The sequence below is a fragment of the Leclercia adecarboxylata genome, from assembly GCF_023639785.1.
In the GTDB taxonomy this organism is placed as follows: Bacteria; Pseudomonadota; Gammaproteobacteria; order Enterobacterales; family Enterobacteriaceae; genus Enterobacter; species Enterobacter adecarboxylatus_D.
The window spans coordinates 2,225,737-2,341,079 of sequence record NZ_CP098325.1; the positions used below are offsets into that span (position 1 = coordinate 2,225,737).

Annotated in this window: 102 protein-coding genes and 1 pseudogene (2 of these 103 only partly in view); 53 read left to right on the plus strand and 50 right to left on the minus strand. The window is 56.4% G+C overall.

Annotation, left to right across the window (positions count from 1 at the left end; translation table 11 throughout):
• The 6 genes from NB069_RS10735 to NB069_RS10760 all read right to left on the minus strand — a co-directional run.
• A protein-coding gene (locus NB069_RS10735; RefSeq protein WP_250589332.1) for an SDR family NAD(P)-dependent oxidoreductase crosses the window boundary here: on the minus strand, nt 1-202 show its start. 476 nt of this gene lie to the left of the window's left edge; 202 of the gene's 678 nt are visible here — the first part of the coding sequence; its start codon is at nt 200-202; its stop codon lies beyond the left edge, outside the window.
• A gap of 1 nt (nt 203) precedes the next feature.
• Nucleotides 204-674: a YhcH/YjgK/YiaL family protein gene (locus NB069_RS10740; protein ID WP_250589333.1), complete on the minus strand. Its 471-nt coding sequence runs from the start codon at nt 672-674 to the stop codon at nt 204-206.
• Complete coding sequence (locus NB069_RS10745; protein ID WP_250589334.1) at nt 671-1,840, minus strand: sialidase family protein; 1,170 nt, start codon at nt 1,838-1,840, stop codon at nt 671-673. Before NB069_RS10745 ends, NB069_RS10740 begins: the two co-directional genes overlap by 4 nt.
• Before the next feature lies 1 nt (nt 1,841).
• Nucleotides 1,842-3,254: a sodium:solute symporter family protein gene (locus NB069_RS10750; protein WP_250589335.1), complete on the minus strand. Its 1,413-nt coding sequence runs from the start codon at nt 3,252-3,254 to the stop codon at nt 1,842-1,844.
• Between the two features lie 77 nt (nt 3,255-3,331).
• Complete coding sequence (locus NB069_RS10755; RefSeq protein WP_250589336.1) at nt 3,332-4,216, minus strand: dihydrodipicolinate synthase family protein; 885 nt, start codon at nt 4,214-4,216, stop codon at nt 3,332-3,334.
• A gap of 17 nt (nt 4,217-4,233) precedes the next feature.
• Nucleotides 4,234-5,379 carry an iron-containing alcohol dehydrogenase gene (locus tag NB069_RS10760; protein WP_250589337.1) on the minus strand — a complete coding sequence of 382 codons (1,146 nt, stop codon included), beginning with the start codon at nt 5,377-5,379 and terminating at the stop codon, nt 4,234-4,236.
• 169 nt (nt 5,380-5,548) lie between these two features.
• Here NB069_RS10760 and dtnK point away from each other — a divergent pair, with 169 nt between their 5' ends.
• The 3 genes from dtnK to NB069_RS10775 are packed head-to-tail and all read left to right on the plus strand — an operon-like array spanning nt 5,549 to nt 8,511.
• Nucleotides 5,549-6,769, plus strand: coding sequence for a D-threonate kinase (gene dtnK / locus NB069_RS10765; RefSeq protein WP_250589492.1), 1,221 nt, complete (start codon nt 5,549-5,551; stop codon nt 6,767-6,769).
• Nucleotides 6,762-7,748, plus strand: a complete 987-nt coding sequence (locus NB069_RS10770; protein WP_250589338.1) for a D-threonate 4-phosphate dehydrogenase — start codon at nt 6,762-6,764, stop codon at nt 7,746-7,748. The genes dtnK and NB069_RS10770 overlap by 8 nt, the downstream gene beginning before the upstream one ends.
• A 1-nt stretch (nt 7,749) precedes the next feature.
• Nucleotides 7,750-8,511 carry a DeoR/GlpR family DNA-binding transcription regulator gene (locus NB069_RS10775; RefSeq protein WP_250589339.1) on the plus strand — a complete coding sequence of 254 codons (762 nt, stop codon included), beginning with the start codon at nt 7,750-7,752 and terminating at the stop codon, nt 8,509-8,511.
• A gap of 4 nt (nt 8,512-8,515) precedes the next feature.
• Here the strand turns inward: NB069_RS10775 and NB069_RS10780 are convergent, their stop codons facing one another.
• Entirely contained in the window at nt 8,516-9,460 is a 945-nt protein-coding gene (locus NB069_RS10780; protein WP_250589340.1) for an L-lactate dehydrogenase, read from the minus strand.
• A 150-nt stretch (nt 9,461-9,610) separates the two neighbouring features.
• Here NB069_RS10780 and NB069_RS10785 point away from each other — a divergent pair, with 150 nt between their 5' ends.
• Nucleotides 9,611-10,093, plus strand: coding sequence for a GNAT family N-acetyltransferase (locus NB069_RS10785; RefSeq protein WP_250589341.1), 483 nt, complete (start codon nt 9,611-9,613; stop codon nt 10,091-10,093).
• Here NB069_RS10785 and ptrR read toward each other — a convergent pair.
• Complete coding sequence (gene ptrR / locus NB069_RS10790) at nt 10,047-10,925, minus strand: putrescine utilization regulator PtrR (protein WP_250589342.1); 879 nt, start codon at nt 10,923-10,925, stop codon at nt 10,047-10,049. The genes NB069_RS10785 and ptrR overlap by 47 nt on opposite strands.
• A gap of 99 nt (nt 10,926-11,024) precedes the next feature.
• Here ptrR and sad point away from each other — a divergent pair, with 99 nt between their 5' ends.
• The 12 genes from sad (at nt 11,025) to NB069_RS10850 (ending at nt 27,075) form a co-directional block, all read left to right on the plus strand.
• Nucleotides 11,025-12,407, plus strand: a complete 1,383-nt coding sequence (gene sad, locus NB069_RS10795; RefSeq protein ID WP_250589343.1) for a succinate-semialdehyde dehydrogenase — start codon at nt 11,025-11,027, stop codon at nt 12,405-12,407.
• Between the two features lie 609 nt (nt 12,408-13,016).
• Nucleotides 13,017-14,594, plus strand: a complete 1,578-nt coding sequence (locus NB069_RS10800) for a methyl-accepting chemotaxis protein (RefSeq protein WP_250589344.1) — start codon at nt 13,017-13,019, stop codon at nt 14,592-14,594.
• Nucleotides 14,595-14,658: 64 nt separating this feature from the next.
• Nucleotides 14,659-15,585, plus strand: coding sequence for a glutaminase B (gene glsB / locus NB069_RS10805; RefSeq protein ID WP_250589345.1), 927 nt, complete (start codon nt 14,659-14,661; stop codon nt 15,583-15,585).
• A 139-nt stretch (nt 15,586-15,724) separates the two neighbouring features.
• A complete protein-coding gene (locus tag NB069_RS10810; RefSeq protein WP_250589346.1) occupies nt 15,725-17,176 on the plus strand; it encodes a GGDEF domain-containing protein in 1,452 nt (483 codons plus the stop codon).
• A gap of 181 nt (nt 17,177-17,357) precedes the next feature.
• Nucleotides 17,358-18,350, plus strand: coding sequence for a sensor domain-containing diguanylate cyclase (locus tag NB069_RS10815; protein WP_250589493.1), 993 nt, complete (start codon nt 17,358-17,360; stop codon nt 18,348-18,350).
• Nucleotides 18,351-18,401: 51 nt separating this feature from the next.
• On the plus strand, nt 18,402-19,367 hold the full coding sequence (locus NB069_RS10820) for a sensor domain-containing diguanylate cyclase (protein WP_250589347.1): 966 nt from the start codon (nt 18,402-18,404) through the stop codon (nt 19,365-19,367).
• Between the two features lie 174 nt (nt 19,368-19,541).
• Nucleotides 19,542-20,993: a tagaturonate reductase gene (locus NB069_RS10825; protein WP_250589348.1), complete on the plus strand. Its 1,452-nt coding sequence runs from the start codon at nt 19,542-19,544 to the stop codon at nt 20,991-20,993.
• Nucleotides 20,994-21,245: 252 nt separating this feature from the next.
• Nucleotides 21,246-22,160, plus strand: a complete 915-nt coding sequence (locus NB069_RS10830; RefSeq protein ID WP_250589349.1) for a bestrophin family protein — start codon at nt 21,246-21,248, stop codon at nt 22,158-22,160.
• 134 nt (nt 22,161-22,294) lie between these two features.
• Nucleotides 22,295-23,290 carry an alpha/beta fold hydrolase gene (locus tag NB069_RS10835; protein ID WP_250589350.1) on the plus strand — a complete coding sequence of 332 codons (996 nt, stop codon included), beginning with the start codon at nt 22,295-22,297 and terminating at the stop codon, nt 23,288-23,290.
• Nucleotides 23,291-23,338: 48 nt separating this feature from the next.
• A complete protein-coding gene (locus NB069_RS10840) occupies nt 23,339-24,079 on the plus strand; it encodes a response regulator (protein ID WP_138368920.1) in 741 nt (246 codons plus the stop codon).
• The gene (locus tag NB069_RS10845) at nt 24,076-25,377 is read left to right on the plus strand and encodes an ATP-binding protein (protein WP_250589351.1); all 1,302 of its coding nucleotides are present in this window, start codon (nt 24,076-24,078) and stop codon (nt 25,375-25,377) included. Before NB069_RS10840 ends, NB069_RS10845 begins: the two co-directional genes overlap by 4 nt.
• A 507-nt stretch (nt 25,378-25,884) precedes the next feature.
• Nucleotides 25,885-27,075 (plus strand): cytochrome c biogenesis protein/redoxin, encoded by a 1,191-nt coding sequence (locus tag NB069_RS10850; RefSeq protein ID WP_250589352.1) that lies wholly within the window; start codon nt 25,885-25,887, stop codon nt 27,073-27,075.
• Here NB069_RS10850 and tam read toward each other — a convergent pair whose 3' ends face one another.
• On the minus strand, nt 27,076-27,834 hold the full coding sequence (gene tam, locus NB069_RS10855; protein WP_250589353.1) for a trans-aconitate 2-methyltransferase: 759 nt from the start codon (nt 27,832-27,834) through the stop codon (nt 27,076-27,078).
• A gap of 87 nt (nt 27,835-27,921) precedes the next feature.
• Nucleotides 27,922-28,506, minus strand: coding sequence for an NUDIX domain-containing protein (locus tag NB069_RS10860; protein WP_250589354.1), 585 nt, complete (start codon nt 28,504-28,506; stop codon nt 27,922-27,924).
• An 87-nt stretch (nt 28,507-28,593) separates the two neighbouring features.
• On the opposite strand from NB069_RS10860, the gene NB069_RS10865 reads away from it, so the two are divergent.
• The 6 genes from NB069_RS10865 (at nt 28,594) to grxB (ending at nt 31,856) form a co-directional block, all read left to right on the plus strand.
• On the plus strand, nt 28,594-29,349 hold the full coding sequence (locus NB069_RS10865) for a DeoR/GlpR family DNA-binding transcription regulator (RefSeq protein WP_250589355.1): 756 nt from the start codon (nt 28,594-28,596) through the stop codon (nt 29,347-29,349).
• A gap of 85 nt (nt 29,350-29,434) precedes the next feature.
• Nucleotides 29,435-29,794: a hypothetical protein gene (locus NB069_RS10870; protein WP_250589356.1), complete on the plus strand. Its 360-nt coding sequence runs from the start codon at nt 29,435-29,437 to the stop codon at nt 29,792-29,794.
• A 171-nt stretch (nt 29,795-29,965) separates the two neighbouring features.
• Nucleotides 29,966-30,268 (plus strand): ArsR/SmtB family transcription factor, encoded by a 303-nt coding sequence (locus NB069_RS10875; protein ID WP_250589494.1) that lies wholly within the window; start codon nt 29,966-29,968, stop codon nt 30,266-30,268.
• On the plus strand, nt 30,258-30,680 hold the full coding sequence (locus NB069_RS10880; protein WP_250589357.1) for a YeeE/YedE family protein: 423 nt from the start codon (nt 30,258-30,260) through the stop codon (nt 30,678-30,680). Before NB069_RS10875 ends, NB069_RS10880 begins: the two co-directional genes overlap by 11 nt.
• A 9-nt stretch (nt 30,681-30,689) precedes the next feature.
• Entirely contained in the window at nt 30,690-31,100 is a 411-nt protein-coding gene (locus NB069_RS10885; protein WP_250589358.1) for a DUF6691 family protein, read from the plus strand.
• Between the two features lie 120 nt (nt 31,101-31,220).
• Nucleotides 31,221-31,856 (plus strand): glutaredoxin 2, encoded by a 636-nt coding sequence (gene grxB / locus NB069_RS10890; protein WP_250589359.1) that lies wholly within the window; start codon nt 31,221-31,223, stop codon nt 31,854-31,856.
• 42 nt (nt 31,857-31,898) lie between these two features.
• Here grxB and NB069_RS10895 read toward each other — a convergent pair whose 3' ends face one another.
• Nucleotides 31,899-32,534, minus strand: coding sequence for a helix-turn-helix domain-containing protein (locus NB069_RS10895; RefSeq protein ID WP_250589360.1), 636 nt, complete (start codon nt 32,532-32,534; stop codon nt 31,899-31,901).
• Nucleotides 32,535-32,744: 210 nt separating this feature from the next.
• On the opposite strand from NB069_RS10895, the gene NB069_RS10900 reads away from it, so the two are divergent.
• A complete protein-coding gene (locus NB069_RS10900; protein ID WP_250589361.1) occupies nt 32,745-34,721 on the plus strand; it encodes an alkyl/aryl-sulfatase in 1,977 nt (658 codons plus the stop codon).
• 117 nt (nt 34,722-34,838) lie between these two features.
• Nucleotides 34,839-35,765, plus strand: a complete 927-nt coding sequence (locus NB069_RS10905; protein WP_250589362.1) for a LysR family transcriptional regulator — start codon at nt 34,839-34,841, stop codon at nt 35,763-35,765.
• Here NB069_RS10905 and mdcH read toward each other — a convergent pair.
• The 8 genes from mdcH to mdcA all read right to left on the minus strand — a co-directional run bounded on the left by mdcH (nt 35,762) and on the right by mdcA (nt 42,836).
• Nucleotides 35,762-36,670: a malonate decarboxylase subunit epsilon gene (mdcH, locus tag NB069_RS10910; protein ID WP_250589363.1), complete on the minus strand. Its 909-nt coding sequence runs from the start codon at nt 36,668-36,670 to the stop codon at nt 35,762-35,764. The two genes, NB069_RS10905 and mdcH, sit on opposite strands and share 4 nt — an antisense overlap.
• A complete protein-coding gene (locus NB069_RS10915) occupies nt 36,667-37,287 on the minus strand; it encodes a malonate decarboxylase holo-ACP synthase (RefSeq protein WP_250589364.1) in 621 nt (206 codons plus the stop codon). Before NB069_RS10915 ends, mdcH begins: the two co-directional genes overlap by 4 nt.
• Before the next feature lies 1 nt (nt 37,288).
• Entirely contained in the window at nt 37,289-38,248 is a 960-nt protein-coding gene (locus tag NB069_RS10920; RefSeq protein ID WP_250589365.1) for an AEC family transporter, read from the minus strand.
• Nucleotides 38,249-38,384: 136 nt separating this feature from the next.
• Nucleotides 38,385-39,185 carry a biotin-independent malonate decarboxylase subunit gamma gene (mdcE, locus tag NB069_RS10925; protein WP_250589495.1) on the minus strand — a complete coding sequence of 267 codons (801 nt, stop codon included), beginning with the start codon at nt 39,183-39,185 and terminating at the stop codon, nt 38,385-38,387.
• Nucleotides 39,185-40,018: a biotin-independent malonate decarboxylase subunit beta gene (locus tag NB069_RS10930; RefSeq protein WP_250589366.1), complete on the minus strand. Its 834-nt coding sequence runs from the start codon at nt 40,016-40,018 to the stop codon at nt 39,185-39,187. The genes mdcE and NB069_RS10930 overlap by 1 nt, the downstream gene beginning before the upstream one ends.
• On the minus strand, nt 40,011-40,310 hold the full coding sequence (mdcC, locus tag NB069_RS10935; protein WP_250589367.1) for a malonate decarboxylase acyl carrier protein: 300 nt from the start codon (nt 40,308-40,310) through the stop codon (nt 40,011-40,013). The genes NB069_RS10930 and mdcC overlap by 8 nt, the downstream gene beginning before the upstream one ends.
• Before the next feature lie 10 nt (nt 40,311-40,320).
• Complete coding sequence (locus tag NB069_RS10940; RefSeq protein ID WP_250589368.1) at nt 40,321-41,181, minus strand: triphosphoribosyl-dephospho-CoA synthase; 861 nt, start codon at nt 41,179-41,181, stop codon at nt 40,321-40,323.
• A complete protein-coding gene (gene mdcA, locus NB069_RS10945) occupies nt 41,181-42,836 on the minus strand; it encodes a malonate decarboxylase subunit alpha (protein WP_138368937.1) in 1,656 nt (551 codons plus the stop codon). The genes NB069_RS10940 and mdcA overlap by 1 nt, the downstream gene beginning before the upstream one ends.
• A gap of 232 nt (nt 42,837-43,068) precedes the next feature.
• Here mdcA and NB069_RS10950 point away from each other — a divergent pair, with 232 nt between their 5' ends.
• The 3 genes from NB069_RS10950 (at nt 43,069) to NB069_RS10960 (ending at nt 44,589) form a co-directional block, all read left to right on the plus strand.
• Nucleotides 43,069-43,635 (plus strand): TetR/AcrR family transcriptional regulator, encoded by a 567-nt coding sequence (locus tag NB069_RS10950; protein ID WP_250589369.1) that lies wholly within the window; start codon nt 43,069-43,071, stop codon nt 43,633-43,635.
• A 62-nt stretch (nt 43,636-43,697) separates the two neighbouring features.
• Nucleotides 43,698-44,174: a DUF1348 family protein gene (locus NB069_RS10955; protein WP_250589370.1), complete on the plus strand. Its 477-nt coding sequence runs from the start codon at nt 43,698-43,700 to the stop codon at nt 44,172-44,174.
• A gap of 97 nt (nt 44,175-44,271) precedes the next feature.
• The gene (locus NB069_RS10960; RefSeq protein ID WP_250589371.1) at nt 44,272-44,589 is read left to right on the plus strand and encodes a YebG family protein; all 318 of its coding nucleotides are present in this window, start codon (nt 44,272-44,274) and stop codon (nt 44,587-44,589) included.
• A gap of 107 nt (nt 44,590-44,696) precedes the next feature.
• Here the strand turns inward: NB069_RS10960 and fhuE are convergent, their stop codons facing one another.
• A complete protein-coding gene (gene fhuE / locus NB069_RS10965) occupies nt 44,697-46,865 on the minus strand; it encodes a ferric-rhodotorulic acid/ferric-coprogen receptor FhuE (RefSeq protein ID WP_250589372.1) in 2,169 nt (722 codons plus the stop codon).
• A 162-nt stretch (nt 46,866-47,027) separates the two neighbouring features.
• On the opposite strand from fhuE, the gene NB069_RS10970 reads away from it, so the two are divergent.
• Nucleotides 47,028-48,086 (plus strand): YncE family protein, encoded by a 1,059-nt coding sequence (locus tag NB069_RS10970; protein WP_250589373.1) that lies wholly within the window; start codon nt 47,028-47,030, stop codon nt 48,084-48,086.
• A 337-nt stretch (nt 48,087-48,423) separates the two neighbouring features.
• Here the strand turns inward: NB069_RS10970 and NB069_RS10975 are convergent, their stop codons facing one another.
• From NB069_RS10975 to NB069_RS10995, 5 genes are all read right to left on the minus strand, one after another.
• Nucleotides 48,424-49,560: a type 1 fimbrial protein gene (locus NB069_RS10975; RefSeq protein WP_250589374.1), complete on the minus strand. Its 1,137-nt coding sequence runs from the start codon at nt 49,558-49,560 to the stop codon at nt 48,424-48,426.
• A 23-nt stretch (nt 49,561-49,583) separates the two neighbouring features.
• Nucleotides 49,584-50,078, minus strand: a complete 495-nt coding sequence (locus NB069_RS10980) for a fimbrial protein (RefSeq protein WP_250589375.1) — start codon at nt 50,076-50,078, stop codon at nt 49,584-49,586.
• 77 nt (nt 50,079-50,155) lie between these two features.
• Complete coding sequence (locus NB069_RS10985) at nt 50,156-52,735, minus strand: fimbria/pilus outer membrane usher protein (protein WP_250589376.1); 2,580 nt, start codon at nt 52,733-52,735, stop codon at nt 50,156-50,158.
• 40 nt (nt 52,736-52,775) lie between these two features.
• A complete protein-coding gene (locus tag NB069_RS10990) occupies nt 52,776-53,459 on the minus strand; it encodes a fimbria/pilus periplasmic chaperone (RefSeq protein ID WP_250589377.1) in 684 nt (227 codons plus the stop codon).
• 44 nt (nt 53,460-53,503) lie between these two features.
• Nucleotides 53,504-54,031, minus strand: coding sequence for a fimbrial protein (locus NB069_RS10995; protein ID WP_250589378.1), 528 nt, complete (start codon nt 54,029-54,031; stop codon nt 53,504-53,506).
• A gap of 539 nt (nt 54,032-54,570) precedes the next feature.
• Between NB069_RS10995 and NB069_RS11000 the strand changes: the two genes are divergently transcribed.
• The 6 genes from NB069_RS11000 (at nt 54,571) to NB069_RS11025 (ending at nt 62,277) form a co-directional block, all read left to right on the plus strand.
• Nucleotides 54,571-55,587 carry an HlyD family secretion protein gene (locus tag NB069_RS11000; RefSeq protein WP_250589379.1) on the plus strand — a complete coding sequence of 339 codons (1,017 nt, stop codon included), beginning with the start codon at nt 54,571-54,573 and terminating at the stop codon, nt 55,585-55,587.
• A 10-nt stretch (nt 55,588-55,597) separates the two neighbouring features.
• Entirely contained in the window at nt 55,598-57,139 is a 1,542-nt protein-coding gene (locus NB069_RS11005; protein ID WP_250589380.1) for a DHA2 family efflux MFS transporter permease subunit, read from the plus strand.
• A 141-nt stretch (nt 57,140-57,280) separates the two neighbouring features.
• Nucleotides 57,281-57,892, plus strand: coding sequence for a fimbrial protein (locus NB069_RS11010; protein ID WP_250589381.1), 612 nt, complete (start codon nt 57,281-57,283; stop codon nt 57,890-57,892).
• A 55-nt stretch (nt 57,893-57,947) separates the two neighbouring features.
• Nucleotides 57,948-58,616, plus strand: a complete 669-nt coding sequence (locus NB069_RS11015; protein WP_250589382.1) for a fimbrial biogenesis chaperone — start codon at nt 57,948-57,950, stop codon at nt 58,614-58,616.
• Nucleotides 58,617-58,693: 77 nt separating this feature from the next.
• Nucleotides 58,694-61,180, plus strand: coding sequence for a fimbria/pilus outer membrane usher protein (locus NB069_RS11020; protein ID WP_250589383.1), 2,487 nt, complete (start codon nt 58,694-58,696; stop codon nt 61,178-61,180).
• A 116-nt stretch (nt 61,181-61,296) separates the two neighbouring features.
• Nucleotides 61,297-62,277, plus strand: a complete 981-nt coding sequence (locus NB069_RS11025; RefSeq protein WP_250589384.1) for a fimbrial protein — start codon at nt 61,297-61,299, stop codon at nt 62,275-62,277.
• A gap of 54 nt (nt 62,278-62,331) precedes the next feature.
• On the opposite strand, the gene NB069_RS11030 is transcribed toward NB069_RS11025, so the two are convergent.
• The gene (locus NB069_RS11030; protein WP_250589385.1) at nt 62,332-63,237 is read right to left on the minus strand and encodes a LysR family transcriptional regulator; all 906 of its coding nucleotides are present in this window, start codon (nt 63,235-63,237) and stop codon (nt 62,332-62,334) included.
• 116 nt (nt 63,238-63,353) lie between these two features.
• On the opposite strand from NB069_RS11030, the gene NB069_RS11035 reads away from it, so the two are divergent.
• Together NB069_RS11035 and NB069_RS11040 are read left to right on the plus strand one after the other, a co-directional pair.
• Entirely contained in the window at nt 63,354-64,760 is a 1,407-nt protein-coding gene (locus NB069_RS11035) for an MFS transporter (protein ID WP_250589496.1), read from the plus strand.
• Nucleotides 64,761-64,851: 91 nt separating this feature from the next.
• Nucleotides 64,852-65,688, plus strand: a complete 837-nt coding sequence (locus NB069_RS11040; RefSeq protein ID WP_250589386.1) for an alpha/beta fold hydrolase — start codon at nt 64,852-64,854, stop codon at nt 65,686-65,688.
• Nucleotides 65,689-65,735: 47 nt separating this feature from the next.
• On the opposite strand, the gene NB069_RS11045 is transcribed toward NB069_RS11040, so the two are convergent.
• From NB069_RS11045 to NB069_RS11065, 5 genes are all read right to left on the minus strand, one after another.
• On the minus strand, nt 65,736-66,917 hold the full coding sequence (locus tag NB069_RS11045) for a PLP-dependent aminotransferase family protein (protein WP_250589387.1): 1,182 nt from the start codon (nt 66,915-66,917) through the stop codon (nt 65,736-65,738).
• 133 nt (nt 66,918-67,050) lie between these two features.
• Complete coding sequence (locus NB069_RS11050) at nt 67,051-69,045, minus strand: TonB-dependent receptor domain-containing protein (RefSeq protein ID WP_250589388.1); 1,995 nt, start codon at nt 69,043-69,045, stop codon at nt 67,051-67,053.
• A gap of 10 nt (nt 69,046-69,055) precedes the next feature.
• Nucleotides 69,056-70,117, minus strand: coding sequence for a YncE family protein (locus NB069_RS11055; RefSeq protein ID WP_250589389.1), 1,062 nt, complete (start codon nt 70,115-70,117; stop codon nt 69,056-69,058).
• Nucleotides 70,118-70,222: 105 nt separating this feature from the next.
• Nucleotides 70,223-71,530 (minus strand): type II toxin-antitoxin system HipA family toxin, encoded by a 1,308-nt coding sequence (locus NB069_RS11060; protein ID WP_250589390.1) that lies wholly within the window; start codon nt 71,528-71,530, stop codon nt 70,223-70,225.
• Nucleotides 71,531-71,533: 3 nt separating this feature from the next.
• The gene (locus tag NB069_RS11065) at nt 71,534-71,785 is read right to left on the minus strand and encodes a helix-turn-helix domain-containing protein (RefSeq protein WP_250589391.1); all 252 of its coding nucleotides are present in this window, start codon (nt 71,783-71,785) and stop codon (nt 71,534-71,536) included.
• An 810-nt stretch (nt 71,786-72,595) separates the two neighbouring features.
• On the opposite strand from NB069_RS11065, the gene NB069_RS11070 reads away from it, so the two are divergent.
• Complete coding sequence (locus tag NB069_RS11070) at nt 72,596-76,387, plus strand: NAD(P)-binding protein (RefSeq protein WP_250589392.1); 3,792 nt, start codon at nt 72,596-72,598, stop codon at nt 76,385-76,387.
• Between the two features lie 93 nt (nt 76,388-76,480).
• Here the strand turns inward: NB069_RS11070 and cydB are convergent, their stop codons facing one another.
• Genes cydB through NB069_RS11085 form a run of 3 tightly spaced genes read right to left on the minus strand, consistent with a single transcriptional unit; the run spans nt 76,481 to nt 81,235 of the window.
• On the minus strand, nt 76,481-77,464 hold the full coding sequence (cydB, locus tag NB069_RS11075; protein WP_250589393.1) for a cytochrome d ubiquinol oxidase subunit II: 984 nt from the start codon (nt 77,462-77,464) through the stop codon (nt 76,481-76,483).
• A complete protein-coding gene (locus tag NB069_RS11080; RefSeq protein ID WP_250589394.1) occupies nt 77,457-78,842 on the minus strand; it encodes a cytochrome ubiquinol oxidase subunit I in 1,386 nt (461 codons plus the stop codon). Before NB069_RS11080 ends, cydB begins: the two co-directional genes overlap by 8 nt.
• Nucleotides 78,839-81,235: a membrane-bound PQQ-dependent dehydrogenase, glucose/quinate/shikimate family gene (locus NB069_RS11085; RefSeq protein ID WP_250589395.1), complete on the minus strand. Its 2,397-nt coding sequence runs from the start codon at nt 81,233-81,235 to the stop codon at nt 78,839-78,841. Before NB069_RS11085 ends, NB069_RS11080 begins: the two co-directional genes overlap by 4 nt.
• Before the next feature lie 232 nt (nt 81,236-81,467).
• Between NB069_RS11085 and NB069_RS11090 the strand changes: the two genes are divergently transcribed.
• The 4 genes and pseudogenes from NB069_RS11090 (at nt 81,468) to NB069_RS11105 (ending at nt 86,093) form a co-directional block, all read left to right on the plus strand.
• The gene (locus NB069_RS11090) at nt 81,468-82,745 is read left to right on the plus strand and encodes a glycoside hydrolase family 10 protein (RefSeq protein WP_250589396.1); all 1,278 of its coding nucleotides are present in this window, start codon (nt 81,468-81,470) and stop codon (nt 82,743-82,745) included.
• A 145-nt stretch (nt 82,746-82,890) separates the two neighbouring features.
• Nucleotides 82,891-83,111 (plus strand): annotated as a pseudogene (locus NB069_RS11095) (VapC toxin family PIN domain ribonuclease); the annotation flags it as partial.
• Between the two features lie 276 nt (nt 83,112-83,387).
• Nucleotides 83,388-85,001, plus strand: a complete 1,614-nt coding sequence (locus NB069_RS11100) for a restriction endonuclease (protein ID WP_350223415.1) — start codon at nt 83,388-83,390, stop codon at nt 84,999-85,001.
• 576 nt (nt 85,002-85,577) lie between these two features.
• Nucleotides 85,578-86,093, plus strand: a complete 516-nt coding sequence (locus NB069_RS11105; RefSeq protein WP_250589398.1) for a GNAT family N-acetyltransferase — start codon at nt 85,578-85,580, stop codon at nt 86,091-86,093.
• Between the two features lie 175 nt (nt 86,094-86,268).
• On the opposite strand, the gene NB069_RS11110 is transcribed toward NB069_RS11105, so the two are convergent.
• Together NB069_RS11110 and NB069_RS11115 are read right to left on the minus strand one after the other, a co-directional pair.
• Entirely contained in the window at nt 86,269-86,679 is a 411-nt protein-coding gene (locus NB069_RS11110) for an ASCH domain-containing protein (RefSeq protein ID WP_250589399.1), read from the minus strand.
• Nucleotides 86,680-86,745: 66 nt separating this feature from the next.
• A complete protein-coding gene (locus NB069_RS11115; RefSeq protein ID WP_250589400.1) occupies nt 86,746-87,366 on the minus strand; it encodes a LysE family translocator in 621 nt (206 codons plus the stop codon).
• Between the two features lie 163 nt (nt 87,367-87,529).
• On the opposite strand from NB069_RS11115, the gene NB069_RS11120 reads away from it, so the two are divergent.
• Together NB069_RS11120 and NB069_RS11125 are read left to right on the plus strand one after the other, a co-directional pair.
• On the plus strand, nt 87,530-87,907 hold the full coding sequence (locus NB069_RS11120; RefSeq protein WP_250589401.1) for a RidA family protein: 378 nt from the start codon (nt 87,530-87,532) through the stop codon (nt 87,905-87,907).
• Nucleotides 87,908-87,988: 81 nt separating this feature from the next.
• On the plus strand, nt 87,989-88,273 hold the full coding sequence (locus tag NB069_RS11125) for a VF530 family DNA-binding protein (protein ID WP_250589402.1): 285 nt from the start codon (nt 87,989-87,991) through the stop codon (nt 88,271-88,273).
• Here NB069_RS11125 and glgX read toward each other — a convergent pair.
• The 6 genes from glgX to NB069_RS11155 all read right to left on the minus strand — a co-directional run bounded on the left by glgX (nt 88,270) and on the right by NB069_RS11155 (nt 98,860).
• On the minus strand, nt 88,270-90,345 hold the full coding sequence (gene glgX / locus NB069_RS11130) for a glycogen debranching protein GlgX (protein WP_250589403.1): 2,076 nt from the start codon (nt 90,343-90,345) through the stop codon (nt 88,270-88,272). The two genes, NB069_RS11125 and glgX, sit on opposite strands and share 4 nt — an antisense overlap.
• 24 nt (nt 90,346-90,369) lie before the next feature.
• Nucleotides 90,370-92,889: a malto-oligosyltrehalose synthase gene (gene treY / locus NB069_RS11135; RefSeq protein WP_250589404.1), complete on the minus strand. Its 2,520-nt coding sequence runs from the start codon at nt 92,887-92,889 to the stop codon at nt 90,370-90,372.
• On the minus strand, nt 92,889-94,673 hold the full coding sequence (gene treZ, locus NB069_RS11140; RefSeq protein ID WP_250589405.1) for a malto-oligosyltrehalose trehalohydrolase: 1,785 nt from the start codon (nt 94,671-94,673) through the stop codon (nt 92,889-92,891). Before treZ ends, treY begins: the two co-directional genes overlap by 1 nt.
• Before the next feature lie 257 nt (nt 94,674-94,930).
• The gene (locus NB069_RS11145; RefSeq protein ID WP_250589406.1) at nt 94,931-96,481 is read right to left on the minus strand and encodes a methyl-accepting chemotaxis protein; all 1,551 of its coding nucleotides are present in this window, start codon (nt 96,479-96,481) and stop codon (nt 94,931-94,933) included.
• 198 nt (nt 96,482-96,679) lie between these two features.
• Nucleotides 96,680-97,912, minus strand: coding sequence for a diguanylate phosphodiesterase (locus NB069_RS11150; RefSeq protein ID WP_250589407.1), 1,233 nt, complete (start codon nt 97,910-97,912; stop codon nt 96,680-96,682).
• A gap of 198 nt (nt 97,913-98,110) precedes the next feature.
• Nucleotides 98,111-98,860, minus strand: coding sequence for an SDR family oxidoreductase (locus tag NB069_RS11155; RefSeq protein WP_250589408.1), 750 nt, complete (start codon nt 98,858-98,860; stop codon nt 98,111-98,113).
• A 126-nt stretch (nt 98,861-98,986) separates the two neighbouring features.
• Here NB069_RS11155 and NB069_RS11160 point away from each other — a divergent pair, with 126 nt between their 5' ends.
• On the plus strand, nt 98,987-99,892 hold the full coding sequence (locus NB069_RS11160; protein ID WP_250589409.1) for a LysR family transcriptional regulator: 906 nt from the start codon (nt 98,987-98,989) through the stop codon (nt 99,890-99,892).
• A 25-nt stretch (nt 99,893-99,917) separates the two neighbouring features.
• On the opposite strand, the gene NB069_RS11165 is transcribed toward NB069_RS11160, so the two are convergent.
• On the minus strand, nt 99,918-100,346 hold the full coding sequence (locus tag NB069_RS11165) for an OsmC family protein (protein ID WP_250589410.1): 429 nt from the start codon (nt 100,344-100,346) through the stop codon (nt 99,918-99,920).
• A 367-nt stretch (nt 100,347-100,713) separates the two neighbouring features.
• On the opposite strand from NB069_RS11165, the gene bdm reads away from it, so the two are divergent.
• The 3 genes from bdm to NB069_RS11180 all read left to right on the plus strand — a co-directional run bounded on the left by bdm (nt 100,714) and on the right by NB069_RS11180 (nt 103,018).
• Nucleotides 100,714-100,929, plus strand: coding sequence for a biofilm-dependent modulation protein (bdm, locus tag NB069_RS11170; RefSeq protein ID WP_139565102.1), 216 nt, complete (start codon nt 100,714-100,716; stop codon nt 100,927-100,929).
• 80 nt (nt 100,930-101,009) lie between these two features.
• Nucleotides 101,010-101,147, plus strand: a complete 138-nt coding sequence (gene sra / locus NB069_RS11175; RefSeq protein WP_250589411.1) for a stationary-phase-induced ribosome-associated protein — start codon at nt 101,010-101,012, stop codon at nt 101,145-101,147.
• Between the two features lie 173 nt (nt 101,148-101,320).
• Entirely contained in the window at nt 101,321-103,018 is a 1,698-nt protein-coding gene (locus tag NB069_RS11180; protein ID WP_250589412.1) for an NAD-dependent malic enzyme, read from the plus strand.
• A gap of 99 nt (nt 103,019-103,117) precedes the next feature.
• On the opposite strand, the gene NB069_RS11185 is transcribed toward NB069_RS11180, so the two are convergent.
• Nucleotides 103,118-104,317 (minus strand): MFS transporter, encoded by a 1,200-nt coding sequence (locus NB069_RS11185; protein ID WP_250589413.1) that lies wholly within the window; start codon nt 104,315-104,317, stop codon nt 103,118-103,120.
• 350 nt (nt 104,318-104,667) lie between these two features.
• On the opposite strand from NB069_RS11185, the gene NB069_RS11190 reads away from it, so the two are divergent.
• The gene (locus tag NB069_RS11190; RefSeq protein WP_250589414.1) at nt 104,668-106,377 is read left to right on the plus strand and encodes an ABC-F family ATP-binding cassette domain-containing protein; all 1,710 of its coding nucleotides are present in this window, start codon (nt 104,668-104,670) and stop codon (nt 106,375-106,377) included.
• 37 nt (nt 106,378-106,414) lie between these two features.
• On the opposite strand, the gene NB069_RS11195 is transcribed toward NB069_RS11190, so the two are convergent.
• Complete coding sequence (locus tag NB069_RS11195) at nt 106,415-107,014, minus strand: inorganic diphosphatase (RefSeq protein ID WP_250589415.1); 600 nt, start codon at nt 107,012-107,014, stop codon at nt 106,415-106,417.
• A 267-nt stretch (nt 107,015-107,281) separates the two neighbouring features.
• On the opposite strand from NB069_RS11195, the gene adhP reads away from it, so the two are divergent.
• A complete protein-coding gene (gene adhP / locus NB069_RS11200; RefSeq protein ID WP_250589416.1) occupies nt 107,282-108,292 on the plus strand; it encodes an alcohol dehydrogenase AdhP in 1,011 nt (336 codons plus the stop codon).
• A gap of 75 nt (nt 108,293-108,367) precedes the next feature.
• On the opposite strand, the gene NB069_RS11205 is transcribed toward adhP, so the two are convergent.
• Nucleotides 108,368-108,874 carry an RrF2 family transcriptional regulator gene (locus tag NB069_RS11205; RefSeq protein ID WP_250589417.1) on the minus strand — a complete coding sequence of 169 codons (507 nt, stop codon included), beginning with the start codon at nt 108,872-108,874 and terminating at the stop codon, nt 108,368-108,370.
• Between the two features lie 200 nt (nt 108,875-109,074).
• On the opposite strand from NB069_RS11205, the gene NB069_RS11210 reads away from it, so the two are divergent.
• Complete coding sequence (locus NB069_RS11210; protein WP_250589418.1) at nt 109,075-110,277, plus strand: NAD(P)/FAD-dependent oxidoreductase; 1,203 nt, start codon at nt 109,075-109,077, stop codon at nt 110,275-110,277.
• A gap of 82 nt (nt 110,278-110,359) precedes the next feature.
• On the opposite strand, the gene araJ is transcribed toward NB069_RS11210, so the two are convergent.
• A complete protein-coding gene (araJ, locus tag NB069_RS11215) occupies nt 110,360-111,535 on the minus strand; it encodes an MFS transporter AraJ (RefSeq protein WP_250589419.1) in 1,176 nt (391 codons plus the stop codon).
• A gap of 200 nt (nt 111,536-111,735) precedes the next feature.
• Here araJ and ppk2 point away from each other — a divergent pair, with 200 nt between their 5' ends.
• The 3 genes from ppk2 (at nt 111,736) to NB069_RS11230 (ending at nt 113,240) form a co-directional block, all read left to right on the plus strand.
• On the plus strand, nt 111,736-112,554 hold the full coding sequence (gene ppk2 / locus NB069_RS11220) for a polyphosphate kinase 2 (protein ID WP_250589420.1): 819 nt from the start codon (nt 111,736-111,738) through the stop codon (nt 112,552-112,554).
• 174 nt (nt 112,555-112,728) lie between these two features.
• Nucleotides 112,729-112,917 (plus strand): type II toxin-antitoxin system CcdA family antitoxin, encoded by a 189-nt coding sequence (locus tag NB069_RS11225; RefSeq protein WP_250589421.1) that lies wholly within the window; start codon nt 112,729-112,731, stop codon nt 112,915-112,917.
• Nucleotides 112,917-113,240, plus strand: coding sequence for a CcdB family protein (locus NB069_RS11230; RefSeq protein ID WP_250589422.1), 324 nt, complete (start codon nt 112,917-112,919; stop codon nt 113,238-113,240). The genes NB069_RS11225 and NB069_RS11230 overlap by 1 nt, the downstream gene beginning before the upstream one ends.
• A 99-nt stretch (nt 113,241-113,339) precedes the next feature.
• On the opposite strand, the gene fdnI is transcribed toward NB069_RS11230, so the two are convergent.
• The 3 genes in view from fdnI to fdnG are tightly spaced (at most 11 nt apart) and all read right to left on the minus strand, a layout consistent with a single transcriptional unit that may run on beyond the window.
• The gene (gene fdnI / locus NB069_RS11235) at nt 113,340-113,996 is read right to left on the minus strand and encodes a formate dehydrogenase-N subunit gamma (protein ID WP_250589423.1); all 657 of its coding nucleotides are present in this window, start codon (nt 113,994-113,996) and stop codon (nt 113,340-113,342) included.
• A complete protein-coding gene (gene fdxH / locus NB069_RS11240; RefSeq protein WP_250589424.1) occupies nt 113,989-114,873 on the minus strand; it encodes a formate dehydrogenase subunit beta in 885 nt (294 codons plus the stop codon). The genes fdnI and fdxH overlap by 8 nt, the downstream gene beginning before the upstream one ends.
• Nucleotides 114,874-114,884: 11 nt before the next feature.
• A protein-coding gene (fdnG, locus tag NB069_RS11245; RefSeq protein WP_250589425.1) for a formate dehydrogenase-N subunit alpha crosses the window boundary here: on the minus strand, nt 114,885-115,343 show its 3' end. The gene runs 2,589 nt beyond the window's last position; 459 of the gene's 3,048 nt are visible here — the last part of the coding sequence; its start codon lies beyond the right edge, outside the window; the stop codon is at nt 114,885-114,887.

Here is a 115,343-nt window from a genome sequence, read left to right on the forward strand (position 1 = left end):
CCTGCGGCACCGGAAGAGGCTCCAGCGCGGCCGCAAGCGTGACAGTGTCACTTAAGTCCAGGCTCAGGCTGGTGAAACCGGGATGGGCATTATCCACTCTACGGCGGCTTAAACCCGTGACCTGCCACCCCTCGTCGAGCAGGCGCTTCACGATGGCTTCGCCGATACCCGAACTGGCACCCGTGACGATCGCAGTACGCATATCACCCCTCCAGCAGTGCGCGCGGCACTTTGAATACCGCCTTGCGCACGGTCATCGGAGCATCGACCGCACACAGCGCCTGATGCGGCTCGCCGGGGAGAAACACCGCGAAATCCCCGCGCTTAAGCCGGATGCTCACCGGATGCACCGCCCCGGGGGCGATGTACAGATCCGGCTTGCGCTCTTCGTCGCCCTCCTGCGCCAGCGACTGCATCCCGGCGTTGATGATTTCCACCCCCGACAACACCACCTGAATATCCGCCCACTGATGATGATATTCCGTATGGCGCCGGGCCTGGGGCTGAGTCTGCGCCGGGCCAATATGGCAGAACCACGGGCAGCCTTCCGGCTGCCAGCGTCCGTCATCCCGGGCGGTCAGCGCCGCCAGAGTACAGTCCGTGCGATCGAGGATCTCACGCAGCACCGAGGGTAGCCCTGCCAGCGGCAGGGCGTTGAGGTGACCGATAATCACTGTTGCGGCTCCTTCACCCATTCCGGGGAGACACGCACGTATTTGATCGCCTGACGGAAGTACGTATAGGCGATATGCAAGGTGCCATCCGCGCTCTGCTTGATGCTCGGGTAAGAGAACTCCCGGTTGAGCTTCTCCAGCGAGTTGTTGGTCATGCAGTAGCCGTCGCCTTCGTCGAGATTGCGCTGCCAGGCCCAGCTTTTCCCGCCGTCGGCGGAAATGGCCACGGTCATTGGCGCGCGCGGTGCGCCCCAGAACGCCGCGCGGCCGTTGGTCACTTCCGGCTCCTTACGTCCGTCGCCGTCGTCAATCTCGTCGTACAGCGAGGCGCGACGCTCCAGCGCTCCCGCCGCACTCATGTGGTTGAACACCAGCGCCAGTTCGCCGCTTGCCAGCGTGGTGACCTGAATCGACGAGTTGTTATTCGGCAGCTCAGTCGGCTCCGGCACAGACCAGCTTTCGCCGCTATCCAGCGACTGGCTGATGTAGATATTGTCCGCCCAGCGGCTGCGGTACAGCGCCACCAGGGTGCCATTGTTTAGCGCGGTGATGTTCATATGCACGCAGCCCAGACTCTGTGGCACCTCGACATCGCGCCAGCTCTGGCCCCGATCTTCCGAGATTTTCACCGCGCTGATGTCGTCATTGCCCACCCATTTTTCCCCTGGCCGGGTACGGCAGTAGAAGACCGGCAGCAGCCAGTTGCCGTTATCCAGCACCACAATCGGCTGGCGGATGAAGGTGCCGGGCTTATCCAGCAGGGTGGCGATCTCGCCCCAGGTCTGGCCCAGATCCTGCGACTTCCGGTAGCGCACGATAGCGGTATCCTGGTTGCCGGAGAGCTGGGCGGTCCACAGCAGCCACAGCACGTTGTCCGGGGCCAGGAACAGCACCGGGTTCTGCTCCGAGCGGCTGGCGTCGTCGGAGAGCTTCACCGCGTCGCTCCACTGGTCGCTGCCGGGGGCCAGGCGCGAACCCCACACCGAAATATCCGCTATCCCTTCCTGGGTGCCGCCGAACCAGACGCACATCAGGGTGCCATCCGGCAGCGGCAGCAGGTTTGCTGCGTGATTTTGCGGGCAGGAAGAGGGCAGCATCGCCGTCTCCACGCGGCCATCCTCTGGCTGCGGGCGAACAATCCCGTCACGGGTTACGGTTACAGACATATCAGACTCCATTATGTTGAACAGGGGCAGGCGCTTTGCGATCCGCTTTATTGGGGATCAGACGGTCAAGGACCATAATCACCGCCGGGGTGATCAGCGCGATATACATATTGTTGATGCCAAACGGGTCACCCAGCAGATACCACAGCGATGTCACCACGCAGGCACCAATCAGGCCGGCATTCGCCCCGCGGGTGCTCCTGAAGAACGGCGCATAGAAGGCAATGACCGCCACCACCGTAATCGACAGACGAATGGCGCGGGTGAAGAATGACAGCTTCAGCACCTCCGGCACCAGCAGGACGAAAATCAGCGGCAGGAAGCCAATCAGCAGCGACATCCAGCGGGTGGCCTTAAACTCCTGCTCCGGGGTGGGGTTGCGGTACGGCACGTAGAAATCTTTCACCACCAGCGAGGCGATAGCCAGCGCCACGGTACTTACGCTGACGAAAATCGAGGCTACAAGTGACGTTGTCACGAGTCCGGCCAGCCACGGGTTCATGTCCTGCAGGAAGATCGGCATGGCGTACAGGCTGTCGATCTCAGGGTGGAGATACTTGGCTGCAACGCCAATCACCGCAATCGCCAGGGCAATCGGCAGGCAGAAGAAGAAGGCGACCCAGGTAGAGCGTTTGGCTGATTTCACGTCTTTGGTGGACGAGATGGCCTGAATCACAAACTGGGTGCAGAAGATTGAGCCGATGGTGCCAATCAGCCAGGCAAAGATGGTGCTGGCCCCGATGTTGCCGTCCCAGGTCCAGTAGTAAGAAGGCATCTGCTCAATCATGGGCGTGAAGCCGCCGGTTTTAGAGAGCGCAAAGCCCATGATCACCAGAATACCGAAATACTTCAGGGCGCTGTGCAGCAGCGTCACCCAGGCCACGCCCTTCATGCCGCCAAAGGCGAAGTAGAAGGTACTGACGATAGCCGTAATAAAGGCGGCAACGGGGAGGTTGACCTTGAGGACGGTGGAGATCGCCGCCGCGCCTGAGACGTAGTTGCCGACGTTCACCAGCAGCAGGGCGTAGATCATGATAACTGAGATGATGTTTTTGGTGCTGGTGCCGTACTTCTCGGCAATTGCCCCGGAGATGGTGATTTTGCCGGTATTATAGATGCGTTTCACCAGCAGCAGGCCAAACAGCGGGAAGCCGATGGCCGCGCCAATGACCGACCAGGACGCAGCAAAGCCATCCTCGAACGCCGCCTGGGCAGTACCGATGGTGGATTTGGCGCCGATGTATTCAGACATCAGCAGGATCCCGACGATAAACGCCGGCATTGCCCGGGAGCCCTCCATAAAATCACCGGTGTTTTTACTGCGCAACCGGAAGGTCAGCCAGGTGGTAAACAGGATGTAGGCAATCACAATGCCTACGATGATCAGGGTATCTTCAGCGGTAAAATTGTTCATCTTTGCCTCTCTTCAGGGCGTAGGAAACCTGGGCACCCGCGGTGCCCGGTATTCTTATGGACGAAATCAAACGCCGGTTACTGCAGTGACTTTGTCACTATCTGGCGGATCTGTTCAGTCTGTTGCGCATCGAAAGCCACCGCGTAGCGGCTTTCACCCACCTCTTCGCCCATCACCTGCAGCGCTTTTTTCACCGCCGCCGGAGAGAAGGCCACGTTATACAGATTCGTGCGCAGTTCAGTCACCCCCTCCTGCGCCCGACGCGAGCCGTCGATATCGCCCGCATGGAAACGGGTCCAGATGGCGTTGATTGCCTCCGGCGCGACGTTCGCCAGCCCGGAAATACAGGCCGAACAGCCCTCGACAAAGCCCCGGTGGATCAGCGAGTCCGGGCCGTTCAATACGTCAAAATCATCGATACCCTCGGCGGCTTTCAGGAAACCGCTCAGGCTCTCAAAGCTGCCCGCGCTGTCCTTAATGCCGATGATATTCGGGTGCGAGGCCAGCACCCTTGCGGTGTGCGGCTCAATGGTGTTGCCGGTACGCGCCGGGATGTTGTAGAGAAATACCGGCACGCTCAGGGCATCGGCGATGGCGGTGTAATGGGTGATCAATCCCGCCTGGGTCAGCGGCACGAACCACGGGGTGATCACCGACACGGCATCCACGCCCAGGCTTTCAATCTGCTTACCGAGACGGATGGTGGCCCGGGTGGAGATCTCCCCGATATGCGCCACCACCGGTGCGCGCCCGGCGACCTCTTCCACGCAGGTGCGGGTGACGGCCACCTTTTCCTCTTCGGTCAGGACGAAAAATTCACCGTTGGTGCCGCCGCAGAAGATCCCATTACCCGCTGCCAGCTGCCGCTGGATCTGACGCTTCAGCCCCGGCAAGTGCAGGGCGCCGTCATCGGTAAAGGGGGTGACGATCGCCGTCAGCACGCCTTCAATCTTGTTACGCATTGTTCACTCCTTCGAGTTTAATTTTCGGGGAACAGGGTCTGGTAAATGCCCTGTACCTCGGCATGGCTGACCTGACGCGGGGCATTGTTCATCAGGCGTTTTACGTTCAGCGCGGCATCGCTCAGCGAAGCGATATCATCCCGCGGTACGCCCAGCGTCTCGAGGTTGTCCGGTAAATTAAGGCGGCGCACCAGCGCGGCGAACCACGCCACCAGCGCGTGGGATTTCTCCTCCGCCGACAGGGATGTATCGGCACCGGGCACCAGATCCCACACCTGGGCAAATTTTTCTACCGCGTCCGGGCGCACCACGCGCATACAGGGCGCCAGCAGAATGGCGTTCGCCACGCCGTGCGGCAGGTGATATTTGCCGCCAAGGGGATAGGAAAGGGCATGCACCAGATGGGTCCCGGCATGGGCAATCGCCACGCCGCCATAGTAAGAGGCCCACAGCATTTCGAGCTTCGCCGTCAGGTTGTGCGGCTCGGCGCAGGCGGTTTCGATGTTATTCACCAGCTTGCGCAGGCCAATCAGCGCCGCGTTATCGCTCACCGGGTTGGCGACGGTGGCGGTAAAGCACTCAATCAGGTGGCAGAGGGCGTCAATCCCGGTAGAAGAGGCAATATGCGGCGGCATGCTGGTGGTCAGTTCCGGCAGCAGGGCCACATAATCCGGGAGCAGAACCGGGGAGATAATGCCGATTTTGGTGCTCTGCTCAGGAATGGCGAGGATGGCGTTCGGCGTGGCTTCAGAGCCGGTACCGGCGCTGGCCGGGATCAGCAGCGACGCGAGGCGTTCGGTCGGTTTTTCGCCCGCCAGCAGGGCGTCCAGCCCGGGGGACGCCGGATGGCACAGCACGGAGAGCAGCTTCGCCACATCCAGTACGCTGCCGCCGCCCACCCCCACCACCAGATCAAAGGCGGTATCGTCGATCCCCGCCAGCAGGGCGTGAACGTCGTGATGCGTTGGCTCCGGCGGCACGCTCTCAATCACGCTGAGGCTCCGGTTGTCGGCTTCCAGCAGGGTGCGGATGGCACGGGCGGCGTCCAGACGGGCAATATTGCCGTCGGTGACCAGTAAAAGACGCGTCTTGCCTGCCAGCAGTGGCGCAAGGGCCGGAATCGCACCCGCACCGCTGATAATCGTACTGTTAATGGTTAACACATTGCTCTCCTGTTGCTGTGTCCGTGATTGATTTCGCTCAACGCAGACAATCACACTCATCGTGTGTCTAAATTTATAATTTATTCGCAAACCGAATAACTTGATCTTGCTCACATATAATCAATCATGATTGAATATAATCATTAACAGGAAATGCGAACCTTTGGGGATGAGAGTGAACAACCTGAACAGAGACGTCGTAGTCATTGCCGACGACTTTACCGGTGCCAACGATGCCGGTGTGAGCCTGGCGCTAAGCGGCAAGAAAGTCAGCGTGGCCTTTAAGACGCCTTTCACCGACACCACCGATGCGCTGGTTATTAATAGCGACAGCCGGGCGATGAAGGCATCAGAGGCGGCTGAAAAACTGGCCCAGTATGCCACCGACGTTCACGCCGCACGCTGGCTGATTAAGAAAATTGACTCGACGCTTCGCGGCAACCCGGGAGCCGAAGTTGAGGCGCTGCTCAGGCTCAGCGGTAAACGTCAGGCGATTATCGCCCCGACGTTCCCGGCTGCCGGGCGCACGACAGAAAACGGCCTCTGCCTCGTAAAGGGCGTGCCGGTGACCGAAACCGAATTTGCCAGCGACCCGAAAACCCCGGTGCGCCATGCGCACATCGCGGCGGTGCTGGCGGAACAAACCGCGCTTGCCAGCGTGGTGGTCAAGCCTGAGCAGCTCGCGGCGGCCTTAGCGAGTGAGGCCCGTTTAGTGATTGTGGATGCCCGCAGTGATGAGGAGCTGGATGAGATTATCGCCGCGGCTTTTAGCTGCAGTACGCGTCCGCTGCTGGTGGGCTCGGCCGGGCTGTGTGATGCCCTGGCGCGCCGACTTGCCACCCCGCGCCAGCTGCTGGCAGTCATTGGTTCGATGAGTGAAATTGCTCAGCAGCAGATCCGGTATGTGCGCGGTGAGGACAATGTCAGCACGGTGTTAATAGATATCAATGATGTGTTTAACGGGGCGATGGCGGGATACCAGCAGCAGATTGCTGCCGCGCTGGCGAAAGGCCAGCACTGCCTGGTGCATACCTGCGCCGACACCGGGGCCCGCCATCAGATAGACAGGCTGTGCGAACAGCGCGGGTTAAGCCGCGCCGCGCTAGGGGAGACCATCAGCGCGTTTCTCGGGGAGCTTACGCGCAACGTGCTGGAAACCAGCCGCCCGGCGGCGCTGTATGTCTCCGGCGGCGACGTGGCGATGGCGGTGGCCAGCGCGCTTAACGCGCAAGGTTTTGCCATAACCGGACAGGTGGCCCAGTGCGTGCCGTTCGGTCGATTTTTGGGTTGTCGCTGGCAGGGGCCAGTCATGACCAAAGCGGGCGGTTTTGGTACTGAAACCACGCTGCTTGAGGTTCTGCATTTTATCGAGGAGAAGATGAGTGACTAATATCATTGCTGTAACGATGGGTGACCCGGCGGGCATCGGCCCGGAAATTATTATTAAATCTCTGACCGAGGGCGAGCTCTCCGGCGCGCCGGTTGTGGTGGTGGGCTGTGCCAGAACCCTGCAACGGGTGCTGGAGAAGGGCATTACCGCGCCGGCGGAGTTACGCGTGATTACCCGCGTCAGCGATGCGCAGTTCGGCCCGGCAATCATCAACGTGCTGGATGAACCGCTGGCCGATCCTGAGGCGTTACAGCCTGGCGTGGTGCAGGCCCAGGCGGGCGATCTGGCCTACCGCTGCGTGCGTCGCGCGACAGAGCTGGCGATGGCGGGCGAGGTGAAAGCCATTGCTACCGCGCCGCTCAACAAAGAGGCGCTGCACCTGGCGGGCCATCACTACCCGGGCCATACCGAGTTGCTGGCGCACCTGACCGACAGCAAAGATTACGCGATGGTGCTCTATACCGATCGGCTGAAGGTGATTCACATCACCACCCATATCGCGTTGCGCAAATTCCTTGATACCCTTAACCAGGATCGGGTAAAAACCGTGATTGGCATTGCAGATACCTTCCTGAGGCGCGTGGGCTATGACAATCCGCGCATCGCCGTGGCCGGGGTTAACCCGCACGCTGGCGAGAACGGCCTGTTTGGTGACGAAGAGATCAGGATAGTCGGCCCGGCCGTTGACGCAATGAAGGCGAAGGGGCTGAACGTCTTTGGGCCATGCCCTCCGGATACGGTGTTTATGCAGTGTCACGAAGGCATGTACGACATGGTGGTGGCGATGTATCACGATCAGGGGCATATTCCGTTAAAACTACTCGGTTTTTACGACGGGGTGAACATCACCGCCGGGCTGCCGTTTATCCGGACTTCCGCCGACCATGGCACCGCGTTCGACATTGCGTGGACAGGTAAAGCGAAGTCTGAGAGCATGACGGTTTCTATCCAGTTAGCGATGCAAATCACACGGGAATAATATGAAGGGATATAGCCGGTTAGAACAGATAATGGACTACCTGAAAGGGCACAATCTGGTGACGGTCGATCAGCTGGTGGCGGCAACGGATGCCTCTCCCGCGACCATTCGCCGCGACCTGATTAAGCTCGATCAGGAGGGCGTCATCAGCCGTACCCACGGCGGCGTCACCCTGAACCGGTTCATCCCTTCTCAGCCCACCACCAGTGAAAAGCTGCACCGCAGCCTGGCGGAAAAACATGACATCGCCTGCGCGGCGGCCCGTTTTGTTAAAGCCGGTGACGCGGTGGTGCTCGATGCGGGCACCACGATGATTGAACTCGCGCGTCAGCTGACCCATCTGCCACTGCGCGTGATCACCAGCGATCTGCATATCGCCCTGTTTTTATCGGAGTTTAAGCAGATCGAGGTGACGATCATCGGCGGGCGCATCGACGATACCAGCCAGTCCTGTATCGGCGAGCATGGCCGCCGGATGCTGCAAAATATCTGGCCGGATATCGCCTTTGTCAGCTGTAACGGCTGGGATCTGGAGCGCGGCATCACCTCCCCGACGGAAGAGAAAGCGGCCCTGAAGCGCGATCTCATCGCCAACGCCCGGCGCCGCGTCCTGCTGGCCGACAGCTCAAAGTATGGCGCCTGGTCGCTGTTTAACGTGGCGCACCTCAACTCCCTGACGGATATCGTCACCGATAAACGTCTGGATGAGGGCGTGCAGCAGACCTTAAGCCAGCTGGATGCCACCCTGACCTTAGCGCCTTAACGGCTCAGGGCAGGCGGGCAATATTGGCCTTAATGACCTCCGCCGAATGGCGGAATTTTTGTTGTTCCTCTTCCGCCAGCTTCAGCTCGATGATCTGCTGGACACCGCTCTGGGCCAGCACCGCAGGTACGCCAATCGCCACGCCTTCCACGCCATACTCACCGTCCAGTACGCAGGAGATCGCCAGCGCCCGGTGGCTGCCGGTGAAAATATTACGGCAGATTTCGGCGATGGTGGCGGCGATGCCGTATTCCGTGCAGCCCTTGCGGGCGTAAATCTCAAAGCCCTGTTTGCGCACGCGTTCGGCCAGTTCATCAAAATCCAGCGTCTGGCCGGTATGGCGTTGATACACTTCGGCAATGGGGGAGCCGTACACCGACGAATGCGACCAGACCGGGAACTGCGTATCGCCGTGCTCCCCAAGGATAAAGGCGTCGATGCTCTGGGCACCGATATCCAGCGCCTGCGCCAGGGTGCGACGCAGACGGGTGGTATCCAGCCAGACCCCGGTACCTATCACCTGATTACGCGGCAGGCCGGAAAGCTGCCAGACCTGCCAGGTGATGATGTCGCACGGGTTGGTGGCGATCAGAAAGATGCCGTTGAATCCACCAGCCATCATCTGCGGGACGATGTTTTTAACGATGCTGGCCGTGGCGGTGAGCTCATCCAGCCGCGTTTGTCCGGGCTTCAGGGCGCCCCCTGAGACGGTGATCACCGCAATATCCACATCGGCGCAGTCGCTCACCTCGCGGGTGGAGATGCTCATCATGCCAGGCATATAGGCGGCTGCGTCGGCCAGATCCCAGGCGTGGCCTTCGCTACGGGCGTGATTGATATCCACCAGCAGCAGCTCCTCGCATATATTCTGATTCAGCAAGGCATAGGCCGCTGAGGTGCCGACGTTTCCGGCCCCGATAATCATCACTTTACGGGCTTTGGTATTCATTATTTTTCCTGAGATTTTATGTCTATACGCACCAAACTAACGCCGCCGGGGCAGGCGGCGCAATGGTCTCAGGCAGCTATAAGTTAAAAATATGCCGCTGCGTTTTTCCTCCGGCGTTAAGGTGGAGAAAAACGACAAAAGGAGCCTGCCATGTATTCCATCACCTCTGAATCCCCCGCCCATCCGGATATCATCACCCTGATTGCAGCCCTGGACCAGTATCAGAGCACCCTGTATCCGGCTGAGAGCAACCATCTGCTGGATCTGACCCAGCTTGCTGAGCAGAGTCTGATTATGATGGTGATCCGCGATCGCCAGCTTAACGCCGTCGGCTGCGGGGCGATCGTGCTGAACGGCGACGGCAGCGGCGAGATGAAGCGGGTCTATATTGATCCGACCCATCGTGGGCAACGGCTGGGCGAGAAGCTGCTGGCAGCCCTGGAAGATGAAGCCCAGAGCCGCGGCTGCCACACCCTGCGACTGGAGACCGGGATCAAGCAGCTGTCGGCCATCCGGCTGTATGAGCGCAGCGGGTACCAGCAGTGCGGGGCGTTTGCGCCCTATGAACCCGACCCGCTGAGCCTGTTTATGGAGAAGCCGCTGGTGGCTGACCTTCGTTTAGCAGTGCTATAAAAGCCTCCAGCTGCCGGGTCATTGCGCCCCGGCGCCACACCAGCCAGGTGGTGAGCCAGCGCCAGTTTTCCGCCAGCGGCCAGGCTTCCACCTGATGATGACCGGGCATGCTTTCCAGCATTGACCGCGGCATCAGCGCGATGCCCGCCCCGGCAATGACGCACGCCAGCATGCCGTGATAGGACTCCATCTCATGAATGCGTCCCGGCGTGGCGCGATCCGCATGAAACCAGCTTTCAAAATGTCGGCGATACGAGCAGTTCGCGCGAAAGGCATAGATATCGCGCCCGCTGATGTCGGTTGCCCGGTCAACCTTAGCATCGCCAGCCGGCACCACCAGCATCATCTCCTCCCGGTAGACCGGCATGCCTTCCAGTTCGGGGTGGCTTAACGGCCCGTCGACAAAGGCCGCGCTCAGGGTGCCTTCCAGCACGCCATCGATCATGGTGCCCGAAGGGCCGGTCGCCAGCGCAAACTGAATGCGCGGGTAGCGCTGGTTAAACTGGGCCAGCGAGGCCGGGATGCGCACGGCTGCGGTGCTCTCCAGCGAGCCGAGGGTGAACAGGCCCTGGGGTTCATCGCCCGCCACCACCATCCGCGCCTCATCCACCAGGGCGAGGATTTGACGGCTGTAGCGTAAAAAGTTATGCCCCGCCGGAGAGAGACGCAGCCGCTGGTTCTCGCGGATGAACAGCTCGACGCCAAGGTCGGCTTCCAGCTGTTTGATGCGGGTGGTCAGGTTTGAGGGGACGCGATGTACCTTCTGCGCGGCCTGGGTAATGCTGCCGGTCTGGGCGACGGCGTTGAACATCTCCAGCTGGGTCAGATCCATATCGTTCTCGTTTTGTGAATAAGGTGGTTATTATTATTCATTTTTAAGAAATAGCAGAGTGCGCCACACTAAATCAACAGTTAATCAATGGAGCACATCATGACGATTTCATCTGCGACACATGCCTTGTCCATTAATCCAGTGAACGGCGAGACCCTGGCCTCATGGCCGTGGGCCACTGCAACCGAGGTTGACCATGCCCTTGCCCAAAGCGATGCCGCATTTCGCCAGTGGCGCGGCGTCCCGGTAGAGGTGCGTGCGCAGAAGTTACGCGATCTGGGTGCAGCCCTGCGCAACCGTGGCGAAGAGATGGCGCAAATGATTACCCGTGAGATGGGCAAACCCATCGCCCAGGCGCGCGGGGAGGTGGCGAAATCCGCCGGGCTGTGCGACTGGTATGCCGATCATGGCCCGGCGATGCTGACTACCGAGGCAACCCAGGTGGCGGATGCGGTGATTGAATATCGCCCGCTGGGCCCGGTACTGGCGGTAATGCCGTGGAACTTCCCGCTGTGGCAGGTGCTGCGCGGTGCGGTACCGATCATTCTGGCGGGCAACAGCTATCTGCTGAAGCATGCCCCGAACGTGCTGGGTGCCGCGAACCTGATCGACGCGATATTTACCGATGCCGGATTCCCGCAGGGCGTGTTCGGGCAACTGAATGCCACCAATGACGGGGTGAGCCAGATGATCGCCGATCCGCGCATTGCGGCCGTCACCGTTACCGGCAGCCTGCGGGCCGGGGCTGCCATTGGTGCGCAGGCTGGAGCGGCGTTGAAAAAATGCGTCCTCGAGCTGGGCGGGTCCGATCCCTTTATTGTCCTCAACGATGCCGATCTGGATCTGGCGGTGAAAGCCGCGGTGACAGGGCGCTACCAGAACACCGGGCAGGTGTGTGCGGCGGCCAAGCGTTTTATCGTCGAAGCGGGCATTGCCGATGAGTTCACCCGTCGATTTGTTGCCGCCACCGCGGCCCTGAAAATGGGCGCGCCCGATAACGAGGAGAATTACCTCGGCCCGATGGCGCGTTTCGATCTGCGCGACGAGCTGCATCAGCAGGTGCAGGCTACGCTGGCCGAAGGCGCGACCCTGCTGCTGGGCGGTGAGAAGGTGGCTGGGGCAGGGAATTACTACGCGCCGACCGTGCTGGGCAACGTTACACCGGACATGACCGCGTTTCGTCAGGAGATGTTCGGTCCGGTCGCGGCCATTACTGTAGCAAGCGATGCCGATCATGCGCTGGCGCTGGCTAACGACAGCGATTTTGGCCTGTCGGCGACGGTATTTACCGCCAGTCAGCAAGCCGCGGATCGCCTGGCCCGCCAGCTCGAGTGCGGCGGGGTGTTTATCAACGGCTACAGCGCCAGCGATGCCCGCGTGGCGTTTGGCGGGGTGAAGAAGAGCGGCTTCGGCCGGGAGCTGTCGCACTTTGGCCTGCATGAGTTCTGTAATGTGCAGACGGTGTGGAAAGACCGGGTTTAACTCTGTGCCGGTAGTTTTGCCGGGTGGCGCTACGCTTACCCGGCCTGGAAGTTACTCCCTCTCCCTCGAGGGAGAGGGCTGGGGTGAGGGGGGACATGCCGCACCGGTGGTGGTTCCGTTCACCTCACGTTACTGCTTCTCTGATACACCTGAACCAGTGAACGTGCCAGGGTGGCTCAATCGCCACCACCCTGGCTACCCGGGCTCCCGGCAAGAAAATCGCCGCTTCGCGGTGCCCTCAGCTTATTCCTTCAGGCTTTCGGGTCGGGCACCAGCCTGCATCCCTGCAGGCTATGCCCTCTCGGCGCGTCCCTGCGCCTCGCCCCGGCCTTCCGGAAACGCTTCGGCGATTTTCAACCGGACCTGGGAGTCGCTGTAGTTTCTTTGCTCTTGAATAACTGCTTCGTTGTGTTAAGCCCCGGGTATCACCATAAGTTGTTCAATCATCGACACGTTTTCACTATATGCCGAAGAAAACCGTTTCTTTAAATATATGGCAATGATAGCCGACGCTATTAACGTCACCCCGTCTGTCATCAATCTGAAATAGTTCTGTCATTTTCACTGCGTAGACTCGCCCTCGTCTAAGGCATTGTTAATGAAGAAATTATGAACTTAATGCAAATTTTTCGCCGCATTACTCCCCGGCAGTTTGGTTTGCTGGCGGGGATCTTCTGTATCATCGGGCTCTTTTCCGCACTGCAAATCTCGTCCTCCATCTTACTTTCCGTCTCGCTGCGCGATGCCCAGCATAATGAACAGCGTAACCAGATGGCTTATCTGCAACAGGCGAAGGTCGATCAGGCGCGTATTTCGCTGCTGGCGGCAAGCGATCTGCTTAACCGGGCAGGAGTCTGGTTTATGCAGGATAAAGAGACCGGTTCGGACGGGAGCTGGCACAGCCTGATGGACGAGGCGCAGCAGGCGTTACGGGATTCTCAGCAGGCCTGGCAGGCGTGGCAGGCGATGAGCCCGCCGCGGGATGAGGCGCTGCTCAACAGCTACCAGCTGTTTTTTGATGCCATTCGTGAACAGGCGGACGGGCTGGTGAACGGTCAGTCGATTGATGCCTTCTTTGCCGTGCCCGCCCAGGCGTTTCAGGCGGATTTTAATGACAACTATGCCCGCTATCAGCAAGCCAGCGCCCAGCGCGCAACCGAAGGGCGACAGCTGCTGACGGCCAGCCTTTCAAACCTGCAATCCCTGTTTTTACTGGCTCCCGTGGTTCTGCTGGCTATCGCGGTGGCGGTATGGTTTGCGATGTCCCGCTGGGTGATCGTCCCGCTGCGTCGGCTTATCGCCCATATCAACCTGCTGGCGGCAGGGGATCTCTCTGCGCCATCACCCACGGTAAAGCGTTTTAACCGCGAGATTGCGCAGCTTGGCGACAGCGTCGATACCCTGCAGCAGGGACTGCAACAGCTGGTCACCGAGGTCAGCGAGGCCACCACCTCAATGGTGAGTAACATTGGCTCGCTGGCGCAGGGGAATCAGGATCTGTACTGCCAGTCTGCGCGTCAGGCGCAGGAGCTGAAAGAGGTAACGGCGCACATTGCCGCGCTGGAAACTCACGTCGAGGGGAACAGCGGCTATGCCAGACTGGCCAGCTCGCGGGCGGATGAAGCCCGGGAGATGGCGGCGGGCGGCGACCGGATGATGGAGACGGTCAATGCTTCTATGGCGGCTATCGTCGAGCGCTCCTCGGAGATGCGCGGCATCGTGGCGATCATCGATAACGTGGCGTTCCAGACCAACATTCTGGCGCTGAACGCGGCCATCGAAGCGGCTCATGCCGGGAATCAGGGACGCGGCTTTGCCGTGGTGGCGCGGGAGGTAGGGCTGCTGGCGCGCAAAAGCAGCCATTCGACCCAGACTATCCAGGAGCTGATCAACCACTCCTTGCAGGGTATCGAGGATGGCTCGAAAGCGGTCACCCGGCTGGAGGACAACCTGCAAAAGGTGATTGGTCTGGTGGGTAATCTCTGTAGCCTGCTGAATGACATCTCTGTTGCCACCCTCAGCCAGGGCGACAGCATTCACCGCATGACCAGCCAGCTGCAGGCGCTGAACCAGGTGGCTCGCCAGACCGATGTACTGGTGAATACCGCCTCTGAAGCCTCTCAGCGGCTGCATGATGAATCCGGGCTGCTGTTGCAGGCCGTTTCGCGGTTCCGACTTCCTGCCTGACGTCATCCATAAGCCTCTGTTATACTCGCAGGCCGTTTTTGGCCTGTGAGCAAGGAGCAACCGGATGGCTGCGAACATCAATAATCAGATGCTGGACGCCATTCTGGCGCAAGTTCGTCCCCTGGTGGGCAAGGGTAAAGTAGCCGACTACATCCCGGCGCTGGCCTCGGTTAACGGTAATAAACTCGGGATTGCCATCAGTACGGTAGACGGCCAGCAGTTTCAGGCCGGGGATGCGACAGAGCGTTTCTCCATTCAGTCGATCTCAAAAGTCCTGAGCCTGGTGGCGGCCATGCGTCAGTATGACGAGGACGAAATCTGGCAGCGGGTAGGGAAAGATCCCTCCGGGCAGCCGTTCAACTCCCTGCTGCAGCTGGAGATCGAACAGGGCAAACCGCGTAACCCCTTTATCAACGCCGGGGCGCTGGTGGTGTGCGACATGCTGCAAAGCCGTCTGAGCGCACCGCGCCAGCGCATGCTGGAGATTGTGCGCCAGCTCTCCGGGGTGAGTGATATTGGCTACGATGCCGCCGTCGCCCGTTCCGAGTTTGAACACTCGGCGCGCAATGCGGCGATCGCCTGGCTGATGAAATCCTTCGGTAATTTCCATAACGACGTGCCGACGGTCCTGCAAAATTACTTCCACTACTGCGCCCTGAAGATGAACTGTGTCGAACTGGCGAACACTTTTCTGTTTCTGGCCGCGCAGGGTTATGCCCCGCACCTGTCAGAGCCGGTTGTTACGCCCATGCAGGCCCGGCAGGTCAATGCCCTGATGGCAACAAGCGGAATGTATCAGAACGCCGGTGAATTTGCCTGGCGGGTGGGTCTGCCGGCTAAGTCGGGCGTCGGCGGCGGAGTGGTGGCGATTGTCCCGCATGAGATGGCGATTGCGGTCTGGAGCCCGGAGCTGGACGAAACGGGGAACTCCCTGGCGGGTGTGGCGGTGCTGGAACACCTTACCCAGCAGCTGGGACGATCGGTCTATTAAGCGGCACGACTGATAAGCAGGGTTAACCTGATGATGTTCGCTAACCCATTAGTGTGATATATATTAATCCCAAACTTTTAACATTCATCCGCGCAGATGATCATTCGATGTTAAAAGCAACCCTACGGACTGATATTGCATGCCTTCTGCTCACACCAGAACATTCACATTATTCGACCCGCAATCCCCGCTCAGAAATGCAGCGGGCATATTTGTATTAACCACGCTGTTCTATTTTATTGGCGCGCAGCTTCGTCTGGTGGAAGCCCTGTCGCTGTTCTGGCCTTTGAACGGTGTGATGGCCGGGGTATTTGCCCGCTACGCTTATCTGAATCGCCTGCATTATTACGCCATTTCCTACATCGCCATGCTGGTGTACGACCTGATGACCACCGAATGGGGCATCTCGTCCCTGGGGATCAACCTCTCCAACATGGTGTTTATTGTCACCGTTGCCCTGCTGCTTCAGCGTGATAAACGGCTGAACATCAGCACGCCGGACCCGGTAAACGCCCTGCGGATGTTTAATTACTGCCTGCTGGCCGCGCTGCTGTGCGCGCTGATGGGGGCGACGGTATCCGTCGGAGTAACCGACCGGAACTTCTGGTCGCTGGTGGCGGACTGGTTCAGCGAACAGTTTTCCACCGGGGTGCTGATTGTGCCTTGCCTGCTGACCATCATCTGGCCCACGTTTAACCGCACGTTACGCGCCAGGCATCTGATGCCGGTTGTGGCGCTGGTTATCTCGGTGATGGCGTCGGTGGCCATCGGCGGGGCCGGGGCACTGGTCTTCCCGCTGCCGGCGCTGATCTGGTGTGCGGTACGTTACTCCCTGCCCGCGACCTGTCTGCTGACCTTTGTTACCGGGGCCGTGGAGATCACCCTGGTGGCCAACTCCATTATCACCATCGTGGCGACCACGCCGCTCACCACCCCGATGATGTTCTCGGCCCGCCTGGGCATTGCCACCATGGCGATTTGCCCGCTGATGGTGTCGGTGAGCATGGCGGCGATCAATTCCCTGATCCGTCAGGTTTCCCTGCGTGCCGATTATGATTTTCTGACGCAGGTGTATTCCCGCTCCGGGCTGTATGAGGCGCTCAAAAACAGTGAAGGGAAGCGCAAGAGCGCGCGTCTGACCGTCATGCTGCTGGATATCGACTACTTCAAAAGCATTAATGACAACTATGGTCACGAGTGCGGCGATACCGTGCTGGCCGCTTTTGCGCGCAAAGTGCAGGAGACGGTGGGTAGCGATGGGCTGGTCGCGCGGATGGGGGGCGAAGAGTTTGCGGTGGTCGTAAATTCAGCGTCGGCCGGGCAGGGGTACGCCCTGGCGGAACGTATCCGCACTACGGTTGAGCAACATCCCTTCAACTGGCGTGGCCAGACCCTGTTTTTGACCGTCAGTATTGGTCTGGGCAGTGGAAAATCGGACTCGGCGAATTTGACGGACGTCTTTAATCGTCTGATGACCGAGGCGGACGATTATCTGTATCGTTCGAAAAAAGCAGGTCGAAATCGTACCAGTGCCCGAATGACAGAGATAAAAACTGCCCGCCAAAGCGAAGCGGCTACGGAGCAGCTGTAAACGTTTGCATCCCCGTGGGACACGGACCTGCCATATATTTGCAAAACTGATAAATATCTTGATACGCATTTTCATCGTCAATAATATAAAGGGGTGATTATATCGGAAAATTCGTGTGATGAACGGAACTGACAGACTCAGTAAACCCCCTCGCGTGCCTGGCAGTCGGTTTATCAAACGCATGTATCTGATGCGCGTGCTTGGAACTTTTCTCTGCTTTTTACCTGTTCTCTCCGTCCTGCTGGAACAGCAACGTTCAGCCTGGCTTATGGGTCTTCTGGCTATAAACGCCTTTGTCTGGCCGACGCTGGCCTGGTGGCGTGCCCGACGCTCATCCACACCGCTGCAAACCGAACATCAGAATCTGGTGTTCGATGCCGGGGCTGGCGGCTTCTGGATCGCCATGATGTCGGCGAACCCGCTGCCTTCTGTCACCATTGCCACCATATTGCTTGCCGATCGGCTGGCGGCGGGGGGCTTCCCGTTGATGAAAAAAGCCGCCGCAGTCATGCTGGCGGTCTTTATGGCCAGCTGGCTCACCCAGGGCATGGCGCTGGTGCCGTGGGTATCCCAGCGCACCCTGTACGCCACCTTGCCGCTGATTGGGATCTATACCGTGGCGCTGAGCGTACTCACCAACAGTATTGCCATGCGGTTGCGCTTTAAATCCCGCGAGCTGGAGCGTATTGCGATGATGGATCCGCTCCTGGATATTGCCAACCGCCGTCTGCTGGAGAAACGTATCGATCATGAGCTGCATAAACTGCAGCAAAACTGTCGCGATTCGGCGCTGATGTTCATAGATATCGACAACTTTAAAGAGGTCAACGATCGCTTCGGCCACAAGGTGGGGGACATGCTTTTAGTGACAGTGTCACAAATTCTGCACATCGCCACCCGCCAGAGCGACACCCCGGCGCGGCTGGGTGGGGATGAGTTTGTGATCCTGCTTCCTGATACCACCCTCGACGAAGCGCGGGTGGTCGCCTCGCGGATTATGGATGCGGCGGCGGTGATTGAGGATGTTGCCGAAGAGGCGGTCCAGTGCACCATGAGTATCGGCATCGCCAGCGCCACCCGTGAGATGGGAAATGTTACGGACTGGTTACAGGCTGCCGACGCCGCACTCTATCAGGCGAAACGCGACGGGAAAAACCGCATATTTGCCCACTAACCCGTCTCAGGATGCGCTAAGCTTTTAAAAAGCCTGACGTCCGGAGTCCGTATGAAATCACCTTCACTAGCCCACCATGAAGCAGAGCGTCTCAGCGCTTTGCGCGAATCCGGACTACTCGAACCCGAAAAAAATCCGACTTACGATCGTTTCACCCGGCTGGCTAAACGGCTGTTTAGCGTGCCGGTGGCGATGATCAATCTGGTCGACGAGCATGTGGTGGTGGTTAAATCCGCCGAAGGTGGCGACAGCACCAACCTGCCGAGAAATCTCTCTTTTTGTGGGCACACCATCCTCAGTGACAGGCCGCTGGTGGTGCATGATGCGCTCGACGATCCCCGATTTGCCGATAACCCGCTGGTCACCGACGACAATCCCATCCGGTTTTATGCCGGTTATCCGCTGCATCTGCCCGGTGGCGCCACGGTGGGGTCGCTGTGCATTATCGCTCATCAGCCGCGTATATTTTCGCCGTCCGACATCGAGGCGCTGGCCGATCTGGCCGCGCTGGTGGAGGAGGCGTTCGCCGCAACCTGCGCCAGCATCACCGACGTTCAGACCGGGCTCTACAACCGCCGCGGTTTTCATCATCTGGCGACGTATGCCATTCGCGCTGCCCGCCGTCGGGCTGAACCCCTGACCCTGGCCTGGCTCGATCTCGACCGCTTTAAGCAGATAAACGCGCGTTACGGTCGGGCCGATGGCGACAACGCCCTGAAGGCGATGGCCGGTCTGTTGAAATCGACCTTCCGCAAAGCCGACGTGCTCGCCCGCTATGGCGGGGATGAGTTCGCGATCCTGTTTGCCAATAGCGACGAAAAGGGGGCATGGATTGCGATGCAGTTTCTCACCGAACAGGCGGCGAGCTGGAATGAGCATGCCGAATATCCCTGGGCGCTCTCGTTTGCCTGGGGGGTAAGCGAATTCAACCATGACCGCGACGATCTGGAGAGCTGGCTGAAAACCGCAGACCAGATGATGTACTCCATGAAACAGCAGCGCGGTACCGGCTGCTAAGAGAAGCAAGTGAGCGTCACCGTCTGAGAGCAGGTCTGTTCTACAGGTTTTTATAGATCCTGTAACAATTCACACGAGGTTTGATCAAAACGGGGTTTCGTGGTCGTTAAGTTTGATAAGTTATCGTACCAATCTTATCAGGCTGTATGACTAATCATTACAAGGACCCCCATTGTGAACACACTGAACCGTCGTGATTTCCCCGGTGCTCTCTATCCTGAACGTATCATCCAGTTTGGTGAGGGCAACTTCCTGCGCGCGTTTATTGACTGGCAGATCGATCTGCTCAACGAGCATACCGATCTGAATGCCGGTATCGCGATTGTCCGTCCAATCAAAAGCGACTTTCCGTCTTCACTCAGCACTCAGGACGGTCTCTATACCACCATCATTCGTGGCCTGAACGAGCAGGGCGAGGCGGTCAGCGACGCGCGCCTGATCCGCTCGGTTAACCGCGAGATCAGCGTGTATGACCAGTACGATGAATTCCTGAAGCTGGCGCACAACCCGGACATGCGCTTTGTCTTCTCGAACACCACGGAGGCAGGGATTAGCTATCACTCCGGAGATAAGTTTGAGGATGCACCCGCGGTCAGCTATCCGGCGAAACTGACCCGCCTGCTGTTCGAGCGTTTCAGCCATTTCAGCGGTGCCGCCGACAAAGGCTGGGTGATTGTACCCTGTGAACTGATTGACTATAACGGCGATGCCCTGCGTGAACTGGTCCTGCGCTATGCCCGGGAGTGGGCGCTGCCTGCGGCCTTTATCCAGTGGCTGGACGAGGCCAACACCTTCTGCTCCACGCTGGTTGACCGCATCGTCACCGGCTATCCACGCGACGAGGTGGCGGAGCTTGAAGCGTCCCTCGGCTATCACGATGCCTTCCTCGATACCGCTGAACACTTCTATCTGTTTGTGATCCAGGGGCCAAAATCGCTGGCGCAGGAGCTGCGTCTGGACAAGCTGACGCTGAACGTGCTGATTGTTGATGACATCAAGCCGTACAAAGAGCGCAAAGTCGCCATCCTCAACGGCGCGCACACCGCCCTGGTACCGGTGGCGTTCCAGGCCGGACTGGATACCGTGGGCGAGGCGATGAACGACGCGGAAGTTTGCGCCTTTGTCGAAAAAGCCATTCATGAAGAGATCATTCCGGTGCTGGATCTGCCCCGCGATGAGCTGGCCTCGTTTGCCAGCGCGGTAACGGGCCGTTTCCGCAATCCGTATATCAAGCATCAACTGCTGTCGATTGCCCTTAACGGCATGACCAAGTACCGCACACGTATTCTGCCGCAGCTTCTGGCAGGGCAGCAGGCCACCGGTAAACTCCCGGCACGCCTGACGTTTGCCCTGGCGGCGCTGATTGCCTTCTACCGCGGGGAACGTAACGGCGAGAGTTACCCGGTGCAGGACGACGCGCACTGGATAACCCGCTTCCAGCAGCTGTGGACCCGGCATCACGACCAGCAGATCAATACCCGCGAGCTGGTCACGGCGGTGCTGAGCGTCAGCGAGCACTGGGAGCAGGACCTGACCAACGTAAACGGGCTGGTAGAACAGGTTACCCGGGACCTGGAAACCATTCTGCAGCAGGGCATGCGTGCCGCCGTAAAACCGCTGTGCTAAACCCTTGAACCCGGCCCGGTCTTCTCCCTCAGGGAGAGGGCCGGGATGAGGGTGAAAACACCGCACCAGTATAAGCTTTCTTTTACCCTTTTTAGTTACAACATACTCTAACTCACTTTCATTCTCCCGCACTTCAGCACCGTGCGGTTTGCCTTCGGCCTCGCAAAAACGTCATCATTTTTTAACAGTCTTGCAACCGTGACAACGATCACGTTTAATAGTCACCGCTCTTTTTTCCCGATGAAGCTGACTATGATCGTTCGACCCCAACAGCACTGGTTGCGCCTTATTTTTGTCTGGCACGGTTCCGTGCTGACCAAAATCTTCTCCCGTTTGTTCCTCAATTTTTTGCTCTCCATCGTCGTGATCCTGATGTTGCCCTGGTACACCTCGCTGGGCATCCGGCTGACGGTTGCGCCTTTCAGCATTCTTGGGGTCGCTATCGCCATCTTCCTTGGTTTTCGTAATAACGCCTGTTACGCCCGCTATGTAGAGGCGCGACAGCTCTGGGGACAGCTGATGATTGCCTCGCGCTCTCTGTTCCGGGAGGTGAAAAACACGCTTCCAGACGATCCGGCGTTAGGGGAGTTTGTCCGTCTGCAAATTGCCTTTGCCCACTGCCTGCGCATGACCCTGCGCAAACAGCCCCAGGCCGACCAGCTTTCAGCGTACCTTTCGCCTGAAAATCTGCGCGTGGCAATGGACTCCAGCTCGCCCGCGAACCGCATTCTGCTGATTATGGGTGAATGGCTGGCGGTAAGACGCCGCAAAGGGGATCTGTCGGACATCCTGTTCCACAGCCTGAACATTCGTCTTAATGATATGTCCATCGTGCTGGCCGGCTGTGAGCGCATTGCCAATACTCCGGTGCCCTTTGCCTACACGCTGATCCTTCACCGTACGGTCTATCTGTTCTGCATCATGCTGCCGTTCGCGCTGGTCAGCGATCTGCACTACATGACGCCGTTCGTCTCGGTACTCATCTCCTACACCTTTATCTCGCTGGACACCCTGGCGGAAGAGCTGGAGGAGCCGTTTGGCATCGAGAATAACGACCTGCCGCTGGATGCTATCTGTAACGCCATGGAGATCGATCTCCTGCAGATGAACGATGAGCAGGATATCCCGACACGTAAGCTGCCGGACAAGTATTACCAGCTGACCTGAGCGCGTTTGTATCGCAGTGTATCTGCGTGCGCCAGGGATACACCGCCTTGCAAAACGGCCAGGTTTGCACATATTCGCCATACATCAGGGTGGTCAGATAGACGGGTCAAATACCTGACCCGGAGAGACCCACCATGATGAACAAACTGGCTTACTCAACCCTGGCTGCGACCCTTTCATTTGCTACCGTTTCGGCCTGCCAGGCCGAGGCCGCAGGCACCAACTACACCGACGCATTTAAGCAGATCCACCAGATTGACGCGGGCGACCTGAATATTGGCTATGTCGATATCGGGCCGAAAAACGGCGAACCGGTGATTCTGCTCCACGGCTGGCCGTACGATATTCAGAGCTACGCTCAGGTGGCCCCCGCGCTGGCGGCAAAAGGCTACAGAGTGATTGTTCCTTATAACCGCGGCTTCGGCACCACGCGTTTCCTCTCGTCCACCACGCCACGTAACGGTCAACCGGCGGCGATGGCGAAAGATGTGATCAACCTGATGGATGCCCTGAACATCAAACGCGCGGTCTTTGCCGGTTATGACTGGGGCGCAAGAACGGCGGATATCGTGGCGGCGCTGTGGCCGGAGCGGGTAAAATCGCTGGTTTCGGTGAGCGGGTATCTGATTGGGAATCAGCAGGCGGGCGCAAAACCCTTGCCGCCGAAGGCTGAACTGCAGTGGTGGTATCAGTTCTATTTCGCCACCGACCGCGGCGAGAAAGGGTATGCAGCCAACACCCATGACTTTGCCAGACTGATCTGGACCCTGGCGTCACCGGGATGGAAGTTCAGCGATGCGACATTTAACGTCAGCGCCAAAGCGCTGGATAACCCGGATCATGTGGCGGTAACCATCAGCAACTATCGCTGGCGTCTGGGGCTGGAGCGCGGTGAAAGCCGTTATGACAGCTACGAGCAAAAACTGGCGGCCGCACCGTCCATCAGCGTGCCGACCATCACCATCGAGGGCGACAACAACGGCGCCCCGCATCCGGAGCCTGCGGCGTACGCCGCCAAATTCACCGGCAAGTATCAGCACCGCACCTTTACCGGCAACATCGGTCACAATCCGGCCCAGGAAGATCCGCAGGATTTCGTTAAAGCGGTGGTAGATGCGGATAAGTTGTAAGGAAGCTATGCTATTTTTTTGCCCATCGCTGAAAAACAGGAGCTTAGGGTGGAGACAACCGATCACATTCTTGTCGTGGATGATGACAGGGATATTCGCGAACTGATCGTCGATTATCTGGTGAAGTCCGGCTATCGTGCGACGGGCGCGGCCAACGGGAAAGAGATGCGCGCCGTGCTGGACAAGCAGGCGGTGGATATGGTGGTGCTGGATATCATGATGCCCGGCGACGACGGCCTGACGCTCTGCCGCCAGCTGCGCAGCGGTCAGCATAAAGATCTGCCGATTTTGATGCTGACCGCCCGCCACGACGATATGGATCGCATCCTTGGCCTCGAAATGGGGGCGGACGATTATGTGGTCAAACCCTTTGTGGCACGCGAGCTGCTGGCGCGGATCAAAGCGATACTGCGCCGGTTTCGCACGCTTCCGCCAAACCTGCAGGTGACCGAGGCCGGGCGGATCATCGCCTTTGGCGACTGGCAGCTCGATACCAGCGCCCGCCATCTGCTCGACGCCACCGGCACTATTGTGGCGCTGAGTGGGGCGGAGTACCGCCTGCTGCGGGTGTTTGTCGATCATCCCCAGCGCGTATTAACCCGCGATCAGCTGCTGAATTTCACCCAGGGACGGGATGCAGAGCTGTTCGAACGCTCGATCGATCTGCTGGTCAGCCGGGTGCGACAGCGTTTAAATGAGGATGCGCGCACGCCGCTGTATATAAAAACAGTACGCAGTGAAGGCTATGTCTTTTCGATGCCGGTCAGCATTCTTGAGGCCAAAGAATGAGGCTCTGGCCGCGCTCCCTTCATTACCGCCTGCTGGTGATCGTCCTGCTGGGGTTGCTGCTCGCCAACGGCATGAGCCTGACGCTGGTGCTGGCCGAGCGGATGAGTAGCGCCCGGCACGTGATGCTGGGCAATCTGGAGGATGATGTCTCCACCAGCGTGGCCATCCTCGACCGGCTCCCGGCCAGTGAGCGTGCGCAGTGGCTCCCGCGCCTGGAACGGGGAAACTATCGCTATATTCTTGGGCCGGGAGATCCGGGGGCGCCTCCCGCAGACGCCCGTTCCCGGGATGCGGTGCGCACCATAACGGAGACCCTGGCGACGCACTATCCGCTGCGCTTCACGGCGGTGCCGGGGCCGGTATCGCATATTCAGGCCCACCTGACGCTGAGCGACGGCTCGCCGTTGACCCTGGATCTCACCCCACGCATGCCGCCGGTCGCCCGCTGGCTGCCGGTGGTCTTTGTGCTCCAGCTTTTACTGGTGGTGATCTGCGCCTGGCTGGCGGTGCGTCAGGTGGTGCGGCCCTTTACCCACTTTACCCGGGCGGTGGATACGCTTGAGCCCGCCAGCCCCCATCCGCTGCTCCTCACCGAGCAAGGCCCGCTGGAGGTGCGTCAGGCCGCGCGTGCGTTTAATGCCATGCAGGAGCGGATCCAGACCTCATTAAAGGAGAGGGCGCAGATTCTGGCGGCCATCTCTCACGATCTGCAGACGCCTATCACCCGAATGCGCCTGCGCGTGGAGATGGCCGACCAGCCCGATCTGCGTGACAAACTGACCCAGGACCTGGACAGTATGACGCGCCTGGTGCGGGAGGGGATCGACTACGCGCGCTCGTCCGGCGTGGCGCCGGAACCGGTGCGCAACGTCGATCTGTATAACTTTATTGACACGCTGGTGTGTGATTACGCCGATACCGGCAAAAACGTGCAGTTTACCGCAACCAGAAGCAACGTGCCTTTTGCCACCCGCCCGCAGGCGCTGCACCGCATTCTCACCAATCTGCTGGATAACGCGCTGAAGTTTGGTGATAAGGCCGACGTGACCCTGACGATGCATGACGGCAGGGTGCAGATTGCCGTAGAGGATAACGGCCCGGGTATACCGGAGCCTGAGCTTGCGGCGGTGTTACAGCCGTTTTACCGGGTGGAATCTTCCCGCAACCGGGAAACCGGGGGCACAGGGCTGGGGCTGGCGATTGCGGTGCAGCTAACGGGGCAGCTCAATGGGGAGTTGGAATTGGTGAACCGGGCTGAAGGGGGACTCTGTGCACGGATTACCTTGCCGGCTACGTGAATTGCCGGGTGGCGGCGTTGCCTTACCCGGCCTACGCAGCCCTGAAGAACGTTCATGAGAGCAACATACCTATAGCGGCTCCCTGGTCCGGCTGAAAATCGCTGAGGCGTTGACCGCAGGCCGGGGCGAGGCGCATGGATGCGCCGAGAGGGCGTGACCTACATGGATGTAGGATCACGCCCGACCCGATAGCCGGAGGGAATAAGCCGAAGGCACCGCGAAGCGGCGATTTTCTTTGCCGGGAGCCGGGGTAGCCAGGGGGGAGGCGGTGAGCCCCCCTGGCACGTTCACGGGTTCGTTTGTACCAGAGAAGCAAGGTACGTAAGGTGAACGGAACCACCCCGGTAGCCACATGTTTACCCGAACCCTTATTACGCCAATTGTACCGCAATGTATCTCCACTCAACGCCCATACACCACCTGACAAAAACCCCCGTAACCCCACACATACCAGACACATCACCACGCTGTAATAGCCTCACTATCAACTGGTAAGTGAGGTGTTTTATGTTTCTCGTGATCGCATTTTTAGGGGGCATGGTCAGCCTGCTCAGCCCCTGTACATTACCCGTTATTCCTCTGTTATTTGCCGGATTCCGCGGCCAGCGGCGTCAGCTTGTCGCTATGCTGTGCGGCATGGTGATGATGTTTACCCTGGTCGCCAGCCTGATTACCGTCGCCAGTGACTGGGTGGTGAGCGCCACCATCGTCGGGCGCTGGATTGCGCTGGCATTGCTGAGCTTCGCTGCACTGGCGCTGATCTTCCCGTCATTTGCCCAGCGCATCGCCGGGCCTGCGTTACGCCTCGGCAACGTCATTAATTCCCGGAGCAACAGCGCCCGGGGCATGGCGTCGGCAGTGCTTGCCGGGCTGGCGGTCGGGCTGCTGTGGTCGCCCTGTGCCGGGCCGGTGTTAGGGGCCATTCTCAGTCTGAGTCTCGCGGGGCATAGCCCGGTTGCCACCGGCAGCCTGCTGGCGGCATACGGCAGCGGCTGTGCAGTGATGCTCGCGCTGCTGGGCTTTAGCGGGCAGGCGCTGATCGCACGGCTGAAAGCAAGATCGGGGCTGATGGACGGACTGCGAAAAACCGCCGGGGTTGCCATGCTGATGTCCGTGGCGTTTACGGCGTCTGGGCTTAACAGCGTCTTTCAGGGGGCAAACGGGGTGGCCGACCGGCTGGAGAAAACGCTCCTGCAGCTGGCGCCAGAGAGCAAGCCTCAGCCGACGCTTCAACCTGTCGCGCAGCCGGTGACCACCAGCGCGATGCCCTCCCTGGAGGGCGGCACCGGATGGCTCAACGGCGAGCCGGTCAGCCCGGCGTCGTTAAAAGGCAAAGTGGTGCTGATCGACTTCTGGACCTGGGACTGCATTAACTGTCAGCACTCGTTGCCGCACGTTCGCGACTGGGCCAACAAATATAAAGCGCAGGGCCTGGTGGTGGTGGGCGTGCATACCCCGGAATACCCGTGGGAAAAACCGCTGGCGTCGGTGCAGAAGGCCATCGACAAATGGCAGCTTCCGTACCGGGTGGTGACTGACAATAACTACAGGATCTGGACCGCCTTTGGCAATCGCTACTGGCCTGCGCACTACTTCTTCGACGCCAAAGGGCAACTGCGTTACGCCTCTTTCGGCGAGGGAAATACAGAGAAGCAGGAGCAGGTGATCCAGCAGCTGCTGAAAGAGGCCAAAGCCTGATCAGGGTTCACGTCTGGCGATAATAAACAGCCGTGGAAAGGCCAGCAGTATCTGCCCGTTTTCCTGTAGCGGATACTGCTCCTCCAGCAGCTGATGATAGCGGTGGAGGTAGCGCTTTTGCTCGGCTTCACTCAGATCCTGAAGCCACGGACGCAGTCCGGTGGCGCTCACCCAGTCAACGATGGCCTGGTGGGAGCTCATCTGGTGGTAGTAAGTGGTGCGCCAGATATCCACCTCGCAGCCCGCTTCGGTCAGGATATCGTAATAGGCATGGACGCCCGCCAGGGATGCACGCCCGCGATCCGGGTAATCCTGTTCAAATGCCACCTCGCGCATTAAGACATGGGTTGGCTCAAGTTGATTATCCGGCATCTGAATGGCCAGCACACCGTGCAGCTTCAATAGCGAGACCAGGTGCGGCAGCAGTTCGTAGTGATTATCCACCCACTGCAGCGAGGCATTGGCATAGATCAGGCTCAGGGCATGTTCCGGGCGATAGTGGCGAATATCAGCCTCGACAAAGCGACAGCCCGGCAGCGCGGCTCTGGCCTCCGTCAGCATGGCGGGTGAGGAGTCCACCCCGGTTATCTGCGCCGCAGGCCACCGCTGCTGCAACAGCGCCGTGCTGTTGCCGGGGCCACAGCCGAGATCGACCACATCGGTAACGTCATCCAGGGCAATCCGGGACAGTAACTCTAAGGCGGGGCGGGTGCGTTCAGCGCCGTATTGCAGATACAGGCCAGGGTTCCAGTCGGTCATGCAGGCATCTCCAGTTTGCTCTTTTCTGAAGTGTAGATGATGGGGTTTCAGACATGACAGAAATCCCTTTCTGTCGGTGTGATGAGGTTAAAGGATCTTCTTCAGGGCAACGTGGTAGAGCAGCATGATGGTTTTGCCATCGACGATAATGCCGTCATCAATAGCCTGTAAGGCCTGCTCAACAGGCCACTCCAGCACTTCAATATCTTCCCCTTCGGCTTCGATGCCGCCGCCAGCGCCGGTACGATCGTCAGGGCGATATTCCGCAATGTAAAAGTAGAGTTTCTCGGTGACGGAGCCGGGGCTCATAAAGGCTTCGAACACCTTTTCCACCTGCGTAATCTGATACCCGGTCTCTTCTTCCGCCTCGGCTTTGATGCGCTTTTCCGGCGACATGTTATCAAGCAGGCCTGCGGCGGATTCAATCAGATAGCCGTCGTGCCCGTTGATATAAACCGGAAAACGGAACTGGCGGGTGAGGATCACCGTCCGTTTTTCGGGGTTATAGAGCAGGATGGTTGCGCCGTTGCCGCGGTCGTAGGCTTCACGGTTCTGCCGTTGCCACTCCCCATTCCGGCGACGTAGATCGAAGGTATATTTTTTGAGTGTGTACCAGTCATCTGACAAGGTTTTGCTGTCGAGAATGCGTACTTCTGCACGAATTGATTGCACGATGCCTCCTGTATACGTAGAGTAATCATCATAATCTGCACATTCGTGCAATATCAAGATCAAAACATGCAACTTCAGGAATATCTCATGCTCACCCGACAACGCAAGCAGCTGATCCTTGAAAAACTGAGTACCGAAGGTCAGGTGCTGTCCAAAACCCTTAGCCTTGAATTTCAGGTGTCGGAGGATACCATTCGCCGGGATTTGCGCGAGCTGGCAGCCGATGGTTGTCTACAACGGGTACACGGCGGCGCGCTGCCGGCGTCACAGGCGGTGTCCAGCTTTGCCGAGCGCAGCCAGCTCGGCATCGATGCGAAAAAGCGGGTCGCCCGGAAGGGGGTTGAACTCATCTCCCCGGGCCAGGTGGTGATGATTGACGGCGGGACCACCACCACGGAGCTGGTTCGCTGCCTGCCTGCGGATCTCGCTTTCACGGCGGTAACCCACAGTCCGGGCATCGCCCTGACGCTGATGGAGCATCCGCGGGTTGAGGTGATCCTCATTGGCGGACGCCTGTTCCGCCACTCTGTCGTCACGGTGGGCGCCGCCGCCATTGAAGGTATCGGGCGTATCCATGCCGACCTGTTCTTTATGGGCGTGACCGGAATTCACCCTGACGCCGGGCTCACGACCGGGGATTACGAAGAGGCGTGCATCAAACGTGCATTTTCCGGCAGAGCGGCCGAAACGGTGGTGCTGGCGTCCCCGGAGAAGATCAACACGGCTTCGCCTTTCCGGATCGGGGAGCTTTCGCTGATTAACACCGTGGTGGTTGAGCAGGATACCGACAGCCGCTGGGTGGAAGCGGTGGCCGGGCAGGGAGTGACGGTGGTCAAAGTATGATCCACGAATTTGTAGAGTGAAACCCGCTTCGCTAATCGCAGGAAGGGCGCAGCCGTATAAGCTACGCTTTTGCAGTAACCTGTTCATGACTAAGGACTGCGTGATGCTGCAAAAAATGAGCGTTGTCACTCTTGCCTGTTTGCTCTTTACCGGATGTATGTCCATGTCCGGTGAGGGCACTTCGCCTGAAGAGAAGAAGTTTCGTAAAGTCGAGGCCGCGGCGAAAGAGTGTTCCGAGATTGTAAAAAACCAGACCATCGAACTGACCGCCGAGGGTAAAGACGCCAACACCCGCTGGACAACCATCGACTATGTGGTGCCGGGGCAACAGGACCGCACCGTAGAGTACCGCACCTCATCGGTGCTGGATAACGGTGAGCCGGGCAAGGCGTGGCAAACCTGTATGTCCGATAAAAAAGCCCTGGTGCCTGAACTGAAAATATAAGGTCTGAAACGGCTTAAAGATAACTGGCAGGGGCGTGTGTCTCTGCCGGTTTTTTTTATCTGGCAGCATGGCAAAAGGGGGCTGATGACAATATACTAAATTACATTATATAAAATTGTATATTAATGGGCTGACTAAAACGTGACTACGGATACCGATGTTCAGGATGCAATGAAACAGGCGGCGCTGGGGGCTGTGGAAGTGCTGCGTGGTTTGTCGAATGCGGACAGACTGCTGCTGATGTGTCAGCTGAGTCAGGGGGAGGCAAGCGTTGCGCAGCTTGAAAAGGCGGTGGGTATTCATCAGCCCACCTTATCCCAGCAGCTGGGCGTGCTTCGTCGGTTAAAGCTTGTCGAAACCCGACGAACCGGTAAACAGATTTTTTACCGGATTGAAGATCCCCGGACGTTCGCGCTGTTAAACACCTTATATGACCTGTACTGCCCACAGACAGGAGCCGACAATGACAATTGATCTCACCCACTTCACACCGCTCAGCAGTTTCGGCGGCGGATTGCTAATCGGGCTTGCCGCCGTTTTGTTGATCCATTTTTGCGGCCGCATTGCCGGTATCAGCGGCATTCTCTCCGGCGTGTTATCGAAGCCAGAAGGGTGGCGAATGGCCTTTTTAGTCGGTCTTGTCGGTTCCCCTCTGCTGTATAGCCTTTTCTTTCCCTTGCCCGGGATAAACGTGCAGACCTCCTGGCCGATGATTATCGTGGCCGGCCTGCTGGTGGGCGTGGGGACTCGACTGGGTTCCGGGTGTACGAGCGGGCATGGCGTCTGTGGCCTGTCACGTTTTTCTAAGCGCTCCCTGGTTGCGACCCTGACCTTTATGATGACGGGAATGATTACTGCCACTGTTGTGGGTTTCTGGCTGGGTTGAGGAGGCATTATGCTGATGGTTATGGCGTTTCTGTGCGGTCTTATTTTTGGTGTGGGCCTGCTGGTAAGCGGTATGGCGAACCCGGAGAAAGTGCTTAACTTTCTGGATCTGTCCCATCCCTGGGATCCCTCGCTGGCTTTGGTCATGATCGGGGCGATTGCCGTGGGGATCGTCGGTTTTGCCCTGGTCAAACACAGGAAAACGGCGTTTTGCGGGGTGCCTGTTGTGCTGCCGAAGAATACGACCCTCGACAGGGCCCTGGTGGTGGGTGCCATTCTGTTTGGTCTTGGCTGGGGGCTGGCGGGGATCTGTCCCGGCCCGGCGCTGGTATTAGCAGGGGCGGGCGTCGGGAAAGGCCTACTCTTTGTTGTGTCCATGATCGTCGGCATGGTGCTGGTTGGCCGGTTTCGCACCTCCTGACAGATATAGCTGACGCATCATACCGGGCTTAGCGCCTGAAATTTATTCATTATTATTTTCTGCCATCACGTCATACGCTCTTTTATGAGCGATTAACAACAGGTTGAGAAAGAGAACGCTATGAAACTGTATGTCTATGAGCACTGCCCGTTCTGTATCCGCGCAAGAATGATTTTTGGTCTTAAAAAGGTGCCCCTTGAGTTAAGTGTGATTATGGAGGGGGATGTCGACACACCCACCCGCATGGTAGGCCGGAAGGTGGTGCCGATTCTGCAAAAAGAAGAGGGCGTTTACATGCCGGAAAGCATGGATATCGTCCATTACGTCGACCAGCGTGATGGCGCGCCGGTTATTAAAGGGGAATGCGACCCGCAGATTGACGCCTGGTGTAAAGACAATACCCGTACCGTATTCAATCTGGCGATTCCGCGTTTTACCCGGGCGGATTTCAAAGAGCTGTCCACGCCAGCGGCGCGCGAGGCCTATACCCAGCGTGAGATTAAGGCATTTGGCGATCTGGATGAGTTAATGGCCAACACGCAGAGCTATATCGACACGCTGGTGGATGAACTGGGTAAAATCGAGGCCTATTTACGCGCCAGGAACGCGGTCAGCATAACCGATTTTTATCTTTTCCCGGTGCTGAACTCGCTGACCATTGTGAAGGATTTCCCCTATCCGGATTACCTGAGCGGCTATCTGGACCACGTTGCTTCGTCCTGTAATGTTCCGCTGTTTACGGATAAAGCATTGTAGTTAACAGGGGGCTTGCCCCCTTAATCGAAGGCCGCCCGGCGATCACCAGGATTCTGGCAGCGGCCGGTCGATGGAGATCAATTTACCCCGCTTCATGGTGATATAGCCCCCGGCTTTCAGATCGGCGAGCACGCGAAAAACATGCGTGCGCGACAAATTCGTCCGTTTGATAATAAACAGCGCCAGACCTTCGTTTTCGCCTGTGTGCGTATTCTGCCGATAGAGATAGCGATACAGCATCGGTTTAATGGTCTGGTAGCTGGTCACCTGACGGCGCTCATTATGCAGGTCAATGGCGAAAATCGACATATAGGTCAGAATGGTCGCCAGCGCCTGTACCCGTTCGGGCCCTCCGTTTAAAAACAGACGGTCAAAATCTGCCCAGGATATTTTCACCAGCTGCACCGTTGCGCTGCTGCGGTAATCAAACTTCGCCAGAGGGCAATATCTTTCCATTAGACCTATCGGCATAAACTCAATACTGTTGCCAATATGCAGGCCGTTTTCGGGCATTAATATCGACAGCGATCCCTCGGTGCAAAAATAGATAAATCCAGCATCTAAAGCTAAGTTTTTATTTGCCGGAACGATCACGGGTTCTCCTTCGGCAATAATTTGCGACATCAGAGTATCGAGATTAAGTTGCTGATAATAAATATGAATATCCTGAAAATTCACGCTATGCCTCTCGCTGCGCCCTTCGCCGTGGTAGGTAGTATAGCAGCGATAGCCCTTAAAAATCGGGATGATTAAACGGCAATTGCCGATCGGTCCCATATGGGACTAGGCACTGAAACTATTCTCCTTAAAATATCCCTCAATGAGTCCGCACTCTATTATCCGCCGCAATACCTGCATGGCGGTACAAATAATCGAAGAGGCCGTTCAATGAAATTAAATAAGATTGCTAAACAACTGGCGCTGGCGGGTGTTTTAACTTCACTTTCAGTTTCTGTATTTGCTGAGATGCTGCCCCTGGATGCTACGCCAGCTACCCGGCAGGCGAATAACGCGCTGTACAATAAACTGCCGTTCGACGATAAAACTGACTTTGAAAACGTGCATAAAGGCTTTATCGCCCCGCTGCCGCAGACCATGCTCAAAGGCCCGCAAGGGAATGTTATCTGGAACCCTGCAAAATATGATTTTGTGAAAGAGGGCGTGAAAGCTCCGGATACCGTTAACCCGAGCCTGTGGCGTCAGTCTCAGTTAATTAACGTCGGCGGCCTGTTTAAAGTGACCGACGGCGTATACCAGATCCGCAATCTCGACCTCTCCAACATGACCATCGTCGAAGGTGAGAAAGGCATTACCATTATCGATCCGCTGCTGAGTGCCGAGCCTGCCAAAGAAGGGCTGGATCTCTACTTTGCTAATCGCGGTAAAAAGCCGGTTGTCGCCGTTCTGTTCACCCACAGCCATGTTGATCACTACGGTGGTATTCGCGGTGTGGTCGACGAGGCTGATGTTAAGTCGGGCAAGGTGAAACTCTACGCGCCAGCAGGCTTCATGAAGGAAGCGGTATCCGAGAACATTATGGCCGGTACCGCCATGAGCCGCCGTGCCAGCTATATGTACGGTAACCTGCTGAAGCCGGATGCCAAAGGGCAGGTCGGCGCGGGTCTGGGGACCACTACGTCTGCGGGTACCGTGACGCTGATCCAGCCGACCAACTACATTACCCATACCGGGCAGCAGGAAGTGATCGACGGCTTAACCTATGACTTTATGATGGCGCCAGGTTCAGAAGCGCCGTCAGAGATGCTCTGGTACGTTAAAGAGAAAAAGATGATCGAGGCTGCGGAGGATGTTACCCACACCCTGCACAACACCTATTCTCTGCGCGGGGCCAAGATCCGCGACCCGCTCGCGTGGTCTAAATACATTAACGATGCTATCGAGCGCTGGGGCGGCGACGCGGAAGTCATTATCGCCCAGCACCACTGGCCAACCTGGGGTAATGACAATATCGTCAAGCTGATGAAAGGTCAGCGTGACATGTACCGTTACATCAACGACCAGACCCTGCGTATGGCCAACGAAGGCCTGACCCGCGACGAAATCGCCGCCAACTTTAAGCTGCCGGCGTCGCTGGAGAAACAGTGGTCCAGCCGCGGCTATTATGGTTCTGTCAGCCATGACGTCAAGGCAACCTACGTCTATTACCTCGGCTGGTTTGATGGCAACCCGGCGACCCTTGACGAGCTGCCGCCGGAACAGGCTGCGAAGAAATTCGTTGAATATATGGGCGGTGCCGATGCCATCATGCAGAAAGCAAAAGCCGACTACCAGCAGGGTAATTATCGCTGGGTGGCGCAGGTGACCAGCAAAATCGTCTTTGCCGATCCTGAGAACAAAGATGCCCGCAACCTCGAGGCCGATGCCCTGGAGCAGCTGGGCTATCAGGCGGAATCCGGCCCGTGGCGTAACTTCTACCTCACCGGCGCGCAGGAATTGCGTAATGGCGTGATGAAAGGGCCAACCCCGAATACCGCCAGCCCGGATACCGTACGTGCGATGACCCCTGAAATGTTCTTTGACTATCTGGCGGTACATCTCAACGGCGAGAAAGCGGGTAAGGCGAAAGCAGTGTTTAATGTCGATCTTGGAAAAGACGGCGGCAAGTACAAGCTGGAACTGGAAAATGGCGTGCTGAACCATACCGCGAACGCAGAGGCGAAAGATGCTGATGCCTCTATAACGCTGGATCGCGCCGTCCTGAATAAAATCCTTCTGAAAGAGGAAACCCTTAAGCAGGCTGAAGATAAGGGTGACGTGAAGATTGCCGGTAACAGCGCGAAGCTTGATGAAATGCTTGGCTACATGGACAAATTTGAATTCTGGTTCAACATTGTTACGCCGTAAGTGATTGTGCGATTGTGCTCAGTAAAGCTGCCTCAGGGCAGCTTTTTTCGTTTGATAAGTCATCTCCCTGCGAAGCAGGTATACTCTCTGCCTGGCAAGAGATAACACCGGACCGCGATGAAAGACGATATCCATCAGGACATTACCTTCCGTAAGCTCAGCGTTTTTATGATGTTTATGAGTAAAGGTAATATCGCCCGTACCGCCGAGGCCTTAGGGTTCAGTAGCGTCAGCGTTCACCGGGCATTGCATACGCTGGAAGAGGGCGTGGGCTGCCCGCTGTTTGTCCATAAGGGCCGTAACCTGCTGCCGCTGCCTGCCGCCTGGACGCTGCTTGAGTACTGTCAGGACGTTATTAGCCTGATGAGTAAGGGGCTGGAAGAGACCCGCAAAGTGGCAGGCGTCGGGCGGGGGCGCTTGCGTATCGGCACGCTTTACTCCCTGACGCTGGAAACGGTGCCAAAAATCATCATGGGCATGAAGCTGCGTCGGCCTTCGCTGGAGCTGGATTTAACCATGGGCTCTAACCAGATGCTGCTGGATATGCTGGAGGACGATGCGCTGGACGCGATTCTGATTTCCACCAATGAGGGTGAATTTGCCGGTTCAAAATTCGACGTTGTGCCACTGTTTCATGACGATATCTTTCTCGCCGCGCCGGGAAGTGAAAAGCTCAACGCCACGCAAACGGCAGATTTACGGGACTATGCGGATCGGAAGTTTGTGTCGCTGGCTGAAGGCTTCGCCACCTACGCCGGTTTCCAGGAAGCGTTTAATATTGCCGGATTTGAGCCGGAAATCGTCACCCGCGTTAACGACATTTTCTCGATGATCAGTCTGGTGCAGGCGGGCGTGGGCTTTTCGCTTATCCCCGGGCGGATGAAAAAAGTCTACGAGAATGACGTTCAGCTTTTAAAGCTGGCAGAACCCTATCAGATGCGCCAGCTGATTTCGATTGTCTATATGCATCACCGCGAGCGGGACCAGGATCTGCTGGCGCTCGCGGCAGAAGGGCGAATGTACGCCCGCGGGTTGGCGGGTTAATTCTGACGGTTAAGGCGCTTCATCAGATGCTGCGCCACTTCAGGGCTGTTACGTTCCCGGCAAATTGCCTCGCCCTGCCAGCCTGCGAGGTGGGTCAGACCTGTCAGGACGCTGCCCGGCGGCATTTCGATCGCCAGTCGCGCGTCACGCTGGTTGGCTGAGACCATCGCATCCTGCCACTGCACGGTGCGGGCCATATTAAAGGCCAAATCGTCGGCGATTTTTTGCGGTTCCCACAGCACCCGCGCCGTCGAACCGCTCAGATAAGCACACTGAGGACGTGACAACGTCACGGATTGAAAGGCGTTCGCGAGCTTTTCTGCGGGCGCATCCAGCAATGCGCAGTGGGAAGGGACGCTGACGGCCAGCCGGGTGGCCTTACTGGCTCCCGCATCCAGCGCTTTTTGCGCGACCTTCTTCATCTCTTCATCGCGACCGGCAATCACAATCTGCGTTTCCGCATTCAGGTTAGCGATGTACGTCTCGCTGCCCGCCATCAGTTTTTCCAGCTGCGACAGCTGCAAACCCACAATGGCCGTCAGGCCGTAACCCTGCGGAAATGCCTGCTCCATCAGATCGCCTCGCAGCGCCACCAGACGAAGCGCATTCTGAAAATCGAGTGCGCCCGCAATGACCGCTGCAGGGTAAGCCCCAATGGAGAGGCCGCAGACCATATCCGGTTTGACGTTGTGGGCGATTAACTCTCTGGCCCAGGCGACACCGGCTATCAATAAGCAGAGTTGAACCGCGCGGGTATGTTCCAGTGACGCTACGCTGTCCAGCCGGTGCGTTTCATCCCCCAGAACGGCGCTCACCTCGTTGAGAATGGCGTCACGATCGGGGATATGCTGCAGCATGCCAGCGCGTTGCGTGCCCTGGCCTGGAAAGGTAAAGAGGATTTTCATTCTGACTCCCTGTGCCACGGCGTGGCGGTCAGTTGCGGACCGGTGGCCGTTTTTAGCAGAACCCGTCCTTCGCGTAGCCATTCATTCAGCGCAAAAGCGCCAAAGGGCGTCTCTACCTGAGTATCGGCGCGGCAGGGCAATTTATCGATCCGGGACTGCCACTGACGCAATTCATCGTCAGATATCGGCTGCGGGGCGCGGATAAGCAAATCGAGATCGCTTTCGGCATGCAGCACCGGAATTTCTGTTGCCAGCGCATAGGCCGTACTGCCGGTAACGCCCCAGTGCCAGGGCCATGCGAAAGAGGTAAGCAGAATAGCCGCCTGCACAGGCGGCTGAGAAACAAAAGGCGAGTGCAGGAGGCGTTCGCGTTCGGCCAGCGTTTCCGGTGACATCACCCGGGAAACACGATCAGCTTTCACCCATCCCGCGGCGCGTTGCTCGCGCCTCATGCCGCGCACGCCAACCGGAATCTCCTGCTGCGCATTCACATCGCGCCGGACCACAACGGGCAAGCCGGTATGCCACTGGTTTGCTACCCATGCCTCCTGAATATTAAGGAGAGCATCGCGGCTTTTCAGCCACAGCAAGTCGTGAGGGCGCGGTGTGAATGTCATATTAAAGACCTGAAGTTAATGTGATAAACAGCGGTAACGACAGGATACACAGAACGGAGCTTAACAGCAGCACGGCTTCTGCATCCGGTGACTGCACCCCGAAGCGGTTACCGAACACCACGCCAAAGAAACCGGCAGACAGCGCAATCATCAGGATCGCGGTGATAGCCACGGAGCCATGCAGACCAAAGGCCATAACGATGCCCCAGGCGATAAACGGCTGGATCAGCAGTTTGGTGACCGTCGCGATCCCAACCATTGCGTTCAGCTTCAGCTTGCGGGCCGAGAGGATCACACCGGTCAGGAACAGCGCCGCCGCGGTTGCTGAGAGGCCCAGAGGCTTAATCGCCGCCAGCAGCAGATCCGGCATTTTGATGCCGATAGCGGACAGGATCACCCCCAGCAGCGGGCCCATGACGATAGGTTTTTTCAGTGAACGCCACATCAGTACCGGCAACATCGCAAGGGTAGAACCGCTGTTTTCGCCCGCGGCCCGCGCTTTCTCGCGCTCAAGGATCAGCAGGCAGAACGGCGTCATCAGTACCGAACCACAGGCGATAGAGACCGCCACCGACAGCGAGGTGGCAGAACTTTCACCCAGCACGCTGCCAAGAATCGGCAGACCCAGGGCGGCATAGTTTGGCAGTGCCACCGTCAGCGTCAGCACGGCGGCATCCTGCGGTGACTTTTTAAAGATGCTGGTGGCGGTAAAATAGATCGCCGCATAGGTGATCCACATTGCCCCCGTCAGCACCACAATCAGCGGAGACTGGGCAACAATCCCCGCCCAGGGGGTCTGCACGGTGGCGCTGAACAGCGCGGCGGGCAGGGCAAAATCCATTACGAAAATATTCAGGAGCGACACGTTCTTGTTGTCGACCATTTTGGCTTTACCGGCCCAGAAGCCAAGCAGCATGATGATAAAAATCGGCGCGAGGGCATGAACAATTACATAAGTCATAGATCACCTGTAGATAAAAAATTAACACTGACGCGATGGTTATAATTTTCTAAAAGCGAGCTGACCGTGGGCGCTATGTTGCGCCCGACGGAGACCGCTTTCGGCAGGTCTTTTTTTACGTACGTTTTACTGCTCGTTACCAGGTGGCGCGCATTTTCTCACGCACCAGAGCGGAGCTACGGCGATTTTCCGCGCCGAGGCGGTTCTGGAGGCTGGGATCTTTACGTGCATCGGCAATGGCTTTTTGCACGGTGATCTCTACCGTGGCCAGGTCTGCATCGGAGGGGGCATCCGGATTACTGAGGGTCAGCAGATCCGACAGCAGGCCCAGCGTGGCGTAGTTGCTGACGTCATAAGCCATTGGCGGAATGGTGGCCGCCAGTTTTTCCAGGGCATCAACGGTACGCAGCGTAATACGTGCGGCGGACTCTTTCCCCATCGCATGCACCAGCACGCCTTTATCGTTGATGGCGATCAGGCGGTTCGCCTGATAACCGTGGGCCAGAAACGCGCCGGACATCGCTTTTCCGACGATAAGACCGATCACCGGATGGCCCGCCAGACGCGCTTTGGCATAAGCGCCAGCCGCACCTGCCAGCGCCTGATGGATCCCGAACGCTTCCTCACGGCGGCCATAGGCCTGGCTGGGTACGTCGATCACAGCCACAATCGGGCGTTTCACATCCTTGCTGGCATCAGCATCGATGGTTTCATTAACCACTTTGGCCAGCGTCCAGCCTTCGAGCAGGCCCACTTCGCCTTTCGCCGCGCGTGGGTAATGGTTGTTGGCGTCGGGTACGACAGCGATAAAGCGGACGTTTTCGCCGTTCAGCGGCGCATCGGCCACCTGAACAGAAGGGCACAGGCCGCTCATGCGTGGGGCGTTCGGGGCCAGTTTTTCCAGCCAGATGGCGGCGCGGTTGTTGGACTGAGTCATCATTTCACCTCCCCGGCGAAAAGCTGTTTAATTTGCGCGGTATCGGCCTGCTGACGCGTATCGAAATTCGCCAGGCGAGCCAGGAAATCGGCATATTTATCGCTGCGGTGCTGAGCCGGAACGCCTTTGGCGATGGCGTCGTTCATGGCGGTTTTCACCGCGTTGACGCCGTCGCCCACCAGGGCGTCCACCAAACCGCTTTCGTAACGGATTTCGCCCCCGGTCATGCTCCAGATAAACGGACGGTCGCGGGAGTCGTACTCTTCAATGCCGGCTTCCTGTTCGATAACCTGCGGGCCGTTCAGGCCAAGACGCGCTTCGCGCGTTACGATCAGGTAGCTGCACAGCGCCGCGGCGATAGACATCCCGCCGAAGCAGCCGACGGTGCCGGTGATAATGCCAACGACCGGGGTATAGCGACGCAGATCGACAATCGCGGCGTGGATATCCGCGATGGCCGCCAGGCCGAGATTGGCTTCCTGTAAGCGCACGCCGCCGGTCTCCAGGCTCAGCACAGCCTGCGTCGGAATGCCGTTGCGGTTGTCTTCGGCTGCCAGCTCCAGCGCCGCCGCCATTTTGGCGCCAGACACTTCGCCCATGCTGCCGCCCTGGAAGGTCCCTTCGATAGCAATGACAACAGCGGACTGACCCTTGATGGTGCCGCGAGCAACCACCATGCCGTCGTCGGACTGCGGGACCACGCCCTGCGGCGCAAGCCACGGAGACATAATGCCTTCGAACGGATCGAGCAGTTCGCGGTAGCTGCCTTCATCCAGCAGCGCGTGGGCACGCTCACGGGCGCGCAGTTCAATAAAGCTGCGATCGTTACGCATGGCTCACCTCTTCAAATACCTGTTCGATACGAATGCGCGCCACGCCAGGGGTGGCGCCGAAATCGTGGATCACCAGCTTGCCCGCGGGCAGACCGTTGGTCAGATTCAGGCGATCGAACAGCGCGTTCCAGCGGCTGATGCTGTTATCCACGGAGGTGGTGATATCGATGCTGAGGGCATCTCCAGCGGCGGCGGTGAACAGGACTTCCATATCACCGGAGCCAACAACGCCTGCCAGCGCTTTGCCGTTCAGGGTACGGCTGGCAGGAAATGACAATGTAATGTGTTCCATAACATCCTCTTTAAAATGAGCAAGACGCGGGCTGGCAAACCCTGTCGAGAAACAGTGTGGCGGCGAGTAGATCGGCGGCCCCACCGGGGGACGCGTTCAGGGCCAGCATCTGCGAATCCAGACGAGCCAGCGCCTGACGGCCTTTCGCGGTTGCACAGCCGCCCGTAGCAAGGACGGCCCGGGCGCCACGCTGCATGGTTTCCAGTCCCGGCATGCCGGCACGCGAAAGCACGCAGGTATCGCTGAGCGAGGTCATGATCGCCATCAGCGCGTCAATGCGGGCTTCGCTTTCGCTCGCACCCTTTGCCCGGCTGTGCAATAACTGCGGCAGCGCCAGCCTCATCACGTGGGGAAACGCCTGCTGCGCCTCTTCACGCGCGCCGGGCACCCGATACTGATGGGTCGCTTTCAGCCCTTTACTGAAAAGTTTCGGCGCCGCGTTATCGGGCAGGCGGGCGAGGAGGGCGGCGGTATCCGCAATCTGCTGCGCGCTGGCGTTACCGTTCAGCATGGCTGATGCGCTGACCAACAGGCCGAGCGCCCAGATAGCGCCGCGATGGGTATTGACCCCTCCGGTGGCGATCATCATCTGCCGTTCGCCTTCACGTCCAAGACGACCCACGGTTTCGCGCAGGGCGATGTCGGCAGGACGCTGCCAGCTCTGTTGGGCCAGCTGCAGAAACGTCGGGGTCAGGCTGTGCGCCGAGCGCTCCATCAGATCCAGGGACAAATCCTGATGCGCCCCGTTTCCCCGGCTGTCTACCAGACCCGGTTTCGGGCTTAACCGCGCTTCGTCGATCAGGCAGTCGCGGGCAATCGTCGCCAGCCGCTGCGCCTGACCCTCTGACTGAGTCTGTGACAGGAGTTTCATTACCAGCTCCGGAATTTCGCAGGTGGGTTGTACAGACCGTCGGACCACTCAACCAGATCCGCGACGCTGCTGGCTGCCAGCAGGGAACGGGTGGCTTCAGAACGACGAATGCCCATGTCTTCCGGATAGACCACTTTGCCGCTCTTACGCAGCTCCGCCACGCGTTTCGCATCAACGCCCAGACCGATATCGGTGATCCCCGCTACGGCAGCAACCATGGCGCGGCGCTCTTCAATGCTGTTTGCGCGATACAGATAGGCGATACCTTCTTCGGTCAGAACGTGCGTCACGTCGTCGCCATAGATCATGACCGGTGCCAGCGGCATGCCAGAGGATTTTGCCACCTCAACCGCATCCAGCTGTTCGACAAACGTTGGCTTAACCCCCGCCTGGAAGGTTTCGACCATCTGTACGACCAGTTTTTTACCGCGCTGCATCGGATCGGGCTCGGTAATCATGTTCAGCCAGGCCGGGGTGGCGTGACGGCGACCGTGAGGATCGTGCCCCATATTCGGCGCACCGCCGAAGCCGGAGAGGCGACCCCGGGTCACGGTTGAGGAGTTAGCCAGGCCATCAACCTGCAGCGTCGAGCCAATAAACATATCCACCGCGTACTGGCCTGCCAGCTGGCAGAACGCGCGGTTGGAGCGCATGGAACCGTCGGCACCGGTAAAGAAAATGTCCGGACGGGCACGGATGTACTCCTCCATCCCCAGTTCGCCGCCAAAGCAGTGCACACTCTCCACCCAGCCACTTTCAATCGCCGGGATCAGCGTTGGGTGCGGATTCAGCGTCCAGTGCTTACAGATTTTGCCTTTCAGACCCAGCTGTTCGCCGTACGTTGGCAGCAGCAGTTCGATTGCGGCGGTGTTAAAGCCGATACCGTGGTTCAGGGACTGGACCTGATGCTCGGCGTAGATGCCCTTAATGGCCATCATCGCCATCAGGATATGTTCCTGCTTGATCAGACGCGGATCGCGGGTGAACAGCGGCTCGATAAAGAACGGCTTATCGGCGACGACGACGTAATCAATCCACGACCCCGGGATATCGACGCGGGGCAGGTCGCATTCATCATCGACGATTTCATTAACCTGGGCGATAACAATCCCATCGCGGAAGGCTGCGGCTTCTACCAGTGCCGGGGTATCTTCGGTACTTGGCCCGGTGTAGAGATTGCCTTTGCGGTCGGCTTTGTAACCGGCAATCAAAGCCACATTCGGGCAGAGATCGACATACAGGCGGGAGTAGAGTTCGATGTAGGTGTGAATAGCCCCGATTTCGAGCTGGCCGTCCTGCAACAGCTGCGAAATACGCAGACTTTGCGGGCCAGAGAAAGAGAAATCGAGCTTGCGGGCGATACCTTTTTCGAAGATATCCAGATGCTCGCTACGACCTACGCTTGGCATGATCATATGCAGGTCGTGAATTTTTGCCGGGCTGACTTCTGCAAGCTTGCGGGAGAGGAAATCGGCCTGCTTTTGGTTATTCCCTTCCAGCACCACACGGTCGCCGGGTGCAATCAGTTTTTCCAGGGCATCCACCAGGTCGTCGGTGGGGATGACTTTACCCTGTAACGGAAGAGAGGCGACGCGCCGGGCTTTTTCGCTGCGACGCGTGTTCCAGTTCCGGGCCGGACTTTGGCCAGCATTCATTTTTAACCTCCTGATTCAGCGAATCATTTTTGCCTGAACTTATGCTGCATTAAGTCTGCTCCGTAAGGAGTAGTGCATCAATTAAGCAAAGAGACAGATTGTTAGCCTGAGAGTAATGATTGCGTGTGACATTATGAGGTGGCGATCAAAGCAGGATGGTTAAGTATGGACTACCGGACAGGGTGAAAAGATTTAACTTGAACAGGTAGAACGATCGTTCTACCATTAAGACATGAACAAAAACACGACACCTACCCGAGAAAAAATTCTCGCCACCGCGGAACAGCTCATCTATGAGAACGGTATTCATGCCACCGGCATGGATCTTCTGGTGAAGACGTCTGGCGTGGCCCGAAAAAGTATCTATCGCTATTTCGCCAACAAAGACGAAGTGGCGGCTGCGGCGCTGAACGCGCGCGATATTCGCTGGATGGAATGGTTCAGAAGCGAGTGCGACAAAGCGGATACGCCGCAGGAGCGCATCCTGAATATGTTCACCGTGCTGAAAGCGTGGTTTGAGTCAGAGGGCTATCGCGGCTGCGCCTTCATCAATACGGCGGGAGAAGTAGGGGACAGTGCCGATCCGGTGCGCCAGATCGCCAGACTGCATAAACAGAAAATACTGGATTATGCCCTCGAACTGACCGGGCAACTGAATAGTGAACACGCTTCAACCCTGGCGAGGCAGTTACTTTTACTGATTGAGGGCGCCATCACCCTGTCCCGTGTTATGGGTGATTATCGCGCTGCCGATGATGCCAGAGATATTGCCCGGCTATTACTGAAACAGGTCGCATAAAAAGATCTGTATGCCAGAAATAAAAACCCACTGAAATATCCAATGTTACTGGAGGCTCCACCATGTCTGATGCACAGAACCGTCCGCCACTTCCTCCGTTTACCCGTGAATCCGCGATTGAAAAGGTCAGGCTTGCTGAAGATGGCTGGAACAGCCGCGACGCTGAAAAGGTCTCGCTGGCTTACTCTCTGGATACCAAATGGCGTAACCGCGCCGAATTTGCCAATAATCGCGAAGAAGCTAAAGGATTCCTGGAGCGCAAGTGGAAAAAGGAGCTTGAGTACCGTCTTATCAAGGAGTTATGGGCGTTTGGCGATAACCGTATTGCCGTCCGTTATGCCTACGAGTGGCACGACGATTCAGGTAACTGGTTCCGTTCCTACGGCAACGAGAACTGGGAGTTCGGGGAGGATGGGCTGATGCAGCGCCGTTTCGCGTGTATCAATGACATGCCTATCAAGGAAAGCGAGCGCAAGTTCCACTGGCCACTGGGCCGCCGTCCGGACGATCATCCGGGGCTGAGTGATTTGGGTCTTTAAGAACATCCTCTTTACCGTACTTCTGCAAGCACATTAGGGCTGCAACATGCGCCAGTAACTGCTATACTGTATGTATACACAGTATAGGGGGTGCAGAATGGCTGTTGAAACAAAATATGTGGTCGTAAGAAAAGGTGAAGAGAAAATGACATTTGCCAGTAAGAAAGAGGCTGACGCTCACGACAAACTGCTCGACCTGGCAGAAGCCTTCACCGACTGGCTGTTGCAGAGCGAAATGCAGATGGATGAGACGCAGGCTGAAAATCTTGGGCTCTATCTCGCCGAGCAGAAAGAGGCCGTGCAGCATATTCTGCGTACCAGCAAGCTTCCCGATCTCAATGCCGCAACGGCAACAGATAAACCCGAGTCAGATGCTGAGGGCGGTAAGAAAATCAGGGCTGTTAAAGCTGCCTGATTGCCAGAACACATCATCACTGAGTCTAAAGCCGCAAGCGGGAAACTGCTTGCGGCTTTTTTTACGTCAGTTATGGCCACATCAACAAGATATTGTCCGTAATTTCATCAGAATGTGTAGCTCATGCTTACCGAGACACTGCGCGGTTCGCCATAGACGGCGGAGTCATCAAGATACGAGTAATATTCCCGGTCGAACAGATTACGGACGTTTGCCTGCACCGCCAGCTGTTTCGTCAGCTGATACTGCGCGAACAAATCAACGAGGGGATAGCTGCCCTGATAGAGTCGCTGGGTCTCGCCGTCCGGGCCGGTAACATCTTTGTACACCCGATTCTGCCAGTTCACGCCGCCGCCTACGGTCAGATCCGGAACCACCGGAACGCGGTAGCGGCTGAACAGTTTAAGCTGCGTCTGCGGCGCGAAGCTGTTGAAGCGGCCGTCTGAATCACGGGCCACGTAGCGGGTCGCGCTAAAGGTGAGCTGCAGATTGTCGGTAACGGCACCGTTGACCTCAAATTCAGCCCCTTTGCTCACCGCGCCTTTGGTTGCACGATAGGCCTGTTCGCTGGATCCGTTCACAAATTCCCCGCTGATCGCCTCTGCCGCGTTCTCCTGTTCGATGCGGAACAGGGCAACGTTGGTGGTCAGGCGACCATCCATCCAGTCTGCTTTCAGACCGGTTTCATAGTTTTTGCCGGTGACGGGGGAGAGCCATGCGCCATCTTTTGTGCGTTTGGTTTGTGGGGCGAAAATCGAGGTATAGCTGGCGTAAGCGGAAAGGCTATCGTTGATGTCATAGACCAACCCGCCGTAAGGCGTGGTGTTGTATTTACGCATATCGCCACTGCTGCCGTCTGAGCTGTACTGGGTATAGCGTGCGCCAATAATCAGCGACAACGGATCCGCCAGCGACAGGCGTGCCGCCGTATACGCCGATTTTTGCCGCACGATATCATCCGCATTTTGATACCAGTCGCCCCACGCAGGTTCGGCCACGCTGCCGTCCCAGTTATTGTTAAAAATGCCGATCTGATCGCTGTCTAACGGCCCGTCTTTACTGAAGGTAGCATTGTGCTGGCGGCTATAACTGGCCCCGGCCATCAGCTGATGTTGACGCCCGAGCAGTTCAAAAGGCCCGCTGGCGTAGGTATCAAAGGAGTCCAGGGTGCGCTTGCCGCGATCCTTACTTCCCCAGCCTGACGCGCCTTCGCCGGTGCTGGCGTCCGGGTTGCCCATCACATAGAGCAGGGTGTCGTTAAACGTTTGCTCGCCGTGGGTTCCGTTGAAACGAACCGACCAACCATTTTCCCAGCTGTGGGTGAGGTTGGCGAAAACTTTACGCGACTCAACGGTGTAGCCTGTCCAGTCCGCCGAGGTATTGACGTTGCGATCGTAGTGGGTGCGGCTGCCGTTACTGTACAGGCTGGGTAATCCGCCCCAGGTAGGGTTGGCGGTGTTTGTTTGCTGATAATCCCAGCCCAGCGAGGCCGTCGTATGTTCCGTTAAGTCGCCTTCAATGGCGCCATAGAGAAGTTTCTTGCGCTTGCCATATCTGTCGAGCCAGCTGTCCTGATCCTGATAACCCGCCACTACGCGCCCGCGCAGGCTGCCTTCAGAATTGAGCGGCGCAGAGATGTCACCCACATAGCGCTGTTTGTTCCAGCTTCCATAGCTTGCGCTGACGTTGCCCCTGAGGGTTTTACTGTCGGCACGTTTACGCACCATGTTCACCGTTGCTCCCGGATCGCCAGCGCCGGTCATCAGGCCGTTTGCGCCGCGCACAATCTCGATACGATCGTAAATAGCGGTATCTTCCTGCGCGTCGCCAAAGTTCCACGCGTCGCCCATTGATGTGGGGATATCATCGTAAGCGAAATTTGTGATTTCAAAACCGCGGGAAAAGTAGCTGGAACGCTCGCTATCGGCCTGCTGCGACGAAACGCCGGTGGCATTGGTTAATACCTGGTCGATGGTTTGCAGGTCTTGATCCTGCATGCGCTGGCGCGTCACGATACTTACGGACTGGGGCACGTCGCGCGGTGTCAGCAGCATTTTGGTGCCTGAACGCGTGGTTTTCACCGCGTAATCCTGCTGCGAGTCGGCGCTCCCGTTCCCGTCGCCGTAGACCACCATCTCTTGTTCTTTAGCATTTTCCTCCGCCTGTGCCGGGTGCATGACGGCGGACATTGTCAGCGCAAGCAGTGAAAGAGAGAAGGGGGTATGACTTAACCCTGTGGGCGCTTTCGCGCGGTTAGCCCTGCCTTTAAAAATCATCTTGTTACCTGTCAGTTGTTGTTGTTTTTGCGAATCACTCTTTCAAATAAGAATGCCAATGATAATTATTTGCTTTATTATGCGCAGGTTATTTTGTAAGTTAAATGTAAATAAATGTATATTTATAAAATCAGCGTATTGCGCCTATAACAGGAACAAAAAATGAATAAATTTCAATGGGTAAAGGAAAAAACATGGAGCTTCAGCGTTCTTACCGCAGCGTTAGCCCTGAGCGCAACGGCGTCAGCAGCTACCCCTGATTCAGCTGCGCTCAAGCAGCGAGAACTCGCTGATGGTCTGTATGAGATGGTTTACTCCCCAACGGCAAACGCGCTTTACGTCGCAAGCGCGCAGGGTTTCAAAGACGTCAACGGCGGGGTGCTCTATAAGCTGGACCCCACAACGCTTGCCACGCAGGGTGAAACCCATACCGACCTGAAAAACTTCGGCATGGCGGCGGACGATAATGGCAAGGTCTACTACACCACCAATACTCTCGATGGCGGGGTATCGAAAGTGGACGTGCAAAGCGGCAAGGTGCTGCAACGCCTGATGTTTGAAGGCAGAGATAAGGATGGCGACCCGGTTGGCGCGCGAGAAATTCTCTTCCACAAGGGACTACTGTTCATCGGCGGCGTTGCCGATCCAGGCTTTATTTCAGTTGTCGACGCCAGCACCATGAAGCTAAAAGCCCGAATCGAGAATGCCGGAAAATGGGTGACGGGGATTATCTATTCGCCGTTGACCCATCGCATCTATGCCGCCAACGGCGGCGGTGAAATTCTGGTGATTAACCCGGGCACGCATAAAATCGAACAGCGCTGGACGCCGGGAGATAAAAAAGAGTACTTGTTCCTGAACATGGCAGAAGATCCGGCCACCGGGCGCCTGTTCGTGACCGATGATTCAAAAGCCAAAACCACGCTGGTATTCGATGAGCGCAGCGGTAAGGTCATCAAGCGTCTTGATGGTGATGCGCTGGGAATAAAGTTTAACGCTAAGCGTAACGAAATTTACATCAGCCAGCGTGAGTCAAAGAAGGTGCTTCAGCTGGACGCCAATAGCTATGCTGTGAAAAACAGCTGGACGTTCACCAGCCATCCCAACAGTCTGCTGGTAACACCGGACGGTAAAACATTATACGTAACGGTGAAGCAGGACTTTAATGACGACAACACGACGAAAGGTCCGGATAGTGTGGTTCGTATTTCATTAAATTAAAAAGTCAGCCATCCTGTGAGGGATGGCTGTATTCAGGGATTTCGACAGGAATAGTAAGGCAACCAAACTGAGGTAACATACGTCAATCTGACTACAATCCTCATTGCCTGATGTTAGTGCGCATAATGTATATTATGTTAAATGCGATATTCAGATTGGTCAATGCATTAACCTAACCCCTCCTGCCGTTTCTAAAGCGACTATGGCTATACCCCGCTCGTCTCTGCCTTGCTGTTTACGCCGTGTTGAAATCGCCAGTAATGGATTTGAACCCATCGGGTAACGCTGGGTGTTAAAAAAATACACCGCAGCACTTACCCTGATATGAAATACAGCATCAATTATATTTGAGCGTGATAGTCCCAGACGCATTGGCTTGCCCTGGTGTGACAACGTCATCAGTTTTGTAATACCACGCTTTAAATCGCAAGGTTTCAGATTCGCCTGCACCGCCTTCATTTGCCGGATCGCCATAGGCAGTTGCGGAACCGATATCTGCCAGCGCTGTTCCGTCGGCGGCAAGACCGCTCCCTTGTGACGCCGCTTTTACCCGGTTCGAACCGAAAGCCGTCACCGCCTGCCCCAGGGGCCACTGAGTAAATGCCTGTAGTGCGGGTTCATAGGCTGAAATTATCACACCCACGCCGGTTGCCGTGGTACCCGATTCAGCCTGATCCAGGGCGATCGCGGCACCGCTGGCGTTATCTCCCTGCGCAGGCGTCCCGTTTATGGTCATCGTGACGTTAGTGCCCGGTTGACAGGTTAGCCCCACATCCTGCTCAGGTCCTTCCACCACTTTATTATTATCAAATACCGAGGCATCCACGTCGCCCATAGTAAACAGCAGAGAAGAAACGGAGGCCGAACATCCCATCGCATAGACTTCGATCCGGGTATTGGAAAGAAAGACTTCTGAAGCGTTATCGCCGTTATCTGAACTGCTTTGCCCCTCACGAAATTCTACCGTTGCCAGTTTGCCACTCTCGAGCGCAAGGCTACCGCTCGGGATGGCGCCTCCCGTCGCAATCAGCTGTACGCGGTAGGCTGAGCCAGCCAGCGTATGGCTGCTCCCGCCATCGCCGGACTGCCACGAGTTATCAATGGGGCGTTCATTATCATAAGGTCCGGCCTGATTAATCGTATAAGTCTTTATACCGATTCCGGGGATCGTGGTGGGATAAATATTATCCCCTACGGGTGAAGCCGAGGCTAAATTAGTCGGGTTATAGTGAAAGCCGACGTAATAATCCCGGCTACAGTTTTTAATCGTGACGTCTCCGTCCGTCCCGCTGATATAGCCGGAATCGTACAGCACCTCGCCAGATGTGTAATTTTTAGCACTGACCAGTAGCTTAGAGGGTAATGGGATCGTCGTGATGGAAACATCGTCCCCGTTATCACGATTACAGGCCGCATAGCCGAGCTGCGGAATTATCCCCAGCAGTAACACGAAATAATAAAAATACGTTGACATAAGTTCTGCCTGCTGATTAATGCTCAGTTATAAACGACATTCAGCGTAACCGCGCTGCTGAACGCCCCCGGTCCCGGAGTGCCATGGGGGGTATACATACGGGCGGTGAACGTCATTTCGCCGGTTTGATTTTCAAGCGTGACCGGATAACTTATGCCGTTACCCAGCGCGATGCCGCTGATGGGATGTTCCCGGTCGCGGATAAACAGCTGCAAACCGACATCCGTCGCGCCGCCCGCCTCTGCCGCCACCTGGTTGGCATAGATGACCGAAGCATAAGCCGGGTCTTCCGCGTAAGGTGCGCCTGTAAAGGTCACCGTTGCCTGACTCAAGCCAGGGGTGCAACTGTCAAACGCGATGGTTACCGGCACGTTTCCCGTATTCCCGCCCGCGACGGCAAAATCTTTCCAGTAATACTTCCCCAGATCGACCGCCTCCGGTTTGGTAACGCTGCACGATCCCTCTACGATGTTTCCGGTGACGCGGAACGGAATGTCGTTGTGGTCGGTTAATGCCATTGCTGACGATATTCCCACTATGAATAGACCGCCCGCTATTCCCGCGCCGAGGCTGAGACGTTGAACAAATCGTGACATTAGCGTTCTCCCGTTTCGGGATGGCAAACCCCGTTGATAAACTGAATATCGGCCTGCGTCTTAGCCCCAGCCAGCGAGTAATCGACGTAACAATGTTTATCTCTCCCCTCGCCCCATTTGACCGTTAAGCGCCCTCTCTCTGCGAGGCCAACCAGATACGCCTCACCGCCGTCGCCGACGATACTGCTGCGGGTGTCATCCGAATCCTCGCTGGTCTGCGTCACTATTGCGCCGAACGGCACTGGTTTATCCTTATAGATCAGCGTCATCATCGCCTTACTGCCGATCCAGGTGTTGTACTTCACGCGCACCACCGCCCCTTTGGTCGGTACCACCGTTTTGGCGACGTTATCGATGGCAGCGGACGTTTCGCCAGCATCCACCGTGTTAAGAGATATCAGGGTACTGTGGTATGGACGCACATACGGCACAATTGCGTTACCGAAGCGGTCGGTATGGACGTTGGTCTGCCCGCTAACCGGCATGTCGGAAACTCCCGGGGTTTCAACCAGCGCCACGCTATCGTTGAGTTGTCGCGCCAGGGTGATGCCGTCGCTATGCATAACCATGCCTCCGCGCAGGCTGTAGTTCAGACGGCGGCTATAGTCGTCGTAGCTATAGCCCGCAGACATATCGGCATAGGTGCTTTGATAGCCGACGGTGACGTTGCCGTTGGTGGCTTCGGAATCGGCGTTGTACCCTTCGGAGACCTGCCAGTTGAGCTGATTATCCTGCAATGCGGTACCGGATACCCCCACGTTATGCGTGGTGTCACCGTTTTTACTGCTGTTCATCGAATAATTCGCCGAAATTGAACGAGCCGCCTCGCTGTGGCTGAAAGCGCTGAACGGTACGCTCAGATTAAGCGAGAAGACGTTATCGTCTTCGTAGTCAGAATCGTTGCTGTAGCTACCGTTCACGTTTTTCGTGTGGGCATAGTTGAACGAATATGATACCGGCCCCAGCGTACTGCTGAAGCCAAGGTTTACGGAGTCCGCATGTTCGCTGTTCCAGTACGAGGCGTCATACATGGTGAGGGACAGCGTGCCGACAGGCAGCGTCTGGGAGACCGTCACGTCAAAGCGGTTTCGCTCCCGGCCATTATCAACGGCGCTATTACCCGGATCCCAGTCATTGAGAAAATCCTGGAACGACAGATAACCGCGGGTAGAGAATTTATAGCCGGCGACGGCAATATCGGTGTTGGTCTGCTGGAGCGTCTTGCTGTAACGCACCCGATACGACTGTCCGTTATGGTGTTCCTGCTGACGCATGTTGTCCGGCTGCGGGATATCCGCCCATGACCGGGAAACATCCAGGGAGAGCGCCCCGGCGCTACCAAGGTTAAAACCGGTTCCGGCGATCAGGTTGGCGTATTTATTCTCCGCCTGAATATAGCCTCCGTATATCGTTACGCCTTTCCCCACGCCCCAGGCTGCCGAGCCCTGAATAAAGTTAAAATCTTCCGCTCGCGAGCCTGAACCGTCCTGACGTGTTTTGCCCGCCACCAGGCCATACTCAACCTGACCTTCTCGTTGCAACACGGGCAGCGTAGCGTAAGGCACGATAAAGCTACTCTGGGATCCGTCGGACTCTTTAATGACGACCTGCAGATCGCCGGAGCTTCCGGTCGGATACATATCGCTGAATTCGAACGGCCCCGGCGGAACAGTGGCTTTATAGATGCTGTGGCCGTTCTGATACACCGTGACCTCAGCATTGCTACGCGCAATCCCGCGGATCGTCGGAGCGAAGCCCTGCAGACTGTCCGGCTTCATATCGTTGTCCGAATACATCTGTATACCGGTGAAACCGACGCTATCAAATATGCCGCCGCGGGTAGTGCTTTGACCAAGTAGCAGCTGGCTTTTCAGGGATTTGATATTTCGCGAGGCGTACGTATACACGGAATCCCAGTTATTCTCAGATTCGGAATGGGTCCAGGTAGAATAGTTACGAAAGCGCCATGCGCCGATATTAACGCCCGGCTGCAGGCTCACGAACTGACTGCTGCTGTCCGTACCGTTGCGATGATGAAGATCCTGCTGGCCAGAAACGCTGTAGTTCAGCAATCCGGCATTAATACCTTCATCCCAGCGTTCCGGCGAAACATACCCTCTCGCGGTGTTGAATAACGCTATCTGAGGAAGATTCAGGTCAAAACGCTGCCGGGCCAAATCGATTTTTTCGTCCGCGCCGGGAATAGTGTACAGATCAACGCATTCGCTGGTTTTGTCCAGCTCGCTGAAGTAATTATCTACCCGCACGTTCCAGGCTTTAAGCTGGGTCACGCTGAGGCAGGCCCCCACGCTTTCTGACGACGAGGCGCTTTTCAATGGACGAAAAGAGAGGGTTTTGCTGTCTACCAGACTGCCGTTGAGGTAAATATCAACGTTGTAATCTCCGGGCGGTACCTGATCTTTGGCAAACAGACTAAGATCCATTTTCGGTGCTTCAGTGCCTTCCGTTTCCAGAAGATGAGGGTTGAAATGTTCCTGAGCGCTGGCACTGAGGGAGCTAAAAACAATGCTAAGCCCGAGTCCTAAAGTAAGGACGTAGGTAGGTTTATTTTTTTCCATTATGACCCTGTATCCCTGCGAGATACTTACCGTGCCGATATCAATATGAAGAGACTTTGTCCTGACCTTTTACGCCGTAGTCATTGATAAGCGACCAGGTGACTTCACCATGCGGCGGCATATTGCCTTCAGAAATATTCAGCGTGGAGAATGGCGCCACAAAATATTGTCCCTTTAGCGCATGATGATTAACTTCAATACGCGAAAAGTTCATATAAAACGGTGTAGGGTTATTGACCACAAGGGCAGACGTTGCCATGTACCATTTAAGCTTTTCCGCGCCCGACTCCGGTGTCTGTCCCCTTAGCGCAGCCGGGCGATAAATCAGCTTAATTTTCGAATTGATGGCAATCTGCATTGTATTTTTACCTTCGCTGCCGTCCGTGGCGGGAATACCTTTTACGTTTAGCCATAACAGCGATTCGCGATCTTCCGGAACGGGCAGACCTGAACGCACAATACGAATCGACGCCTTTTTTCCGGCTTCAAGACGAAACAGCGGTGGCGTGATAATCATGTTTTCTTTTTTCAGCGAACTGCCCTCGGCCGGGCTAATCCACGACTGTACCAGGTTGGTGACTTTGTCAGAGTTTTCAACGGATAACGAGGCGGCCTTGCGAGAGCCGTCAAAAATAACACGCGTACTTCCGGTAACGATACTGGCGGACGCGTTCAGGCTGGCGGCGCTGGCCACGCAAAGGATCGCAGCTGCGATGGGTTTCATAATGCACTCACATACGGAAAAGGAGGGTTACCCCTCCTGCGGGATCAGTTATAGCGGACGTTATAGGTGACAACAGCGTTAACATCACCAGAGACCGCCTGCCCGGTGGCAATCATCTGTGCGGTATAGGTCTGGCTCGCCGAGCCATCGGTGAACGTAATCGGATCGTTATCCGCGTTGTTTTCAACGATGGTGCCGTTAGTACCGCCCTGCTTCAGCTGTACGGCTACGTTGGTTGCAGCGCCCAGCCCCGCGGTATTGGCAAAGTAGGATGGGTCTGCCGCGTCCGGATCGACCTGGCCGGAGAAGACAATATTGGCCGTCGTGTCGGTTGGGCAGTTATTCAGATCGAAAACGAACTGCTTTGGCGCACCAAGGTCGCCTTTCACAGCGAGATCGGTTGCCGCCGTTGAGCCCAGGTCTACGGTCGCATTCGCCGTGCCGCCGTCAACGGCAATATCACAACCCTGATCCAGCACGGTTCCATTAAACGTTATAGTGTTAGAAGCCATCGCCGTGCTTGCGCCACAAAAGGTCAAAATAAGCGCCGCGCCAATTTTTGTCAGTTTCATTCTTTGAAATCCCAATAAAATAATAAACATCTTCATTATTTTTCCTGCTCGAGACACGCTGGCAGGAATATGATTTGTAATATCCGTAAGTGACATCATCAAACCGGGAATAAGGTTACAAGAAAGTTACGAACTTTGGTAAATTAAAGTAATTTAAATTTAGATAAATTCTTACTATAGCCAAACGGTCCATTTTGGTAGCATCCGCGCTATTTTTTCAGAGTTCGCTCAGCAGGCGATATAGCTGAAGCATATTAAGAACGACATATTTAAGCCAATGAGAACAACAGACATAGCCAATAAGTATAAAGATGGTCGCATTAACTTTTTGTAACCTGATGATGGTGAACTCACTACGCGGGCTAACAACATCTTTCGAAAATTTATTTTTAAACATCGAATAGCACTGTCTGCTTAGTTTACTATAAGCGCGCTTATTATATTGATCTCATCAATAAATCAACGATACCTCAGCGCGTCGACCTGCTGCATCGCGCTGTTTTTCTGCCTCGGGTATCACCTCAAATAAGAGATCTGATATGACTATTAAAAAGTTACGTTTAGTTTTATTGCTGGCCATTCCTGCTCTTGGCGTCGCGTCTGGCGGCTGGTTATATTTGAACAGTGGTCGTTATGTTGAGACCGATAATGCTTACGTAAAAGCCGACAAAACCGCGATCGGTGCGGAAGTTTCCGGACGTGTTATTAACGTGGCGGTAAAAGAAAATCAGCACGTCAATAAAGGCGATCTACTGTTCAGCGTCGATCCCAAACCTTATGAGCTGGCCGTGTCGCAGGCCAAATCAGAACTCAATGATACTGTCATCGCGCTAAACACCATCAAATCACAATACCAGAGCAAACTTGCCAATATTGCGGTGTCAAAAAGTCAGCTCGCCTTTGCACAGCGTGAAGAAGGACGTTTGCACAGACTGAACGGTCCGGGATATGTATCCGCCTCCGATCTGGATGGCGCTCACCAGAAAGTCTTATTAATGAAGCTCGAAGTGAATATGCTGCAAAAACAGCTGCAGGAAGTGGCTGACAGCTTTGGCGGCGATATTGCCACGCCAGTTGAGCAACATCCGCGTTATAAAAAAGCCCTGGCTGAACTAAATACGGCGAAAAACAACCTTTCCCATGTGAATGAATACGCCCCCTCCTCCGGCAGCATAACAAAAGTCCTGCAAGCCGGGGAATTTGTGCAGAGCGGTACCACGGCAATGCTGTTGGTTTCGGACAGTAATCTCTATGTCGAAGCTAACTTTACCGAAAAAGATCTGGCCCATATTCGCGATAACCAGCTTGCTGATATCAACGTCGACTATGCACCCGGCGTCACCTGGCACGGTAAAGTCAGCAGCATCAGCCCGGCAACAGGCGCGGAATACGCCGTGATCCCCGCGGAGAACGCCACCGGTAACTGGGTGAAAGTTACGCAACGTGTACCGGTGCGTATCCGTCTGCAAACCGAATCGAACAAGCCGCAGCTTCGGGCTGGTCTGAGCGCCACCATCAAAATTAATACCCAGGCTGATGCCGGTAGCGCTTCCTGAGGAGGGGCTTATGTCTGATGTCATCGCAGCGCCGCTGCCGCAAAAGAAAAGTGCCGATCACCGCATGTTGATTACCTTCTCGGTAATGCTGGCGACAATCATGCAGGCGCTGGATACCACCATTGCGAATGTGGCACTGCCGCACATGCAGGGTGCAATGGGCGCCACCCAGGATCAAACCTCCTGGGTACTCACCTCTTACATTGTGGCGGCCGCCATCACCATGCCCCTGACCGGGTTCGTTTCTGCCCGTGTTGGGCGCAAGCGTCTGTTTACCTGGTCCGTGGTCGGTTTCACCCTCGCCTCTATGCTCTGCGGCGCGGCGCAGTCTATCGATCAGATTGTCCTTTTCCGTCTGGTACAGGGAATTTTTGGCGCAAGCCTGGTGCCGCTGTCGCAGTCGGTGATGCTTGATGCCTGGCCGAAAGAAAAACATGGTTCAGCCATGGCGATGTGGGGTATGGGCGTAATGATAGGCCCCATTCTTGGGCCCTCGCTGGGGGGATGGCTAACCGAGTACTACAGCTGGCGCTGGGTGTTCTATATCAACATTCCGTTTGGTGTGCTCGCCTGGCTTGGGATCACCACCTTCGTCAACGAAACGGCGATCGACAACCGACGTAAATTTGACCTGCTGGGGTTCTTTTTTCTCAGCGTGGCGATTGGCAGCTTGCAGCTATTCCTCGACCGCGGTGAGTCTAAAGAGTGGTTCTCAAGCGGGGAAATCATTATCGAAGCGGCTCTCGCGGGCACGGCACTGTACCTGTTTATCGCGCATATCTTTACCTCGAAAAAACCCTTTATTGAGCCCGGGATTTTCCGCGATAAAAATTTCGTCGTCGGACTGCTGTTCAGTTTTGGTATGGGGACCATTCTGCTGGCAACCATGGCGCTGATGCCGCCGCTGTTACAGGGTTTTATGCACTATCCAGTGATTGATGTCGGTCTGCTGATGACGCCACGCGGGTTCGGCACCATGTTCAGCATGATGCTCGTCGGGCGTATCGCCGGTAAAGTGGATTTGCGCTATGTCATTGCCGCAGGCGTGGTGATCATGGCTATTTCACTCTGGCAGATGACGCATTTCAGTATGTGGATGAGTCAATGGGATATTATCAGTAGCGGCGTGGTGCAAGGTATTGGTATGGGGCTAACGTTCGTGCCGCTCTCCACCCTCACCTTCTCAACGCTGGCGCCGCAATATCGTACCGAAGGGACCTCTCTCTATTCGTTGATTCGTAATATCGGGAGCAGTATTGGCATCTCTGCGGTGACCACCTATTTAGCGCAGCAGAGCCAGCGTAATCACAGCATTTTTGCAGAATTTATTAATCCCTTTAATAAGGCCCTGCATGAGAATATTCACCATGGCGCCTACAGCCTGCATAACGCACCTGGGTTAATGGCGATTAACGGGGAAGTGACGCGCCAGGCGACAGTGCTTGCCTATTATCAGGACTTTCGCCTGATGATGTTCTTATGCTTAGTGCTGTTACCGCTAGTGCTGCTGTTTTCTAAACCGATCCGGGTCGAAGAGCCGATTCTCGAATAATATGTTTCCCGGCCTGTTCTGCTGAGCAAAATTTATTTTTAAATCAATTTTCGGTTAGGTCTGAACGGTGAGTTTGTTAGCATTCCCGCTGTTTATTATTTGCTGCAAACTAAACCGTTTCAGAAAAAGGGAAAATTGGGCATGATTAATAAAAAAAATATTCTGGCAGTAACCGTCTCAACGTTAATGATGGCCAGTGCAGGTGCGATGGCTGCACTTCCGTCAGGGAATAATGATAACGGCATGAATACCAATGCGGGCACGGATGCCGGGACCCAGGGCACCGGCGGCGTGGTTCATTTTACCGGGAAAATCACTGATGCTTCCTGTAACGTCAGCACGGATACCGCGGGTCAGACTGTCGATTTGGGCACATGGGCAGCCTCGTACTTTGCATCACAAAAAGAGACCACCCGCACCCCTTTCCATATTTCGGTTGAGGGCTGTCCGGACTCGGTCAAATCCGTTGCCGTGCTGTTTGATGGCACCAAAGACACGACAGACAATGCGCTGCTGGGCCTGAATTCCGCCGTAGACAGCGACGGGAATACCGCGACAGGCGTGGCCGTTAAACTGTATGAAAGCGATCGTAATACGCAAATTAAGATTGGCGATATCTCTAAAGAGGTTGTACTTGCTGAAGGGGAAGACTCCACCACGCTGAATTTCTACGCCAACTATAACGCCACCGCGGATAACGTCACCACTGGAAAAGCGGATGCGGATGCAAACTTCCTGATGGTTTATAACTGATATTTTTTAAATAAGCAGAGATCGCTCTGCTTATTTAATTATGATGGGAGTCAACATGAATAAGAAAACACTGGCGATACTGTTTTTATCCCTGGGATATGGCCTTCCCGCCCATGCCGGCGTGGTCATGGGCGGAACGCGTGTTGTTTACCCTCAAGGGCAGCGGGAAGTTGCCTTTTCAATTACCAACATGGAAAAAGAGACCCCCTATTTAATCCAGTCCTGGATTGAAAACTATGACAGCGCCGATAAATCAGCACCGCCGTTTGTTGTGACGCCAACCTTATTTCGCCTTGATGCTGAGCAAAAAAATACCCTGCGGATTAGCTATCTGGGCACCCCCTTGCCTGCTGACCGTGAGTCCGTTTTCTGGCTCAACGTCAAGAATATTGCGCCGACTAAAAAAGCAAACAGCAATAAACTGCAGATTAATGTGAAATCAAAATTCAAAATCTTTTATCGCCCATCTGGCTTAAAAGGTGATCCAGGCCAGGCCTATAAAAAACTCAATTTTACCTGCTCCGGAAACAGACTGACCGTACACAACCCTTCGCCATGGTTCGTCTCCTTTTATGAGGTCAGGGTTGGTAACAAAGAGTTAAAAGAACCTGGCATGGTTGCGCCGTATGCAGATCGTAGCTGGAACACCGCCTGTTCTGGGGCGATTAGCTGGCAAGCGATCAACGATTTTGGTGGGCTGACGCGCCTTGCCACCCAGTCCTGATATCCCTTCGATGAAGGTTAGCCTTCTCTTCTTATACCGTTACATTTAGCGCACTCCAGCTGATGAAAACCTTCTCCATGAGTCGCACCGTCCGATTCAACCTGGTTTTTGTTACCGGGGTGCTGACGTTCTACTGCAGCATGCGCAACGCGCAGGCGGATGACTATTTTGATCCGAATGCATTAGAGATCACGTCCGGGCAGCAGCAAACAAGTGACCTGACCTGGTTTTCCCGGCAAGGCGGGCAAAAGCCCGGACGCTATAAAGTCACGGTTTTCGTTAACCAGACCCAGGTCGATGAACGCGAGCTGGAGTTTATACAACAGGACGCACAGCTGCTGCCGGTGCTGAATGCGGGCTACCTGGCCAGACTGGGGGTGAACACCGGGGCATTTCCGGGGTTTCAGGCTCTGCACGAAGGGGATACGTTTTCCGACCCAGGACAATTCATCCCCGATGCGTCTGTAAAGTTCGATTTCGCCGAAAACCGCCTGGACTTCAGCATTCCGCAGGCGGCAATGCGGCAAAAAAGCCGGGGGTTTATCCCTCCGGAGCAGTGGGATGATGGCATCCCTGCCGCCTTTATCGATTACAACCTGACGGGTTCGACAACCCATATCAACAACATTCACGACAGTGACAATTTTCTGAGCCTCCGTTCCGGTTTTAACCTTGGCCCGTGGCGCGTACGCAATGCCTCTTCGGTTGAATACGGCTCTGATCATCACTGGCAAACCCAGGGGACATCGGTCAAACGCGCGATTAAACGCTGGAAAAGTGAGCTGATGCTGGGGGACGGATATACCTCCGGCGACGTCTTCGACAGTTTTCAGTTCACCGGGATGCAGCTGGCCTCTGATGAAAATATGCTTCCCGACAGCGAGCGCGGTTTTGCGCCTACTATCCGCGGCATCGCCCACAGCAATGCGCGCATCAGCGTGCGTCAGCACGGTTACATCATCTATGAAACCTATGTTGCGCCCGGGCCGTTTGTCATCAACGACCTGTTCCCCACCGCCCAGAGTGGCGATCTCGACGTCACTATTCGCGAGAGCGACGGTAGCGAGCGAAAGTTCACCCAACCCTGGTCTTCTGTGCCTTTTATGTTGCGGAAAGGACGCGTTAAATTCAGCGCCAGTGCCGGTAAATTTACCAGCCCGGACGCGGATGGCGATACGCCCAGCTTTGTCCAGGCCTCTGCTTTCTATGGCCTGGCCTCAAGCCTCACGCTTTACGGTGGGGCGCAGTTATCCAACCATTATCAGGCGCTGGCCATAGGTGTCGGCAAGGATTTTGGCCAACTGGGTGCAGTGGGTATTGATACCCTTGCTGCCCGCGCACAGCTGACGGATAACAGACAAGCTCAGGGTCAACAGTTACGCGCCCAGTACCATAAAAATTTTGCGACGACAGATACCTCCCTCGATCTGTCCAGTAACCACTACACAACCCGCGATTTTTACAGTTTTAGCGAAGCGAATGATTATCGGGATCCCGATCAGCACGTTGAAAACCGCCGAAACCGTACCGAGCTCAGCCTGACGCAAGATTTCGGTGGCTGGGGCAACATCAGCGCATCGTTTTACCGGCAGAAATACTGGGATGCATCTGCCGTAGACAAGACCGTGCATGTGGGATACTACGCCAGCTATAAGGGCATCTCCTGGAGCCTGGGATACTACCTCACCCGCTCACGTTCAGATGACAGCGATAACGAACGTTCGCTTAACCTGAGCGTGAGTATTCCGCTCAGTCGCTGGTTGCCTGGCGGTACCATCAGTTACAGCCTTAACAACAATCTTAATGGCCACACCACGCAACAGGTTTCCCTTTACGGAACGGCGCTTGCACATGATCAGCTCAGCTACAACATTCAGCAAGGTTTTGACAATCAGGCCCATGTTGCAAACAGCAATCTGGCGCTGGCCTGGCATGGCGGCTCGGGCAGCGCCAGCCTTGGTTATAGCCACGATCGCTATAACGATCGTCTCAACTACGGTGCGGCCGGTGGCATTGTGGCGACGCAATATGGCGTGACGCTGAGCCAAAGCCTTGGAGACACCATTGGTCTGATCCGCGCAGAGGGCGCACCGCAGGTGCAGATTGAAGGGGCCACCAATGTTCACACCGATTTCCGCGGCTACGCCGTCATGCCGACCCTCTCGGCTTACCACAAGAATACGCTTTCACTGGATACCGAAACCCTGGCGGATGAGGTTGATCTTGAGCAAAACAGCCAGACGGTCATCCCTACCAGCGGCGCGGTGGTGCTGGCGAATTACCACGCCCACGTAGGCGTGAGGACCCTGATTACGCTCACTTATCAGGGTCGCCCCCTCCCGTTTGGTGCCAACGCCTTTGTTACCGGTGCGAACGAGGCGGCATCCAGTACAGGGATCGTGGGTGACGGCGGACAGGTCTATCTCAGCGGCGTACCGCTAAACGGGGTGCTCCATGCCAGCTGGCGTCTGCAGGGGCAGGCAATCCATTGCTCGGCGCCCATTACCTTGCCTGCGGCAACCGAATTTAGCCCCGTCAGGCTGCTGGCGGCAAAATGCAATTAAAGACAGAGGATCAGGTAAAAAAAATGACAAGGATACTTCGGGTAATAACGGTTCTGGCCAGCTGCATTTTATCTTTTCCCTTTCAGGCCGTTGCAGGACAGACGTGCCCCCCAACGATGAACGATGCGGTGATCAACTTCCAGAATTACTCCATTACGGATAATCCCTCCCTCGCGCCGGGCTCAATGCTGTCCGGTGCGATACTGGGGCAGGAAAACCGCTCATTTTACAACTGTGCTGAAGGCACGGGCCCGGTCACCATGCGTTTTGTCGCAGACAGCGGCTTAACCGTCTCTGGTGTGAGCGGCGTAGCGCCTAACGGGACAGGCGCCCCGGCCTCCGTTTATGATGTCCCCGATATTCCCGGCGTAGGGTTTGCTGTCGGCGTCAGGGAAACCACCCACTGCGCGGGCCAGCCCGTCCACTATATCGCGGCGGGTGATGACAGCGTGGCGGTGTGCAGTACGAATGATCCTTCGCAAATGGCCACGCAGTTCTTCGTGGTGTTCTATAAAACCGCGCCGGAAATTACCTACGAACAGCCGAACAGCGGGCAAATCAGGGCGGGAAAACTGATTCTGGAAGATGCCAGCGGAGCCGTGATATCCGAGGCGGGTGTGACTGTAGATGTGGCTGCAACCGACCTGAAAGTGCATAAATCGAGCTGTTACATCACTGATGCCAACATTAGCGTCGATATGGGACAGACCAGCGTCAGCGATCTCAATAACGACATCGATGGGGAAAAGCATCGCTTTACGATCCACCTTTCCTGCGAATCGACCCAAACCAACGCCGTGAAGATAGGCTTTTTTGGGCCAACTGAAAAAGACGGGGCGAATAATGATGTCTTTACCCTGAGTCAGCAGGACGCGGCAGCCACCGGCGTGGGTATCCGTATTCTTTACGGCGACAGCTATGGCTCCGCACAGGGTAAGGCAGTGCCGCTTAACAGCACCGGCGTTGAAGCCTTTGCGAACAGTACTAACCAGACCCGGTTCAGTCTGAATTATGATGCCCAGTATGTTCGCACCGCGCCGAAGGTTACCGCCGGGCAAGCCGACAGTCTGGCGACCTTTAGCCTGATCTATAACTGACGAAAGGGAAATCAGACCCTGAGCGCATCTTCTCGGGGTCTGTATTACTGAGCCTCAACGCACGTCCCGACACACCTCGAGCACTTTCTCTCTCAGCCATCGATGCCCCGGATCTTTTTCCATTCTCGGATGCCACATCTGGGACACCGTGATGCTTCGGGTTTTAAACGGCAGCTCAAACACATGCAGTTGCTCCGTCATCTGCTGATTGAGCAAATAGAGCGCCGGGACCATGGCGATAAAATCTGATGCCAGCGCCACGGATAATGCCGTGGGGAAACCCGGTACCACGCTCGCCACTTTTCGCGTCAGGCCCGACTCCGCCAGTGCATCATCCACAAACCCCTGTAACGAACCGTCGGGCGCGGCCACCACATGGCCCCAGGCAGCATAATCCTTTATGCCGATGTGCGGCAGTGATGCCAGGGGATGCGTCTTACGCACGGCACCCACAAACCTGTCCTGAAAAAGTCGCTGCAGACGAATTTCCGGCCCCATATTGCCCTGAACGCCAATTTCCAGATCAACCAGCCCCTCACGCAGATAGCGTGATGTTTTTTCCGGCTTAGGCGCAAAGCGGAGACATACGTCGGGCGCCGCTTCGGCCACGGCAGCAATCAGCGCCGGGCCAAACGCGACGACAAACCCGTCGTTGGCTCTGATGGTAAAAAGCCGCGCCAGTTTCTCCACCTGCAACGTTTCCATTGAAGGCTGCAGCACCGCCCTTGCCTCCTGAACGGCATTTCTCACGCGCGCCCGGGAGGCTTCCGCCCAGGGGGTCAGCACCATATTACGTCCGGCCCGCACCAGAAGCGGATCGCCCGTCACTTCTCTCAGGCGGCTGAGCGTGCGGCTCATGGCGGATGTGCTCAGGTTTAAGCGACGTGCGGCCCCCGCCACGCTGGCTTCTGCCAGCAGGATGTCGAGTGCAACCAGCAGGTTAAAATCGGGATCGGACATGTTGAACCTCAGATAAGGCGTTACGTGCAATGATTAAGTGTAACCCATGCGTCTTCCGCCTTATATACCGCGTGCTTATAGTTTCGTCATCAAAACCGACCTCTGGAGTCAAAATGATGACACTGTTTTCAAACCAACCTGGTGATGACGGGCTGCCGGGCCCGGAGCGCGCCCGGGTGATGATCGCCGTTATGATGACCACGCTGATGGGCGTCTTCGATGGTGCCATGATCAATATTGCTCTGCCGTCCATGGCGCAGGCGATGCACGTGCCTGCCAGCTACGCGGTCTGGTTCGCCAACGGCTATCTGCTCTCCGCAGCAACGACCCTGATGATATTCGCCTCGCTTGCCGCCCTGTTTGGCACTCGCCCCATTTTTCTGGCCGGGCTTACGACGTTTACGCTGACATCCCTTGGCTGCGCGCTGGCGCAAACCCCGGAAATGCTTACGGCAATGCGTATCCTGCAGGGGATCGGCGGCGCGGCTACGTTGAGTATTGCCCCGGCGATCCTGCGTTCTGTTTTTCCGGGACGCCTGCTCGGTCGCGTGCTGGGTCTGCATGCCCTGCTTATTGCCTCCAGTACCGCCATTGCGCCCGTGCTGGGAGGCACGATACTGGACACCCTGAGCTGGCAGTGGCTGTTTGCGATTAACATCATTCCCGGATCCTTCGCGCTGGTGCTGGCTGGCAAGGCATTACCCGGAAAATCAACCTCCGAAAACGCGGCGTTCGACGCCCCCGGCGCGGTGCTCTCGGCGGTGCTGTTAGGCTCAACGATTATGGCGGCAAACAGTCTTCATCTGATGGCTGCCTGCTGGGGGCTTGTGGCGCTGGTCAGTGCGGTTCTGTTTATCTGGCATATCCGCCGTGCCCGGGCGCCGTTGCTGCCGCCCGTCATGTTCACAAACGGCCGTTTTACCCTCGCGGCATTAACCTCGTTGGCTTCGTTTGTCAGCCAGGGTATTACGTTTATCGCCCTGCCTTTTCTGTTCCAGAGCGTGTATGGCTACAGCCCCGTTGTTTCCGCCCTGCTGTTTATCCCGTGGCCGCTCGGCATCGTGCTGATTGCGCCTCATGCGGGCCGATGGGCGGACAGGATCTCTGCGCCGCTGATCTCCACCCTCGGGCTGGCTATTTTTGTCCTGGGGTTGATCCTGTTGGCAATGCTGCCCGCCGCGCCTTCTGTCTGGGATATCTGCCTGCGCAGTCTGGTGTGCGGCATCGGATTTGGCTGTTTTCAGAGCCCCAATAACCGGGAGATGCTGGCGAATGTTTCTCGCGAGTACGCAAGCTATGCCTCGGGAATATTGTCTGTTGCGCGAACTTTCGGGCAGTGTCTGGGCGCCGCCGTGGTGGGGATCCTGCTGACTATCCTCTCCCCTGAGACCGGCCAGGCGTTAAATGAAGGGGCCATTCATTTTGCCCTGTGGGTGGCGGTTGCGGCGTCTGTCGCGTCGGGGGTATTTAGCCTGAGTCGGCTGCGCAAAACCCTGGCCCTCTCTCCGGGAGGCAATCGGTAACCATCTCAACTAGACTTCTTAGCGGCTGTACGTCTTCACCTGTGACTCAGCCCACTTCACTCAGGTTCTTTTACTCCCCGAGAGGTCTACCATGTCATTTGTCACCACCAAAGATGATGTCAGTATCTTCTATAAAGATTGGGGTCCCAAAGATGCACAACCTATCTTCTTCCACCACGGCTGGCCATTAAGCGCTGACGACTGGGATAACCAGATGTTGTTCTTTTTGGCTGAAGGGTTCCGCGTTATCGCCACCGACCGTCGTGGTCATGGCCGTTCAAGCCAGGTCAGCGACGGGCACGATATGGATCATTATGCCGCGGATGTTTCTGCCGTCGTTGAACATCTGGATTTGCAGAATGTGGTGCATGTCGGCCACTCCACCGGCGGCGGACAGGTTGCACGCTATGTGGCGAAATACGGACAACCCCAGGGCCGCGTGGCTAAAGCAGTGTTAATCAGCGCCGTACCGCCTTTGATGGTGAAAACCCCGGATAATCCGGGCGGTACGCCGATAGAGGTGTTCGATGGATTCCGCAAAGCGCTGGCCGCAAACCGGGCGCAATTCTATCTCGATGTCGCAACCGGCCCGTTCTACGGTTTTAACCGGACCGGGGCAGAAATATCCCAGGGAACCATCCAGAACTGGTGGCGACAAGGGATGATTGGCAGCGCGAAAGCGCACTATGAGGGCATCAAAGCCTTTTCAGAAACCGATCAGACCGAGGATCTGAAAGCGATCACCGTGCCGGTACTGATTTTGCAGGGCGATGACGATCAGGTGGTGCCTTACAAGAACGCCAGCCTGCTTCAGGATGAGCTTATCAGCAACAGCACGCTTAAAGTCTATCCGGGCTACCCACACGGGATGCACACCACGCACCCTGATACGATCAACAAAGACCTGCTGGAATTTATTCGCAGCTGAATAAGTAAAACGGGTGGCTGGTGCCACCCGTTTTATTTCAGTGCTCTTTATAAGGAGGCTTTCAACCGTGCGACGGCCTCTTTCAGGTTTTCATCCGTCACGCTGACGTAAGACATGCGCAGCGTGGCATGATCCGGTTCGTTGCAGTAGAAGAACTCGCCTGGCACATAGACCACACCGTTGTTGAGCGTCTTTTTCAGCCACTCGGTGGTGTTCATCTCATATTTAAATTTCGCCCACAGGAACATACCGCCCATCGGCTTGTGGAACGTCAGATGATCGCCCAGCTCGCCTTCAACTGCCTGACAGAGGATCTCGCACTTATGCTTATAGGCATCACGGATCAACGCGATTTGCCCCGCCAGACGTCCGGTCGTCAGATAGTGATAAGTGAGCGATTGCGACAGGGAGCTGGTGTGTAAGTCGGTAGCCTGCTTGAGGATGACAACCTGGCGTTTCACCCAGTCCGGCAGCACTAACCAGCCGACTCTTGCCCCCGGCGCAAGGATTTTTGAGAACGTCGAGGTGTAAATCACATTGTCGCTGCAGCCCATTTCTGCCGCCCAGGCTTTTAACGGGGTGAAGGTCTTGTCGGTAAAGTTGATTTCGCCGTAGGGATCGTCTTCGATAATGACGAAATCGTAGCGCTGCGCTAATTCCACTAACTGCTTACGGCGCGGCTCTGACAGCGTTACCCCGCCTGGGTTACCAAACGTCGGGACGATATAAACCGCTTTGACTGGCGTGGTCTTAACCAGCGCTTCCAGCTCATCAACAATCATCCCTTCGCCGTCGGTACCCACCGACATCAGGTTAGCTTCCGCTAACTGCAGAACCTGCAGGGCCGCGAGATAGGTCGGACGTTCGACCACCACGATATCGCCCGGGTTGATCAGCGCCCGCGCCAGAATATCCAGCGACTGTTGGGAGCCGGAGGTCACGACCACGTCGTCAATACCGCAGCGAATTCCCCGGCCGCTCAGCAGCTGGCAAATTTCTCCGCGCAGCTCCGGGCTGCCCTCGCTCAGTCCATACTGAAACGCGTCTTTCCAGGTGCTGGAGAGCACTTTTTCCATCGCCATTTCCAGCCCTTCACGATCGAAAAGATCCGGGTTAGGAATGCCCCCGCCGAGTGAAATCACCCCTTCCATCTTGCTGTGTTTTAATAGTTCTCTGATGGCTGATGACTGGAGGTTTTGTACTTTGTGGGCAATTTTGTTCTGCGACATTTTTTCGTTATCCTGGTTTGTGTTATCCCCGTTTAAGTATCACATGTCGGCGGGTTTGATAATCACTTTCTGCGGCAGAAAAACCAGTAATAACAATTGAAGAGACCGGAGCGCGACGGCTCCGGCAGAAAGATCAGAATTCGACCCGGGCGCCGAAGTTATAGCGACGGCCTTCCAGCATCGAAGACTGGTTATAGGAGGTACGGTAAATCGGGTTAGCATCGAACAGGTTATAGATCCCGGTCATCAGCGTAACGTTCTTGTTCAGATGGTAACGCGCCCCCAGGTCGACCAGCGCGTAGGCGTCCGTTTCGCTCGATTTGCCGATGTCCGGCGAGGTGCTGCGCCAGCTTGCTTTGGTCCACAGCTCGAGGTCGTTCACCGCGTTCCAGGTCAGGGAGACGTTGGCCATGCTTTCCGGGAAATCGCTCAGCGCATAACCTTTGTAATCCCCGCTTTTCTGCTCGCTGTGGGTATACGTATAGTTCGCGTTGGCTCTTAATGATGACGTGACCTGCCAGTCGCCGTTCAGCTCCAGGCCGTAGATCTCAGCGTCGCTGACGTTAAAGTACTGGAAGACGGAATCCGCGACGTAACCATTGTAGGTACACGGCTGCGTATCCGTTGCGGTACAAACCACCTTGTCGCTGATTTTGTCCTTGAATTTGGTGTAGAAGATGGTCGCATCCAGCGCCAGCGCGTCCTGCTGCCAGTACAGGCCCAGCTCGGTGTTGACGCTCTCTTCTGGTTTCAGATCGTCATTACCGATGCCGATCTCAGAATAAGGGTACGCGCCATAGACGCTGGTGAAGCCTTCGTTATTCTGCCGCAGATCCGGTTTCTTATACCCGGCGGATACGCCGCCCTTCAGCGCCCAGCTCTCATCAATGGTCCAGTTGCCGTAGAGCTTAGGCGTGACGTGGTAACCAAAATAGCTGTCGTGATCGAGACGCGCCGAGGTGGTCAGGGTAAAGTCCGGCACAATCATCCATGCGTCTTCTGCAAACACCGCCCAGCCATTACGTGAAATCTCACTCACCGGCGTGACGCCCGGCGCTTCTTTATCCTTAATGCCGAACTCATCATCCAGCTCGTTACGGGTAAAGTTCACGCCCAGCGTCAGCTTGTGGTCGCCCAGCGTAAAGGTGTTGGCGCTGTTCGCTTCGTAGTTCTTCTGGGTAATAAACTGCGATGACATCCCCGGCACGCGGTACTCTGTCTTCGCTTTTTCATAGCTGACGAAGTTCTTCACTTCCAGTATGTCGCCATACCAGGCGTGCTGCGACAGCGAAGCCGCGTCACGGTCAAAGCCCCAGTACCACTGTTTATCGTTATGCGTCTTTTCCTGATTGCCTTTGGTGGCGTTCAGATCCCAAAGCTGGGTGTCGGTCGGCGACATAGAGATCGTCGCATCCAGATTTCCGGACTGATGCTTCACAAAACGCTCATCGTTGATGCTGTCATCGTCACGACGATCGAGATAATCCGCGGCCAGGCTCACCCCAAGTTTACCGGGGATCACCGGGCCCATCAGAAAGGCATTGGTCTGGTTGGTGTTGCCGTACTCGCTCTTCTCCTGCAGGAAGTAGTTATCCTCCAGGACGCCGGTCCATTTATCCAGGTTATAGGCTTTTTTAGTGATGACGTTGACCACGCCGCCGATGGAGTCAGAGCCATACAGCGAGGACATTGGTCCGCGGATCACTTCTATCCGCTCGATGGCAGCCAGCGGCGGCATAAAGGCCGCTTCGGTGCCGATATGGTGGCCGTACGGACGGGATTCACGGGTGGCCTGTTTGATGCCGTTCACCATATAGGAGGTATAGGTGGAGTCCATCCCGCGCATCTGGACATCCCCCGTCGCCAGGCTGCCGTGGCCGTTACCCACCAGGACGCCCGGCATCTCGCGCAGGGCTTCGGTGACGTTCTGGTTCGAGCGGGTATTCAGCTCCTTTTCATTTACCACAGAAATGGTTGCGGGTGCCTCGCGACGCTCCTGGCTGAAGCCGGTCGCGGTCACGACCAGCTCATCTTCGTTAACGGCGGTGGATTCTGCGGCGAAAACGGCCGCAGGAAGGTTAGCCAGGGCGAGCGAAATCGCCACGGCCATGCGTGTCTGCTTTATCACAACAGGATCCTTAGAACTGGGTTAAATCAATCTTGAGCACGTAGTCAGCCTTGTTGGCTTTCTCATCCTGCTTGACGCTGGCATAGAGCGTGCTGGCATCGGCAGACAGCGCCAGGCTGTTTGGCATCGCCGTCGTTTTAATGGTGTGTTTCAGGCAATTGCTGGTCGCGTCGATCACGCTAATCTGGCGATCGTTGCGATGGGTGACGTAGACCTCTTCCCGCGCCGGGTTGTACAGCACGGCAACGGAATTAGGGGTCGGTACGCGATGGAGCAGCTTGCCGGAGTCGAGCTGCACAACCAGCACATCCCTGGTGTTGGTGTCCGCGATATACCCCACCCCTTTGGCGGTGTTCAGCGCGATGTTCAGGAAATAGTGTTCCGGATCGGCAGGATCGACCTTCACGCGGGTCAGCAACTGCGAGGTTTTGCCATCAAGGGTAATCAGTTCGCCGGTGCCGGACACGACATACACCTTGTCGCCCGCCTCATCCACCGCAAAACCGACCGGCTCCAGTTTTTGCAGGGTGTGGGCAAGCGCCTGCTTCTGCGTATCCACCACCCAGAGCAAGCCTTTATCCTTACGCCCTATCCCGGAGACGTACAGACGCTGATGCTTCTTATCCAGCACCACTTCACGAACGTGGGCTCTCTTTTCCGGGTCGGAATCGTCGCTCAGCTGGAGGGTTTTGATGGCTTTGTCGGTACGCGTATCAAGCAGCGTCACTGAGCCTTCCAGCGCGTTACCGAGATAAAGAATATGATTTTCTTCATCCAGCGCGACGGCAAACGTGCGACGTTCCATCGGGATCCTGGCATTAATTTGCAGCGATGGCGCAGCCAGCTTAAAGACTAACCCGTCCGTTTTGTCTTTATCGAATGAAGGCGCAGAGGCAGCATAAACAGCCTGCTGGCCTTTGTCATAGGCCAGTTCATAAACCCCATGGCCAAGCGGCTGAGCGACGAAATCCTTTTCGGTAAAGGCTTTGGCGAATACCGATCCCGTGTTCATCGCCAGGGAAATGGCGAGGGCGCACAGGGTTTTGTTCATTACGGCAGAGGCATTATTCATGTTATTTTTCTTTACAGTTGCTTACGTAAAGAAAAATGATAATGAAAATAACTATCATTAACAATTGCAAATGAACTCAACCACCCTACCAATTTTTGTACTGTTCTACTCCATCCGCCCTATTTTTGCCGCCTGGCTTGCCAGACCACGGAAAATTGCCCCGCTTATCTGCTGTGGGAAATCCGCAGGCAGTTCCGCCGTAACGGTCGCAATGACGTCACCGGTGCGGCTGGCCATCTCTTTCATCAGCTTAAGCGCGGTCTCCTGCGAAAACCCCGCGTGCGCAGCGGTACTGATAAAGTGGCGCGGCTGGATCATCGCGAAATGGTATTGCCGGTTTTTGCCCTGTAGCGCCATCGCCATCTTCGCTTTTTTGGCCGGGATGCTTCCCGCTTCAAACAGGGGAAACGCCGAAATCACATCGTATAAAGGGGCCATGCGAAATGAGGAGTCCGCTTCGATAAACAGGCTGAAATTCTTACCGTGACCGTCGATGGCGGCCAGCATCCAGAACAGGATCTGCGCTTTAAAGAACATCTCACGATCCTGCCCGGCCAGGCGGGAGCCGAGCAGCAGCTTCATGGCCTCGGCGATGCCGGGGCCGCCGTGGGATTCATACTTCAGTGCCGGTGAGACGCCCAGCGCCTGACAAAAATCCTCCTGCGGCAGACGCATCAGCCAGCCGCTGCGGGCCCAGCGGCGATCGAAGCGCTCGATGATCAGCACCTTTTTGCGGCGAAAGGTCGCCATTTCGGCATGGGCAACGGGGAATCCAAAAGCTTTCGCAATGCGCAGGCAGAGCCACTCGTTTTCACAGCTCTCGCTCAGATCGATATTGTTCTGCTCTATCCTGCCGATCGGCAGCTTGAAAATATGGCTGGTTGGCGTACTACCCAGTGGCCGCTGCCAGCGATTCTGATACCACAGCAGCGCCGTTTTCTCCTGGGCGCCAGCCAGCGAGATGCGAAAATCGGCATCCTCTTCGGTCATCCCGAGCGGCGCCATCTGGTAACCCTCGAGTAACGCCGCTATCTGTTTATCATCCAGCGGTTCGGCGACGATATCCATCACCGGGGGAATGTCCAGCCCCGGTGGATAGAGCTGGATGGCGCCGACGCAGTCTCGCCCTACGCTGGCGAGCAGATCAAATGGATGCGCCGTTTCAACCTGAAAACGGGCCTGCATGCGGGCAATAATTGCCTCTGAATCGGGCAACAGATTGCTGAAAAAATTGAAGACCTGCTTCCCGCGTATCCTGCCATGCTGTAGCGGCAGAGACAGCGAGATAGCACGCGCGCCCGGCTCTGCCAGCCACTCGGGGGCATACTCAAAAGACATAGCCCCGCTGCCATCACGGTGCAGCGTTCCCACTATGTCGCCGTTCATGGCAACCGTCAGACGTTGTGCCCGCATCGCTTACCACTCCTTCGTCCATGTACTGGTATCAGGCAGCGTGGAGCCTCTTTTGACCACATGCAGCTCCAGATCCAGCGCCGAGAGGATTTTAAACAGCGTCTCCAGTTTGGTAGATTCCGGCCTGTTCTCGAAATCCGATACCGTGGTTTGTTTGATGCCAACCTGTTCAGCGGTCTCCGATTGCGTTAACTTATTGACCTTACGCTGATCCCGGACAGCCTGTGCCAGTGCGCCTGCCGATGTCACTTTCATGCTTATCCCCCATAGCGGATATACTGAGAAAATCCCCTGTAGGGGATAAATCAAGAATAACCCCTAGAGCGGGTAAATTCAATTTAAGCCCTTTAGAGGATAAAAGCGCCTTTCCTGCCCTTTAGTTCTGCTAAGCAAAACGCATAGCACGATGCTGAGGCAGGAGGATAAAAGAAGCTTATTGTATGTTGTAACTAAATGGTGTTACTTACTCCTTTACAGTATTCATATGCAACTTAATATGCAGTCATTTATATTTCACCTGCTGCAGATACTGATGACAATAACCAGATATGGCGCGCTACTCTATATTTAAAACACTAAGTCTAAAGTATCAGAAATAGCCCCTCACTAATACGAGCAATATATCACAAACTAGCGTGGCGGCAGCCCGTTATTTAACAGGTGACCTCACATAAAATATCGCTTAAGCGAAGCGTGACGCGTAAAAAAAGCGCCACCAGCAGGCGATGATTTTATTCATCTTTTTAAAAACCGAAGCCGAAGCACTCTGAAAAAGGCCGCGCCACACCTGCATCCGCGGCTATCATTGAAAGAGAGGGTAACAGTTTTTCCTCTTTGAGACACAGGATGCAGACATAAAACGGGTGAACGCCGGGCTATTCCTTTTGCCCTATTCCGCTGTTGATGAAAAGTGTGGAGGGTTAATTATGGTCGAATGTTTTAGCAAACGATATGGGTCAATTTTTTCTCGCGCTTATTTTTCACCGTAGGTCTGGGTTATTAATAAACAGGCTTAAACCCAGAGGCCATTAATATTATTTTACCCCCCCCTACGGGAGCCACTCTATGCCGATATTCAGGTCTTTCTGGCAGGCAGGTTTTGAAGGCGCGGATTTTGTCACGCGGGCAGGCAATGCCCTTTCAATGGATAACGCCACGGCACACGACACACAGCACGCCGCAGATTATCGTGCGCTGAATCCGTTCAATATGTGTACGGTAAGAGAGAGCGTTGGCTGGCGCCTGGTCGATAAATCAGGCGGTTACGATTTCACAACCGTCGCCAAAAAGATGATTTCGGCAAAAGACACCGGCGTGCAGGTTTGCTGGACGATCTGTCATTACGGCTTTCCTGACAATATCGATTTTTTCTCAGAGGAATTTGTCTCCCGTTTCGCACATCTGTGCGGGTCTCTGGCCGCTTTTTTGCGCCCCTGGTATGACGAGCCGCCCGTCTATTCCCCGATCAATGAAATCTCCTTCACAACCTGGGGCATTTCGGTGGGGCTTTTCCCCACCTCCCCGCCGGGCATCGGCGAAGGCATGCAGGCCAAACGACAGCTGGTTCGCGCCGCAATAGCGGCCTGTGATGCCATCCGGGCGGCCGACCCAAGGGCGAGAATTTTACATTGCGACCCGCTAATCCATCTGATCTCCCCGGACAGCGATCCTGTCAACATTCAGCAAACCGAGGCGTTGCGTACCGCACAGTTTCAGGCGTGGGACATGCTGACAGGCAGATACGAGCCTGAGCTGGGCGGGCATCCACGCTATCTCGATCTGCTCGGCGCCAATTACTACCACGACAATCAGTGGATGACGGGCAACAACCAACGCCTGCCGTGGCATCTGGGCGATCGTCGCCGACGGCGACTGCATGAAATGTTACAGGAGGCCTGGGAACGCTATCAGCGTCCGATTCTGCTTGCCGAAACGAGCCATGTGGGGAGCGGGCGCGGCGCCTGGATTAAGGATATCGCCTCAGAGGTGGCCCAGGCGCAGCTTGCAGGCGTGGAGATCGCGGGCATTTGCCTTTACCCGATTATTGACCGGCCCGACTGGGAAAACAGCACGCTCTGGCACCATTCGGGCTTGTGGGACCTGTCGCCAGAAAAAGAGAGGCGGCTTAATGCCGTTTATGCACGTGCGCTTATACAAACCCAGTCCCGGCTGGAACACTTTCAACAGTTAACTGGCGTCTTTACCTGCACCAGCACAGAGGTATCAGGCATGGAAAAAATTTATGTGTTTAGTCATCTGCGCTGGGATTTTGTTTTTCAGCGCCCGCAGCATCTGTTGACGCGGCTTGCTCAGCACTATGAGATCCTGTTTATCGAAGAGCCGCTCTGGTCAGCGGGTAAACCGGAGCTGAAGGTATCCCGGCCCGCGCCGAATGTGACCGTCATTCAACCCCATACGCCGTCTACGGAGCCGGGTTTTCACGATGAGCAAATCGCCTGGCTGGAAACGTTGCTATCAGCGATCCGCAAGGAGGATGACACCCCGGTCGTCTGGTTCTACACGCCGATGGCGCTCCCCCTGCTGAAAATCTTTACGCCAGCCGTCGTGGTTTACGACTGCATGGATGAACTGGCCGCCTTTGAGAAAGCGCCCCGCCAGCTTCTGCAACGTGAATCCGCCCTGCTGACGCGCGCGGATATTGTCTTTACCGGTGGTCCAAGTCTGTATGCGGCCAGGAAAGGTCGTCACCCGAACATTCACTGTTTTGCCAGTAGCGTGGACGCAGCGCATTTTGAACAGGCACTGGATCGCGCGAACCACCATCCTCTGCAGGATGAGATTCCCCATCCGCGGCTGGGCTATTACGGCGTGATTGACGAGCGGATGGATCTCACGCTTATCGCCACACTCGCGGACGCGCATCCGGAGTGGCAAATCGTGATGGTCGGCCCGGTAGTGAAGATCGACCCGTCAACCCTGCCGCAAAGAAGCAATATCCATTATCCCGGCATGCAGCCTTACCAGGCCCTGCCTCATTTCCTTGCCGGCTGGGACGTCTGCCTGATGCCGTTTGCGCTGAATGCGTCCACGCGCTTTATTAGCCCGACGAAAGTGCTCGAATACATGGCCGCGCAGCTGCCGGTGGTCAGTACCGCCATTGCCGATGTCGAAAAACCCTATGGCCACGTGGTTGCCGTCGCCCGGGATCATGCCGCCTTTGTCGACGCCTGCGAGCGCGCGCTGGCGCTGTCAGAGGAGGAACGCGTCTCGCAGCGGCAAACCATGCAGGAGATTGTCGCCAGTACCTCCTGGGATAAAACCGTGCAGAAAATGCATGAACTGATTGCGCAGGCGATTGCGCGCCATCAGGCCAGATCAACCGCCGCAGCAGAGGCCGTAAGCGACGACGTCTCTTCCCCACCGGTATTACGTCTTATTCCACCGGCCCGAACCGGTTCTGAAACCGAACGCTGTTTAATTCTGGGTGCCGGGCCAACCGGCCTTAGCGCGGCGTACCATTTTGGCGAAGGCGCAACCCTGCTGGAGCGTAATGACACGGTGGGAGGCCTGTGCCGCTCGGTTCAGGACAAAGGGTTTACCTTCGACTATGCGGGGCACATTATGTTTTCCGCCGATGAAGAGGTGCTGGCGCTATACAACATCCTGCTGGGCGACAACCTTCACTGGCAGATCCGTGAGGCCTGGGTCTATACCGACGGCGTGTACACCCGCTACCCCTTCCAGGGATCGCTTTACGGCTTGCCCGCGCCGGTGATCAAAGAGTGCATTCTGGGCGCCATCGAGGCGCGATACGGCACGGGCGCAGAAGTAAAAAGCATGGCTCCGGGCTGCGACAATAATCATCATGACTGCTGTGCCGATGGCGCAGTGCCGGACTATACCAGTTCAGGCCGGCAGACGTCGCCTGAAGGCAGCTTTGAAGCCTTTATCTATGAGACCTGGGGGAAAGGGATCGCCCGCCATTTTGCGATTCCCTACAACAAAAAATTATGGACGGTACCGCTCTCAGAAATGGAGACCTCATGGCTGGGGGGACGTGTCCCCTTGCCGGACCTGGATCAGATTATCGAGGGGGCGCTGGGCGAAACCGCGAAGCCTATGGGGCCAAATGCGCGTTTCGGCTATCCACTGAAAGGCGGTTTCCAGGCGCTGATGTCAGGTTTTTTACCCCATATTAAGGGCCGCATCGAGACAGGCGCGGAGGTCAGCAAAATCTACGTCAACCAGCACATCGTGGTGCTCTCTGACGGCAGACAGTATCGCTATGAACAGATGATCAGCACCCTGGTGCTGCCGGAACTCATCCGCCTGATGGGCGACGAAGTGCCGCCGGATGTGCGCAAAGCCGCCAAAGGACTGCGTCACGTCTCGGTGCGCTGCGTCAATCTGGGCATTAATCGTGACAATCTGACGGATAAACACTGGATCTACTACGCCGGTAAGACGGTATTTCATCGCATCTTTGTGCAGGGCAACGCCAGCCCCTTCTGTAGCCCGCCGGGCGCGTGCGGCCTGACCTGCGAGATAAGCTACTCCCCGGATAAACCTCTGCCCGCCGACGGACAGGCACTGATCGACAGATGTATTCAGGAGTGCATTGACGTGGGGATCATCTCGCAGAGTGATGAGATCGTCACCAGCAATCAAATCGATATCCCTTACGCCTATGTCATTTATGACCAGCATCGTAAAGAGAACGTTGAGGTGATAAGGAAATGGCTGCTGCTGCACGGCATCACTCTGGCCGGACGTTACAGCGAATGGGAGTACTACAATTCAGACCATGCCTTTATCGCCGGAAAAACGGCGGTGGAAAAGGTGCGGCAGTCTGCGTACCGGACTCCGTTTCGTAGTGGTCTACACTCCCGGGCGTAAAAAACCCTGACAGAAGGTCTGCCGCGCAGCGACGCGGCCATTCTGGCGCAGTAACGCATCAGGCAGAGGCTATTCCTCCCTGTCCTCTGCCTGCTATCGGATCTTACCGCTGAACAATCGGAACCCCCAGGTGTTGTACAGCAGCGTCAGCGGTGCCAGCAGCACAAAACTTATCAGCAGAAAACGTTGCGTCTGTGGCGGGGCCGCAGCCTGTTGAACCGTGAGGGTTGCCGGCACAATCCATGGATAAAGGGTAAATACCAGCGCGCCAAACGCACAGCTGACCAGCATCAGGATCGCGGCAAGGGGTAAAAATTCAGCGCGGCGCGTCAGGCCAAACCACAGCAAAAGCGTGCCTGCCACCACGCCAGAGGCAAACGGCAACCAGACCCGGGGATCCTGCAGATGCAGACGCCAGGCCGCCTGGAACTGAATACTCCAGAACAGTACGCCGAACAACAGCACCAGGGTTATCGCCGCCAGCCAGGGGATCGCCCGCCGCGCCCGGAGCATCAGCGCCCCGGTCCCGCGCCAGAGCAGCCAGCCTTCGCCCATCAGGCAGTATGCAACCACCAGCGTCAGGCCGCAGAATAGCGGAAACGGGCTTAACCACTCCCATCCCGACCCGGTAAACTGCTGCCCATCCGTGGGGATCGTCTGGATCAGACTCCCGACAATCACCCCCTGCGCAAGCGTAGCCACCAGTGACCCCGCCACCAGCATCCCGTCGAACAGCTTAGGCGCGCTGGCGCGATACTCAATCGCCATCCCGCGTACGACAAGGGCCAGCACCAGCATGAAGACCGGCACATATAACGCGCTGAGGATAATGGCATAGGCCACGGGAAACAGGCCAAAGAGACTGCCCGCTGCCAGCACCAGCCAGGTTTCATTCCCATCCCAGATGGGCAGGAGCGAAAGCACAATCTTATGCCGGGAGTCTTCGTCGCGCTGAAAGGCGCACAGCATGCCGCTCCCGAGGTCCGTCCCGTCCAGCAGAACGTAGAACCACAGGCTCAGCACCAGCGAGGCCGCCGACAATACGTGTAAAATCGGTTCGTCCATCAACTCATGCATCGTATTCCCCCCTGCCCGTGCGTCGGGCCACATCGGGTTCCGCCCCCTCTTCTTCTGGCTCCGGGGGTCTGGCTAGCAGGCGCAACAGAAACCACATTCCCAGCCCGAACAGCAGCAGATAAAGCGTGACGATCAGAATAAACGAGCCGAGAACGATCTGCGCTCCCAGGGGAGAGAGACTCTCTGACGTGCGCACCAGGCCGTAGACGGTCCAGGGCTGCCGTCCGGCTTCCGTCACTATCCACCCCGCCAGCATGGCAATAAAACCGGCGGGCGCCATCACCACCATCAGACGCAGAAGCCAGCGCGTCTGCCAGAGTCGCCCTCGCAACCGGATAACCAGCCCGCTCGTCCCTGCCACCAGCATCAGCATCCCGAGCGCCACCATAATGCGAAAGGCCCAGAACACGAGCGGCACCCAGGGCAGTTCATCTGCGGGATATTGATTAAGACTATGGATAGTACCCTGCAGGTTGTGGCGCAGGTAAAGAGAGCCGATATCCGGAATAGCCAGCTCATAGCGATTACGGTGCAGCGACATATCGGGTAACGCAAAGAGCCGCAGGGGTTCGCCACGCCCTGGTGGAGGCGGATCCCAGCTTCCTTCGATGGCGGCCAGCTTCACCGGCTGATGGTCCCGGGTATTTTCCCCGTGCAGGTCTCCCAGCACGATTTGCAGCGGCGCCATTACCAGCAGCGTCCACATTGCCAGCGAGAACATACGCCGCGCCGCCGGATGCCGGGGTTCGCGCAGCAGATGCCACGCCCCGCAGGCCGCCACCAGACAGGCCGTTCCCAGCATGGCCGCCATGACCATATGCCCCATTCGCCAGGGGAAAGAGGGATTGAAAATCACCGCCCACCAGTCAACAGGAATAAAGCGGCCATCAGCCCCCGTCAGATACCCGTCCGGCGTCTGCATCCAGGAATTGGCCGCGAGGATCCAGAAGGCGCTGAACAACGACCCCAGCGCCACAATGCAGGTCGCCATGAAGTGGATCCCCGGACGCACCTTATTCATCCCGAACAGCATCACCCCCATAAAGCCCGCTTCGAGAAAGAAGGCGACCAGCACTTCCATGTACAGCATCGGCCCCAGTACCGCTCCGGTCCGGCTGGCCAGCCCACTCCAGTTGGTGCCAAACGAGAACTCCATTACCACCCCGGTCACCACGCCTACCGCCACAGTAAGGGCAAACACCTTACTCCAGTAGCGCCAGAGACTGAGCCACACCTTCTGTTTGCGCCACAGCCACAGCCCTTCCAGCACCATCAAAAACTGCGCCAGCCCGAGGGTAAAGGCTGCCAGCACGATGTGAAAGCTGATGGTAAAGGCAAACTGGCCGCGGGCCAGCAGGAGTGCCGTTTCGGGCGTCATGGCAGCGCATACGCCATCAACGCATCCCCTGAACGGGTGCCAAGCCCGCCGTGACCGCCAGCGGCAATCACTACGTACTGCTTCCCGTTCCCGGCCTGATAGGTCATTGGCGTCGCCTGCCCGCCCGCAGGCAGCCGGGTGCGCCAGAGCTCTTTTCCACTGGCCTCATCAAAGGCTCGCAGGTAGTCATCCGCCGTGGCGCCGGTAAAGATCAGCCCGCTCCGGGTGATGACGTTTCCGCCCATCATAAAGATGCCCGTTGGCAGCGGCACGTTGGTGTGCGTCCCGAAAATGTTCATATCCCGGGTAGTGCCCGCCGGACGTTCCCAGATGATTTTTTTACTGACCAGATCGATGGCGTAAATTTTCCCCCACGGCGGCGCATTACAGGGGGCATCCAGCGCGCTGAGCCAGGGCTTAACGATAGCCGCCCAGGGCGTACCGTACTGCGGCCCGACGGCAAACTCTTTCGGCTTAGGATAGGATTGTCCGCTTCCCCATCCCGACCAGGGTTTCATTAAGCCTTTCTGAATGGCTTGCTCACTTCTCATGATCTCCATGGTGAACGGAATGTAGCTGGTATTGGCAATCAGCACATGGTGAAGCGGGTCCACGGAGGCGCCATACCAGTCAATCACCCCATCGAAGGCGGGAAAGGCGATGGACGTTCCCTCTGCGGGAGGCGTAAACCTGCCCTGATAGCGGTACTGATGGAACTGGATCCGGCACAGCAGCTGGTCAAACGCCGTCGCGCCCCACATATCCGTTTCCCGCAGATCGGCAGGTGCCAGATCCGGCATGCCGACAGAATCCGGCTGAACAGGCGACAGCCGCTCCCCCGGAAGTGACGGTGTCACGGGAACCGGTTTTTCATTAACTGCGGCAAGCGGCTTTCCGGTGCGCCTGTCCAGCAGGAAAAGTTGTCCCATCTTGGTGGTCTGCACCAGTGCCGGGGTTATCCCGCCGTTACCATCAGGAAGATCGAAAAGCGTCGGGCCGATGGGCACATCATAGTCCCAGACATCGTGATGCACCGTCTGGTAGTGCCAGCGCTCTTTGCCTGTGCGGATATCCAGCGCCACCAGCGAACTGGAGTAAATCTCGTCAAAGTCGCGCCGTCTGGCGCCGTAATAGTCGGGGGTGGCATTACCGACAGGAATGTAAACCAGCCCCAGCTGCGGATCCGCGGTATAGGTGCCCCAGCCGTTAGGCGTGCCGCGGGTATACTCTTCGCCAGGTTTCAGCGGCGCGTTGGCGGGATTACGTCCCATATCCCAGGCCCAGACAAGTTTGCCGCTTTGGGTGTCATAGGCCCGCACCACGCCGGAGGGTTCGCCAGTGGACTGGTTATCATAGATCCAGCCGCCAAGAACGATCCGTCCGTCCATAACCAGCGGCTGGGAGGTGATGAAGTGGAAACCCGGCGGAACCTCGCCCAGATGGTCCGTCAGGCTGACAAAACCCTGGCTGCCAAAACGGCGACAGGGTTTGCCCGTTTCGGCATTCAGCGCCACCAGCCGGGCATCGGTGGTGGTGGTAATGACCTTTTGCGGACAGTCAGTGTCAGCAGGATCCTCACTCCAGGCCACGCCCCGACAGGCCAGATACTCATTGGCCGAGGTATCGCTTTGCGGATCGAACCTCCACAGCGGCTTGCCGGAGGTTGCATTGAGGGCGATAACCTGTCGGTGCGGGGTGCAGATATAAAGTACATCCCCCACTTTCACCGGCGTCACCTCAAGGTTAAATTCGCGACCGGCTTTATCCTCCCCTACGCGTTTCACATCCCCGGAATCAAAGCGCCACGCCAGCTGCAGCTGGCTGACATTCTCCGGGGTAATTTGCGTCAACGGGGAAAAACGCTGCCCGTCGGCGGTGCGGCCATAGTATTTCCAGTCATTATCGCCCCGCGACACCTGCGCCGCATCCCTCGCCGGAAACGGCTGGGGATGGATAAACCGGGTATCGGAGATGTGCCAGCCAAAGTAAAAGATAGCGGCGATGGCGGCGAGATAGATCCCGCCTGCGGCCATCCCTTTGTGCCTGGCCGGGGGCGTGAGGGCGAGCTGGCGCATCACCCAGGGCATACTGATCCACACCCCCAGTACCGCAACCACCAGCAGGCGGGGCATCAACTGCCAGCCATCCAGCCCCACCTCCCATATTGCCCAACCTGCGCAGGCAAGAAACATCAGCAGATAGAGCCAGACGCCAGAAAACCGCTGGCGGAACAGCAGCACTCCGCTGATAAAAAAGCCGACACCCAGCAGGAGAAAAATAAGCGTACCGCCAACGAACGCCAGCCAGCCGCCCAGTACGATGTATGCGAGCCCAACAAGGGCAACCAGAGAGCCGGTCAATACAGCCCAAAGACGAGAGGATATCTGCTGCATAGCCACCTTCTTTGTAAATTAACGTCAATAAAGTCTAAGAAACTTTTTGGGGGATGCACAAAGAAAGTGGTCGGAAAGTCGCCAGGGCAGACATTTTGCCAGTCTCCACGGCATTGACTTCCCTCCGAATAGAACGACAATAAATGTTCCCGGCGAAATTTGTATAATGGAGCTTATCATCATCGCCTGTTCATCTCGTTCCCGGCTAGCCACCCACCTTAAAGGTTCCGGCATGCTTATCGCATGGGCGCTTTTACTGGTCAGTTGCAGCTCAACCCCACCCAAATCCCTGGTCACTCCGCTGCCCCCCGTGGCGAAACATCCGTTGCCTGATAAAACCGCGAACCACCAGCCGGTGCGCGGCGTCTGGCTGACCACCGTCTCCCGTCTCGACTGGCCGCCGCAGGCGTCAGTGAACGGCCGGAGCGCCGAATCGCGAATTGCCATGCAGCAAAAGGCGCTGACCGACAAGCTGGATAACCTGAAAAGCCTCGGGATCAATACCGTATTTTTCCAGGTGAAACCGGACGGTACGGCCCTGTGGCCGTCAAAAATATTGCCGTGGTCAGATATGCTGACCGGCAAAATTGGTCAAGACCCGGGCTACGATCCCCTGCAATTTATGCTCGATGAAGCGCACAAGCGCGGGATGAAAGTTCACGCCTGGTTTAACCCCTACCGCGTGACGACCAATACCCGCCCCGGTACGATCGCAGAGCTGAATCGTACCCTGACGCTGCATCCGCCGAGCGTGTATGTTCTGCACCGGGAGTGGATCCGTACCGCGAGCGATCGTTTTGTCCTCGACCCCGGTATTCCGGAGGCGCGGGACTGGATCACCAGCATTGTGGCCGAAGTGGTATCCCGTTATCCCGTCGACGGGGTGCAGTTTGATGACTACTTCTATGCCGAGTCCGCGGGTTCGAAGCTGAACGACAGTCAGACGTACCGGCAGTATGGTCAGGGCTTTGACTCGAAAGCCGACTGGCGACGCAACAACACCCAGCAGCTGATTACTCAGGTATCACGCACCATTAAGCAGTTAAACCCGAACGTGGAGTTTGGCGTAAGCCCGGCGGGCGTCTGGCGTAACCGCTCCCACGATCCGGCCGGATCCGACACTCGCGGGGCTGCGGCTTACGACGAGTCCTATGCCGATACCCGTCGCTGGGTGCAGCAGGGCCTGCTGGACTATATCGCCCCTCAGCTTTACTGGCCTTTTGCCCGGGATGCGGCGCGCTATGACGTACTGGCAAAATGGTGGGCTAACGTGGTGAAGCCGACCCATACGCGCCTCTATATTGGCGTGGCGCTGTACAAAGTGGGCGAACCCTCAAGCAAAGAGCCCGACTGGACGGTGAACGGCGGCGTGCCGGAGCTGAAAAAACAGCTCGATCTGAACGAATCCGAGCCGCATATCGACGGCACGATTTTGTTCCGCGAGGACAATCTTAATCAGCCCCAGGCGCGGGATGCGGTGCGGTATTTAAGGACGCGCTGGGGATCGTAAAGGGTAACGGTTAATCGAGGCATCTCAGAAAGAGTCCATGGAATACATGGGCTCTATATTTTTATCCATTATGCTGCTTCTTCCTCCATGCGCCTGCCTGTTTCTGGAACAAACCTTTACTGCACCAGTTAATTAAGCAAAATTCGATTCTTTTTGCGCCCGTCACGATGCAATCCTCACCAGGGATCGCGCCGCTGTGGATGCAACCACTGAGATTAAGGCTACGCTGACCATGGCCGGATGGTCGGTACGCCAATCGATCCCAACGACATGCATGCCATTGCCGCCTGCGCCGTGCTGGCGACAAACAACGTGCGTGAGTTCGAGCCTGTGCCTGGACGGGTACTGGAAGACTGGGCTGGCTGACGGAAGAAAGAATCCTGAAAACCGTAATGTCCGGTCTGTGCCAGAAGCGGAAGTTGATAAAACAGTACTCAATCAGTTAGTGATCATGATCAGCACTCCGTTGATTGGATAAGAGAAAACAAACCTGTATATTTTGAGATGCGGGCTAATTGCTTTTTTAAAATGTTATAGATTGAGTTGGTGCGAATAAAGTAGATTAATTTCAGGTTAATTAGATGGAAGGTTGCTTGAGGCAACTTCCCTTGTTGCGAACTGAACTTTATGTTGGGGATTGGGATGGGACGGAGATCAGGATTTGAAGGTTTTATACGTGCTACAGGCAGAGCCGTAGCAGCAGCAGAGCGTGAACGTAAGAGAGCAGAGCGCCATCAGTTTGCCGAGGCTCGCCGAATAGAGCGCGAAATAAAGCGTGATAATGCTCAGAAACTTCGCGAGCAAAAGGAGGCTGATAAGTTAGCAAAAGCCATGTATTTGGAAGAACGTCAAGATGAAGTTTCCGATCTTAACGCTGAGCTGAACGAGACTATCTCCGCGCTTTCAACACTTCTGGAACATACTCTCGAATTTGATGATTCGATTGATTTTTCGGCACTGAAAAAACATCCAAAATTCGAAGACTTCAAAACACCTAAGCATCTCTTACCAGACCCGGAGCCAGAGATAAAAGTTGTGCATGCTCCAGCTGCATGGAAGTCTATTTTCCCATGGGTAAAGAACAGATATTATCGAGAATTGCAGCAGGCAGAAGAATCTTTCAATAAAAGTAAGGAAGATCATTCAATTAAACTTTTAAGCCAGAAAGTTGAGCTTGATGCTTTAGTTGCTGATTATCAGGCCCGAAGAACTGCTTACCTCGAAGAAATAAAAAGTCAGCACGACGAAGTTGACCTGTTTGAGCAAGACTACCTTAACTGCGATCCTGACAGCGTGTTGGCATATTGCGAAATGGTGTTGACACGGTCTGAATATCCTGAGAACGGCTTCCCACAAGCCTTTAGGTTGGCCTATTTACCTGACAGTAAGGAGTTGTTGGTTGAATACAACTTACCTGATATTGCAATAGTACCGCGTGAGTTGGAATACAGATATGTCAAAACGAGAGATGCCATTGATGCCAAGGCGCGAAAGATTGGCGAGATCAAAGAACTCTATCAAAACATAATCGCCGCGATCACACTCCGCACAATGCATGAGCTTTTCGAAGCTGACAAGGCATCTGCTTTAACATCAGTTCTGTTTAACGGTGTAATCGAAACTATCGATCCTACAAGCGGGCATGACACTAAAGTCACATTAGTATCTGCCCGTGCTTACAAGGACGATTTTATGCAAATAAAACTCGAAAGGGTTGAAAAGAGTGCATGCCTTAGAAGTTTAGGTGCACAAGTTTCAGGGCGGCCAGATGAACTTCAGGCAGTAAAGCCTATTATCGAATTTAACATGGTTGATAAACGCTTTATTGAACAAGGTGATGCTTTATCTGCCCTTGAAACACGACCAAACCTTATGGAACTTTCACCGTCAGAATTTGAGGTATTAGTATCAAATCTTTTCACCCAAATGGGACTGGATACCAAACTCACCAGAGGTACGAAAGACGGTGGCGTTGATGCGGTGGCATTCGACACACGCCCGATACTCGGTGGCAAAGTGGTGATTCAGGCTAAAAGATATAAAGATACTGTCGGTGTCAGTTCTGTTAGAGATCTTTATGGAACAATGATGAATGAAGGTGCTAACAAAGGTATTCTGGTGTGTACAAGTCAATACGGTAAAGATGCATATCGTTTCTGCGAAGACAAACCAATCGAACTCATAGATGGAGCCGGACTTCTCTACCTCTTAAAAGAGCATGCTGGGATATCAGCACGCATCAACCCCAATTTTTAATTACTTTTCCAGACTCGGTATAATGTTTGTCGCGAATGTTTGAAATTAGAAATTCAGCACAAGATTTCTAAACGAGTAAATCAAGGATATTAGCTTAGGGCAGAGTTTCCTGCCCATTTTGTTATCCCATTAAACCAACCTGCTACCCGTTGATTACTATATCGCAATAACTGTAAATACCCCTCAAATCCGCATATTCTCTTTAGAGAGTAGATAACGCTACTTTGGCAGCGAGCATGGAGAACTATGTGCCTTCGCACATTCCTGATGATTTCAAGATTTAGCGAACGTCCGCTCCTCGCTCGCAGCAGACCTTCAGTTCGTGTAGGTAGTGGCCGGGATTAGCGAGTATGCACGGCGGATAAGAGAGCTCCGGGTTCAGTTTGGCTGGTCCGTCTTAATCGGTACCACGCTGAAGGAAATGAATGAGATGATACTGGAGGAACTCCAGGCCCACACACTGGCCGTCTGGTAACGGGCGAAATGTTCGCTTTGCGCCAGAAGCCGATGTTGTTTACGTCGTGTTATTTGGTTAAGTTCACCGAAAGTCATATCTTCAGGTAAGAGGCACAGTAGATGGATTTAGAAACACCCCGTTTAAAGCTTGAGCCCTATGATGACTCTCATTACGAAGGTTTGAGGGTAATGGATAGTGATGCCGGAGTGATGCGTTATATCACCAGAGGTATCGTTAAAACGCCCGAAGAAACCTGGGAAGGTATAAGAAGAGTCCAGGCACGTTGGAAAAAGTATAACTACTCATGGTGGGCTATCAAAGAGAAGTCCTCTGGCGTGATCGTTGGCGCAGCATGCCTCCAGCACCTGGCAAACGTGGATGGCGCACCCTTAGAGATTGGCTGGCGTCTCGTCCCGGAACATAACGGCAAGGGCTTTGCAACAGAGGCAGCTCATGCGATCGTTGATTACGCGGCGGAACAGGTTGGCGCAACTTATCTGGTTGCTGTTGCCGATCCTGAAAATATCCCCTCGCAGCGTGTGATGCAAAGGTTAGGTATGTCTTACAAAGCAATAGAGCAGCATTACGATGTACCATGTGTGGTGTATGAGCTTAAGATACGCAGGCCTGCTTAAGTGTTGGCTACCCCGTGCAAGCGAGGGTAGCGTTAAAAAAGTTATGTCCTGGACGACAAACAACCGGAACCAGACGTAATCCTCTCGCTCGTGACTGCAACGTTCTGCATCGAACCAGACTATATTTGCTGCAATGACTTCTGATATTCCACAGGTACCTCTTTCAGGAAACGAATTACAGTAACTCAACCACCTCAAACTCTTCAGCAACCAGCTCCATATCCTCAGAAAAAGTCCCTTCCTGCGTAAAGAATCGCTGATGCTCCTTGCGCCAGTACTCAAGGCTTAAATCACCCTCACCTTCTTTACGGGCAAACTCAGCGGTGACATGGCAATAACGCACCAGACGCGCTGAAACCAGCCTGACAACGCAGGCTGGTTCTTCCTGTCCGTTAAGAACGATGATGTAGCTGCCGATTCTGGATGCGGCGCCCTCTTTTTGGTAAGACGCCAGGGAACCACAGGTGGCGGTTTTGATTCCTTTAGCAATCAGCTCTGCCAGCTCGCTGGCCAGCGCCGGGCTATCCCCCATCTGCCACACATCCGCGCCCGGATACTTCACTTTTAATCCATCAATGGTATGCATAAGAATCCTTAATAATCGTATGAATAAAGCGCCGGGGGCGCTTCACTTGCCGGGCCTGCGCCAGGGCTACCTCGAGCTGAGGGCAAGTTTAGCGGCGAAACCTAAAAATAAGCATCCGGTTGCCCTGTCCATCGCTTTAACCACGCGGCTTTTCTTCAGAATGTCTGACGCAAAATGAGTCGACAAAATCAGCGTGACAGACCACAACGTCCCGATGGCAACGTGGATGCTGACAAGAATAAAGGTCCATATCAGCGGAGAGTGCCCCGCAGGGATAAACTGCGGCAAAAAGGAGACATAGAAAATGCCGATTTTAGGGTTAAGCACGTTGCCCAGCATACCTTTGATAAACCAGTTTCCCTGAGATGCGAGGCCGCTTTCGTTGTGACTGAACGTTGTGCGAGGGCGTCTCAGCAGCTGTAAGCCCAACCAGCACAGGTACGCGGCGCCACAGATTTTCAGTATGGTGTAAGCCAGCTCTGAGACCGCCAGCAGCGCCCCCAGACCGAGCGCGACCAGCGCACCCCAAATGAAACAGCCCACATCAATACCCAGCGCAGCCTGAAAGGCTTTTTTTCCGCCTTCCGCACAGGCGGTGCGAAGAATGAGTGCGGTATCCAGACCAAGTGTCAGGGTAAGTAAAAGTGCAGCGAGTGAGAACGCGAGAAGTGAATCGGTGACAGACATTTTTCTTTCTCCGAAAGAGCGGATGCTATCCACTTATTAGCTTGCGTTCAACCCCTTACATTTTGGGGAGTAAACATATCTGGTAGTAGCGGCGGGACAGCTGTTCGTCTACTGTGGATTCATAATTTCACCGAACGGTGAATGTCCAGAAAAGGTGTCTGACATGAGCAAACTGGTAAGAAAGAATTACCCTGAACTGGGGGACGTCAAAGCCCCCTATGTCCACTCCGTTAAGCATGCTGATACGCTTTACATATCCGGATTAACCGCTTTTGGCACACCCGCGCAACATAAAGGCATCACGGCGCAGGCCGAGGAAATTTTTAGTCAGATACGGAAAATTATCTGTTCAGAAGGCGCTGATTTTTCGTCACTCATTAAAGTGACCATCTTTATCACCTCTTTTGCTGAGATCAATGCGCTGCGCGAGGTGCTGTACCGTAATTACGGTGAACATTTGCCTGCCAGTTCGCTGGTGGAGGTCAGCCGCCTCTTTTCACCGGACCTCTCAATCGAAATTGAGGCGATCTTCAGCCTGTAGTGTCCATGGGTACGTTGCTGGCCCCCGGCTTTTCTTGTAACCTTCCCCGCTTCCAATCCTGACCTGATAATACGGACGCTTATGACCGCTCACCCTTCCAAAGATCCTCTGCATGGCGTCACGCTTGAGATGATGGTTAACGCCCTGGTGGCGCGCTACGGCTGGGCGCAGCTGGGAAAGCTGATTAAAATCAACTGCTTTAACAGCGATCCCAGCGTGAAATCCAGCCTGAAGTTTTTGCGCCGCACGCCCTGGGCCCGCGCCGAAGTCGAAACCCTGTATCTGGACTCGCTGGAGGATACCGCGCCGGGCAACGCCGACGACGATACCACCAGCCCGTGGGCCAGAGCGCGCGCCAACCGTTAAGGTCGGCGTAACAACACGATACTGCGGCCCGCCAGCGGGAAGTCAGTGTCCGGGGTAACGGCCCGTTCCAGGTCGTCACCTTCCACCGTACTCAGCTCCAGTACCCAGCCCCCTTCCCCGCATTCCGGGATACGGAACGGGACAGCAGCCTCGTACGGGTTGATCAACAGTAGCACCTCCTCCCAGACCCCGTGTTGACCCTGTAGATCGGCCCGGGTGAGATAGAGCCCAAGGGTAGTGCCCTCATCCCAGTGTTCCGGCAGCTGAGGCCCGCCGCCCGCGTTGTACCACTGGATCTCCATTCCGTCACGCCAGCTTTCACGGCGCAACAGCGGCTGGCTGGCCCGCAGCTGAATAAGATGGCGGGTGAAGTTACGCAGCGCGTCGGCGCTGGTAGGCAAATTCTCCCAGTGTACCCAGCTAATTTCACTGTCCTGACAGTAACCGTTATTGTTCCCCAGCTGGCTGCGGCCAAACTCGTCCCCGGCCAGCAGCATCGGCGTACCGTGTGAGAAGAGCAGCGTGGTCAGGAAGTTGCGCTTCTGCTGTTCACGCAGGGCGTTAATCTGCTCATCGTCGGTCGGGCCTTCGACACCATAATTTGATGACCGGTTATCATTGTGGCCATCGTTATTATCCTCGCCGTTGGCCTCATTGTGCTTCTCGTTGTAGGAGACCAGATCGTTTAAGGTGAAGCCGTCGTGAGCGGTAATAAAGTTGATGCTGGCCCACGGGCGACGGCCACGCTGGTCGTAGAGATCGCCGGAGCCGAGCAGGCGCGCGGCAAAGTCCGACGAGACGTTATCCCCGCGCCAGTATTCGCGCACGGTGTCGCGGTATTTATCGTTCCACTCGCCCCAGCCGGGCGGGAATCCCCCCACCTGATAGCCGCCGGGGCCGATATCCCACGGCTCGCCGATCAGTTTCAGCCGTGAGAGGAGCGGATCCTGCATCATGGCATCGAAAAAGCCGCCGCGCTGGTCAAACCCTTCCGGCTCGCGCCCCAGAATGGTGCCGAGATCGAAGCGGAAGCCGTCGATATGCATCGACTCAGCCCAGTAGCGCAGGGAGTCCATAACCATCTGCAGTACCCGCGGGTGCGAGGTATTCAGGGTATTGCCGGTGCCGGTGTCATTCACATAGTAGCGGTGCTGGCCGGCAATGGTGCGGTAGTACGAGAAGTTGTCGATCCCCTTGAACGAGAGGGTCGGACCAAGCTCGTTACCCTCGGCGGTGTGGTTATAGACCACGTCGAGGATCACTTCGATACCCGCATCATGGAAGGCTCGCACCATGTCGCGGAACCCCTGAATGCCGTTAGGGCCGTAATAGCGCGACGCCGGGGAGAAGAAGTTCAGGGTGTTATAACCCCAGAAGTTTTTCAGCCCCCTGTCCAGCAGATGCTGATCGTCCGGGAAAGCGTGCACCGGCAGCAGCTCCACGGAGGTGATGCCGAGGCTTTTGATATAATCGACAATCGCTTTATGCCCCATCCCCTCAAACGTGCCGCGCAGTTCAGGCGGGATCGCCGGATGAAGCTGGGTAAAGCCTTTCACGTGCGTTTCATAGAGAATCGTTTCAGACCATGGCACCGACGGGCGATGCGGATCCTGTCCGTCAAAGACCCGCGGGTCGATCACCCGGCATCGCGGCGTGAACGGCGCGCTGTCGCGGGTATCAAAGCTCAGATCGAGCTCGTCATGCCCCAGTTCATAACCAAAATGAGCGGCGTTCCATTTCAGCTCCCCGGTCAGGGCGCGGGCATAGGGATCGAGCAAGAGTTTATGCGGGTTAAAGCGATGGCCGTTTTCCGGATCGTAAGGACCATAAACGCGATAGCCGTACAGGGCGCCCGGTTTCAGATCCGGAACGTAGCCGTGCCACACTTCGTCGGTGTACTCCGGCAGCTCCAGTCGGGCGATTTCGTGCTGACCCGTAGGGTCAAAAAGGCACAGCTCAACGCGTTCAGCGCAGGCCGAAAAGAGCGCAAAGTTAACGCCCTTGTCGTCGTAGTTTGCGCCGAGCGGGTAGCTCTGGCCCGCCTGAATTTCATAGGATTTCGCATTTGCCATAAAAGTCTCTCCCTCGAACAATCATCATTCGCTGCAGGCAATTAACACCCGCCAGCAATCCTGTGCATCATGTAATTTCAGGCTTTCGCCTGGCATAACGATTTCACCGCTAAAACAGTCCTGATAGCGGCGCCCTGCCAGTTCGGCAGGCAATACGACCTCTGTTTCCCCCCACAGGGCCGCTCCGTTAACCGGGAATGCCTCCGCAGCGCGGGCAAACGCCAGTCGGGGTGCCACCACAATCAACGCGTCGTCGTCATCCATGCGGGCAAAGGCGATGGCCTTATCCGCCCTTTCACCACGGGTCAGCAACGCAACATAGCTGCCCCAGCGGAACAGCGCCGGTTTGCGCTGGCGCAGGTGCAGCAGCGTGCTGGTCACATACACCTTCAGCTGCCCGTCCAGCCAGCTCGCCTCGTGGGAGGCGGTGTGCCTGTCGGCGCGCTGAAGCTGCTGGCTCAGCAGCGCGAAATCCGGCTCGCGGCGGTTGTCGGGATCGACGAGGCTAAAGTTGAGTCCTTCGCTGCCCTGATAAACGTCCGGCACGCCCGGCCCGGTCAGTTTGATCACCGTCTGGCTCAGGCTGTTGACCAGGCCTGCGCGGATAAACGGGCGTAATGCGCTGGTGAAGTCGCGCAGGAAATCCTGATTCTCCGGGGATAAGAGATGGCGGGCATACTCCAGCACCACCGTTTCATAGGCTTCGTTGCTGTCCACCCAGTCGGTGCGCAGCTTGGCTTCGCGCAGCGCTTTCTCCACAAAGGCGAGAAAACGTTCTTCCAGCGCTTTCAGTCCTGCCGCGTCCTCAGGTTGCAGCTCCGGCGGCCAGACTCCCGCCAGCGCCTGATAGAGCATCCAGGTGTCGGCGCCTCGGGGCGCCGTACCGTCGTTCAGAAAGCGGACATGGGTCTGGTTGAGCTGCTGCCAGCGGGCCACGCACTCCGCCCACATCTCCGGCGCTTCGGTCAGGGTATAGAGCCGGGCGCGGGCATCTTCCCCGCGCTTGGTATCGTGGGTTGAGGTGCCGGAGAGCGCATCCGGCTGCCGCTCACGTCGCGCCGCCATTTCGCTGTGAAAGCGCGTTAACGAGAAGGCGCGCGGAACCGGCTCGGCCCCCACCTCGTTCAGCGCCAGATCCATGTGCTGGCGGAAAAACAGCGTGTCTTCGACCGATTTCGCCATCAGCGGCCCGGTCAGCTGCTGGAAGCGGGTGCGGAACTCACTGGCCGTGTCGCGGGCCGCGTCGGAGACTTCGCCGGTCAGAATGCGGGTCAGGAGATCCAGAGACGGCTGGTCGGCAGTGACGTGCGCCAGCACGCTGTGCAGCAGCCGCACGTCGGCGGCGGACATCCCCTGCGCCGTGCCGTAGGTGCGATACACCGGGAAGGCCACCAGCAGTTCCCGCAGCGCCAGGCGCAGCGTCTCCTCTTCAAAGGCCACGCCCTCTGTCTGCGCCAGGTTTGTTGCCAGCTTCACCAGGGTGGAAAACTCCCCGGCAAAATTGCGATCCACCATCAGCAGGCGGGCAGCCCGCAGTTCGGCATCCATATCCACCGGGGTACCGATCACGGTGTCGTAGGCCTGACGCAGACGGTCAATTTTGTCGTCATCCACCAGCACTTCAGAGAGCGAGGCGATAAATTCATACCCGGTGGTCCCGGAGATGGGCCAGTCCGTCGGGAGGTTCTCCCCTTTACTGAGGATCTTCTCTACGGTGATATAGCACTCGGGGCCAGCCTCCTGGCGCAGACGTTGCAGATAGGCGCGCGGATCGGCCAGGCCGTCCACGTGGTCAATACGCAGCCCGTCCACCGCCCCGGAACGGACCAGTTCCAGGATCAGCGCATGGCTGTCATCAAATACCGCGTCGTCTTCAACCCGCACCCCCACCAGGCCGGTTATCTCGAAGAAGCGCCGCCAGGAGAGATCCCGCGGGGCATCGCGCCAGCTGGTAAGACGCCATGGCTGCTGGTTATGCAGGCGGGTTATCGCAGCAGGGTCGCGCAGGCCAAGCACCTCCTCTTCCCGCCCCATCCAGCTGTCGGGGGTGAGCGGATAAAAGGCATCGTAAACGGCCAGCGCCGGTTTACCGGTATCGGGGTCGCGCTGCACGCTGATGTCGCCGTTCGCCAGCACCACCTCAAAGTCATCGCCTAAAAACGGCAGCGTCAGGCGGCGCGACCAGTCGATATCAAAATGGCGGGCATAGCGGCTCTTCTCGCCATGCTCAATCACATCCCGCCACCAGGCGTTCTCCAGCGAGGTGGACATATGGTTAGGGACGATGTCGAGGATCAGCCCCAGCCCCGCCGACTTCAGGGCGCTGGACAAACGGTCAAACCCGGCGCGACCGCCAAGGGTCGGGTCTATCTCATTGGCATCGGTCACGTCATAACCGTGGGTTGAATCACGGGCAGCGGTAAATATCGGCGAGGCATACAGATGGCTGATGCCGAGCTGTTGCAGATAAGGCACCAGACTGGCGGCACGATCGAAGGTCATGCCATTACGAAACTGAATACGCCAGGTCGCTGTGGGGATCATTAATGTGTTTCTCCAGGGGCAAGTCGGACAATAAGGGTGTCGGGGCGTAATTCAGTATGGATCTCAGGCCAGGCAAAGAGGGTTTCTCCCGGCAGATCCGGCATCTCCTCGGTATGGCCGCCGACGTTGAACGCCAGCGACAAGGTCCCCCGTGGAAACGTCCAGATCACCGCCACGCAGCCGGGTCCGGTTTCCAGCACCTTCCCCCCGCCGTTGCGGGCCGTCGCCAGCAGCGGCACAATCGCCTGCTGGCGCAGCTCAAGCAGATGGCGGGTAAAGTTCAGCCAGCTCTCACCCTCCGGCTGGTTGAGTTTGTCCCAGTCGAGTTTTGACCGCTCAAACGTCTCCGGCGAATTCGGATCGGGCACCCCCTCTTCCTGATGGCTGGCGTGGTCGGCAAATTCTTTCGCCCGACCTTCCCGTACCGCGCGGGCCAGCTCCCCGTGAAAATCGGTAAAGAAGAGGAAGGGCCGGGTTTCGCCATACTCCTCGCCCATGAACAGCAGCGGAATGTGCGGCGACAGCAGCAGCGCGGCCAGCAGGACTTTGGTACGGTTCTCCCCGATAAGGGAGAGCAGACGATCCCCGTGGGCCCGGTTACCCACCTGGTCGTGGTTCTGAATAAAGTCGACAAACGCCACCGGCGGCTGATCGCTACTTTTCACGCCGCGCGGCTCCCGGTGCCGGGGCGTGATTTCGCCCTGGTATGAGAAGCCTTCCGCCAGCGCCCGGGCCACCCATTTCTCCGGCTGATGGGCAAAGTCGCGGTACCAGGCGTGGGTTTCGCCACTCGCCAGTACGTGGATGGCGTTATGCAGGTCGTCATTCCATTCGGCCGTGAAAAGCTGCGGCGTGCCGTCCTCCCGGTACGGATGGAGCGAAATAATGTTGCGGCTGTCTTCGGTGGTGAGATGCACCGGGCGATCGGTGATCGCCTCCCGAATGCGTTCAGCAATCTCCTCCAGAACGTGTTTTTCAGATGAATCTGTAATGTGATCGATGGCGTCGAAGCGCAGTCCGTCGAAGCGGAACTCGGTCAGCCAGTACAGCGGCACATCGGTAATAAACTGGCGAACGGGGGCCAGATCGTAGGCAATGCCGTTCCCCCAGGGCGTCATCCGCTCTGGATGGAAAAAGTCCGGCGACAGGCGCGGGAGATAGTTGCCCTCCGGCCCGAAATGGTTCAGCACGATATCCAGCACCACCGACAGCCCCAGGCCGTGGGCAGCATCGACGAAGGCCTTCAGCTCATCCGGCGTGCCGTAGGCGCTGTGCGGGGCATAGAGCAGGACCCCGTCATAGCCCCATCCGCGATTGCCTCCGGCCTGCGATACGGGCATCAGTTCAATCATGGTGATACCGAGCGAAGCCAGATACGGCAGTCTCTCGGTGGCCGCGCGGAATGTGCCTTCAGGGGTAAAAGTACCGATATGCAGCTCATAGACCACGCTCTCTTCCCAGCGGCGGCCTCGCCAGTGCGTATTGCGCCAGACGTAGCTGTCTGGATCGCATACCAGCGATGGGCCATTCACATCGCCCTGTTGAGCGCGGGAAGCCGGGTCCGGCACGGCTGTGCCGTCAGACAGAATGTAGCTGTAGGTCGAGCCGGGTTTGACATAGTCGACCGTCAGGTCGAAGCCGCCGTCACCGGTCGGGTGCATCGCCAGAGTCTCGTCGTTCAGACGCAGGGAAACCTGCTCCTGGCCGCTGGCCCATAAATGAAAGCGAAGGGTGTTCGCATCAACGTGTTCATAACCCCAATACGTAATAGATTTTGCTGTCATTCCACCACCTCGTTTGACCCGTGTTCCTCGGGTTGCTTAACGTTTGCCGTTACGCAGAGGGAAAAAGAGAAAGTGCGGCGGCAATCCACCGCGCATGAACATCAAGCATAGACCAGGAAATTTAATGTGAGGTGGGTCACGACGAAGCGGTTAAGGGGTGCAACAGCGCGGGATTGCCGGGTGGCGGCTGCGTCTTACCCGGCCTGGCGTAGGCCCGGCATGCGCAGCGCCGCCGGGCAAACACAGGGTAGCGAAGGTTATGCCGGTTCCGGCAGGCGGAAGCTGGCGATGCTTTGCGTGAGGTGTCGGGCCTGCTCTTCCAGCGAGGCTGCTGCAGCCGCAGACTCCTGCACCAGGGCGGCGTTCTGCTGAGTCACGCCGTCCATCTCTGTCACCGCCTGCCCTACCTGACCAATCCCGCGGCTCTGCTCCTCGGAGGCGACCTGGATCTGCTCCATCAGCGCATTCACCTTATTCACCGATGCGATGATGGCATGAATCACCTCACCCGAGCGATTGACCAGCTGCGAACCGCTTTTCACGCTGGAGACCGACTGGGCGATCAGGTTCTCAATGTCCTTTGCCGCCACGGCGCTTTTCTGCGCCAGGGTGCGGACCTCGGTCGCTACCACCGCGAATCCGCGGCCCTGGGTACCGGCCCGGGCGGCTTCAACGGCGGCGTTCAGCGCCAGGATGTTGGTCTGGAACGCGATGCTGTTAATCACGCTGGTGATATCTTCGATGCGCTGGGAGTTTGCGGCGATGGTGTTCATGGTATCGATCACCTCGCGGGTCACGGCCTCCCCGGTGCGGGCATTGGTTACCGCATCCTGCACCAGCTTGCCGGCCTGGTAAACATTGTCGGTATTGTTAGCGACCGTGGCGCTCAATTGCTCCATGCTGGCGGCGGTTTCCGTCAGGGCAGACGCCTGCTGTTCGGTACGGGACGCCAGGTCGATATTGCCGGAAGCGATCTCCTGCGAAGCATAGTTCACGGTACGACAGGCCTCACGCACCTGAGAGATTGTGTCCAGCAGGGCCAGACGCATCTGCTCCATCGAGCCCATCAGCAGGTCGATCTCATTTTTGGATCCGGCTTTCTGCGGCACCGCTTCTGTAAGCTGACCGGCAGCGATCCGGCTGCAGTGCGCCCGGGCCAGGTGAATCGGCGTGAACACGAAGCGCTTCATCAGGATACTTACCCCGATAATCACCACCACAAACAGCGCGGCAAAAGCGGCAATGATGATCAAGCCAGAGGCAAAGTGGGAACGCGCATCGTCATTCAGCTGTTTCGCGTATTGCTGGTGCACAGAGAGCACCTGGTCGAGGACGATTTCATACTGACGATCGAGACCGGAAATCAGCGGGATCAGGGCATCAAACTTCGCTTTATCGTGGGCGGAGGCCGCTTCAATCAGCGGGGCCAGGCCACGATCGCGGTAGGCCAGCCAGGCGTCGTTGTAATCTTTGACTAACGGCGCCTCATCCGCCAGACGTGGTGCCGCATTAAAGGACGCAAACGCGCCGTCCGCTTTGGTCAGGGCCAGCTTAACGGAGGCCAGCTTCTCGTTGAGACCGGTGGTGTCCCCGCTCTCCACCTGCTGCATATACTCCATAACCCGCACGCGCAGGGTACGGCTGTGGTTGATGGGATCGATAATGGATAACACCACCTGAATCTCTTTATTCACGTTATCCAGGGAGTCATTGCTCTTAATGGCCAGCCAGACGTTGGTAGCGGCACTGGCGACAAAGAAAAACAGCAGGGCAAGCAGAATGGCAAGGGAAGATTTTTTTAAAGACATAAATACCTCAGAAACAATACGGTCTGAGGTATTATCGGCAGCGAAAATTTAAGATTGAGTTAAAGTTATTTATTTATAAAAAACCCACAAAATAATTAAATTTATTAAAATCACGGCATTACAAAATTATTGCTAATATTTTAACCCGTGATGCATTGAAAATACTCAACTATTTATTCAACGGTGATTGCCGAATATTTAATCGCTTAAATAAGCAGCGCTGGAAAAATGCGGCCAGTGGATATCGCCCACCCCGTTTAATTTAGGCCGGGAGAAGAGAAAGCCCTGAAAACGCCTGATGCCTGCCGACTCCAGCCAGCACCACTCCTCGATCTTCTCAATACCTTCGGCCACCAGCGCAATCTCCAGGTCGGTGCAGCAGCTGACAATCGATTTTACAATCGCCTGCTTGGGGCCGCTGAGATGAATATTGCTGACAATCTCGCGATCGATTTTCAGTTTATCCGGCTGAAAGCGCGTTAATAACGAGAGCCCGGCATAACCAGAGCCAAAATCATCAATTGCCAGGCCAATGCCCGCCGCCCGCAGCTGCTTAATGGCGCTGTTAAACTGGTTGAAGCCGGAGATCATTTCGTTTTCGGTAACTTCAATGACCACCTGCTCAGGCAGCAGGCCATGGGCAAGGATCTGGTCCATCAGATAATCGACGGCACCAGGCACGTTCACCAGCGACATCGGCAGCAGATTTATGGCGATTTTATGATCGCCAATGCCGATTTTCTCGGCCAGCGCAAAGGCGTAGGCCTTGGTCTGGAGATCCACTTCGTACACTTTATCCTGGTCGATGCCGTTAAAAAAACGCTCCGGGCTGCCGCCATCGTTACCACGGATTAATGCCTCCAGCGAGGAAATTTTCCCTTCGCCGGGCTGCACAATAGGCTGGAGGGCAAACTGGCAGATCTGGTTCGCAATCAGCCCGTCAACGGAATGACCAAAGGGGGAGCTTTCCGGGGTCAGAGTCCATTTCTCTGGCAGAAAGGCCGAGCCATTGCTCGTCTGTTTTTGCTGGTTGATAAAAGACTGAATAAATTTAAATACCCTGTCTTCTGCCGCCAGATAATTATCCAGCTTGCTGTAGCGAAGAACGGATGAACGCACCGATTTTGGCGTATCGATCCGCAGGTCGAACAGCAGCATGCCCACGTTCTCGAATCGGCGGCGCGGCGCGTAATCACGCATCATCTCCACCACGCCAAAATGGCGCTTGTCCTGGCTTATCTTCACGAACAGCTGTTCAATGACCTCTTCCGACCCTTCGAGGATCTGCAGAAAATCCAGGCCGTTAAACAGCAAAATGCCCGTCACATCCAGCGCGGCATTGCTGCATTTGGCTTTTTCAACAAGTGAGAGAAGGGATAAAGATTTGCAGGATGAATTTAACTGGCTTTTATAAATGAGAGTAGTCAGCACAGCTATTGTTTCCGATTGATGTGAAGTCTTATAAGCACTTGTTTAGCATAAATTACATTTCACGACTAATAGTATTAAAAAGATATATCGGGAAAGAGGCGATCCGGTTCAAAGATGGTGGGTGAATGCTTAACGCCTGCGTAGCTCAAACGTCCATGTCCCTGCAGGGTATCACGCCATCCCTGGCATGAACTCAGGTTAAATCTGCGCCATCCCGCCATCCACGAACAGCTCAACGGCGTTGATAAAGCTGGCGGCATCGGAGGCAAGGAACGCCACCGCTTTGCCGACCTCCTCCGGCTGGCCAATACGGCCCAGCGGTACCGTGGCGGCTAACGCATCGAACAGCCCCTGACGCTGATCCTCCGGCACCAGCTCGCCCAGCCCTGGCGTTTTAATCGGGCCCGGGCTGACCACGTTCACCCGGATACCGCGCCCCTGTAGATCCAGCGCCCAGGAGCGGGCGAAGTTCCGCACCGCCGCCTTGCTGGCGCTGTAGACGCTGAAGTTAGCGGTGCCTTTAACAGAGACCGTGGAGCCGGTCAGGATCACCGATGCTTTATCAGCCAGCAAGGGTAGCGCTTTCTGCACGGTAAACAGCACGCCGCGCACGTTGGTGGCAAAAATACGGTCGAAGTGCTCTTCGGTAATCGCGCCCAGCGGCTGCATATCCCCGCCACCGGCGTTGTCGAAGAGCACGTCCAGCCGCCCGGACTGTTCGGCGATTTGTGCATATACCCTGTCGAGATCCGCCAGTACAGAGGCGTCGGCGCGAATGCCGGTGACCTGCCCGCCGAGAGTGGCGACGGCGCTTTCCAGCTCTGCCTGACGGCGACCGGTGATATAGACCTTCGCCCCCTGTTCCTGCAGCTCTTTCGCCGTTGCCAGACCGATACCGCTGGTGCCGCCGGTCACCAGAGCGACCTTACCTGTTAAGACTGTGTTCATGTGATTTTCCTTCCGCGTTGTGGGTGTGGAGGCACTCTATCGCTTGCGGGATTAAGGAAAAATCAGCAAAAATGGAAATCACTTTTTCTCAGGGGAAATAATCCCCGTTTCGGTGAGTGCCACTCTATGGATCAACTCATGGCCATGCGCGCCTATACCCGGGTGGTGGAAACCGGCAGCTTTACCCGGGCGGCAGATTCGCTGAATATGCCCATCGCCACCCTCAGCAAGCTGGTCAAGGCGCTGGAAGCCCATCTGGACGTGCGCCTGTTGCAGCGTACCACCCGGCGGGTGACGGCAACCCCGGAGGGGCAGGACTATTATGAAAAAGTCCGCCGGGTGCTGATTGACATCGAAGAGATCGACACCTCTTTCAGTTCGGCAAAACAGCAACCTCAGGGGCACCTGCGCATAGATGTAGGCGGCTCCACGGCCCGGGATGTGCTGATCCCGGCCCTGCCGGATTTTATGCGCCGCTATCCCGAAATACGGATCGATCTCGGCGTGGCCGACCGCCCGGTGGATCTGATCAGCGGCAATGTGGATTGCGTCATCCGCGGCGGCGCGCTGGAGGACTCCTCCCTGATCGCCCGGCACATCGGCAATGCCCGGATGGTCACCTGCGCCACGCCGGGTTATCTGAAGCAGTACGGGATCCCCGCTTATCCCGAAGAGCTACGCAACGGCCATAAGCTGGTCTGTTATCTGTCGCCGGTGACCGGGCGCGCCGTGCCGTTTCGCTTTACCCACGAGGATGGCATTTGTGACATTACCCTGGTGCATAAAATTGGGGTGAACGAGAGCAATGCACACCTGGCCGCAGCGGTGGCCGGGATGGGGATTGTTCAGACGTTTCGCTATTCGGTGGGTGCCCTGCTTGAGTCGGGAGCGCTGGTGGAGATCCTCGCCAGCTGGCGCCCGCCAGAGTACCCGTTTTACGTGGTGTATCCGCAAAACCGGCATATGACGCATCGTCTGAAGGTGTTTATTGCATGGATGGCGGAGGTGTTTCCGGACGCAGTAAAAGGATAGCCGGGCAGAGCGCCCGGCAGGCGTGTTAGTTCAGTTTATAGTCGAGGGTGATTTCAGCTTTCAGCACCTGGGACACCGGGCATCCGGCTTTCGCTTTCTGGATGATGCCGTCGAACTGCTGCGGGTCGATGCCCGGAACGGTCACTTTGCTTTGCAGGGCCACCTTGCTGATGGCAAAGCCGCTGTCGGTCTTGTCCAGCGAGACATCCGCAGTGGTATCAATGGAATCTGCGGTATAACCCGCCTCACCCAGCATCAACGACAGCGCCATAGAGAAACATGCCGCATGCGCCGCACCAATCAACTCTTCCGGGTTGGTGCCCTTTTCCCCTTCAAAGCGGGTATTGAAGCCGTAAGGTTGCTGATTGAGAACGCCGCTCTCGGTGGAAACCGTCCCCTTGCCGCGTTTGATGTCGCCAGACCAGTGTGCTGAACCGTGCTTATGAATAGTCATTGTTGCTCTCCTTTTGGCTTACAAAGCCTTCAGTATAGACCACGCAGCGAGGGCAACCCGGATTAGTGATATATCAAGAAAATTCTGTGAAATTTAAGGGGGTGTACGTATTGCAAATCCGTTTTTTCCGTGTAATTTAAATCCGTCTTCGGCAATATTTAATTGTCTGATGCCGAATGGTATATAAATATATTCTAAGGTTATAGAGAATATATTCTGTTTTTTAAGATCATGAAAAAGCATGATTTTATGACAACAATATTTCTGAGACGATTCTTAAACACAGCGGCATAAATATTTGCCATTCTGAATACCACTGATGTTTTTGCGAGCCGGACCATTAAACAGAAAACGACACGGAGGCAACATGTTTAATTATTATTCTGCAAATACAACATCCGCACAGCCGGAGCTGGTTAACGCTATTGCACAGGGCCTGCGCGCTGAAATGGGCGCTGTCACTGAAGATGACATTTTAATGGAACTGACAAAATGGGTGGAAGCCTCAGATAATGACATCCTCAGTGATATCTACCAGCAGACCATTAACTACGTTGTGAGCGGCCAACACGACAGTTTCTGAAAACCTGCTATGCTGGATCAGCAACCTAAGGGGTTACATTTTGTTCGCCTTATCAACATCAACAGGATGGAGGAGTCAACATGAAATCGAACCGTCAGGCACGCCATATTCTGGGACTGAACTACAAGCTGTCTAATCAGCGCAAAGTGGTGATTGAAGGTGACAGCGAAACGCAGGTCACCCATGCCACCGGCAGAAAACGCCACCAACCGAAATAAGTTCACCCGTACGATCCCCGACACCATCGGTATTACCGGTGGTGTTTTTGTTTGTATGATGCGGCATTTAACATTGACCTCCTTTATACTACCCGCCTGACACCCCCTAAGGGCACGACAGCAACGATGATTAACAACAGTGCCAGGGACGGATATACACAAAAGTGAGTAACATGGACAACAAAGCCAAAAAACATCGCTCCCTCTATATTCCTTACGCCGGTCCGGTTCTGCTGGAATTCCCTCTCCTGAACAAAGGCAGCGCCTTCAGCATGGAAGAGCGCAGCAGCTTTAACCTGCTGGGTCTGTTGCCAGAGGTGGTTGAAACTATCGAAGAGCAGGCCGAACGCGCCTGGATCCAGTATCAGGGATTCAAAACCGAGATCGACAAGCACATCTACCTGCGCAACATCCAGGATACGAACGAAACCCTCTTCTACCGCCTGGTGCAAAATCATCTCGACGAGATGATGCCGGTGATCTACACCCCAACCGTCGGCGCCGCCTGCGAACGTTTCTCGGAGATCTATCGCCGTTCCCGGGGCGTGTTTATCTCTTATCAGAACCGTCACAACATGGACGACATCCTGCAAAACGTCTCCAACCACAACATCAAGGTGATCGTGGTAACCGACGGCGAGCGTATTCTCGGCCTTGGCGACCAGGGGATCGGCGGGATGGGTATCCCTATCGGTAAACTGTCGCTGTACACCGCCTGTGGGGGTATCAGCCCGGCTTACACCCTGCCGGTGGTGCTGGATGTCGGGACCAACAACCAGCAGCTGCTCAACGATCCGCTGTACATGGGCTGGCGTCATCCGCGCATCACCGACGATGAGTACTATCAGTTTGTGGATGATTTCATCCAGGCGGTGAAGCATCGCTGGCCGGACGTGCTGCTGCAGTTCGAAGATTTCGCCCAGAAAAACGCCATGCCGCTGCTGAACCGCTATCGCGACGAAATCTGCTCCTTCAATGACGATATTCAGGGCACCGCGGCGGTAACCGTGGGCACGCTGATTGCGGCCAGCCGCGCGGCGGGCAACCAGCTGAGCTATCAGAAGATTGTCTTCCTTGGTGCGGGCTCCGCCGGGTGCGGTATCGCCGAGCAGATTATCGCCCAGACCCAGCGCGAAGGTCTGAGCGAAGAGCTGGCCCGTTCCCGCGTCTTTATGGTGGACCGTTTTGGCCTGCTGACCGACGCCATGCCAAACCTGCTGCCGTTCCAGACCAAACTGGTGCAAAAGCGCGAGAACCTGAAAAACTGGGATACCGACAATGAGGTCCTGTCCCTGCTGGATGTGGTGCGCAACGTCAAGCCGGATATTCTGATTGGCGTCTCCGGCCAGACCGGGCTGTTCACCGAAGAGATCATCCGCGAGATGCATAAGTACTGCGCGCGTCCTATCGTGATGCCGCTCTCTAACCCAACCTCGCGGGTGGAAGCGCCCCCGCAGGACATCATCGCATGGACCGAAGGTAACGCTCTTGTCGCCACCGGGAGTCCGTTTGCGCCGGTGGTCTGGAAGGACAAAATTTACCCCATCGCCCAGTGCAACAACTCCTATATCTTCCCGGGTATCGGCCTCGGCGTCATCGCCTCGGGCGCGTCGCGCATCACCGATGAGATGCTGATGTCCGCCAGCGAAACCCTGGCCAAGCACTCGCCGCTGGTGAATAACGGCGAAGGGCTGGTTCTGCCAGAGCTGAAGGATATTCACGTGGTGTCCCGCGCCATTGCCTTTGCGGTCGGGAAAATGGCCCAGCAGCAAGGCGTGGCGGTAAAAACCTCTGCCGATGCCCTGCAGCAGGCCATTGACGAGAACTTCTGGAAGCCGGAATACCGCAGCTACCGTCGTACCTCGATTTAACCCCTGAAATGCCGGGCAGCGCTGGCGCGCGCCCGGCCTTGGGTATCGTCATGGTAGGCCGGGTAAGGCGAAGCCGCCCCCCGGCAAACCCACCGTACCTTACCTCCCCCGCGTCATCCACCAGAACAACAGCGCCAGCAAGCTTACCCCGGCCCCCAACAGACATACCCCCTGCCATCCCAGATGGGCATAGGTGACGGTGGTGCCGATCGCCCCCAGCCCGCTGCCCAGGGCGTAAAACAGCATATACAGCCCCACCAGCCGGCTGTGTGCTTCCGGTCGGGTGCGGAAAATCAGGCTCTGATTCGTCACGTGTAGCGCCTGGCCGCCCAGGTCGAGCAGCACGATGCCAGTCACCAGCATCCACAGCGACACCTCCATCAACGACAGCGGCCACCAGGCCAGCAGCAGCACCGTCAGCGCCATGGCGCTGGTACGCTGCGCCAGACCCCGGTCGGCCCACTGCCCGGCCCGCGCGGCAGCCAGGGCGCCAATCACCCCTACCAGCCCGAATGCGCCAGTGGCGGTATGGGAGAAATTATAGGGCGGCGCGCTCAGGGGCAGCACCAACGCGCTCCAGAAAATATTGAACGCCGCAAACATCAGCAGCGCCAGTATCCCCCTGACCTGCAGCACCTTTTCTTCCCGTAACAGGGTCAGCATCGAGGCCAGCAGGCGTGGATAACTCAGCGTACCGCCGGGTGGCAAGGCAGGCAGTCGCCGCCAGAGCGGGATCGCAACAATCAGCATCAGGCCCGCCGCACAGAGATAAACCCCGCGCCAGCCCGCCAGGTCGCTGACGCCACCGGCGAACACCCTCGCCAGCAGCAATCCGATAAAGACGCCCCCCTGCGCCGCGCCCACCACCCGCCCCTGCTCATGAGGCGACGCAGCGCTTGCCGCGTAGGCGATCAGCCCCTGGGTCATCGCCGTTCCCAACAGGCCGACGGCAAGCATCCCCGCCAGCAGTACCGGGGCGGATCGCGCCATCCCTACTACAGCCAGCGCCGCAACCAGCGCTACAAGCTGTATAGCCATCAGACGACGACGCTCGACCCTGTCCCCCAGGGGCACCAGAAACAGCAGAGCCAGCGCGCAACCGGTTTGGGTTGCACTAACAACCCCGCCGATTGCCGCCTGACTGATGGCAAAATCCCGCGCCAGCGCATCCAGCAGCGGCTGTGCAAAATAGACATTGGCCACGCTCATGCCGCTGGCGATGGCAAATAGCCACACCAGGCTGCGCGACAGTCCTGCGGTTATCGCCTGACCAGGCACTAATGTGAGTTGCGCTTTCATGCTCCCGACTCTCCCTTAATGGTTTTAAAATAAAACCATTTAAAGGCTAGATGAAGTGGTTCTAAAATGCAACCAAATGGCCTCGCTTGCTGTAAACGCTATTCCCCGCTACACTCGCTTCATCTATCAATCCACTGAATACAAAGGAGGCTAATTATGCTGTGCTGTGAAATTTTTGATATTTCACTTCACCTTGGTGATCGCACCTGCTCAAGCGTTATCGGTTCCGTGCTGCGATAACTTCGGCTTGAGCGAAGACACCTAAGACAACCCCTTCTCTCGGGCTTACCGGGTTATCGTCAGCGTTGATTGACGAGGCATTTTTATGCCTGTAACTCTTGAGTAAGCAAATGAGCACATTACTGACTGCACAATTTTTACGTGTTGATACCGCCTTCGGCACGCTGTTCGACAACCTCTCCTTCAGCCTGAAAAAAGGCGACCGCATCGGTCTGCTGGGTGATAACGGCTGCGGCAAAAGTACCCTGCTGAAGATCCTCGACGGCACCGACACGCCCCTTTCCGGTACGGTGGCGCTGGCCGGACATTGCCTGATGGCGCGGGTGGAGCAGCACCTTCCGCCTGAAATCTATCCGCTGACCATGCTCGACGCGGTGCTGGCACAGTTGCCGGTTGCCGATCGTGAAAGCCTGCGCTGGCGGGCGGAGACCCTGCTGGCAAGCATGGGCTTCTCCCCGGCCGATACCGCCCTGCAATCGGCCACGCTGAGTGGCGGACAGCACACGCGACTCCTGCTGGCGCGGGCGCTGATTAGAGAGCCGGATCTGCTGCTGCTGGACGAACCCAGCAACCATCTGGATCTGCCCACGCTGTTGTGGCTGGAGCAGTTTTTACAGCGCTGGTCCGGCAGCTTTGTGCTGGTATCGCACGACAGGCAACTGCTGGATGCCGTCACTAACGGCAGTTGGATCCTGCGGGATAAAACGCTGCACTACTTTGCCCTTCCCTGCACCCGCGCGCGCCAGGCGCTGGCTGAGAAAGACGAAAGCGATGCGCTGCGTCACAAAGCGGAGCAAAAGGAGATCGACCGGGTCACCGCCAGCGCAAAACGGCTGGCGACCTGGGGCAAGGTCTACGACAACGAAGACCTGGCCCGTAAAGCGAAGCAGATGGAGCGCCAGGTAGAGCGGCTGAAGGAGAGCCAGACGTCGCTGACGACAGGCAGCCCCTGGACCTTAACCCTGCGTGGTGATGCCCTGCGGGCCGACCGGTTGCTGGAGATCGCCTCGCTCGAGGTCGCACCCGCCCCTGGTCTGCCGTCGTTGTTCTCGGTGGATAGCGTCCGGTTGAAAAGCGGGGATCGGGTCGCCATCGTCGGACGCAACGGCTGCGGCAAATCCTCTCTGATGCGGCTTATCTGGCAGCAGTTTACTGCCGCAGAATGCCACACCGGATTAACCCTCCACCCTCGGGTCACGCCTGGCTATTACGATCAGACGTTGCACCAGTTAGCGGATGAGGCCACATTGATTGACGCCCTGGAGCCGTTCGCCCCGAACATACAGGACCGCAAGATGGCGCTGATCTCGGCCGGGTTCGCCTGGGCGCGGCACGGGCAAAAGGTTAGCACCCTGAGCGGCGGTGAACGCTCGCGGCTGCTGTTTATTGGCCTGACGCTGGCGCGCTTCAGCCTGCTGATGCTTGATGAGCCCACCAACCACCTGGATATGGAAGGCAAAGAGGCACTGGCGGAAACGTTACAACAGTTCGAAGGGGGCGTGCTGCTGGTCAGCCACGATCGGCAGTTAATCAGCCAGAGCTGCAACCGTTTCTGGTTGATTGACAACGGGGTGTTGAGCGAATGGCATGACGCTGACGCCGTGTTTGCCCGTCTGCGTGACGACAGCGCACTGCCTGTCCAGTCGTCATCCGCGCCGCCAACGACGGGACAGGCTGAACCCGCAGAGGATCTGCTGGAGCGGCTGATTATGCTGGAGAAACTGCTGGAAGAGGATCGGCAGCGTAAGCCTAAACATCAGAAGCCGCAGCTTCAGGCACAATGGCAGGAGGAGATTGCCGCGCTGACGGCGCAGCTGTAAGGCAATGCCCGGCGGGTAGCCGCCGCCGGGCACTGGTTTATTTCGGTTGCTGCGTTTTCCAGGCATCCCATGCCTGTTTGATTTCCTGCTTCGCGGTGGCGGCATCGTTAAAGCCGTTCAGCTCCACCGACTTGCGCCCTTCCGGGAGTTGTTTATACACGCGGAAGAACGCCTCAAGACGCTGCTGCTCAATCTTCGGCAGATCGCTTAACTCTTTGATGTCGTCATAGGTCGGGTCAATTTTGCTGGCCGGCACGGCCACGATTTTATCGTCCTTCTCACCGCCGTCGATCATCTTAAGCACGCCAATGGCGCGCAGTTTAATCAGGGTGCCCGGCGCCATAGGTGCGCGGGTATAGAAAATTACATCCAGCGGATCGCCATCACCCGCCAGGGACTGGGTCAGCGAGCCGTAGTTCGCCGGGTAAGCCACCGGCATCGACTGGAAACGATCGGCAACAATAAAACCGGTTTTAGCGTCAGTCTCATACTTAATGATCCCGCCCGCAGGAATTTCGGTCACGGCGTAGAACTCTTCCGGGTTGTTATCAGGCTGGGGGAATTCGAGAATGTTTTGCGCCTGTACGGACGCCGACATCAGAACGCTCACTGCGAGAAGTTTTTTTACCAGATGCATTGTCTTTTTAACTCTTCGGTTATTGAGAAGACAACACCTTAAGGGCTGGTTATGTCAGAAACATGACATATTTGCTGCAGAAATAATGACCATATATTTAATGAGGTCATTAGTTTATTTGCTTCAGCGAAGCCGCAAAAGAGCAGATAAATTATTACATTATGTTGCTGCGACCTTGTCACATTCATTAAAAAACTTAATCCTTAATGGGTATTTCGTCTTATCTAACCTGCCTTGCAGATCCGCAATATGAAAATGGAGAACCATATGAAAGCTGCTGTCGTGACAAAAGATCATCAGGTAGAAGTGACCGAGAAAACCCTGCGCCCGCTAAACCACGGCGAAGCGCTGCTGAAGATGGAGTGCTGTGGTGTATGCCACACCGATCTTCACGTAAAGAACGGCGATTTTGGCGATAAGACCGGGGTGATCCTCGGGCATGAGGGCATTGGCGTGGTGAAGGAAGTTGGCCCGGGCGTCACCTCGCTGAAACCGGGCGATCGCGCAAGCGTAGCCTGGTTCTTTGAAGGCTGCGGTCACTGCGAATACTGCAACTCCGGCAACGAAACCCTGTGCCGTACCGTGAAGAACGCGGGCTACTCCGTGGATGGCGGCATGGCTGAAGAGTGCATCGTTACCGCCGACTATGCGGTAAAAGTGCCGGACGGACTGGACTCCGCCGCCGCCAGCAGCATCACCTGTGCCGGGGTAACGACCTATAAAGCGGTGAAAGTCTCTGAGATCAAGCCGGGCCAGTGGATCGCTATCTACGGTCTGGGTGGTCTGGGTAACCTGGCGCTGCAGTACGCGAAAAACGTGTTTAACGCCAAAGTGATCGCCGTGGATGTGAATGACGAACAGCTGAAGCTCGCCGAAAGCATGGGGGCCGATCTGGTGGTCAACTCCCGTAATGAGGATGCCGCTAAATTCATTCAGGAAAAAACCGGCGGTGCCCACGCTGCGGTGGTAACGGCGGTGGCGAAAGTGGCCTTTAACTCCGCGGTCGATGCCGTTCGCGCCGGTGGCCGCGTGGTGGCCGTCGGTCTGCCGCCGGAAGCGATGAGCCTGGATATTCCGCGTCTGGTGCTGGACGGCATTCAGGTCGTGGGTTCGCTGGTCGGCACCCGTCAGGATCTCACTGAGGCGTTCCAGTTTGCGGCCGAAGGCAAAGTTGTGCCGAAAGTGGCGCTGCGTCCGCTGGGCGATATTAACGCCATCTTTAAAGAGATGGAGCAAGGCCAGATCCGTGGCCGTATGGTGATTGATTTCCGTTCATAATGTTGTTCCCTCTCCCCCAACGGGGAGAGGGCCTGAGTGATGGGCTCAGACTACCCGGCGCTGCGCTTGCCGGGCCTACGAATTTCTTCGATCCGTAATCCACTCCTGCACCTCAATCTGAAACGTATCCGGAGCCTTGCGGTACATTTTGCGCGCCAGGTCAAGAATGGTATGCCGCGCCAGCTCTTCTTCCATCCGTTGCTGGGCGCTGTCCATCACCGAGCGCACGCCGCACGGTCCATCACACACCCATGCCGGAGGCGCTTCGTCAAATATGGCCAGCCGCTGGCGTATTTCCCGGCACTCAAACATATTCTTGTTGCCATCAATAGCCTGCGCCACATCCAGCATGGTAATCAGTTCCGCAGGCCGCGCCAGACGGAAACCACCGCCCTTGCCTTCGGTGCTGCTCACTAATCCGGCGCGCGACAGACGGGTGAAGATCTTGCCAAGATAGTCATAGGGCACGCCTTGTAACGCCGCCATCTCCCTGACGCTCATCTCGCGATCGTTACCTTTCGCATCCACCATGCTCATCAGGCTATGAATGCCGTACTCGACACCGGAACTGTAAAAAGCCATGGCGTACTCCGAAGTTATTAATCCGGGTCATTATAGCGATGTTGCCACCAATAAAAACAATCTACGCGCTGCGTTTCGCATAAACCACTGTTTTTCATTGAAAAATATTTTTTTACTCAGAAAGATCTTGTCGCAGTTAACTACGACAGATATAGTCCGTGTTAATCAGCCACCCGGCATGATGCGAAAAAGGATCGAAGATGAAGAAGCAAATTTTAATTGTGGGTAGTGGTTTTGCAGGTATGTGGTCGGCGGTGAGTGCCGCACGTCTGGCCGATATTGAAGGGGATCACGATCTGCAGATTACCGTGCTGGCTCCCCGTGCAGAGCTGCGGATTCGCCCGCGCTTTTACGAAGAACAGGTGGCTGACTTTGCCGCCCCGCTGCACAATCTCTTTGCCGCACTGAAGATTAACTTTATTGCCGGGTCTGCTGAACGTATTGATACGAAAGAAAAAAGCGTCTGGTATCTCGATAATCAGGGCAACGTGACGCTGGCTACTTACGACCGCCTGATAGTTGCCACGGGCAGCCAGACCCGTCGTCCTGCCATTGTGGGTCTGGCGGAGTATGCATTTGATATCGACCAGCTGGAATCCGCCCAGCTATTTGAGCAACACCTCGATTCGCTGGTGTCACGCCCTGCCACGCCGGAGCGCAACACCGTGGTAGTGTGCGGCGGCGGTTTTACCGGCATAGAACTGGCGACCGAACTCCCAGCCCGTCTCCGGGCCCGTTTTGGTAATAATACGCAGACTAAAGTTATCGTAGTTGAACGCGGTGCGGTTATCGGCGCACGTTTTAGCGAAGAGCTGCGCCGCACCATCGAAGAAGCCAGCCTTGAGTTGGGCGTAGAGTGGCGGCTTAATAGCGAAATCGAAGCGGTTGATGCCACCGGCGTCACGCTCAAGAACGGCGAGCGCATCCCCACCGCAACGGTGGTCTGGACGGCGGGGGTTGAAGCAAACCCGCTCAGCCAGCAGATTACCGGCGAACGTGACCCTCAGGGTCGCCTGAAAGTTAACGATAATCTGCAGGTACCCGCCCACCCGGACGTCTACGCCACCGGCGATATGGCCCACGCCAGAACCGACGATAAGGGCAATACTGCGCTGATGACCTGCCAGCACGCGATCCAGCTCGGGAAATTCGCCGGGCATAACGCCGCGGCCAGTCTCCTTAATGTGGCACCCTATCCTTATCGTCAGGTGAACTATGTCACCTGCCTCGATCTGGGCGGTTGGGGCGCGGTCTATACCGAAGGCTGGGAACAGGCGGTGCAGTGCGTGCGCGATGAGGCGAAGAAAATCAAAATTGCTATCACCAACGAGCTGATCTACCCACCTGCTGCCGACCGCAGCCAGGCTTTTGCCGCCGCCGATCCGCTGGCCAAATTCGTTTAGTGTGGGTTGATTCAGCCCTTATCGGCCTGGAAACCTAAGAGCGGTAGGCCCGGCGGCACCGCGCCGCCGGGCAATGCGCGGCTCAGGCTAATGCCCGAGTGGTCTCTCCCGCCCGCCGGGCTTTCAGATATCCGTAAATCAGCAGCGACGACATCGCCAGGAAGGACAGCAGTGCCGCCGGTAACGTCACGTAACTCCAGCTGAAGCCCAGGGTAATCATCATCCCGCCAAAGTACGCCCCGATGGCGCTGCCAAGGTTAAACGCTACCTGGCCGCCTGCCGCACCGAGCATCTCCCCACCTTTGGCATTTTGCAGCAGCAGGATCTGCAGCGGTGCCGATAGCGCAAACAGCCCGGCACAGCAGATAAAGCCCATCCCCAGCGAGGCCACAGGCCTATCACCCAGGGCAAACAGCAGCAGCAGAGAAAGCACAATCACCAGGTCGGTCATCGCCGCGATCCGCAGCGGGCTGTAGCGGCCGGAGAGTTTGCCGCTGAACAGGTTGCCCAGCACCATGCCAAGGCCCATCAGCATCATGATCGCGGTCATCACCCCTTCGGAAAAGCCGGACACGTTGATCATAAACGGCTTAACGAAGCTGAACCACGCGAAAACCCCGGCGTTACCGAACATGGTGGCGGCAAAGATAAACCACGGCTCCGGCTTTTTGAGAAAATGGAACTGCTCGCTCAGGCGGGTCTGCGAGTTATCGAACGTCTGGGGGACCCACAGCGCCACAGAGAGCAGCACCAGCAGGTTAAAGGCGGCAATGAGGAAGAAGGTGTAGCGCCAGCTAAACTGGTGCCCAAGCCAGGTGCCCAGCGGCACGCCCGCCAGATTGGCCACCGTCATCCCGGCAATCATCCCCGCCACAGCCAGGGTCACTTTGCCGGGCGGCACAATGCGGGAAAGAATGATGGTGCCGACTCCGAAGAACGCACCGTGCGGAAAGCCAGAAACAAGCCGTCCGATCGCCAGCATGGTGTAGGAGGTTGAGAAAGTAAAAATCGCATTGCCGATGAGACAGAGCGTCACCAGGAACAGCAGAATGGTTTTCAGCGAAAACTTGCTGGAAAAGATCGCGATAATCGGCGCACCAATCACCACGCCAAAGGCGTAAAACGAAATCATATTCCCGGCAGACGGAATGGAGATCCCCACGTCCCGCGCCAGCTCGGTGAGTACGCCCATAATGCCAAACTCGGCCATCCCCAGACCGAAGGTACCAAGTGCTAACGAAAAGACCGTCTTTTTCATACCACAACCACTTGTTAAAAAATTGCGACAGCCATTATTGAACAATCTTGTGGGGTGAACCAGTTCAAATCACGGCCCTGGCAGCTTCATCCATTATTTCGGGTGGGGTGTGAATATTTTCCACCACTCCGCCCGGCCCTGATTACACTTCAAAGTGTTATGTCTCACCGTCCCGGCCGAATCCCTGAAAGGAACGCATCATGGCAGATAAAAAGAAAAGCAAAACCGTTGCGACGACACCGCCTCCCGTCCCCCTTAAACGCACGGAGTATGAAAAAGAGCTGCATCGCCTGCATGTGGAGCTGGTTAAGCTTCAGCGGTGGGTGGTGAGCAAAGGCCTGAAGGTGTGCGTGGTGTTTGAAGGCCGCGACGGCGCGGGCAAAGGCGGCACCATTAAAGCCCTGACCGAGCGCGTCAGCCCGCGCGTCTTCCGGGTGGTGGCGCTGCCGGCTCCGACAGAGAAAGAGAAGAGCCAGCTCTATTTCCAGCGCTACGTCCCCCATTTGCCCTCAGCAGGAGAAATCGTGATCTTCGACCGCAGCTGGTACAACCGCGCGGGCGTGGAACGGGTCATGGGTTTCTGTACCGAAGAGCAGGTAGAAAAGTTCCTCGACGGTGCCCCCATTATCGAAAGAGCGATGGTCGATGCGGGCATTATTCTGATCAAATACTGGCTGGAAGTGACGCCCAAAGAGCAGGAGCGACGCCTGCGCGATCGCATAAATGACGGACGCAAGACCTGGAAACTCTCCCCGATGGATATCAAATCCTTTACCAAATGGGATGAGTACACCGAAGCGCGTGACGCCATGTTCGCCGCCACCGACACCGCCTGGGCGCCGTGGTTTGTCGCCCGCTCGGAGGATAAAAAGCGCGTGCGGCTGAATATAATCTCGCACCTGCTGTCGCAAATTCCGTATAAAGACCTGCCGGAAGAAGAGGTTAAATTACCGAAACGTAAAATCGGCAAAATTAAACCAACAGCTTATCCGTTCCGTTACATTAAAGAGAAGTTCTGAATATCACCCTTCCGATAAAATATCGGGAGGGTGATTCACACATCCCCTTCAAAATTTCAGAGCGTTGCATTTACCTGGACGCCGCCTCGCATTTTTTAAATTACCAGGCGAAACAGTATTGTTTTTGAGTGTGGGTGACTGATAATTAACGCACCAGTACAGGAGACAATAACAATGAAAGTGGATGCCCCGAAAAACACCGCAGTCAAAGAGCATTTAACCGGCGCCACGCCGCGCCCGGCATTAACCCCGGAGGAACGAATCGAACAACGGAAACGCGATAAGGAATTCATGCGAGCTATGAATGAGTTTGTCGCAAAAGCAGGCTTATTATCTGATGATCCTTTTTTCGGAGGGATCTAATGTGCTACCAGTTTGATGTATACCGTAATCCGTCAGCCAAAACCTGTGAATTACACCCTTACCTGATGGTAATTCAGCATGATTATTACGATGACCTGTCAACCCGTTTAATACTGCCATTAAGTTATCGAAATAATCTATCAGGCCATATTAATCCGGCGGCTGCGCTTATTAATATCGATTTCCTGACGCTATTCATGAATACGCCGGGTATTACCAGCGTTGAGAAAAAGAAACTTACCAATAACTATTATGTGACCAACATGCAAAGTGCGAGAACCCGGGTCGTTGCTGTAATTGACGCCTTAATCACCAACACCTGACTTCCCATAAAACCCGCTCCGAACCACAGCCCGGAGCGGGGGAACCTGACCCGTAGGCCCGTGCAAGCGCAGCGCCGCCGGGCACAACAGGCGAAGGGATTACTTCATGCCTTCACGACTCTCTTTTTGCGCTTCCATGCGCTCTACGTCCCGGTACCAGCGTGGGTGGTGTTTCTGCGCCCAGCGGCGGCTCACCTTCCCTTCAATCATTCCTTTGATCGAACCCTTAACCCAGAACGCCATATACATATGAATAAGAATGGCGTGAATTAAGATAATGGCCGACGTGGCGTGGATCAGCAGGCTGTAGCGTACCACCTGCATCGGGAAGTACTGCGCAAAGTACGGACGCCAGATAATCACCCCGGTCACCAGCAGCACAAAGATCATGCTCATGATGGTCCAGAACATCATCTTCTGCCCGGCGTTATATTTGCCTACCTTCGCGACTTTATGCTCGTTGCCCTTCAGCACTTCGACAATGCCCTTCAGCCAGGGAATATCCTGCCTGTCGGGAATGTTGTGATGCACAAATCGCACGAACATAAACATCAGCGCCACGAAAATCAGTACCCCAAAGAACGGATGCAGAATGCGCCCCATCTGCGGGGTACCGAAGGTCTCCGTCAGCCACTGCAGGGTCGGGAAGAAGAACGAAATCCCCGACAACGACACCAGGAAGAAGCAGATCACCACCGTCCAGTGACAGGCGCGGTCGATAAACTTCGTGCGCACAATCATCTTCGACTTACTCATGATGCTCCTCCTCCTCGTCATCTACCTCTTTGTTCGGCCCTATCCCAATATAGTGATAAATCAACCCGGCAAAGGTAGCGATAAAGCCCGCCGCCGAGAGCGGCTTCAGGGCCCCTTTCCACAGGTTGATGGAGGTATCAATCGCCGGATCCTTCGGCAGATTGTGATACAGCTCCGGCTGATCCCGATGGTGCAAGACATACATCACGTGCGTGCCGCCCACGCCCTGCGGGTTATACACCCCCGCATGGGCATAGCCGCGCGCTTTCAGCTTATCGACGCGCTGCTGCGCTACCTCCAGCATCTCTTTTTTGGTGCCGAAGTGGATTGCCCCGGTCGGACAGGTCTTCACGCAGGCTGGCTCCTGGCCAACGCTGACGCGATCCACGCACAGGGTGCATTTGTAGACCCGGTTATCCTCCTTGCTCAGGCGCGGCACGTTGAACGGACACCCGGCGATGCAGTACCCGCAGCCGATGCAGTTATCCTGCTGGAAATCGACGATGCCGTTGGCGTACTGAATAATCGCCCCGGCGGACGGACAGGCTTTCAGACACCCCGGATCCTCGCAGTGCATACAGCCATCTTTACGGATCAGCCACTCCAGTTTGCCGTTCTGCTCCGTTTCGCTAAAGCGCATCACCGTCCAGGATTTGGCGCTCAGATCGGCCGGGTTATCGTAAACCCCAACGCAGTGCCCCACCTCGTCGCGGATGTCGTTCCACTCCGAGCAGGCCACCTGGCAGGCTTTGCAGCCCACGCAGGAGGAGACATCGATAAGCTTTGCCACTTCCGCTTTGTAATCCCGCGCACGAGGCGCGGGGGTAATACCGTTGGTGGCGGAGCGTTTGATGACGTCTTGTGTTTCCATCGACATGTTTTCGCTCCTTAGCCTTTCTCGATGTTAACCAGAAACGCCTTATACTCCGGCGTTTGCGAGTTGGAATCCCCGACCGCAGGCGTCAGGGTGTTGGCGATATAGCCCTTCTGCGCCACCCCTTCAAAGCCCCAGTGCAGTGGGATACCCACGGTTTCCACCTGCTGGCCATGAACGTTCAGAGCCTGCAGGCGACGGGTCACCACCGCCACGGCGCGAATAAACCCGCGCTGGCTGCTGACCTTGACGCGATCGCCGTTGGCAATGCCTTTGGCCTTCGCCAGGGTTTCGCTTATCTCCACAAACTGCTCCGGCTGGGCGATGGCGTTCAGACGCGCATGCTTGGTCCAGGTGTGGAAATGCTCGGTCAGGCGATAGGTGGTGCCGACGTACGGGAATTTATCTTTCTTACCCATACGCACCACGTCTTCCTGGTAGACACGAACCACCGGACTGGAGACCACGTTCGG

Excerpts from the sequence above, each read along its gene's own strand:
- NB069_RS11010 (WP_250589381.1), top strand. The coding sequence starts at position 57,281 with ATGATTAATAAAAAAAATATTCTGGCAGTAACCGTCTCAACGTTAATG.
- NB069_RS11180 (WP_250589412.1), top strand. The coding sequence starts at position 101,321 with ATGGACAACAAAGCCAAAAAACATCGCTCCCTCTATATTCCTTACGCC.
- NB069_RS10995 (WP_250589378.1), bottom strand. The coding sequence starts at position 54,031 with ATGAAACTGACAAAAATTGGCGCGGCGCTTATTTTGACCTTTTGTGGC.
- ptrR (WP_250589342.1), bottom strand. The coding sequence starts at position 10,925 with ATGGATCTGACCCAGCTGGAGATGTTCAACGCCGTCGCCCAGACCGGC.
- NB069_RS10835 (WP_250589350.1), top strand. The coding sequence starts at position 22,295 with ATGATGAACAAACTGGCTTACTCAACCCTGGCTGCGACCCTTTCATTT.
- NB069_RS11065 (WP_250589391.1), bottom strand. The coding sequence starts at position 71,785 with ATGAAAGTGACATCGGCAGGCGCACTGGCACAGGCTGTCCGGGATCAG.
- NB069_RS11070 (WP_250589392.1), top strand. The coding sequence starts at position 72,596 with ATGCCGATATTCAGGTCTTTCTGGCAGGCAGGTTTTGAAGGCGCGGAT.
- adhP (WP_250589416.1), top strand. The coding sequence starts at position 107,282 with ATGAAAGCTGCTGTCGTGACAAAAGATCATCAGGTAGAAGTGACCGAG.
- mdcE (WP_250589495.1), bottom strand. The coding sequence starts at position 39,185 with ATGACTCAGTCCAACAACCGCGCCGCCATCTGGCTGGAAAAACTGGCC.
- araJ (WP_250589419.1), bottom strand. The coding sequence starts at position 111,535 with ATGAAAAAGACGGTCTTTTCGTTAGCACTTGGTACCTTCGGTCTGGGG.
- glgX (WP_250589403.1), bottom strand. The coding sequence starts at position 90,345 with ATGGCAAATGCGAAATCCTATGAAATTCAGGCGGGCCAGAGCTACCCG.
- NB069_RS10985 (WP_250589376.1), bottom strand. The coding sequence starts at position 52,735 with ATGGAAAAAAATAAACCTACCTACGTCCTTACTTTAGGACTCGGGCTT.
- NB069_RS11185 (WP_250589413.1), bottom strand. The coding sequence starts at position 104,317 with ATGAAAGCGCAACTCACATTAGTGCCTGGTCAGGCGATAACCGCAGGA.
- mdcC (WP_250589367.1), bottom strand. The coding sequence starts at position 40,310 with ATGGAACACATTACATTGTCATTTCCTGCCAGCCGTACCCTGAACGGC.
- NB069_RS10750 (WP_250589335.1), bottom strand. The coding sequence starts at position 3,254 with ATGAACAATTTTACCGCTGAAGATACCCTGATCATCGTAGGCATTGTG.
- NB069_RS11085 (WP_250589395.1), bottom strand. The coding sequence starts at position 81,235 with ATGCAGCAGATATCCTCTCGTCTTTGGGCTGTATTGACCGGCTCTCTG.
- NB069_RS10955 (WP_250589370.1), top strand. The coding sequence starts at position 43,698 with ATGTCTGATGCACAGAACCGTCCGCCACTTCCTCCGTTTACCCGTGAA.
- NB069_RS10880 (WP_250589357.1), top strand. The coding sequence starts at position 30,258 with ATGACAATTGATCTCACCCACTTCACACCGCTCAGCAGTTTCGGCGGC.
- NB069_RS10980 (WP_250589375.1), bottom strand. The coding sequence starts at position 50,078 with ATGGCATTAACCGACCACAACGACATTCCGTTCCGCGTCACCGGAAAC.
- fhuE (WP_250589372.1), bottom strand. The coding sequence starts at position 46,865 with ATGATTTTTAAAGGCAGGGCTAACCGCGCGAAAGCGCCCACAGGGTTA.
- NB069_RS10865 (WP_250589355.1), top strand. The coding sequence starts at position 28,594 with ATGCTCACCCGACAACGCAAGCAGCTGATCCTTGAAAAACTGAGTACC.
- NB069_RS10830 (WP_250589349.1), top strand. The coding sequence starts at position 21,246 with ATGATCGTTCGACCCCAACAGCACTGGTTGCGCCTTATTTTTGTCTGG.
- NB069_RS10930 (WP_250589366.1), bottom strand. The coding sequence starts at position 40,018 with ATGCGTAACGATCGCAGCTTTATTGAACTGCGCGCCCGTGAGCGTGCC.
- NB069_RS10960 (WP_250589371.1), top strand. The coding sequence starts at position 44,272 with ATGGCTGTTGAAACAAAATATGTGGTCGTAAGAAAAGGTGAAGAGAAA.
- mdcH (WP_250589363.1), bottom strand. The coding sequence starts at position 36,670 with ATGAAAATCCTCTTTACCTTTCCAGGCCAGGGCACGCAACGCGCTGGC.
- tam (WP_250589353.1), bottom strand. The coding sequence starts at position 27,834 with ATGACCGACTGGAACCCTGGCCTGTATCTGCAATACGGCGCTGAACGC.
- NB069_RS11030 (WP_250589385.1), bottom strand. The coding sequence starts at position 63,237 with ATGTCCGATCCCGATTTTAACCTGCTGGTTGCACTCGACATCCTGCTG.
- NB069_RS10990 (WP_250589377.1), bottom strand. The coding sequence starts at position 53,459 with ATGAAACCCATCGCAGCTGCGATCCTTTGCGTGGCCAGCGCCGCCAGC.
- glsB (WP_250589345.1), top strand. The coding sequence starts at position 14,659 with ATGGCTGCGAACATCAATAATCAGATGCTGGACGCCATTCTGGCGCAA.
- NB069_RS10800 (WP_250589344.1), top strand. The coding sequence starts at position 13,017 with ATGAACTTAATGCAAATTTTTCGCCGCATTACTCCCCGGCAGTTTGGT.
- sad (WP_250589343.1), top strand. The coding sequence starts at position 11,025 with ATGACGATTTCATCTGCGACACATGCCTTGTCCATTAATCCAGTGAAC.
- NB069_RS11225 (WP_250589421.1), top strand. The coding sequence starts at position 112,729 with ATGAAAGTGGATGCCCCGAAAAACACCGCAGTCAAAGAGCATTTAACC.
- bdm (WP_139565102.1), top strand. The coding sequence starts at position 100,714 with ATGTTTAATTATTATTCTGCAAATACAACATCCGCACAGCCGGAGCTG.
- NB069_RS10885 (WP_250589358.1), top strand. The coding sequence starts at position 30,690 with ATGCTGATGGTTATGGCGTTTCTGTGCGGTCTTATTTTTGGTGTGGGC.
- NB069_RS10820 (WP_250589347.1), top strand. The coding sequence starts at position 18,402 with ATGAAATCACCTTCACTAGCCCACCATGAAGCAGAGCGTCTCAGCGCT.
- NB069_RS11040 (WP_250589386.1), top strand. The coding sequence starts at position 64,852 with ATGTCATTTGTCACCACCAAAGATGATGTCAGTATCTTCTATAAAGAT.
- NB069_RS10975 (WP_250589374.1), bottom strand. The coding sequence starts at position 49,560 with ATGTCAACGTATTTTTATTATTTCGTGTTACTGCTGGGGATAATTCCG.
- NB069_RS11205 (WP_250589417.1), bottom strand. The coding sequence starts at position 108,874 with ATGGCTTTTTACAGTTCCGGTGTCGAGTACGGCATTCATAGCCTGATG.
- cydB (WP_250589393.1), bottom strand. The coding sequence starts at position 77,464 with ATGCATGAGTTGATGGACGAACCGATTTTACACGTATTGTCGGCGGCC.
- NB069_RS11160 (WP_250589409.1), top strand. The coding sequence starts at position 98,987 with ATGGATCAACTCATGGCCATGCGCGCCTATACCCGGGTGGTGGAAACC.
- treY (WP_250589404.1), bottom strand. The coding sequence starts at position 92,889 with ATGATCCCCACAGCGACCTGGCGTATTCAGTTTCGTAATGGCATGACC.
- NB069_RS11145 (WP_250589406.1), bottom strand. The coding sequence starts at position 96,481 with ATGTCTTTAAAAAAATCTTCCCTTGCCATTCTGCTTGCCCTGCTGTTT.
- NB069_RS10940 (WP_250589368.1), bottom strand. The coding sequence starts at position 41,181 with ATGAAACTCCTGTCACAGACTCAGTCAGAGGGTCAGGCGCAGCGGCTG.
- NB069_RS11210 (WP_250589418.1), top strand. The coding sequence starts at position 109,075 with ATGAAGAAGCAAATTTTAATTGTGGGTAGTGGTTTTGCAGGTATGTGG.
- NB069_RS11100 (WP_350223415.1), top strand. The coding sequence starts at position 83,388 with ATGGGACGGAGATCAGGATTTGAAGGTTTTATACGTGCTACAGGCAGA.
- ppk2 (WP_250589420.1), top strand. The coding sequence starts at position 111,736 with ATGGCAGATAAAAAGAAAAGCAAAACCGTTGCGACGACACCGCCTCCC.
- NB069_RS10775 (WP_250589339.1), top strand. The coding sequence starts at position 7,750 with ATGAAGGGATATAGCCGGTTAGAACAGATAATGGACTACCTGAAAGGG.
- NB069_RS10905 (WP_250589362.1), top strand. The coding sequence starts at position 34,839 with ATGAAAGACGATATCCATCAGGACATTACCTTCCGTAAGCTCAGCGTT.
- NB069_RS10970 (WP_250589373.1), top strand. The coding sequence starts at position 47,028 with ATGAATAAATTTCAATGGGTAAAGGAAAAAACATGGAGCTTCAGCGTT.
- NB069_RS10745 (WP_250589334.1), bottom strand. The coding sequence starts at position 1,840 with ATGTCTGTAACCGTAACCCGTGACGGGATTGTTCGCCCGCAGCCAGAG.
- NB069_RS10950 (WP_250589369.1), top strand. The coding sequence starts at position 43,069 with ATGAACAAAAACACGACACCTACCCGAGAAAAAATTCTCGCCACCGCG.
- fdnI (WP_250589423.1), bottom strand. The coding sequence starts at position 113,996 with ATGAGTAAGTCGAAGATGATTGTGCGCACGAAGTTTATCGACCGCGCC.
- NB069_RS10915 (WP_250589364.1), bottom strand. The coding sequence starts at position 37,287 with ATGACATTCACACCGCGCCCTCACGACTTGCTGTGGCTGAAAAGCCGC.
- NB069_RS11015 (WP_250589382.1), top strand. The coding sequence starts at position 57,948 with ATGAATAAGAAAACACTGGCGATACTGTTTTTATCCCTGGGATATGGC.
- fdxH (WP_250589424.1), bottom strand. The coding sequence starts at position 114,873 with ATGTCGATGGAAACACAAGACGTCATCAAACGCTCCGCCACCAACGGT.
- dtnK (WP_250589492.1), top strand. The coding sequence starts at position 5,549 with ATGAGAGTGAACAACCTGAACAGAGACGTCGTAGTCATTGCCGACGAC.
- NB069_RS11115 (WP_250589400.1), bottom strand. The coding sequence starts at position 87,366 with ATGTCTGTCACCGATTCACTTCTCGCGTTCTCACTCGCTGCACTTTTA.
- mdcA (WP_138368937.1), bottom strand. The coding sequence starts at position 42,836 with ATGAATGCTGGCCAAAGTCCGGCCCGGAACTGGAACACGCGTCGCAGC.
- NB069_RS11105 (WP_250589398.1), top strand. The coding sequence starts at position 85,578 with ATGGATTTAGAAACACCCCGTTTAAAGCTTGAGCCCTATGATGACTCT.
- NB069_RS11080 (WP_250589394.1), bottom strand. The coding sequence starts at position 78,842 with ATGACGCCCGAAACGGCACTCCTGCTGGCCCGCGGCCAGTTTGCCTTT.
- NB069_RS10810 (WP_250589346.1), top strand. The coding sequence starts at position 15,725 with ATGCCTTCTGCTCACACCAGAACATTCACATTATTCGACCCGCAATCC.
- NB069_RS11110 (WP_250589399.1), bottom strand. The coding sequence starts at position 86,679 with ATGCATACCATTGATGGATTAAAAGTGAAGTATCCGGGCGCGGATGTG.
- NB069_RS10850 (WP_250589352.1), top strand. The coding sequence starts at position 25,885 with ATGTTTCTCGTGATCGCATTTTTAGGGGGCATGGTCAGCCTGCTCAGC.
- NB069_RS11125 (WP_250589402.1), top strand. The coding sequence starts at position 87,989 with ATGACCGCTCACCCTTCCAAAGATCCTCTGCATGGCGTCACGCTTGAG.
- NB069_RS11035 (WP_250589496.1), top strand. The coding sequence starts at position 63,354 with ATGACACTGTTTTCAAACCAACCTGGTGATGACGGGCTGCCGGGCCCG.
- NB069_RS11120 (WP_250589401.1), top strand. The coding sequence starts at position 87,530 with ATGAGCAAACTGGTAAGAAAGAATTACCCTGAACTGGGGGACGTCAAA.
- sra (WP_250589411.1), top strand. The coding sequence starts at position 101,010 with ATGAAATCGAACCGTCAGGCACGCCATATTCTGGGACTGAACTACAAG.
- NB069_RS11165 (WP_250589410.1), bottom strand. The coding sequence starts at position 100,346 with ATGACTATTCATAAGCACGGTTCAGCACACTGGTCTGGCGACATCAAA.
- NB069_RS11000 (WP_250589379.1), top strand. The coding sequence starts at position 54,571 with ATGACTATTAAAAAGTTACGTTTAGTTTTATTGCTGGCCATTCCTGCT.
- NB069_RS11005 (WP_250589380.1), top strand. The coding sequence starts at position 55,598 with ATGTCTGATGTCATCGCAGCGCCGCTGCCGCAAAAGAAAAGTGCCGAT.
- NB069_RS10785 (WP_250589341.1), top strand. The coding sequence starts at position 9,611 with ATGTATTCCATCACCTCTGAATCCCCCGCCCATCCGGATATCATCACC.
- NB069_RS10780 (WP_250589340.1), bottom strand. The coding sequence starts at position 9,460 with ATGAATACCAAAGCCCGTAAAGTGATGATTATCGGGGCCGGAAACGTC.
- NB069_RS10920 (WP_250589365.1), bottom strand. The coding sequence starts at position 38,248 with ATGACTTATGTAATTGTTCATGCCCTCGCGCCGATTTTTATCATCATG.
- NB069_RS11230 (WP_250589422.1), top strand. The coding sequence starts at position 112,917 with ATGTGCTACCAGTTTGATGTATACCGTAATCCGTCAGCCAAAACCTGT.
- NB069_RS11060 (WP_250589390.1), bottom strand. The coding sequence starts at position 71,530 with ATGCGGGCACAACGTCTGACGGTTGCCATGAACGGCGACATAGTGGGA.
- NB069_RS11020 (WP_250589383.1), top strand. The coding sequence starts at position 58,694 with ATGAGTCGCACCGTCCGATTCAACCTGGTTTTTGTTACCGGGGTGCTG.
- NB069_RS11090 (WP_250589396.1), top strand. The coding sequence starts at position 81,468 with ATGCTTATCGCATGGGCGCTTTTACTGGTCAGTTGCAGCTCAACCCCA.
- NB069_RS10845 (WP_250589351.1), top strand. The coding sequence starts at position 24,076 with ATGAGGCTCTGGCCGCGCTCCCTTCATTACCGCCTGCTGGTGATCGTC.
- NB069_RS10875 (WP_250589494.1), top strand. The coding sequence starts at position 29,966 with ATGAAACAGGCGGCGCTGGGGGCTGTGGAAGTGCTGCGTGGTTTGTCG.
- NB069_RS10755 (WP_250589336.1), bottom strand. The coding sequence starts at position 4,216 with ATGCGTAACAAGATTGAAGGCGTGCTGACGGCGATCGTCACCCCCTTT.
- NB069_RS10815 (WP_250589493.1), top strand. The coding sequence starts at position 17,358 with ATGTATCTGATGCGCGTGCTTGGAACTTTTCTCTGCTTTTTACCTGTT.
- NB069_RS11155 (WP_250589408.1), bottom strand. The coding sequence starts at position 98,860 with ATGAACACAGTCTTAACAGGTAAGGTCGCTCTGGTGACCGGCGGCACC.
- NB069_RS11025 (WP_250589384.1), top strand. The coding sequence starts at position 61,297 with ATGAACGATGCGGTGATCAACTTCCAGAATTACTCCATTACGGATAAT.
- NB069_RS11055 (WP_250589389.1), bottom strand. The coding sequence starts at position 70,117 with ATGAATAATGCCTCTGCCGTAATGAACAAAACCCTGTGCGCCCTCGCC.
- NB069_RS10870 (WP_250589356.1), top strand. The coding sequence starts at position 29,435 with ATGACTAAGGACTGCGTGATGCTGCAAAAAATGAGCGTTGTCACTCTT.
- NB069_RS11195 (WP_250589415.1), bottom strand. The coding sequence starts at position 107,014 with ATGCATCTGGTAAAAAAACTTCTCGCAGTGAGCGTTCTGATGTCGGCG.
- grxB (WP_250589359.1), top strand. The coding sequence starts at position 31,221 with ATGAAACTGTATGTCTATGAGCACTGCCCGTTCTGTATCCGCGCAAGA.
- NB069_RS11045 (WP_250589387.1), bottom strand. The coding sequence starts at position 66,917 with ATGTCGCAGAACAAAATTGCCCACAAAGTACAAAACCTCCAGTCATCA.
- treZ (WP_250589405.1), bottom strand. The coding sequence starts at position 94,673 with ATGACAGCAAAATCTATTACGTATTGGGGTTATGAACACGTTGATGCG.
- NB069_RS10900 (WP_250589361.1), top strand. The coding sequence starts at position 32,745 with ATGAAATTAAATAAGATTGCTAAACAACTGGCGCTGGCGGGTGTTTTA.
- NB069_RS11190 (WP_250589414.1), top strand. The coding sequence starts at position 104,668 with ATGAGCACATTACTGACTGCACAATTTTTACGTGTTGATACCGCCTTC.